The organism is Streptomyces sp. NPDC050264 (genome assembly GCF_040655895.1).
GTDB lineage: Bacteria > Actinomycetota > Actinomycetes > Streptomycetales > Streptomycetaceae > Streptomyces.
The window spans coordinates 1-112181 of record NZ_JBFAKV010000019.1 but is presented as its reverse complement, the minus strand read 5'-3'; the positions used below and the strand labels follow the sequence as shown (position 1 = coordinate 112181).

At 71.1% G+C, this 112181-nt stretch carries 107 protein-coding genes and 1 pseudogene (1 of these 108 running past the window's edge); 60 read left to right on the top strand and 48 right to left on the bottom strand.

Annotated features, from left to right (window positions below; all coding sequences use genetic code 11):
• A protein-coding gene (locus AB0J02_RS29635) for an N-acetylmuramoyl-L-alanine amidase (RefSeq protein ID WP_363196862.1) crosses the window boundary here: on the bottom strand, nt 1-1273 show its 5' end (the start). 1379 nt of this gene lie to the left of the window's left edge; 1273 of the gene's 2652 nt are visible here — the first part of the coding sequence; the start codon lies at nt 1271-1273; its stop codon lies off the left edge, out of view.
• Nucleotides 1274-1544: 271 nt separating this feature from the next.
• Between AB0J02_RS29635 and AB0J02_RS29630 the strand changes: the two genes are divergently transcribed.
• From AB0J02_RS29630 to AB0J02_RS29615, 4 genes are all read left to right on the top strand, one after another.
• Nucleotides 1545-2225 (top strand): RNA polymerase sigma factor, encoded by a 681-nt coding sequence (locus AB0J02_RS29630; protein WP_363196861.1) that lies wholly within the window; start codon nt 1545-1547, stop codon nt 2223-2225.
• Nucleotides 2222-2458, top strand: a complete 237-nt coding sequence (locus AB0J02_RS29625) for a hypothetical protein (protein WP_363196860.1) — start codon at nt 2222-2224, stop codon at nt 2456-2458. The genes AB0J02_RS29630 and AB0J02_RS29625 overlap by 4 nt, the downstream gene beginning before the upstream one ends.
• 344 nt (nt 2459-2802) lie before the next feature.
• Nucleotides 2803-3465 carry an RNA polymerase sigma factor gene (locus AB0J02_RS29620; protein ID WP_363196859.1) on the top strand — a complete coding sequence of 221 codons (663 nt, stop codon included), beginning with the start codon at nt 2803-2805 and terminating at the stop codon, nt 3463-3465.
• Complete coding sequence (locus AB0J02_RS29615; protein ID WP_363196858.1) at nt 3465-4595, top strand: hypothetical protein; 1131 nt, start codon at nt 3465-3467, stop codon at nt 4593-4595. Before AB0J02_RS29620 ends, AB0J02_RS29615 begins: the two co-directional genes overlap by 1 nt.
• Before the next feature lie 246 nt (nt 4596-4841).
• Here the strand turns inward: AB0J02_RS29615 and AB0J02_RS29610 are convergent, their stop codons facing one another.
• Nucleotides 4842-5729 carry a L,D-transpeptidase family protein gene (locus AB0J02_RS29610; RefSeq protein ID WP_363196857.1) on the bottom strand — a complete coding sequence of 296 codons (888 nt, stop codon included), beginning with the start codon at nt 5727-5729 and terminating at the stop codon, nt 4842-4844.
• A gap of 321 nt (nt 5730-6050) precedes the next feature.
• Here AB0J02_RS29610 and AB0J02_RS29605 point away from each other — a divergent pair, with 321 nt between their 5' ends.
• Both AB0J02_RS29605 and leuE read left to right on the top strand, forming a co-directional pair.
• Nucleotides 6051-7631, top strand: coding sequence for a methylmalonyl-CoA mutase family protein (locus AB0J02_RS29605; protein ID WP_363196856.1), 1581 nt, complete (start codon nt 6051-6053; stop codon nt 7629-7631).
• Between the two features lie 65 nt (nt 7632-7696).
• Nucleotides 7697-8356 (top strand): leucine efflux protein LeuE, encoded by a 660-nt coding sequence (gene leuE, locus AB0J02_RS29600; RefSeq protein WP_363196855.1) that lies wholly within the window; start codon nt 7697-7699, stop codon nt 8354-8356.
• Between the two features lie 64 nt (nt 8357-8420).
• Here leuE and AB0J02_RS29595 read toward each other — a convergent pair whose 3' ends face one another.
• Nucleotides 8421-9890 carry an FAD-dependent monooxygenase gene (locus tag AB0J02_RS29595; RefSeq protein ID WP_363196854.1) on the bottom strand — a complete coding sequence of 490 codons (1470 nt, stop codon included), beginning with the start codon at nt 9888-9890 and terminating at the stop codon, nt 8421-8423.
• Between the two features lie 69 nt (nt 9891-9959).
• Between AB0J02_RS29595 and AB0J02_RS29590 the strand changes: the two genes are divergently transcribed.
• Complete coding sequence (locus AB0J02_RS29590) at nt 9960-10655, top strand: TetR/AcrR family transcriptional regulator C-terminal domain-containing protein (protein ID WP_363196853.1); 696 nt, start codon at nt 9960-9962, stop codon at nt 10653-10655.
• Between the two features lie 567 nt (nt 10656-11222).
• On the opposite strand, the gene AB0J02_RS29585 is transcribed toward AB0J02_RS29590, so the two are convergent.
• Genes AB0J02_RS29585 through AB0J02_RS29575 form a run of 3 tightly spaced genes read right to left on the bottom strand, consistent with a single transcriptional unit; the run spans nt 11223 to nt 14703 of the window.
• Nucleotides 11223-12374: an acyltransferase gene (locus AB0J02_RS29585; RefSeq protein WP_363196852.1), complete on the bottom strand. Its 1152-nt coding sequence runs from the start codon at nt 12372-12374 to the stop codon at nt 11223-11225.
• The gene (locus tag AB0J02_RS29580) at nt 12371-13729 is read right to left on the bottom strand and encodes a polysialyltransferase family glycosyltransferase (RefSeq protein ID WP_363196851.1); all 1359 of its coding nucleotides are present in this window, start codon (nt 13727-13729) and stop codon (nt 12371-12373) included. The genes AB0J02_RS29585 and AB0J02_RS29580 overlap by 4 nt, the downstream gene beginning before the upstream one ends.
• Entirely contained in the window at nt 13726-14703 is a 978-nt protein-coding gene (locus AB0J02_RS29575; RefSeq protein ID WP_363196850.1) for a glycosyltransferase family 2 protein, read from the bottom strand. Before AB0J02_RS29575 ends, AB0J02_RS29580 begins: the two co-directional genes overlap by 4 nt.
• A 198-nt stretch (nt 14704-14901) precedes the next feature.
• On the opposite strand from AB0J02_RS29575, the gene AB0J02_RS29570 reads away from it, so the two are divergent.
• The 11 genes from AB0J02_RS29570 to AB0J02_RS29520 all read left to right on the top strand — a co-directional run bounded on the left by AB0J02_RS29570 (nt 14902) and on the right by AB0J02_RS29520 (nt 28346).
• The gene (locus AB0J02_RS29570) at nt 14902-16227 is read left to right on the top strand and encodes a DUF6716 putative glycosyltransferase (RefSeq protein ID WP_363196849.1); all 1326 of its coding nucleotides are present in this window, start codon (nt 14902-14904) and stop codon (nt 16225-16227) included.
• An 86-nt stretch (nt 16228-16313) separates the two neighbouring features.
• On the top strand, nt 16314-17615 hold the full coding sequence (locus AB0J02_RS29565; protein ID WP_363196848.1) for an N-acylneuraminate cytidylyltransferase: 1302 nt from the start codon (nt 16314-16316) through the stop codon (nt 17613-17615).
• Between the two features lie 12 nt (nt 17616-17627).
• Entirely contained in the window at nt 17628-18596 is a 969-nt protein-coding gene (locus AB0J02_RS29560) for an N-acetylneuraminate synthase family protein (protein WP_363196847.1), read from the top strand.
• A gap of 70 nt (nt 18597-18666) precedes the next feature.
• On the top strand, nt 18667-19686 hold the full coding sequence (locus AB0J02_RS29555; RefSeq protein WP_363196846.1) for a hypothetical protein: 1020 nt from the start codon (nt 18667-18669) through the stop codon (nt 19684-19686).
• A 275-nt stretch (nt 19687-19961) separates the two neighbouring features.
• Complete coding sequence (locus AB0J02_RS29550) at nt 19962-21203, top strand: amidohydrolase (RefSeq protein ID WP_363196926.1); 1242 nt, start codon at nt 19962-19964, stop codon at nt 21201-21203.
• Between the two features lie 208 nt (nt 21204-21411).
• Nucleotides 21412-22473 carry a BMP family ABC transporter substrate-binding protein gene (locus tag AB0J02_RS29545; protein ID WP_363196845.1) on the top strand — a complete coding sequence of 354 codons (1062 nt, stop codon included), beginning with the start codon at nt 21412-21414 and terminating at the stop codon, nt 22471-22473.
• 226 nt (nt 22474-22699) lie between these two features.
• The gene (locus AB0J02_RS29540) at nt 22700-23755 is read left to right on the top strand and encodes a BMP family ABC transporter substrate-binding protein (protein WP_363196844.1); all 1056 of its coding nucleotides are present in this window, start codon (nt 22700-22702) and stop codon (nt 23753-23755) included.
• 211 nt (nt 23756-23966) lie between these two features.
• Nucleotides 23967-25559 (top strand): ABC transporter ATP-binding protein, encoded by a 1593-nt coding sequence (locus AB0J02_RS29535; protein ID WP_363196925.1) that lies wholly within the window; start codon nt 23967-23969, stop codon nt 25557-25559.
• Nucleotides 25560-25564: 5 nt separating this feature from the next.
• Complete coding sequence (locus tag AB0J02_RS29530) at nt 25565-26689, top strand: ABC transporter permease (protein ID WP_363196924.1); 1125 nt, start codon at nt 25565-25567, stop codon at nt 26687-26689.
• Nucleotides 26689-27957 (top strand): ABC transporter permease, encoded by a 1269-nt coding sequence (locus tag AB0J02_RS29525; protein ID WP_363196843.1) that lies wholly within the window; start codon nt 26689-26691, stop codon nt 27955-27957. Before AB0J02_RS29530 ends, AB0J02_RS29525 begins: the two co-directional genes overlap by 1 nt.
• Nucleotides 27957-28346 (top strand): cytidine deaminase, encoded by a 390-nt coding sequence (locus AB0J02_RS29520; RefSeq protein WP_363196923.1) that lies wholly within the window; start codon nt 27957-27959, stop codon nt 28344-28346. Before AB0J02_RS29525 ends, AB0J02_RS29520 begins: the two co-directional genes overlap by 1 nt.
• Nucleotides 28347-28396: 50 nt before the next feature.
• Here the strand turns inward: AB0J02_RS29520 and AB0J02_RS29515 are convergent, their stop codons facing one another.
• The gene (locus AB0J02_RS29515; RefSeq protein ID WP_363196842.1) at nt 28397-28603 is read right to left on the bottom strand and encodes a hypothetical protein; all 207 of its coding nucleotides are present in this window, start codon (nt 28601-28603) and stop codon (nt 28397-28399) included.
• 138 nt (nt 28604-28741) lie between these two features.
• Between AB0J02_RS29515 and AB0J02_RS29510 the strand changes: the two genes are divergently transcribed.
• Together AB0J02_RS29510 and AB0J02_RS29505 are read left to right on the top strand one after the other, a co-directional pair.
• Entirely contained in the window at nt 28742-30019 is a 1278-nt protein-coding gene (locus AB0J02_RS29510) for a thymidine phosphorylase (RefSeq protein WP_363196841.1), read from the top strand.
• A 380-nt stretch (nt 30020-30399) separates the two neighbouring features.
• Nucleotides 30400-30528, top strand: coding sequence for a hypothetical protein (locus tag AB0J02_RS29505; protein WP_363196840.1), 129 nt, complete (start codon nt 30400-30402; stop codon nt 30526-30528).
• A gap of 1 nt (nt 30529) precedes the next feature.
• Here AB0J02_RS29505 and AB0J02_RS29500 read toward each other — a convergent pair whose 3' ends face one another.
• Nucleotides 30530-31456, bottom strand: coding sequence for an AEC family transporter (locus AB0J02_RS29500; protein WP_363196839.1), 927 nt, complete (start codon nt 31454-31456; stop codon nt 30530-30532).
• A gap of 92 nt (nt 31457-31548) precedes the next feature.
• Between AB0J02_RS29500 and AB0J02_RS29495 the strand changes: the two genes are divergently transcribed.
• The gene (locus tag AB0J02_RS29495) at nt 31549-31968 is read left to right on the top strand and encodes an STAS domain-containing protein (protein WP_363196838.1); all 420 of its coding nucleotides are present in this window, start codon (nt 31549-31551) and stop codon (nt 31966-31968) included.
• Here AB0J02_RS29495 and AB0J02_RS29490 read toward each other — a convergent pair.
• The gene (locus AB0J02_RS29490; RefSeq protein WP_363196837.1) at nt 31876-32856 is read right to left on the bottom strand and encodes a sigma-70 family RNA polymerase sigma factor; all 981 of its coding nucleotides are present in this window, start codon (nt 32854-32856) and stop codon (nt 31876-31878) included. The two genes, AB0J02_RS29495 and AB0J02_RS29490, sit on opposite strands and share 93 nt — an antisense overlap.
• Before the next feature lie 131 nt (nt 32857-32987).
• A complete protein-coding gene (locus tag AB0J02_RS29485) occupies nt 32988-34286 on the bottom strand; it encodes an MFS transporter (protein WP_363196836.1) in 1299 nt (432 codons plus the stop codon).
• Between the two features lie 62 nt (nt 34287-34348).
• Between AB0J02_RS29485 and AB0J02_RS29480 the strand changes: the two genes are divergently transcribed.
• Together AB0J02_RS29480 and AB0J02_RS29475 are read left to right on the top strand one after the other, a co-directional pair.
• Nucleotides 34349-35332 carry a LysR family transcriptional regulator gene (locus AB0J02_RS29480; RefSeq protein WP_363196835.1) on the top strand — a complete coding sequence of 328 codons (984 nt, stop codon included), beginning with the start codon at nt 34349-34351 and terminating at the stop codon, nt 35330-35332.
• Between the two features lie 55 nt (nt 35333-35387).
• Nucleotides 35388-36506: a hypothetical protein gene (locus AB0J02_RS29475; RefSeq protein ID WP_363196834.1), complete on the top strand. Its 1119-nt coding sequence runs from the start codon at nt 35388-35390 to the stop codon at nt 36504-36506.
• Here the strand turns inward: AB0J02_RS29475 and AB0J02_RS29470 are convergent.
• Complete coding sequence (locus AB0J02_RS29470) at nt 36488-37246, bottom strand: alpha/beta hydrolase (RefSeq protein ID WP_363196833.1); 759 nt, start codon at nt 37244-37246, stop codon at nt 36488-36490. The genes AB0J02_RS29475 and AB0J02_RS29470 overlap by 19 nt on opposite strands.
• A 124-nt stretch (nt 37247-37370) precedes the next feature.
• Between AB0J02_RS29470 and AB0J02_RS29465 the strand changes: the two genes are divergently transcribed.
• Both AB0J02_RS29465 and AB0J02_RS29460 read left to right on the top strand, forming a co-directional pair.
• On the top strand, nt 37371-38504 hold the full coding sequence (locus tag AB0J02_RS29465) for an adenosine deaminase (RefSeq protein ID WP_363196832.1): 1134 nt from the start codon (nt 37371-37373) through the stop codon (nt 38502-38504).
• Nucleotides 38505-38724: 220 nt separating this feature from the next.
• Nucleotides 38725-39096: an ATP-binding protein gene (locus tag AB0J02_RS29460; RefSeq protein ID WP_363196831.1), complete on the top strand. Its 372-nt coding sequence runs from the start codon at nt 38725-38727 to the stop codon at nt 39094-39096.
• A gap of 69 nt (nt 39097-39165) precedes the next feature.
• On the opposite strand, the gene AB0J02_RS29455 is transcribed toward AB0J02_RS29460, so the two are convergent.
• The 5 genes from AB0J02_RS29455 to afsQ1 form a co-directional block, all read right to left on the bottom strand.
• The gene (locus AB0J02_RS29455; protein WP_363196830.1) at nt 39166-39372 is read right to left on the bottom strand and encodes a PspC domain-containing protein; all 207 of its coding nucleotides are present in this window, start codon (nt 39370-39372) and stop codon (nt 39166-39168) included.
• Nucleotides 39373-39451: 79 nt separating this feature from the next.
• Nucleotides 39452-39994 carry a VanZ family protein gene (locus tag AB0J02_RS29450; protein WP_363196829.1) on the bottom strand — a complete coding sequence of 181 codons (543 nt, stop codon included), beginning with the start codon at nt 39992-39994 and terminating at the stop codon, nt 39452-39454.
• A 151-nt stretch (nt 39995-40145) separates the two neighbouring features.
• Complete coding sequence (locus AB0J02_RS29445) at nt 40146-40748, bottom strand: hypothetical protein (protein WP_363196828.1); 603 nt, start codon at nt 40746-40748, stop codon at nt 40146-40148.
• 20 nt (nt 40749-40768) lie between these two features.
• Nucleotides 40769-42373, bottom strand: a complete 1605-nt coding sequence (locus AB0J02_RS29440) for a HAMP domain-containing sensor histidine kinase (RefSeq protein WP_363196827.1) — start codon at nt 42371-42373, stop codon at nt 40769-40771.
• Nucleotides 42370-43047, bottom strand: a complete 678-nt coding sequence (gene afsQ1, locus AB0J02_RS29435; RefSeq protein ID WP_363196826.1) for a two-component system response regulator AfsQ1 — start codon at nt 43045-43047, stop codon at nt 42370-42372. The genes AB0J02_RS29440 and afsQ1 overlap by 4 nt, the downstream gene beginning before the upstream one ends.
• 213 nt (nt 43048-43260) lie before the next feature.
• Here afsQ1 and AB0J02_RS29430 point away from each other — a divergent pair, with 213 nt between their 5' ends.
• A complete protein-coding gene (locus tag AB0J02_RS29430; RefSeq protein ID WP_363196825.1) occupies nt 43261-44019 on the top strand; it encodes a SigE family RNA polymerase sigma factor in 759 nt (252 codons plus the stop codon).
• Nucleotides 44020-44198: 179 nt separating this feature from the next.
• Here the strand turns inward: AB0J02_RS29430 and AB0J02_RS29425 are convergent, their stop codons facing one another.
• Entirely contained in the window at nt 44199-44834 is a 636-nt protein-coding gene (locus AB0J02_RS29425) for an ATP-binding protein (RefSeq protein WP_363196824.1), read from the bottom strand.
• 127 nt (nt 44835-44961) lie between these two features.
• Here AB0J02_RS29425 and AB0J02_RS29420 point away from each other — a divergent pair, with 127 nt between their 5' ends.
• Nucleotides 44962-45366, top strand: coding sequence for a hypothetical protein (locus tag AB0J02_RS29420; RefSeq protein WP_363196823.1), 405 nt, complete (start codon nt 44962-44964; stop codon nt 45364-45366).
• A gap of 1 nt (nt 45367) precedes the next feature.
• Here AB0J02_RS29420 and AB0J02_RS29415 read toward each other — a convergent pair whose 3' ends face one another.
• Together AB0J02_RS29415 and AB0J02_RS29410 are read right to left on the bottom strand one after the other, a co-directional pair.
• Nucleotides 45368-46822 (bottom strand): DHA2 family efflux MFS transporter permease subunit, encoded by a 1455-nt coding sequence (locus AB0J02_RS29415; protein ID WP_363196822.1) that lies wholly within the window; start codon nt 46820-46822, stop codon nt 45368-45370.
• Nucleotides 46823-46860: 38 nt separating this feature from the next.
• Nucleotides 46861-47469 carry an NAD(P)H-dependent oxidoreductase gene (locus tag AB0J02_RS29410; RefSeq protein WP_363196821.1) on the bottom strand — a complete coding sequence of 203 codons (609 nt, stop codon included), beginning with the start codon at nt 47467-47469 and terminating at the stop codon, nt 46861-46863.
• A 123-nt stretch (nt 47470-47592) separates the two neighbouring features.
• Between AB0J02_RS29410 and AB0J02_RS29405 the strand changes: the two genes are divergently transcribed.
• On the top strand, nt 47593-48342 hold the full coding sequence (locus AB0J02_RS29405) for a TetR/AcrR family transcriptional regulator (RefSeq protein ID WP_363196820.1): 750 nt from the start codon (nt 47593-47595) through the stop codon (nt 48340-48342).
• A 72-nt stretch (nt 48343-48414) separates the two neighbouring features.
• On the opposite strand, the gene AB0J02_RS29400 is transcribed toward AB0J02_RS29405, so the two are convergent.
• From AB0J02_RS29400 to deoC, 3 genes are read right to left on the bottom strand one after another with little or no spacing between them, the layout of a single operon-like run.
• Entirely contained in the window at nt 48415-49329 is a 915-nt protein-coding gene (locus AB0J02_RS29400) for an aldehyde dehydrogenase family protein (RefSeq protein ID WP_363196819.1), read from the bottom strand.
• The gene (locus AB0J02_RS29395; RefSeq protein ID WP_363196818.1) at nt 49322-50761 is read right to left on the bottom strand and encodes an aldehyde dehydrogenase family protein; all 1440 of its coding nucleotides are present in this window, start codon (nt 50759-50761) and stop codon (nt 49322-49324) included. The genes AB0J02_RS29400 and AB0J02_RS29395 overlap by 8 nt, the downstream gene beginning before the upstream one ends.
• 6 nt (nt 50762-50767) lie before the next feature.
• On the bottom strand, nt 50768-51730 hold the full coding sequence (gene deoC, locus AB0J02_RS29390) for a deoxyribose-phosphate aldolase (protein WP_363196922.1): 963 nt from the start codon (nt 51728-51730) through the stop codon (nt 50768-50770).
• A 212-nt stretch (nt 51731-51942) separates the two neighbouring features.
• Here deoC and AB0J02_RS29385 point away from each other — a divergent pair, with 212 nt between their 5' ends.
• Nucleotides 51943-52551: a PH domain-containing protein gene (locus tag AB0J02_RS29385; protein ID WP_363196817.1), complete on the top strand. Its 609-nt coding sequence runs from the start codon at nt 51943-51945 to the stop codon at nt 52549-52551.
• 10 nt (nt 52552-52561) lie between these two features.
• Here AB0J02_RS29385 and AB0J02_RS29380 read toward each other — a convergent pair whose 3' ends face one another.
• The 4 genes from AB0J02_RS29380 to AB0J02_RS29365 all read right to left on the bottom strand — a co-directional run bounded on the left by AB0J02_RS29380 (nt 52562) and on the right by AB0J02_RS29365 (nt 57070).
• Nucleotides 52562-53761, bottom strand: coding sequence for a glycosyltransferase family 39 protein (locus tag AB0J02_RS29380; protein ID WP_363196816.1), 1200 nt, complete (start codon nt 53759-53761; stop codon nt 52562-52564).
• A gap of 155 nt (nt 53762-53916) precedes the next feature.
• Nucleotides 53917-55572, bottom strand: a complete 1656-nt coding sequence (locus AB0J02_RS29375) for a phospho-sugar mutase (RefSeq protein ID WP_363196815.1) — start codon at nt 55570-55572, stop codon at nt 53917-53919.
• Between the two features lie 59 nt (nt 55573-55631).
• A complete protein-coding gene (locus AB0J02_RS29370; RefSeq protein WP_363196814.1) occupies nt 55632-56456 on the bottom strand; it encodes a purine-nucleoside phosphorylase in 825 nt (274 codons plus the stop codon).
• A gap of 176 nt (nt 56457-56632) precedes the next feature.
• Nucleotides 56633-57070: a gamma-glutamylcyclotransferase gene (locus AB0J02_RS29365; RefSeq protein WP_363196813.1), complete on the bottom strand. Its 438-nt coding sequence runs from the start codon at nt 57068-57070 to the stop codon at nt 56633-56635.
• Nucleotides 57071-57157: 87 nt separating this feature from the next.
• Here AB0J02_RS29365 and AB0J02_RS29360 point away from each other — a divergent pair, with 87 nt between their 5' ends.
• Both AB0J02_RS29360 and AB0J02_RS29355 read left to right on the top strand, forming a co-directional pair.
• Nucleotides 57158-58606 (top strand): NAD(P)H-quinone dehydrogenase, encoded by a 1449-nt coding sequence (locus AB0J02_RS29360; protein WP_363196812.1) that lies wholly within the window; start codon nt 57158-57160, stop codon nt 58604-58606.
• A 188-nt stretch (nt 58607-58794) separates the two neighbouring features.
• On the top strand, nt 58795-59754 hold the full coding sequence (locus tag AB0J02_RS29355) for a DeoR/GlpR family DNA-binding transcription regulator (protein ID WP_363196811.1): 960 nt from the start codon (nt 58795-58797) through the stop codon (nt 59752-59754).
• Between the two features lie 168 nt (nt 59755-59922).
• Here the strand turns inward: AB0J02_RS29355 and AB0J02_RS29350 are convergent, their stop codons facing one another.
• Both AB0J02_RS29350 and AB0J02_RS29345 read right to left on the bottom strand, forming a co-directional pair.
• On the bottom strand, nt 59923-60507 hold the full coding sequence (locus tag AB0J02_RS29350) for a helix-turn-helix domain-containing protein (RefSeq protein ID WP_363196810.1): 585 nt from the start codon (nt 60505-60507) through the stop codon (nt 59923-59925).
• Between the two features lie 142 nt (nt 60508-60649).
• A complete protein-coding gene (locus tag AB0J02_RS29345; protein ID WP_363196809.1) occupies nt 60650-62422 on the bottom strand; it encodes a biotin carboxylase N-terminal domain-containing protein in 1773 nt (590 codons plus the stop codon).
• Between the two features lie 368 nt (nt 62423-62790).
• Between AB0J02_RS29345 and AB0J02_RS29340 the strand changes: the two genes are divergently transcribed.
• Nucleotides 62791-63246 (top strand): hypothetical protein, encoded by a 456-nt coding sequence (locus AB0J02_RS29340; protein ID WP_363196808.1) that lies wholly within the window; start codon nt 62791-62793, stop codon nt 63244-63246.
• Here AB0J02_RS29340 and AB0J02_RS29335 read toward each other — a convergent pair.
• From AB0J02_RS29335 to AB0J02_RS29320, 4 genes are all read right to left on the bottom strand, one after another.
• Nucleotides 63218-63829, bottom strand: coding sequence for a nucleoside triphosphate pyrophosphatase (locus tag AB0J02_RS29335; RefSeq protein WP_363196807.1), 612 nt, complete (start codon nt 63827-63829; stop codon nt 63218-63220). The two genes, AB0J02_RS29340 and AB0J02_RS29335, sit on opposite strands and share 29 nt — an antisense overlap.
• A gap of 29 nt (nt 63830-63858) precedes the next feature.
• Nucleotides 63859-63993 carry a hypothetical protein gene (locus AB0J02_RS29330; protein ID WP_363196806.1) on the bottom strand — a complete coding sequence of 45 codons (135 nt, stop codon included), beginning with the start codon at nt 63991-63993 and terminating at the stop codon, nt 63859-63861.
• 69 nt (nt 63994-64062) lie between these two features.
• Nucleotides 64063-64269, bottom strand: coding sequence for an acyl-CoA carboxylase epsilon subunit (locus AB0J02_RS29325; RefSeq protein ID WP_363196805.1), 207 nt, complete (start codon nt 64267-64269; stop codon nt 64063-64065).
• A gap of 26 nt (nt 64270-64295) precedes the next feature.
• Nucleotides 64296-65915 carry an acyl-CoA carboxylase subunit beta gene (locus tag AB0J02_RS29320; RefSeq protein WP_363196804.1) on the bottom strand — a complete coding sequence of 540 codons (1620 nt, stop codon included), beginning with the start codon at nt 65913-65915 and terminating at the stop codon, nt 64296-64298.
• Nucleotides 65916-66055: 140 nt separating this feature from the next.
• Between AB0J02_RS29320 and AB0J02_RS29315 the strand changes: the two genes are divergently transcribed.
• The 5 genes from AB0J02_RS29315 to hutH all read left to right on the top strand — a co-directional run bounded on the left by AB0J02_RS29315 (nt 66056) and on the right by hutH (nt 72202).
• On the top strand, nt 66056-66928 hold the full coding sequence (locus tag AB0J02_RS29315) for a biotin--[acetyl-CoA-carboxylase] ligase (RefSeq protein ID WP_363196803.1): 873 nt from the start codon (nt 66056-66058) through the stop codon (nt 66926-66928).
• 451 nt (nt 66929-67379) lie between these two features.
• The gene (locus tag AB0J02_RS29310; protein WP_363196802.1) at nt 67380-68507 is read left to right on the top strand and encodes an adenylate/guanylate cyclase domain-containing protein; all 1128 of its coding nucleotides are present in this window, start codon (nt 67380-67382) and stop codon (nt 68505-68507) included.
• 40 nt (nt 68508-68547) lie between these two features.
• Nucleotides 68548-69351: an enoyl-CoA hydratase-related protein gene (locus tag AB0J02_RS29305; RefSeq protein WP_363196801.1), complete on the top strand. Its 804-nt coding sequence runs from the start codon at nt 68548-68550 to the stop codon at nt 69349-69351.
• Nucleotides 69352-69426: 75 nt separating this feature from the next.
• Nucleotides 69427-70599, top strand: a complete 1173-nt coding sequence (locus AB0J02_RS29300; protein ID WP_363196800.1) for a sensor domain-containing diguanylate cyclase — start codon at nt 69427-69429, stop codon at nt 70597-70599.
• Between the two features lie 64 nt (nt 70600-70663).
• Nucleotides 70664-72202 (top strand): histidine ammonia-lyase, encoded by a 1539-nt coding sequence (gene hutH / locus AB0J02_RS29295; RefSeq protein WP_363196921.1) that lies wholly within the window; start codon nt 70664-70666, stop codon nt 72200-72202.
• 30 nt (nt 72203-72232) lie between these two features.
• Here the strand turns inward: hutH and AB0J02_RS29290 are convergent, their stop codons facing one another.
• Entirely contained in the window at nt 72233-72529 is a 297-nt protein-coding gene (locus AB0J02_RS29290) for a hypothetical protein (RefSeq protein ID WP_363196799.1), read from the bottom strand.
• A gap of 109 nt (nt 72530-72638) precedes the next feature.
• Here AB0J02_RS29290 and AB0J02_RS29285 point away from each other — a divergent pair, with 109 nt between their 5' ends.
• The 7 genes from AB0J02_RS29285 to AB0J02_RS29255 all read left to right on the top strand — a co-directional run bounded on the left by AB0J02_RS29285 (nt 72639) and on the right by AB0J02_RS29255 (nt 82646).
• Nucleotides 72639-72977: a hypothetical protein gene (locus AB0J02_RS29285; protein WP_363196798.1), complete on the top strand. Its 339-nt coding sequence runs from the start codon at nt 72639-72641 to the stop codon at nt 72975-72977.
• Nucleotides 72978-73178: 201 nt separating this feature from the next.
• Complete coding sequence (locus AB0J02_RS29280) at nt 73179-74447, top strand: Ig-like domain-containing protein (RefSeq protein WP_363196797.1); 1269 nt, start codon at nt 73179-73181, stop codon at nt 74445-74447.
• 143 nt (nt 74448-74590) lie between these two features.
• Entirely contained in the window at nt 74591-76078 is a 1488-nt protein-coding gene (locus tag AB0J02_RS29275; RefSeq protein ID WP_363196796.1) for an ABC transporter permease, read from the top strand.
• 48 nt (nt 76079-76126) lie between these two features.
• On the top strand, nt 76127-76810 hold the full coding sequence (locus AB0J02_RS29270; protein WP_363196795.1) for an ABC transporter ATP-binding protein: 684 nt from the start codon (nt 76127-76129) through the stop codon (nt 76808-76810).
• A gap of 177 nt (nt 76811-76987) precedes the next feature.
• Complete coding sequence (locus AB0J02_RS29265) at nt 76988-78469, top strand: ABC transporter permease (protein WP_363196794.1); 1482 nt, start codon at nt 76988-76990, stop codon at nt 78467-78469.
• A gap of 52 nt (nt 78470-78521) precedes the next feature.
• Nucleotides 78522-79208 (top strand): ABC transporter ATP-binding protein, encoded by a 687-nt coding sequence (locus AB0J02_RS29260; RefSeq protein ID WP_363196793.1) that lies wholly within the window; start codon nt 78522-78524, stop codon nt 79206-79208.
• Between the two features lie 96 nt (nt 79209-79304).
• Nucleotides 79305-82646 (top strand): S8 family peptidase, encoded by a 3342-nt coding sequence (locus tag AB0J02_RS29255; RefSeq protein WP_363196792.1) that lies wholly within the window; start codon nt 79305-79307, stop codon nt 82644-82646.
• Between the two features lie 50 nt (nt 82647-82696).
• Here the strand turns inward: AB0J02_RS29255 and AB0J02_RS29250 are convergent, their stop codons facing one another.
• The gene (locus AB0J02_RS29250) at nt 82697-83608 is read right to left on the bottom strand and encodes a helix-turn-helix transcriptional regulator (RefSeq protein ID WP_363196791.1); all 912 of its coding nucleotides are present in this window, start codon (nt 83606-83608) and stop codon (nt 82697-82699) included.
• A gap of 118 nt (nt 83609-83726) precedes the next feature.
• Between AB0J02_RS29250 and AB0J02_RS29245 the strand changes: the two genes are divergently transcribed.
• Together AB0J02_RS29245 and AB0J02_RS29240 are read left to right on the top strand one after the other, a co-directional pair.
• Entirely contained in the window at nt 83727-84770 is a 1044-nt protein-coding gene (locus AB0J02_RS29245) for an NAD(P)-dependent alcohol dehydrogenase (protein ID WP_363196790.1), read from the top strand.
• Nucleotides 84771-84881: 111 nt separating this feature from the next.
• Entirely contained in the window at nt 84882-85223 is a 342-nt protein-coding gene (locus AB0J02_RS29240) for a DUF1330 domain-containing protein (protein ID WP_363196789.1), read from the top strand.
• Between the two features lie 45 nt (nt 85224-85268).
• Here AB0J02_RS29240 and AB0J02_RS29235 read toward each other — a convergent pair whose 3' ends face one another.
• Entirely contained in the window at nt 85269-85964 is a 696-nt protein-coding gene (locus tag AB0J02_RS29235; RefSeq protein WP_363196788.1) for a GntR family transcriptional regulator, read from the bottom strand.
• Between the two features lie 113 nt (nt 85965-86077).
• Here AB0J02_RS29235 and AB0J02_RS29230 point away from each other — a divergent pair, with 113 nt between their 5' ends.
• The 4 genes and pseudogenes from AB0J02_RS29230 to AB0J02_RS29215 all read left to right on the top strand — a co-directional run bounded on the left by AB0J02_RS29230 (nt 86078) and on the right by AB0J02_RS29215 (nt 88039).
• The gene (locus AB0J02_RS29230) at nt 86078-86614 is read left to right on the top strand and encodes a YbhB/YbcL family Raf kinase inhibitor-like protein (protein WP_363196787.1); all 537 of its coding nucleotides are present in this window, start codon (nt 86078-86080) and stop codon (nt 86612-86614) included.
• A gap of 34 nt (nt 86615-86648) precedes the next feature.
• Nucleotides 86649-87533 carry a hypothetical protein gene (locus AB0J02_RS29225; RefSeq protein WP_363196786.1) on the top strand — a complete coding sequence of 295 codons (885 nt, stop codon included), beginning with the start codon at nt 86649-86651 and terminating at the stop codon, nt 87531-87533.
• A 31-nt stretch (nt 87534-87564) separates the two neighbouring features.
• Nucleotides 87565-87864, top strand: a pseudogene (locus tag AB0J02_RS29220) (Scr1 family TA system antitoxin-like transcriptional regulator); the annotation flags it as partial.
• The gene (locus AB0J02_RS29215) at nt 87836-88039 is read left to right on the top strand and encodes a DUF397 domain-containing protein (RefSeq protein ID WP_363196785.1); all 204 of its coding nucleotides are present in this window, start codon (nt 87836-87838) and stop codon (nt 88037-88039) included. The pseudogene AB0J02_RS29220 and the gene AB0J02_RS29215, both read left to right, overlap by 29 nt.
• Before the next feature lie 14 nt (nt 88040-88053).
• Here the strand turns inward: AB0J02_RS29215 and AB0J02_RS29210 are convergent, their stop codons facing one another.
• Entirely contained in the window at nt 88054-88668 is a 615-nt protein-coding gene (locus tag AB0J02_RS29210; RefSeq protein WP_363196784.1) for a DUF4291 domain-containing protein, read from the bottom strand.
• Between the two features lie 57 nt (nt 88669-88725).
• The gene (locus tag AB0J02_RS29205) at nt 88726-89826 is read right to left on the bottom strand and encodes a hypothetical protein (protein WP_363196783.1); all 1101 of its coding nucleotides are present in this window, start codon (nt 89824-89826) and stop codon (nt 88726-88728) included.
• Between the two features lie 56 nt (nt 89827-89882).
• Here AB0J02_RS29205 and AB0J02_RS29200 point away from each other — a divergent pair, with 56 nt between their 5' ends.
• On the top strand, nt 89883-91055 hold the full coding sequence (locus AB0J02_RS29200; protein ID WP_363196782.1) for a cystathionine gamma-synthase: 1173 nt from the start codon (nt 89883-89885) through the stop codon (nt 91053-91055).
• 22 nt (nt 91056-91077) lie between these two features.
• Here AB0J02_RS29200 and AB0J02_RS29195 read toward each other — a convergent pair whose 3' ends face one another.
• The 3 genes from AB0J02_RS29195 to AB0J02_RS29185 all read right to left on the bottom strand — a co-directional run bounded on the left by AB0J02_RS29195 (nt 91078) and on the right by AB0J02_RS29185 (nt 92372).
• Nucleotides 91078-91332, bottom strand: a complete 255-nt coding sequence (locus tag AB0J02_RS29195) for a hypothetical protein (RefSeq protein WP_363196781.1) — start codon at nt 91330-91332, stop codon at nt 91078-91080.
• Nucleotides 91329-91808, bottom strand: coding sequence for a sigma factor-like helix-turn-helix DNA-binding protein (locus tag AB0J02_RS29190; RefSeq protein ID WP_363196780.1), 480 nt, complete (start codon nt 91806-91808; stop codon nt 91329-91331). The genes AB0J02_RS29195 and AB0J02_RS29190 overlap by 4 nt, the downstream gene beginning before the upstream one ends.
• A gap of 75 nt (nt 91809-91883) precedes the next feature.
• A complete protein-coding gene (locus tag AB0J02_RS29185) occupies nt 91884-92372 on the bottom strand; it encodes a MarR family transcriptional regulator (protein WP_363196920.1) in 489 nt (162 codons plus the stop codon).
• Nucleotides 92373-92547: 175 nt separating this feature from the next.
• On the opposite strand from AB0J02_RS29185, the gene ilvA reads away from it, so the two are divergent.
• From ilvA to AB0J02_RS29170, 3 genes are all read left to right on the top strand, one after another.
• Nucleotides 92548-93789, top strand: coding sequence for a threonine ammonia-lyase (ilvA, locus tag AB0J02_RS29180; protein ID WP_363196779.1), 1242 nt, complete (start codon nt 92548-92550; stop codon nt 93787-93789).
• Nucleotides 93790-93989: 200 nt separating this feature from the next.
• Nucleotides 93990-94970 (top strand): ATP-binding cassette domain-containing protein, encoded by a 981-nt coding sequence (locus tag AB0J02_RS29175; protein WP_363196778.1) that lies wholly within the window; start codon nt 93990-93992, stop codon nt 94968-94970.
• Nucleotides 94967-95824 (top strand): ABC transporter permease, encoded by an 858-nt coding sequence (locus AB0J02_RS29170; protein WP_363196777.1) that lies wholly within the window; start codon nt 94967-94969, stop codon nt 95822-95824. Before AB0J02_RS29175 ends, AB0J02_RS29170 begins: the two co-directional genes overlap by 4 nt.
• A 76-nt stretch (nt 95825-95900) precedes the next feature.
• On the opposite strand, the gene greA is transcribed toward AB0J02_RS29170, so the two are convergent.
• Complete coding sequence (gene greA / locus AB0J02_RS29165) at nt 95901-96398, bottom strand: transcription elongation factor GreA (RefSeq protein ID WP_363196776.1); 498 nt, start codon at nt 96396-96398, stop codon at nt 95901-95903.
• A gap of 179 nt (nt 96399-96577) precedes the next feature.
• Nucleotides 96578-96982 (bottom strand): DUF4307 domain-containing protein, encoded by a 405-nt coding sequence (locus AB0J02_RS29160; protein ID WP_363196775.1) that lies wholly within the window; start codon nt 96980-96982, stop codon nt 96578-96580.
• 130 nt (nt 96983-97112) lie between these two features.
• On the opposite strand from AB0J02_RS29160, the gene mca reads away from it, so the two are divergent.
• Genes mca through AB0J02_RS29145 form a run of 3 tightly spaced genes read left to right on the top strand, consistent with a single transcriptional unit; the run spans nt 97113 to nt 98869 of the window.
• Complete coding sequence (mca, locus tag AB0J02_RS29155; RefSeq protein WP_363196774.1) at nt 97113-97994, top strand: mycothiol conjugate amidase Mca; 882 nt, start codon at nt 97113-97115, stop codon at nt 97992-97994.
• Nucleotides 97987-98226 carry a hypothetical protein gene (locus AB0J02_RS29150; RefSeq protein WP_363196773.1) on the top strand — a complete coding sequence of 80 codons (240 nt, stop codon included), beginning with the start codon at nt 97987-97989 and terminating at the stop codon, nt 98224-98226. The genes mca and AB0J02_RS29150 overlap by 8 nt, the downstream gene beginning before the upstream one ends.
• A 58-nt stretch (nt 98227-98284) precedes the next feature.
• A complete protein-coding gene (locus AB0J02_RS29145; RefSeq protein ID WP_363196772.1) occupies nt 98285-98869 on the top strand; it encodes a dihydrofolate reductase in 585 nt (194 codons plus the stop codon).
• A 27-nt stretch (nt 98870-98896) separates the two neighbouring features.
• On the opposite strand, the gene AB0J02_RS29140 is transcribed toward AB0J02_RS29145, so the two are convergent.
• Nucleotides 98897-102109 (bottom strand): tetratricopeptide repeat protein, encoded by a 3213-nt coding sequence (locus AB0J02_RS29140; protein WP_363196771.1) that lies wholly within the window; start codon nt 102107-102109, stop codon nt 98897-98899.
• A 118-nt stretch (nt 102110-102227) separates the two neighbouring features.
• Between AB0J02_RS29140 and AB0J02_RS29135 the strand changes: the two genes are divergently transcribed.
• Entirely contained in the window at nt 102228-104258 is a 2031-nt protein-coding gene (locus AB0J02_RS29135) for a thioredoxin domain-containing protein (RefSeq protein WP_363196770.1), read from the top strand.
• 23 nt (nt 104259-104281) lie between these two features.
• Here AB0J02_RS29135 and AB0J02_RS29130 read toward each other — a convergent pair whose 3' ends face one another.
• The 3 genes from AB0J02_RS29130 to AB0J02_RS29120 form a co-directional block, all read right to left on the bottom strand.
• Nucleotides 104282-104890 carry a TetR family transcriptional regulator gene (locus AB0J02_RS29130; protein ID WP_363196769.1) on the bottom strand — a complete coding sequence of 203 codons (609 nt, stop codon included), beginning with the start codon at nt 104888-104890 and terminating at the stop codon, nt 104282-104284.
• Between the two features lie 5 nt (nt 104891-104895).
• Complete coding sequence (locus AB0J02_RS29125) at nt 104896-106461, bottom strand: MFS transporter (RefSeq protein WP_363196768.1); 1566 nt, start codon at nt 106459-106461, stop codon at nt 104896-104898.
• A 123-nt stretch (nt 106462-106584) separates the two neighbouring features.
• Complete coding sequence (locus AB0J02_RS29120; RefSeq protein ID WP_363196767.1) at nt 106585-107268, bottom strand: hemolysin III family protein; 684 nt, start codon at nt 107266-107268, stop codon at nt 106585-106587.
• A gap of 286 nt (nt 107269-107554) precedes the next feature.
• Here AB0J02_RS29120 and AB0J02_RS29115 point away from each other — a divergent pair, with 286 nt between their 5' ends.
• Nucleotides 107555-109414 carry a phosphoenolpyruvate carboxykinase (GTP) gene (locus AB0J02_RS29115; protein ID WP_363196766.1) on the top strand — a complete coding sequence of 620 codons (1860 nt, stop codon included), beginning with the start codon at nt 107555-107557 and terminating at the stop codon, nt 109412-109414.
• 51 nt (nt 109415-109465) lie between these two features.
• Here the strand turns inward: AB0J02_RS29115 and AB0J02_RS29110 are convergent, their stop codons facing one another.
• Nucleotides 109466-109873, bottom strand: coding sequence for a hypothetical protein (locus AB0J02_RS29110; protein WP_363196765.1), 408 nt, complete (start codon nt 109871-109873; stop codon nt 109466-109468).
• 119 nt (nt 109874-109992) lie between these two features.
• Nucleotides 109993-111204: a pyridoxal phosphate-dependent aminotransferase gene (locus tag AB0J02_RS29105; RefSeq protein WP_363196764.1), complete on the bottom strand. Its 1212-nt coding sequence runs from the start codon at nt 111202-111204 to the stop codon at nt 109993-109995.
• Between the two features lie 230 nt (nt 111205-111434).
• Here AB0J02_RS29105 and AB0J02_RS29100 point away from each other — a divergent pair, with 230 nt between their 5' ends.
• A complete protein-coding gene (locus tag AB0J02_RS29100) occupies nt 111435-112064 on the top strand; it encodes an alpha-ketoglutarate-dependent dioxygenase AlkB (RefSeq protein WP_363196763.1) in 630 nt (209 codons plus the stop codon).
• The last annotated feature ends 117 nt before the right edge of the window (nt 112065-112181 follow it).

Genomic DNA, 112181 nt, shown 5'->3' with positions numbered 1-112181 from the left:
CGGGGCACAACGTGGCGTTGGTGTCCTTGTGGCCGAAGACGCGGGGCAGGGTGATCGTCTTGCCCAGGGCGACCTTGTTGCCGTCGACGTTCAGGTCACCGTTGGACGTCAGCGTGACGTTGCCGGTCGGCGCGATGCCGTACTGGCCGAACTTCCAGGCCACGACGCGGGCGATCGCGTCGAGCGCGGCCTTGGTGGGCTTCGCCGTCTCGAAGTTGCCGATGTAGGAGATGCCGACGGTGTCCGTGTTGAAGCCGTAGTCGTGGGCGCCGTGCACCGGCAGGTCCATGCCGCCGGTACGGCCCTCGAATATCTGGCCGCAGCGGTCGACGACGAAGTTGTAGCCGAGGTCGTAATAGCCCTTGGACACGTGGTCCTGCTGGATCTGGCGCAGGCGCTCGGCCGACTGGGAGCAGGGGAACTGGTTGTCCGCGTCGACACCGGTGTGGTGGACGACGGCGGCCTTGATCTCCGTGTCGTACGAGGGAGTTCCGTCGTGCGCGAGGCCCGGGCCCCACACCGACTGCGGGATGATCGCCGGCTTGACGACCGTCGACGGAGGGGCGGTCGGGACCGTCTCGCTCGGGGTCGGCGTCGGCGTCGCTGCGGGGGTGGGGGTGCCGGTGGCCGCGGGCGTGGTGCCCGTCGCCGTCGGGGTGCCCGCCGGGGTGGCGGTGTCCTCGCTGTACGCGGCCGGCCGGGCGAGGTCCGCCGCGGTGGGCCCGGTGCCGGGGTCGATCAGCTTGACGTCCATGCCGGCGGGCAGGTCCGAGGCGCTGCCGTCCTTGGCGACCACCCGGACCTCGACGCCGTCCGCGACGTCCTCGACCGGCACCGACGCGGTGCCCCCGCGGATCGCGGAGCGCTCGCGCTCGGCGCCGTCGGCGTCGTTCGTCTCCTTGGGCAGGGTCGTCCAGCCGCCCCAGGCGCCGCTGTCGGCGTCGCGCGCGCGGAACTGCGCCGTGCCGTCGATCTCGGCTGCGGGGTCCTTCCACGTCACCGACACGGCACTGAAGGTCCCGGTCGACTTCTGCGGCACGACCTTGCGGTCGCCCTTCGTCTGCATCTTCACCGTGTGGACCGCCGCGGCCCGGTGCTCGGCGGTCTTGGCCGGGACGACCGTGTCGGCGGCCATGGCGTACGTCGCCGCCCCGGCACCGCCGAGCACGACCGCGCCGACTGTGATCCATGCTCTGCGCTTCAGACTCAGCGGCTTGTACGCGTGCGAATTGCTCGCGTTCTGTTGGTTACCGCGCGAATGTCGCGGGCTCAAATCCCCCACCCCTTGCAGAAGTTCACAAAAGCCCCGCGCTCCGCGGGTAGATGTCCAGATACGTAGACGTCCTCTACAGCGCAAGACCAATGAGGACGGTCGCACGTTGCACAGCTGTGTCGCGAGTCACACGAGCAGGGCGCGGAGTGGCTGCCGGGGCGACTGTGACGTTTCTGTGGGTGGGGGCGCAGTTCATCGTGGGAGCTCGTGGGCGTCCTCGAAGTCGCGCGCAGAGGGCGACGAGGGCGAAGAGGGAAGCGGTAGGAAGCGGTTGGGCCAAGGAGAGCACCCCCGGCGTGCGCGCGAGCAGGCGCGGGACGGGGAGCTGAGCGCGGCCGTGGCACGGGCCCAGGCCGGCGACGAGGTGGCCTTCGCCGTGGCCTACCGGATGGTGCAGCCGGGGCTGCTCGGCTATCTGCGCGGGCTCGTCGGGGACGAGGCGGAGGACGTCGCCGCCGAGGCCTGGCTGGAGATAGCCCGGGATCTGGGCCGCTTCCGGGGAGACGGGGCCGGGTTCCGCGGCTGGACCGCGGCGATCGCCCGGCATCGCGCGCTCGATCTGCTGCGCCGTCAAAAAGCCCGCCCACGGCCCTCCGCGCTGGAGCGGGACGTGCTCGACCTGCCCGCGGCACAGAACACCGCCGAGCAGGCCTTCGAGACCCTCTCCACCGAACGCGCCCTCGCCCTCCTCGCCGCCCTCCCGCGCGACCAGCGCGAGGCGGTGCTGCTGCGGGTCGTCGTCGGCCTCGACGGACCCGCCGCCGCACGCATCCTCGGCAAGCGGCCCGGTGCGGTGCGTACGGCGGCGTACCGGGGGCTGAAGCGGCTCGCGCGACAGCTCGGCGTCGAACGACCGGGCGATGCGCGTAGTGCAGGCGATGCGGGTGGCGTAGGCGGCGCGGGCGACGGCGTTACGGATGACGGGCCGCGCACGCTGGGGGAGTCGCCATGACGGACGGTCCGGGGTCCGTTTCCCTCGGCGAGTTGCTCGCCGCCGCTGTCCGTCCCGGCGCGCGGGACGAAGACGGGGGCGGGGGTGAGGGCGGGGAGCTGCGGGCGCTGGCCGCGTTCCGTGCCGCGCGGGACGCGGGGACGCCGGCCGTGCCGCCTCGCCGCTCCGACGACTGGCGTCCCAGTGAGCGACGGGCGCGCCGATCCGTGCGGCCGGCGGCCGAAGCGCGATAACTGCCCACCCAGGGGCGGGATTTCAGCCATGAAACAGGGCCGGACATACGGGACGGCCGAGGTCGCCACCCCCCACAGGAGAGACCCCGGCCGCCGCGCGGTACGGGTCGCGAGCGGCCCGTACTCTCTTCAGCGCCGGGGGTGCGTTTTGTGTCACACCCCACTGGGCGACCCGCTAGTTGCCTGTTGTACAAACATGGACGTGGGGGTGTTTCAGGCCGTAGCGTGCTGATTCGCGCCGGGGGCGCACACCTACATACGGGGCACAGGTCCCTCTACATATCGGGGCACAGGTCCCTACGGGGCACAGGGGCTTTCACGGCCGGGGCAGGCAGGTACTGGGAGTGCTGGGGGACGACGCGGAGCTGACCGCCGCGGTGCTTGCGGCGCAGGACGGGGACGAGACCGCGTTCCGGACTGTGTACCGCGCCGTGCACCCGCGCCTGCTCGGATACATACGCACGCTCGTCGGCGATCCGGACGCCGAGGACGTCGCCTCCGAGGCCTGGCTGCAGATAGCCCGCGACCTCACCCGATTCGAGGGCGACGCCGACCGGTTCCGCGGCTGGGCCGCCCGGGTCGCCCGCAACCGCGCCCTCGACCACATACGCATGCGGGGCCGCCGGCCCGCCGTCGGCGGCGACGAGACCGAACTCACCGGCAGACCCGCACTCTCCGACACCGCCGACGAGGCGCTGGAGTCCCTCGCCACCGGCACCGCGATGCACCTGATCTCCCAACTCCCGCGGGACCAGGCCGAGGCCGTCGTGCTCCGCGTCGTCGTCGGCCTCGACGCGAAGAGCGCCGCGCTGACCCTCGGCAAGCGGCCGGGGGCCGTCCGCACCGCCGCGCACCGCGGTCTGAAGCGGCTGGCCGAGCTCCTCGGCGCGGACCCGAAGACCTCCTTCTCCCTCGACGCCGTACCGCATCCGAGGCAGCCGAGCAGCCGCCCGGTGACGTCCGCCGGTGTGACGCATTCGCGTACGCGGACGCAGAAGGACATGTGATGGCCGACGAGCACGACACGTGGCTGGACCGCGACGCGGCGGAGCGCCTGCTGCGCGGGGAGCCCTTGCGGGCCGTCACCGACGACGACATCCGGCGGGCCCGGCGGCTCGTCTCCACGTTCGACGCACTGACCGCGCTTCCGGCCGGACCCGATGGTGAACTCCCGGGCGAGGACGCGGCGTTGAAGGCGTTCCGTGAGGCCGGCGCCGTCTCCGCCGTGGACGACGCCGTCGACCGTTCCGGGACGGTCACCGCCCGCACCGACCGTGCCGGGCGCTCTGGTCGCTCCATCGGCCCCGGGCCGCACCGGATCGGCGCAACCGGAGCGCTGGGAGGGGCCGAGCCGGGGCGCGGCGCCGTGGGCGGCCCGCGCTGGGGACGGCCGGTGCGGTTCGGGCTGGCCGCCGCGCTCGCCGCGTGCATGGCCGGCGGGGTCGCCGTCGGGGCCGGGACCGGAGTGCTGCCCTCGCCGTTCGGCGGCAACGGTGATCCGGCGCCGGCCGCCTCCGTCTCCGGCATGGCCAGCCCCGACCAGCCGCTCGCCTCGCCCCCGCCGGACGACACGGACCGCGACGAGGTGGTGCCCGACGGCTCGGCTTCGCCCGACGGCGCCGGTTCGCCGAGCGCGGGGAACAACGGGAACCGCCCGGAGAGACCCGAGAGCAAGGACTCGACCCGCACGCCCGACCCCGACGCCACGCGCAACGGCAACGCGTCCGAGGGTGTGCGCCGCCGCCTGATCGAGGCCTGCCTCAGGTACCGCGGCGGGGAGCTCGGCGCCGACGAACGGCGGCGGCTGCGCGACTCCGCGAAGAGGTACGGCCGCAGCGCCGCGGACATCGGCCGGTTCTGCGACCGCGTGCTCGGCTCCTCCGGCGGCTCCTCCGAATTCGAGCTCGGCGGCGGATCGAACGGATCGGGTGGAAAGGGCGGCTCGGACGGCCGCGGCGACGGCCAGGACGGCGACGAGGACGACGACGCGGGCAGTGGCAACAGCGGCAGTGGCGACGGAGAGAACGCCGGTTACCACCCGATCGCGCCCACCCCCACTCCCTCGCCGAATCTGTCCTACAGCGCCTCGCCCGAACTGCCGACGGCGACGGCCGCGCCCTCCCCCGCCGCCTCCTAGCGCGGCTCTGATCTCCGTCCTGACCTGCGCGGACACGACTCATCAAAAGAGTTCCGCGACGGGTGTGACATTTTTTGAGGACCGGACGCAGTACTGAGTGAGCCGACTGGTCATCGGCCGTGCACGAGCCGGGGTTCCCCCCGTACCTTCGGCTCAGTGCCACTGGCGTGGGTGGGGCGGGTTCCCCCGGTCCCACCCACGCCGTCTCAGCTCCTCATCTTCACGAGGCCGGCGGGCGGACCGCCCTCACCAGTAGATGACGACCTTGTCGCCGTCACGGACCTGGGCGAACAGGCTCGCGATCTTCCCCTCGTCCCGAACGTTCACACAGCCGTGCGAGGCGCCGCTGTAGCCGCGGGCCGCGAAGTCCGACGAGTAGTGCACGGCCTGGCCGCCGCTGAAGAACATCGCGTAGGGCATGGGCGTGTGATAGATCGTCGAGACGTGGTGGCGGGACTTCCAGTACACGTGGAAGACGCCCTCGCGGGTGGGCGTGTACTGCGAACCGAACCGCACGTCCGTCGTCATCAGCCGCTTGCCGTCCACCATCCACGACACCGTCCGGCTCGTCTTGCTGATGCAGAGCACGCGTCCGGTCAGACAGCGCGGATCGGGCTTCGCCGCCGGCTGCCCGCCCGACGCGTACAGCTCGTCGCGGGTCGGCTCATGCGTCATGTTCAGCAGCCGCTGCCAGGTGACGGTGTCGGTGGTGCCGGTGCGCGGCAGGCCGCGCTTGCCCTGGAATCCCCTGACCGCGTCGGTCGTCGAGGCGCCGTATGTCCCTGTCGGTCCGTCGAAGAGCCAGGCCACCTGACGCAGCCGCGCCTGCAACTCGCGCACCTGCTTGCCCTCGTCACCGGGGGTGAACAGGGTCCGGGGAGCGGGAGCCGCCGGTGCCCTGGACGGACCGGAGGCCCCGGAGGGACCGGATGGGGCGGACGGGCGGGCCGGGCCGGACGGCTTGGCGTCGCCCGGAGCCGTGGCCGGGCCCGACGCGGAGGGTGCCGAGGGCGCGACCGGCGGCGACGAGTGCGTGCCGCTGCCACCCGGGCCGACCGCCTGCGCCGTGCAGCCGCCGACCAGGGCCAGTACCCCGGTGGCGGCGAGTGTTCTCCGTATGACAGCTGTCCGCATGACGTCCCCCGCCTGCCGCGCCGATCCCTCTTGTCACCACAGATGCTGCCCGCGCCGGGATGGTTGCGAACAAGGGCCGGAGAGCGGGTACATCTCCGGGGCAAGGCTGTGAGCAAGGTCCCAGCGTGGCCCTCTCCAACGCCCGCGCGCCCGCCGCTACAGTCCGTCGCGGAGGCGCCGGCTACTGGCGGGTAACGGGCGGGCACCGCAAGCACAGTCGTAAGCAGCCATGAACGGCACTGAACAGTCCTGAATAGTTGTAAACAGTCGTAAATCGTAGGCACCGACACGATCAGTCGGCAGATCGCTGGAGGCACAACCATGGCGCGCGAATCCGAGTCGGGTCTGCCCATCGAGCCGGTGTACGGCCCGTCGGCACTGGAGGGCTGGGATCCGGAGGGGAAGCTGGGGGAACCGGGCGCCTATCCCTACACCCGTGGTGTGTATCCGTCGATGTACACGGGCCGCCCGTGGACGATGCGCCAGTACGCGGGCTTCGGCACGGCCACCGAGTCCAACGCCCGCTACAAGCAGCTGATCGCGAACGGCACGATGGGCCTGTCCGTCGCCTTCGACCTGCCGACCCAGATGGGCCACGACTCCGATGCGCCGATCGCCTCGGGCGAGGTCGGCAAGGTCGGTGTCGCCATCGACTCGATCGACGACATGCGGGTGCTGTTCGGCGGGATTCCGCTGGACAAGGTCTCCACGTCGATGACGATCAACGCGCCGGCCGCGCTGCTGCTGCTGATGTACCAACTGGTCGGCGAGGAGCAGGGCGTCCCGGCGGACCAGCTGACCGGCACGATCCAGAACGACGTGCTCAAGGAGTACATCGCCCGCGGCACCTACATCTTCCCGCCCAAGCCCTCCCTGCGGCTGATCGCGGACATCTTCAAGTACTGCCGGGCCGAGATCCCGAAGTGGAACACCATCTCGATCTCCGGCTACCACATGGCCGAGGCCGGGGCCACGCCCGCGCAGGAGATCGCCTTCACTCTCGCCGACGGCATCGAGTACGTACGCACCGCGGTCGCCGCCGGGATGGACGTGGACGACTTCGCGCCGCGCCTGTCGTTCTTCTTCGTGGCCCGCACCACGATCCTCGAAGAGGTCGCCAAGTTCCGTGCGGCCCGGCGGATCTGGGCCCGCGTGATGCGCGAGGAGTTCGGCGCGAAGAACCCCAAGTCGCTGATGCTGCGCTTCCACACCCAGACCGCGGGCGTGCAGCTGACCGCCCAGCAGCCGGAGGTGAACCTGGTCCGCGTCGCTGTCCAGGGCCTGGCCGCCGTCCTCGGTGGCACCCAGTCGCTGCACACGAACTCCTTCGACGAAGCGATCGCCCTGCCCACCGACAAGAGCGCGCGTCTGGCCCTGCGCACCCAACAAGTCCTCGCCTACGAGACCGATGTGACCGCCACCGTCGACCCGTTCGCCGGGTCCTACGTCGTGGAGAAGATGACCGACGACGTGGAGGCCGCCGCCCTCGCCCTCATGGAACGCGTCGAGGACCTGGGCGGCGCCGTGACCGCGATCGAGCACGGCTTCCAGAAGGGCGAGATCGAACGCTCCGCCTACCGCATCGCCCAGGAGACCGACGCCGGTGACCGCGTCGTGGTCGGCGTCAACCGCTACCAGCTCGACGCCGAAGAGCCCTACGAGCCGCTCCGCGTGGATCCCGCCATCGAGGCCCAGCAGGCCGAACGCCTCGCCACACTGCGCGCCGAACGGGACCAGTCCGCCGTCGACCTCGCCCTCGCCGCTCTGAAGAAGACCGCCGAGGGTGACGGCAACGTCCTCTACCCGATGAAGGACGCCCTGCGCGCCCGCGCCACCGTCGGCGAGGTCTGCGACGCGCTGCGCGAGGTGTGGGGCACCTACGTCCCCTCCGACCGGTTCTGACCAGCGATCTTCCGGCACATGAAACCCCTGGGCGGAGGGTCGGGCGGCTGTGCGACACTCCGCTCATGCTGGGTGTCATCGATCTTCCGACCTATCTCGCGGGTACCGTCCTCATCGTCCTCCTCCCGGGGCCGAACTCGCTGTACGTGCTCTCCGTCGCCGCCCGTCGCGGCATACGCACCGGATACAAGGCGGCTGCCGGTGTCTGGTGCGGCGACACCGTCCTCATGACGCTGTCCGCAGCCGGTGTCGCCTCCCTTCTGCAGGCCAACGCCGTGCTGTTCGGAATCGTGAAGTACGCCGGAGCCGGCTATCTGACCTGGCTCGCGGTGGGCATGCTGCGGGCCGCCTGGTCGATGTGGCGGACCCGCCGTGAGCGGATCGCCGCCGCCGAGGCCGGCCTCGCCGAGGCCCCCTCACCGCAGGAGCGGCCCTTCCGCCGGGCCTTCGTGATCAGCCTCCTCAACCCGAAGGCGATCCTCTTCTTCATCGCCTTCTTCGTGCAGTTCGTCGACCGCTCCTACGCCTATCCCGCCATCTCCTTCGTCGTGCTCGGCGCCTTCGCGCAGATCGCGAGCGTGCTGTACCTGTCGGCCCTGATCTTCAGCGGCACCAGGCTCTCCGCCGCCTTCCGGCGCCGCAAGCGGCTGTCGGCCGGTGCGACCTCGGCTGCCGGGGTGCTGTTCCTCGGGTTCGCGGTGAAGCTGTCGCTGGCCAGCGTGTAGGCCTGCTTCTCGGGGTGGCGTCCGGCGGGGCGGGAGGCTCCGGTGCCTTGGAGGGCGGCTGACCTCACCGCACCCCGGGGCCGGCCTCCACCCCGGCCCCTATCTCTGCCAGGTACTCCACGGCTCCCTCCGCGCTCTCCCCGGCCCACGCCACATAACCGTCCGGCCGCACCAGGAACACCCCTGAGCCGTATGCCTCGTACGCCGGGAAGCGCGCCGCCCGTATGAACTCGCCCTCCAGGTGCGGGAGTTCGGCCTCCGTCCCCACGGCGAGCAGGGTCCAGTGCGGGCCCCGGAAGATGTCGAAGAGCCGGGTCCCGCCGCGTCGTCCGTCCGGGGCCCGGTCGCCGGCCCGCAGCGCCTCCTCCGGGAGGTCCGCCCGGGTCTCCCGGGTCAGCGTCGACTCCCGGTACCCGATGCCCAGTTGACGCACCTCGTCACCGCGCTGCACGGCCCGGCCCACCACACCGGCGCGGTGGATGCGGGTGCTGATACCGAGGATGTCCGCCGCGATCGGCAACCGCTCCTCCTCGTAGGTGTCCAGGAGCACCTCCGGTGCGCCGGACAGGACCGCCGCCAGCTTCCACGACAAGTTGTAGGCGTCCTGCACGCTCGTGTTCAGGCCCTGGCCGCCCGCGGGGGAGTGGACGTGCGCCGCGTCGCCCGCCAGGAAGACCCGGCCCTCGCGGAAGCGGTCCGCCAGCGCCGCGCGCGCCCGGAAGTCCGAGGCCCAGACCACCTCGGCGATGTGCTCCTCCAGGAGGGGCGTACGGGTCGCGAGAAGTTTGCTCACTCCGGCCGGTGAGGTGTCGGGGACCGCCGTCTCGTCCGCGTACTGCGCGGCCAGCTGGAAGAGGCGGCCGTCGTCCGACGGCAGCGGGCAGAACGCCACGCCGCCTTCCGGCGCGTTCGGCCACACGTGCCAGTGCGTGTCCGGGACCGGCGCGTCCGGCGTGATCCGCACGTCCGCCACCAGCATCGGCTTTGCGTCGACGGTCTCGCCGGTCATGGCGATGCCGAGCGCCCTGCGCACGGTGGACCGGCCGCCGTCCGCCGCCACCACATACCCGGCGCGCACCGTCGAACCGTCCTCGAACGTCGCCGTCACCCCCTCGGCGTCCTGCTCCAGGCCGCTCAGACCCACACCGAAGCGGACCTCGCCGCCCAGCTCCCGCAGCCGCGCGTACAGCACCTCTTGCGTGCGGGCCTGCGGTATCAGCCAGCCGTTCGCGAAGGGCACCTGCTCCGTCGGCTCGGAGCGCTTGAGCATGTCCCACTCCTCGCCCGGCTCGGCGCCCTCCCAGGCCAGCATCGTCGGGTACCCGGTGCCCGCCGCGTAGACCGCGTCCAGCACCCCGAGGTCGTACAGCACCTCCTGCGTGCGCGGCTGCAGCCCCTTGCCGCGCGAGCCGGGGAAGAGGCTCTCCGCCCGCTCGACCAGCATCGCCCGCACCCCGCGCCGGGCCAGGTCCGTGGCCAGGACCAGGCCGGTCGGGCCCGCGCCCACGATCAGTACATCCGTCGGCGTCGCCATGTCGCCACTCCTTAACGTCGTTAAGTTCGCTGGTTCGAGCATGACCTTAACGGCGTTAAACTGTCAAGCGTGGCTGAGCAGAGGAACCCGAAAGAGCCGAAGCGCACCAACGAGCCGAAGAAGGTCAAGCTCGACAAGGCGTACGTCGCCGACACCGCGCTCGACCTGCTGAACGACGTAGGTCTCGAAGGGCTGACGCTGCGTGCCATCGCCAAGGAGCTGAACGTGCAGGCACCCGCCCTGTACTGGCACTTCAAGAACAAGCAGGCGCTGCTCGACGAGATGGCGACGGTGATGTTCCGGCGGATGACGAAGGCCGGACGAGAGGTCGGCTACGAGCCCTCCGGCGCCTGGCAGGAGTGGCTGGTGCACGGCAACCGGCAGCTGCGCGGCACGCTTCTGCGCTACCGCGACGGCGCGAAGGTCTTCAGCGGATCACGTTTCACCGGGACCGACCACGGGCCCGAGATGGAGGCGAACCTGCGCTTCCTCATCGACGCCGGATTCACCCCGGACCAGGCCGCGTGGGCCAGCGCCACCGCGTACCTGTACACGCTCGGCTTCGTCACGGAGGAGCAGGGCGTGCAGCCGCTGCCCGACGAGCGGCACCCCGGCTACGACGTACAGGAACGCGCCGAGATGCTCGCCGACTACCCGCTCGCCGCCGCCGCGGGCGGGCAGCTGTTCGCGGCGTACGACGAGCGGTTCGAGGAGGGGCTGCGGTTGATCGTGGCGGGGATCGAGGCGCGTTACGGGGTGCGCTGAGGCGCGGGCCGTCGATCTGCTGCCCCGGTCGGACGAGCGTGCCGTCGGCGGTGCGGGGTCTGGTTGCGTGGGCCTCGGCGACGGGCGGCAACGGCCTGCCGGTCAACGCCGTCGTGGTGACGCGCAGGTCCGACTTCTGCACTGTCGGCCGCAAGCGATGACGGCGGGCGAACCCGGTCACCGTTCACCCTGGACGCGAACCTGCCGAGCCACGACGTCAAGGGCTGTTTCACAAGGTCCGAGGACGGCAGCGGCCCGGCCGTCTGCAACACGGCTGCCGACCGGCAGATCCTCAACTGCAAGGTCAAGCGGCCGGGCGGACCATGGGGAGAAGGCCGGTTCTTCGCGGACGGTCCTCCCGTCACCGACGCCGGGACAGGTGCGGGCCGGGACACGTATGCGATGGCCGACGAGTACGTGCCCGGGAAGTTCTTCGTGACGTGGGGGCACGACACGTCGGAGATCAAGGTGGCGCGTACCGACATCGGGACCACGACGGCCGCTTGGTCCGGCGGCCGACCGCCGAGGCCCCCTTGCCGGGCCGTCCGGGCAAGGGGGCCTCGGCGGTCAAGCGCGCGCGTTGCCCGCACTCCGGTCAAGTGCTCTGCGCAGCGCGGGTGTCGCCCTCTTCTCGACGTAGCGGTTCAGCAGCCAGGCGAGCATCAGCATCACACCGATCGTCGCCACGAACGTGGCCCATGACGGCAGGCCGGCGTGGCGGTGCAGGGTCTCGATCGTCACCCAGCCCAGGTGCTCGTGGACCAGGTAGAAGGGATAGGTCAGGGCGCCCGCGACCGACAGCCACCGCCAGTTCGCCCACGCTGTCCAGCCGATCGCGATCGCCGTCACCGCGGCGAAGCCGAGCGTGATGACCGCGATGATCCCGAACGAGGTGCGGTACGAGAAGAAGTCCGGGTTCGGGGCGTGCCACAGCCGGTCGACGGCGTAGTGCTGCCCGATCAGCCAGCTCACGGCGACGATGCCCCAGGCCGTCGCGTCCCGCCGGTCGCGGTGCACCAGGTACAGGCCGATGCCGCCGATGAAGAAGGGGGCGTACTCGGGCATGAGCGTGAGGGTGAGCAGGGGTTCGTCCGTGGCCTCGGCGAGCGCCGCGGCCAGGGTCCAGACCGCGCAGAACAGCACGACGCGGTGCCGGGTCGCGCCCGGAAGAACGACGCACAGCGCGAACAGCGCGTAGAAGCGCAGTTCGGCCCACAGGGTCCAGCACACGCCCAGCACCCGGTCCACGCCCAGGGGTTGCTGGAGCATGGTCAGGTTCACCAGCGCGTCACTCGGCGAGACCGCCTTGTAGACCACGACGGGCACCGCGAAGACCGCGGTGACCAGCACGATCGCCACCCAGTAGGACGGCAGCAGGCGGCTCGCGCGCGAGGCGAAGAAGGACCTCAGGGGCCTGCCCCATCCGCTCATGCAGATCACGAACCCGCTGATCACGAAGAAGATCTGCACGCCGAGGCAGCCGTACGCGAACCAGCCGTGCAGGGACGGGAACTGGGTGCGCGGTGAGGTGCCCCAGGCGTGGGACACCTCACCGTCGCGGCCGCCGTAGTGGTAGGCCGCGACCATGAGCGCGGCGATCAGTCGCAGGCCGTCGAGGGCGTACAGGCGCGGCGCGGCCCGCTTCGTCCGCGCCGGGGCGGCGGCCGCCGGCTGGGGTGCGGGCGCGGGGAGCGCGGGAGTCGGGTCGGTGACGGTCATCCGAGTGCGGCCCGCTTGAAGGAACGGGCCCGTTTGGCGACCCTGCGCACCGCCGCGTTACGGGGGATGAACGCGAGCTGCGACGGGACGGCGCCGGGCAGCGCGAGGGAGGTCAGGCGGCGGCGCTTGAAGTACCGCCACGTGTGACCGTCCAGCCGCGTCGAGAGATAACGCTCGGCCGCGGGGCGCAGATCCGGGTAGATCCTGGCCTGCATCGCGAAGCCGACCGCCCGCAGCAGATCGGTCAACTCTGCGACGGACAGCCCCTGTTCCTGGGATTCGACGCCGGCGCGGTCGTCGAGCTCGGGCAGCAGCGCGTCGACGATGGTGACCGGGACCCGGTTGCTGTTCTGGTACGGGGCGAGGCGGTCGAGGAGCGTCGACGTGCCGACCCGGGCCACCGGGATCCCGTACAGCGCCGATGCGGTGAGCAGCGCCGTGGAGAAGCAGCCGACGACCAGCGCCGGGCGCATCCGCTGGTAGATCACCTCGGCGAGGACCGGGGTGTCCAGGACGGTCAGCTCGATGCCGAGCTGCTCCGCCTCCTTCTCCAGGGTGCGCGACCAGCGGGCCGGGGCCGTGGGGTGCGGCTTGAACACGATGTGCCGGTGCCCCAGTTCGGACGCGCCGCGCATCATCCGTACGTGCAGGTCCTCTTCCTCCTCGGCCGTGAGGATGTCGAGGGCGGAGAGGTACTGGCCGAGCAGCAGGGCGGGTTCACCGGCCACGTGCGGCAACGCGCCCGCGAGATCACCGAGTTCGGCGAGAACTTTGACGAAGACGTCCGTCGGCACGATCTCGGGCTCGACGCCGAACTCCGTGAGCAGCAGCGGCTTGAGGCCCGGCACCAGGTCGAGGTGGAGGAGGCGGCGCACGCGGGTGCCGACCAGTGGGTCGATCTTGTTGCGGGTCGGGCCGTAGCTCATCAGGCCGTCCGCGTACACGTCGACCGGGGCGCCCGTGAAGATCTGCGCGACAGCCATCGCCGGGTTGACCTGGATGGACTCGACGGCCAGTTCGATGTCGTCGTCGCCGAGTCCCCACAGCAGCCGCAAGTGCCGTTCCCACAGCGGGAGATCGTCGGGGCGGGGGGTCCAGCCACCCGGATGGAACGGGGAGATCGCCTCGTTCCAGGACAGGACGGAGTCGAAGCGGCCGCGCAACAGCTCGAAGCCGGGCATCTCGTCGACGGCCGGCGTCGTCTCGGGCGTCGCCGCGTTGTTGGCGACCAGCAATATCGTGCGGTCCGCCGGGGCGAACCGGGCGGCGTCCAGCGCGGCCGCGAGCGTCGCGGTGCCGTACAGGGTCGAAGCGAGCAGGATGCGAGTCGTGCGCTTCGTCGTGCTCTTCGTCATGCGGCGCTCTCCGTGCTCACCGGGCGGCGGCGCAGCCGGCGCAGCCGCGTGGCGCGCTCGACGTCCATCGAGTCGAGCGCTTCGTCGAGCACCCGCTGCGGCATGCGCTTGAGCGCCGCCGCGCTGAGGGATTTCAATTTGCGCGCCACAGGCGGTTCGAACCTTTCGATGGATCCCAAGTGGTGGGAAATGATGGCGCAGTACGTGCGCACGGCCTTCGGCAGCAGCTGATCGGCATCCCGGTCCTGTGCAGTTTCCCGTACGACCTGGTCGAATGCGCGAATGAAATCGAGCTGGCGTACGTCGCCGATCTGAGTGAGTGACGAGGCGACACCGCGCCGGTAGAAAACGCCCAGCGGACTCACCGCGGCAAAGGATTTCGCCTCGCGGTGCAACCGCCAGATCCAGGGCCGGTCCTCCGCGGTGCGCAGTCCGTCGGTGAAGTGCAGCAGCCCCTCGTCGGCGAGGCGCCGGTGGTACATGCCGGCCCACGCGTACGCGTAGTCCACGGACGTCGAGCGGTCCGCGGGCAGGATCGCCTCGCGCGGATCGAGGACAACGTCGCGCCTGCCGTGCGGCACGCGGTGGATCGTGCGGGCCCGCGCCGTGCACTGCACATGGTCCGTACGCACGAAGTCGCAGCCCAGGCCCTCGATGGCGGACAGGAGCCGGGGGTAGTAGCCCGGCGCGAGCCAGTCGTCACCGTCGAGGAATGTCAGGTATTCGCCGCGTGCCGCGTCCAGGCCGGTGTTGCGGGCGGTGGCGAGTCCCCCGTTCTGTTCGTGTCGCACGACGACCGCGCCGGGCAGCTCGCGCTCGGCGCGCGCGAGAATGTCCGGAGTCTCGTCCTTGGAGCAGTCGTCGACGAGAATGAATTCGAAGTCGTCGCGCGCGTTCGCCCGCAGACTTCTCAGGGTGTCGGGTGCATATTGCTGCACGTTGTAGAACGGCACGATGACGGAGAGCTTGACCACGTCCGTGACGTTAGGCGGCGGTCCGGCATTCGTCTTGGCCGGGAACTTGATGCCAGGTGAACGACGTGTGGCGGGACCGTGAACCAGCCACTCCGCAGGGCATTTCCCGGGCCGATTCGCCATTCGTCGGTGTGCTGTTAACCGTTTGTTGCACTCCGGTTGGGCCGCGGCTCGAAATCGCTTCCTAACTTTCTCGGTGTGCCAGCAAGTACAGCCGAGCAACGGCGGATCGCCGTACTCGCAGACTCCGACACCCGATGGAAATGGGGCGCGCTCACCGCGGCCCGGCTCACCTCCGACTCCGGCAGCGCCGGCCGCCCTGCCCTCGATGGATTCCTGCTGCGGGGCCGGGCCACCCCCACCCCGCGCCAGCTCACCGAGGTCGGCGCCCGCGCCGACCGGCTGCGCGAGGTCACCGCGGTCGAGTTCCTGCGCGAGATGGAGCGCGAATCCGATGCGTACGACGTGGTCGTCCTCGCCCTCGTGGGCGGTGCCGTCCAGGCCGTACTGCACGGGCTCGGCCACGCCTGGCGCGAGTCGGCGAAGCGGCCCGTCGTCGTCACCGGCTATGTCGGCGTCGTCTACGAGAAGCTGACCGACGGGCTGCTGCTGCGGCACGGCGCCGACGTGGTGCTCGCCAACTCCCGGTACGACGCGGAGCGGTTCCGCACCGTGTACGAGGGGGTCGGCGCGGACGCCGCGGCGGTGACCGAGTGCGCGCTGCCGTTCCTCGGCGGCGAGGCCTACAAGGAGGAGCACGACCCGTACACCGTGGTCTTCGCCGCCCAGCCGTCGGTGCCGGACAGCCCGGCCGACCGGATGTACCTGCTCAACCGCCTGGTGCAGCACGCCCGAGCGCACCCCGAGCGCGAGGTGCTGCTCAAGCTGCGCAGCAAGCCCGGCGAGCACACCACGCACATCGAGGAAGTCCCGTACCAGAAGCTCGTCCAGCGGCTGACTCCGCCACCCAACTTCCGTCTCGTATACGGAAACATGGGCGAGGTCCTCGACCGTACGGACCTGCTGGTCACGGTCAGTTCCACGGCCGCGCTCGAATCCCTGCACCGGCGCGTCCCGACCGCGCTGCTCACCGACCTCGGGGTGCGCGAGGCGCTCGGCAACCACCACTTCACCGGCTCCGGCTGCCTGGTCTCGTGGGACCAGCTGGACGCGGGCGAGCTGCCCGAGGCGGACCCCGCGTGGGTGGCCCGGCAGGGCGTCGCCGCCGACGGGTCGTACGAGAGCGCCTTCGACGGGGCGCGGGCCAGGGTCGCCGAGCTTCTGGCGCACCCGCGGCAGGCCCCGCTGAAGCCGTACTACAGCCCCACCACCGCCCCCGGCTACCTGCCGCGCATCCTCGCCCGCCACCACCTGGCGCCCGACGGCAGCCCGCTGCCCGGCGCGCCCGCCGCCGACCAGGAGCCGGGCGCCGTGCGGCAGATCGTCCGCCGGGCCGCCCGCGGCGCCTACCGGCACGGCGTGCAGCGCGTCGCCCCCGTGATCCGGCGGATGGGCGAGCTGTGACTCCCCGTGCCACCGGACCGCGCCCCGAACGTCCCGAGCCCCGCGAACTCCCCCCACTCCGCGAACTCCGCGAAGGAGCAACCCACATGACCGACCCGGAAGCGGGACAGGCGACCCCGGTCCGCCGCGTCCTCGCCGTGATCCCCGCCCGCGGCGGCTCCAAGGGGGTGCCGGCCAAGAACCTCGCCCAGGTCGGCGGCGTGCCCCTGGTGGCCCGCGCCGTGCGCGAGTGCCTCGCCACCCGGCAGGTCACCGACGTCGTCGTCTCCACCGACGACGAGGCCATCGCGGCGGCCGCGCGGGAGGCGGGCGCCGAGGTCGTCATCCGGCCCGCCGCCATCGCGGGCGACAAGTCCAGCTCCGAGGCGGCCGTGCTGCACGCCATGGACGCGCACGAGGCGCTGCACGGCGCGGCCGTGGACGTGGTCCTGCTCGTGCAGTGCACCAGCCCGTTCATCGCCCGCGAGGACGTCGACGGGGTGGTCCGCGCGATCGTCGCGAACGGGGCGGACAGCGCCCTGACCGTCGCCCCCTTCCACGGGTTCGTGTGGCGCGACGCGGCGGACGAGCCGGGGGCCGTCGCCGCCGGGCGGTCCGCCGCGCTGGGCGGCACCGACACCCTCGTCACCGAGGCACCCGCGACCGCCGGCGGCTACGGCGTCAACCACGACAAGTCCTTCCGCCAGATGCGCCAGGACCGCCCCCAGGACCTGCTGGAGACCGGCGCCGTCTACGCGATGGAGGCCACCGGCTTCCGCCGCCACGAGCACCGCTTCTTCGGCCGCACCGAGCTCGTGCGCACCGACCCCGCGAAGGTCCTGGAGATCGACGACCCGCACGACCTGGCCCGCGCCCGCGCGCTGGCCCCCCTTTTCGACGCGTCGCGCGAGACGGTCCTCCCCACCCGGGAGGACATCGACGCGGTCGTCCTCGACTTCGACGGCACCCAGACCGACGACAGGGTGCTGATCGACTCCGACGGACGGGAGTTCGTCACCGTGCACCGCGGTGACGGCCTCGGCATCGCGGCCCTCCGCAGGAGCGGCCTGCACATGCTGATCCTGTCCACGGAACAGAACCCGGTGGTCGCCGCCCGGGGCCGGAAGCTCAAGATCCCGGTCCTGCACGGCATCGACCGCAAGGACCTCGCGCTGAAGCAGTGGTGCGAGGAGCAGGGCATCGCGCCGGAGCGCGTGCTCTACGTCGGCAACGACGTCAACGACCTCCCGAGCTTCGCCGTCGCCGGCTGGCCCGTGGCGGTCGCGAGCGCCCATGACGTCGTACGCGGCGCCGCACGCGCGGTCACCACCGCCCCCGGTGGCGACGGCGCGATCCGAGAGATCGCCAGCTGGATCCTCGGCCCCTCTCTCGACTCCCTCGACAAGTAAGGAACGCCCCCCATGTCCGCACAGCCCGCCCAGAACTCTCCGTTCGGTCTCAACTCCCGTCTGCGCACCTTTGGTTCGCGCACCGCGGGCCCGGGTCACCCCGTCTACATCACGGGCGAGATCGGCATCAACCACAACGGCGACCTGGACAACGCGTTCAAGCTGATCGACGTCGCCGCCGAGGCCGGCTGCGACGCCGTCAAGTTCCAGAAGCGCACCCCCGAGATCTGCACCCCGCGCGACCAGTGGGACATCGAGCGGGACACCCCCTGGGGCCGGATGACGTACATCGACTACCGCCACCGCGTCGAGTTCGGCGAGGACGAGTACCGCCAGATCGACGAGCACTGCACGAAGCGCGGCATCGACTGGTTCGCCTCCCCGTGGGACACCGAGGCCGTCGCCTTCCTGGAGAAGTTCGACGTGCCCGCCCACAAGGTGGCCTCCGCCTCGCTCACCGACGACGAGCTGCTGCGCGCCCTGCGCGCCACCGGCCGCACCGTCATCCTCTCCACCGGCATGTCGACGCCGAAGCAGATCCGGCACGCCGTCGAGGTCCTGGGCAGCGACAACATCCTGATGTGCCACGCCACCTCGACGTACCCGGCGCAGGCCGAGGAGCTCAACCTCCGCGTCATCAACAGCCTCCAGGCCGAGTACCCGAACGTCCCGATCGGCTACTCCGGCCACGAGACCGGCCTGCAGACGACCCTCGCGGCCGTCGCCCTCGGCGCCACGTTCGTCGAGCGTCACATCACCCTCGACCGCGCCATGTGGGGCTCGGACCAGGCCGCCTCCGTGGAGCCGCAGGGCCTCACGCGCCTCGTCCGCGACATCCGCACCATCGAGCAGTCCCTCGGTGACGGCGTCAAGAAGGTCTACGAGTCCGAGCTCGGCCCGATGAAGAAGCTGCGCCGTGTCGCGGGCGTCGTCGCCGAGTCGGAGATCGCCGTCGCCGCCGGCGAGCCGGTCGGCGTCTGACCCCCAACTCCTCTGCGGCCCGGCGTGGTTGACCACGCCGGGCCGCCTCGGCGTCCCTGGGGAGGGCCGCATGTCCAGCAGTACCCTGTGCTTCGTCGAGAGCCCGGTGCAGCTCCTCAACGTCCTGGAGTGGGCCCACCGCGCCCAGGCCACCGCCACCGTCGTGGTGCTCTCGCCCACCGACCCGATGACCCGCGGCCAGCTGCGCCGCATGGCCGAACTCGCCCGCGAGGAAGGCCATTCGGTCCGCTGGGAGGAAGCACGCGGCGGCGCGAGCGCCCCCTTCCAGACCGTCGGAGGCCTCGCGGGGTCGCTGCGCACCGCAGAGCGCGTGGTGATAGGCGACCCGTTCTCCCGCTACGTACAACTGCTGCTGACGATCACCCGGGCCCGCGATCTGGTCGTCGTCGACGACGGCACCGCCACCATGGAGTTCATCTCCCAACTGGCGCGCGGCGAACGGCTCGTCCGCTGGCACCGGCGCGGCGGCCGCCCGAGCCCCCGCGACCTGGCCTTCGCCCCCATCTCCGCAGCGGCCCGCCGCAGACTCACCCCGCGCCCCGGCCATTCCGTGTCCGTCTTCACCTCCATGCCGGTGGACCAGGTGCCCGACGGGGTGACGGTGACCGCGAACGACTACGCCTGGACCCGCGCCCGCTTCGGCCCGCCCCGCCTGACCCGCGGCGCCGACCTGGTCGGAACATCCCTGGTGGAGACGGGAGTTGTCGACCTCGACCGGTATCTTCAGGCCGTCCGCGAGCTCGCCGCGGCGCACGGCGCCACCCGCTACTTCGCCCACCGCCGCGAGGCCGCCGACAAACTCCACCGCCTCGCCACCGAGACCGGCCTGGAGGTCGTCCGCCCCGACCTCCCGCTCGAACTCATCGCCCGCCGCGGCCCCATCGGCCGGACGATCCTCAGCTTCCCCTCGACGGTCGTGCACACCCTGCCGATCGCCCTGGACGGCACGGGCGTGAAGGTCGCGGTCTGCGAGATCGACCCGGCCTGGCTCAGCCACGGCGTCTCCGACCACGCGCAGGGCTTCCTCGCGGGGATCGCGGGGTCGGCGCGGGGGGCGCGGGCGGTGTGAGGGTCGGGCCGGGCGGAGCGAGCGCGGGGCTTGTCGGAGCCGCGTTCGTCGTGGCGGGCGCCGCCGTCGCCATAGCGCGCCGGACCGGGCCGTGACCATACGTCGGACAGTGGGCTCCACCGCGGCCCGGGCACAGAAGGAAACAGAGGTCATACCCTCATCGAGCGATCGACATGCGCAGCGCGGCCATATTTCTTACCCCAATCTGGCTGAAGTTTTGTTGATCGAGGGTTAGTTGGTACCTGCATCGCCCTACCCTTCACAGGGTGAACCAGTTGAAGCCCCGAGAGTCCGAGGACGACCAGCCGGGGGAAGCCGTCCCCGGCAGCGCGCTCCCCGGCGCGCTGCCCGACGCCCTCCGTGCCGAGCTCGTCGCCTTCCGGCGCGACCTGCACATGCATCCCGAGCTGGGAAATCAGGAGTTCCGTACCACCGCCGTGCTCAAGACCCGCCTGGAGAAGGCCGGGCTCTCGCCGCGCGTGCTCGGGCTCGGCACCGGCCTCATCTGTGACATCGGGACCGGGACGGGGGAGTGGACCGGCGGCCGCGGCATGCTCGCGCTGCGCGCCGACATCGACGCGCTGCCGATCCCGGACACCAAGGCCGGCTGCGCGTACCGCTCCACCGTTCCGGACCGCGCGCACGCCTGCGGGCACGACGTGCACACCACGGTCGTGCTCGGCGCGGGCCTCGTCCTCGCCGAGCTGCACCGGCGCGGTGAACTCCCGCACCCCGTGCGGCTGATCTTCCAGCCCGCCGAGGAGGTGCTGCCCGGCGGCGCCGCCGACGTGATCGAGTGCGGCGCCCTCGAAGGCGTCCGCCAGATCGTCGCCGTGCACTGCGACCCGAAGGTCGACGCCGGGCGCATCGGCCTGCGGTACGGGCCGATCACCTCCGCCTGCGACCGCCTGGAGGTCACGCTCGACGGCCCCGGCGGACACACCGCGCGCCCGCACCTCACCACGGACCTGGTGATCGCCGCCGCGAAGGTCGCCGCCGACGTCCCGACGCTGGTCGCCCGCCGGGCCGACGCGCGCTCCGGGCTCTCCCTGACGTGGGGCCGGCTCGAGACGGGGCACACCTGCAACGTGATCCCGCAGCACGCCGAACTCTCCGGCACCGTCCGCTGCCTGGACCTCGACACCTGGCGCGAGGCGCCGGACCTGGTGCACGGCGCCATCCAGGAGATCGCCGACCTGTACCGCGCCAAGCCGGTCGTGAACTATGTGCGCGGAGTCCCTCCCGTCGTCAACGACCCGGTGGTCACCGACCTCCTCCGCGCCGCCATGGCCGTCCGCCGCGGCGCGGACTCCGTCGAGGACACCCAGCAGAGCCTGGGCGGCGAGGACTTCTCCTGGTACCTGGAGCACGTCCCCGGCGCGATGGCCCGCCTGGGTGTGAAGCCCCCGGAGGACCGCACCTCCCGCGACCTGCACCAGGGCGACTTCGACGTGGACGAGGCGGCGATCAAGGTAGGGGTCGAACTCTTCACAGCGACAGCACTGCTGGACGGTTGAAGCTCCTGCGGCGATTGAGCAGCGGGGCCCGGGGCGCAGCCCCGCGACCTCGGCACGATCGCCGCAGCCCGGCGAAACAAGGCCGTAACACCCCCCCGGCACGATCGGATAACGGCGGAGCCGACCCGCTTCCCCGCCCCTTCTACGCGCGTTACGCTCCGCCGAACTCAGCGCCCCACGCGGCGTGTTGACGAAGGAGCGGTCCACCATGCGTCGATCTCGTACGTCCCGCCTCACGCACATAGCCGTGGCCGTCACCGGCCTCGCCCTCGCCGCCACCGCCTGCGGCGGCACCAGCGCCGACAAGGCGGGCGACGAGGCGAAGGAGAAGAACCTCGGACTGGCGATCTCCTACGACGTCGGCGGCCGCGGCGACCAGTCCTTCAACGACGCCGCGTACTCGGGCATGGTCAAGGCGGACAAGGAGTTCGGCTACAAGAGCGACGACCAGGAGCCGAGCGACGGCGAGAGCGACGCGGACAAGATCGCGCGGCTCGGCTCGCTGGCCAAGTCGGGCTACAACCCGGTCATCGGGGTGGGCTTCGCCTACGCGCCGGCCGTGAAGGCCGCCGCCGCGAAGTACCCGAAGACCACGTTCGGCATCATCGACGACTCCACGATCCAGGCGAAGAACGTCGCGGACCTCGTCTTCAGCGAGGAGCAGGGCTCCTACCTGGCCGGTGTCGCGGCCGCCAAGGCGACCAAGACGAACACGGTCGGCTTCGTGGGCGGCGTGGACGTGCCGCTGATCCACAAGTTCGAGGCCGGCTACGTGCAGGGCGTGAAGGACACCAAGCCGAAGGTCAAGGTCGAGAAGCAGTACCTGACCGAGACGGCCGAGGAGGGTGGCTTCTCCAGCCCGGACAAGGGCAAGACGGCCGCCGAGGCGCAGATCGAGAAGGGCGCCGACGTGGTCTACCACGCGGCCGGTCTCTCCGGTCAGGGCGTCATCCAGGCCGCCGCCGCAAAGAAGGTCTGGGCGATCGGCGTGGACTCGGACCAGTACGACCAGAAGCCGCTGGCCGCGTACAAGGACTACATCCTGACCTCCGCGACCAAGGACGTCGGCCGCGCCGTGTACGAGCTCGCCAAGTCGGTCCACGACAAGAAGCCGCTGTCCGGGGTGACCCGCTTCGACCTGAAGGCGGGCGGCGTCGGCATCACCGACACCAACCCGAAGTACCAGGAGATCGCCGGTCTCGCGGACGCCGTGGCAAAGGCAAAGCAGAACATCATCGACGGCAAGGTGACCGTGGCCACGAAGCCGTAGCCGCCACGTCGTACACGCCCGTCTCGGAACACAGGCGCGCCCCGGAATCCCACGCGGATGCGGGGCGCGCCCGTATGTCCGTACAAGATCGCTTCCGGTCGCTTTCAGTACGGACGGATAACGGTCTGCCGGAGGGGGTTCAATGCGCGTTCTACGCGCGTTAATCTGCGGCGAAGCCAGCGCCGTCCGGTCCGTCGTCGGTGCTTGTACACAAGGAGCTCATCCCATGCGCCGGGTTTCCCGAATAGCGCTCGCAGGCACTGCGACCGTTGCTCTCGCCGCTTCCCTGTCCGCCTGTGGCGGCACCTCCAGCGACGCCGCAAGCAAGGAGAACGGCGGCAAGTCCAAGGGCATCGCCATCGCGTACGACGTCGGCGGCCGTGGTGACCAGTCGTTCAACGACGCCGCGTACGAGGGCATGAAGAAGGCCGAGAAGGAATTCGGCTACAAGGGCGAGGACCAGGAGCCGACCGACGGCGAGACGGACGCGGACAAGACCGCGCGTCTGGTGTCCCTGGCCAAGTCGGGCTACAACCCGGTCGTCGGCATCGGCTTCGCGTACGCGCCGGCCGTGAAGGCCGCCGCCGCGAAGTACCCGAAGACCACCTTCGGTGTCGTCGACGACTCGCAGGTCCAGGCGAAGAACGTCGCGGACCTCGTCTTCAGCGAGCAGGAGGCCTCCTACCTGGCCGGTGTCGCGGCGGCGAAGACCACCAAGACGAACACGGTCGGCTTCGTGGGCGGCGTGGACGTGCCGCTGATCCACAAGTTCGAGGCCGGCTTCGTGCAGGGCGCGAAGGACACGAACAGCAAGATCACGGTCGTCAAGCAGTACCTGAGCGAGACCGCCGAGGAGGGTGGCTTCTCCAGCCCGGACAAGGGCAAGACGGCCGCCGAGGCGCAGATCGAGAAGGGCGCCGACGTGGTCTACCACGCGGCCGGTCTCTCCGGTCAGGGCGTCATCGAGGCCGCCGCCACCGCGAAGGTCTGGGCGATCGGCGTGGACTCGGACCAGTACAGCCAGAAGCCGCTGGCCAAGTACAAGGACCACATCCTCACCTCGGCCACGAAGAACGTGGCGTCGGCCGTGTACAACCTGGCGAAGTCGGTCCAGGACGGCAAGCCCGAGACCGGCGTCATCACCGGTGACCTGAAGTCGGGCGAGGTCGGCCTCGCCGACTCGAACCCGGAGTTCTCGGGTAACGATGCGATGCAGAAGGCGCTGAAGGCTGCCGAGACGGGCATCACCAGCGGCAAGATCAAGGTCAAGAGCAAGCCGTAACCACGGGGACATGAGTGGGGAACGGGGTGCGGGAAGTCTCGGAGACGGGACGCTACCGCACCCCGTTCGCGGCGGGGCCAGCCTCCGCGTCGGACGATGATGCCGCACAATTCGCGCGCGATTCGCCCGAATTGACCGGCTCGCGTCCACTTCGTACTGCCGTAGGGGCTCTACGCGTGTAGAAGGCCCCCGTCTCCCAGGAGAGTGCGCCATCACCGCGTCCAGCAGCCCGCCGGCCGTCGAACTGACCGGCATCACCAAACGCTTCCCCGGCGTCGTCGCCAACCACGACATCCACCTCACCGTCCACAAGGGCACCGTGCACGCCCTCGTCGGTGAGAACGGTGCGGGCAAGTCGACGCTGATGAAGATCCTCTACGGCATGCAGAAGCCGGACGAGGGCACCATCGCGATCGACGGCGAGGCCGTCTCGTACTCCTCGCCCGCCGACGCCATCGCGCGCGGCATCGGCATGGTCCACCAGCACTTCATGCTCGCCGACAACCTCACGGTCCTGGAGAACGTGGCGCTCGGCAGCGAGAAGCTGTACGGGATCGGCGCCCGGGCCCGCCGCAAGATCGTGGAGATATCCGAGCGGTACGGCCTCGGCGTGCGCCCCGACGTGCTCGTCGAGGACCTCGGCGTCGCCGACCGGCAGCGCGTCGAGATCCTCAAGGTCCTCTACCGCGGCGCCACCACCCTGATCCTCGACGAGCCGACCGCCGTGCTCGTGCCGCAGGAGGTCGACGCGCTCTTCGACAACCTGCGCGAGCTCAAGGCCGAGGGCCTGTCCGTCATCTTCATCTCGCACAAGCTCGGCGAAGTCCTCTCCGTCGCCGACGAGATCACCGTCATCCGGCGCGGCACGACGGTCGGCACGGCCGTCCCCGCCGAGACGACGCCCCGCCAGCTCGCCGAGCTGATGGTCGGCTCCGAACTGCCCACCCCCGAGACCGCCGAGTCGACCGTCACCGACCGGCCGGTGCTCACCGTCAAGGGCCTGCGGCTCGACGCCGAGGGCGGCCGGCCGCTCCTCGACGACATCTCCTTCACCATCCACGCCGGTGAGGTGCTGGGCCTCGCGGGCGTCGAGGGCAACGGCCAGACCGAGCTGATCGACGCGCTCATCGGCCTCAAGGGCGCCGACTCCGGCACCATCGAACTGGCCGACACGGAGATCACCTCCTGGGCCACCCGCAAGCGCCGCGAGCAGGGCATCGGGTACATCCCCGAGGACCGCCACCGGCACGGCCTGCTCCTGGAGTCGCCGCTCTGGGAGAACCGCATCCTCGGCCACGTCACCGAGAAGCCGAACGCCCGCGGCGTGCTGCTCGACATCAAGGCGGCGCAGGAGGACACGCGCCGCATCGTCGAGGAGTACGACGTGCGCACCCCCGGCATCGACGTCACCGCCGCCTCGCTGTCCGGCGGCAACCAGCAGAAGCTGATCGTCGGCCGCGAGATGAGCCACAACCCGCGCTTCCTCATCGCCGCCCACCCGACGCGCGGCGTCGACGTCGGCGCGCAGGCGCAGATCTGGGACCAGATCCGCGAGGCCCGCCGCGAGGGCCTCGCCGTGCTGCTGATCTCCGCCGACCTGGACGAGCTGATCGGCCTCTCCGACACCCTGCGGGTGATCTACCGCGGGCGGCTCGTCGCCGACGCCGACCCGGCCACGATCACGCCGGAGGAACTGGGTTCGGCGATGACCGGCGCGGCCTCCGGCCACCTGGAACACGCAGACCCCGCAGAAGAAGATGCCGCCGAGGCGCCCGCGGCCCGGCAGCCGGAGGACGAGTCCTGATGGCCATGAAGAACAAGTTCGACAAGGAGCGGCTGCTCCTCGGCGTCTCGGGGCCGGTCATCGCCCTGCTGACCGCCGTCGTCCTGACCTCGATCGTGCTGCTCGCCTCGGGCAAGTCCCCGATCGAGCCGTACAGCATCATGTTCGAGCAGGCGACGTTCTCGGACGTGCAGGTCCTGATCATCAATCAGGCCGGCATGTACTACCTCGCCGCGCTCGCGGTCGCCATCGGCTTCCGCATGAACCTCTTCAACATCGGTGTCGACGGCCAGTACCGGCTCGCCGCCGTGGTCGCCGCGATCGTCGGCGCGAAGGTGGCACTGCCCGGCTTCGCGCAGGTACCGCTGCTGATCATCGTGGCGATGCTGACCGGCGCCATGTGGGCCGGTATCGCGGGCATCCTGAAGGTGACGCGCGGGGTCAGCGAGGTCGTCGCGACGATCATGCTGAACTCGATCGCGTCCAGCGTCATCGGCTACCTCTACCTGCCCGAGGTCTTCGGCGTGCAGGTCGGCAACAACAAGACGACCGGCATCATGCACGAGTCCGGCTGGTTCCCGGGCATCAACATGGGCGAGGGCGTCGGCGAGATCTACGGCTTCGTCGTCATCGCCGCGCTGCTCGGCGTCGCGTACTGGTTCGTCCTCAACCGCACCCGCTTCGGCTTCGACCTGCGCGCCACCGGCGCCTCGGAGTCGGCCGCGGCCGCGTCCGGCGTCGACGCCAAGCGCATGGTGCTGACCGCGATGCTCGTCTCGGGCGCGCTCGCCGGCCTCGCCGGTCTGCCGCTCCTCCTCGGCGACACGCACACGTACTCGCTCACCTTCCCGACCACGATCGGCTTCCAGGGCATCACCATCGCCCTGCTCGGCCGCAACTCGCCGGTCGGCATCGCCTTCGCCGCGCTCCTCATCTCCTGGCTGGAGAAGGCCTCGCAGGAACTCGACCTGCGCGGCTACGACAAGGAGATCGCGGTGATCATGCAGGGCATCATCACCATCGCCGTCGTCGTCTCCTACGAGGCCGTACGGGTCTGGGGCCAGCGCCGCCAGCAGCGCCGGGTCGGCATCGAACTCGCCGCCGCAGCCGGTGAGAACACCAGCGAACTCAAGAAGGAGGTCGCTGCCTGATGAGCACGGCTACGGTCCTCGACAAGAAGCCCGCGTCACCGCCCGCCCCCGGCGGCCGCCGCAAGATCTCCCTCCCCGTCCTGATGATCGTCATCGCGGGCGTCCTGGCACTCACCTCCCTCGTCCGCCTGATCACCGACGCGGACGGCATCACGAACGTCAGCCAGATGGCGACGGCCCTCCAACTCGCCGTCCCCATCGGCCTCGCGGGCCTCGGCGGTCTGTGGGCCGAGCGCGCGGGCGTGGTCAACATCGGCCTCGAAGGCATGCTGATCCTGGGCACCTGGTTCGGTGCCTGGGCCGGTTACCAGTGGGGCCCGTGGGTCGGCGTACTCGTCGGCATCATCGGCGGCGCCATCGGCGGCCTGCTGCACGCCGCCGTCACGGTGACCTTCAACGTCAACCACATCGTCTCCGGTGTGGCCATCAACATCCTCGCGCTCGGCGTCACCCGCTACCTCTCCAACTTCGCGTTCGAGGGCGTCGAGGGCGGCACGACGAAGCAGTCCCCGCCGGTCGACTCGCTCGGCACGATCACGGTCCCGGGCCTCTCCGACTGGCTGACGACCCTGAACGAGAAGCACTGGTTCTTCATCTCCGACATCGCGGGGCTCCTCGGCGGCCTGGTCACGGACCTCTCGCCGCTGACGATCATCGCGGTCGCGCTCATCCCGTTCACCTGGTGGGCGCTGTGGCGCACGTCGTTCGGCCTGCGGCTGCGCTCCTGCGGCGAGAACCCGGTCGCGGCCGAATCGCTCGGCGTGAACGTGATCAAGTACAAGTACCTGGCGGTCATCATCTCCGGCGGCCTCGCGGGCCTCGGCGGCGCCTTCCTCTCGATCGTCGCGAACCCCTTCTACCTGGAAGGACAGACCGCCGGTAAGGGGTACATCGGTCTCGCCGCGATGATCTTCGGTAACTGGATGCCGGGCGGACTCGCCCTGGGCGCGGGCCTGTTCGGCTACACCGACAGCCTCAAGCTGCGCGGCGGCACCGAGAACGTCCACGCGCTGCTCCTCCTTGTCGCGCTTCTCCTGGTGATCGGCGCCGTCTGGATGGTGGTCAGGAAGAAGTACGTGGCCGGTGTCGTGTGCGCCGTCGCCGCCGTCGGAATGGGAGCCTGGTACGCCACCACCGATGACGTGCCGACCCAGCTCGTCACCGCGACGCCGTACGTCGTCACGCTGCTGGTGCTGTCCTTCTCGGCCCAGCGCCTGCGGATGCCGAAGGCGGACGGCCAGCCGTACCGGAAGGGACAGGGCCAGTGATCTCCGAGGCCGACTGGAAGACCCTGCGGGAAGCGGCCCGCGAGGCCATGTCCCGTGCGTACGCGCCGTACTCGGGCTTTCCGGTCGGCGCGGCCGCCCTTGTCGACGACGGCCGCACGGTCTCCGGCTGCAACGTCGAGAACGCCTCGTACGGCCTCGGCCTGTGCGCCGAGTGCGGCCTGGTCTCGCAGCTCCAGCTGACCGGCGGCGGCCGCCTGACGCACTTCACCTGCGTCGACGGCAAGGGCGACCTCCTGATGCCCTGCGGCCGCTGCCGCCAGCTCCTCTACGAGTTCGGGGGCCCCGAACTGCTCCTGGAGACGGCGTCGGGTGTACGCCCGCTCGGTGAGATGCTGCCGGACGCGTTCGGCCCCGAGCACCTGAGCTGAACCGATCTGTACGCCTGAGGGGCGCCCTTCCCTGCCGGGGAGGGCGCCCCTCAGGCGTGCGGGCCCTCGCCGAGGGCGTTGAACAGGTCGCACCGCCACCCCTGCTCGCCGTCGAAGTCGAACAGCACCGGCGCGTCGCTGAACCACTCGTCGTCCTCGCGGTCCCACACCAGCCGGGCCGCCGTCAGCGCCGCCAGGCCGGCGCGCGCAGCCGCGGCCCGTGCTCGCGGAGCAGCGCGTCGCGGCTCTCCAGCCATCCCGGCCGGTATCCCGCGATGCCGAAGTCGAACATCGGCCCATCCTGGCAGAGGTGATCATCGAGAGGTCTTCACCGCTCTCGTCTATGCGCGTAGAGTCGACGGAATCCGCATCTGCCGCCGCTGGAAGGAAGTGCCATGGACGTCATCTCCGTCATCCGTACGAAGCGGGACCGCGGGCGGCTCAGTGACGCCCAGATCGACTGGGTCGTCGACGCGTACACGCGCGGCGACGTCGCCGACGAGCAGATGTCCGCCCTGGCCATGGCCATCTTCCTGAACGGCATGGACCGCGCGGAGATCGCCCGCTGGACCGCCGCGATGATCAACTCCGGTGAGCGGATGGACTTCTCGGTGCTGGCGCGACCCGCCGCCGACAAGCACTCCACGGGCGGCGTAGGCGACAAGATCACGCTGCCGCTCGCGCCGCTCGTCGCGGCATGCGGCGCCGCCGTGCCGCAGCTCTCGGGCCGGGGCCTCGGCCACACCGGCGGCACGCTCGACAAGCTGGAGTCGATCCCCGGCTGGCGCGCGAACATCACCAATGAAGAGATGATGCGGACGCTCGAGGACGTCGGCGCCGTCATCTGCGCTCCGGGCAGCGGGCTCGCCCCCGCCGACAAGAAGCTCTACGCGCTGCGTGACGTCACCGCGACCGTGGACTGCATCCCGCTCATCGCCTCCTCGATCATGTCGAAGAAGATCGCGGAGGGCACGGGCTCGCTGGTCCTCGACGTCAAGGTGGGCACCGGCGCCTTCATGCGGGAGCTGGAGCAGGCCCGTGAACTCGCCCGCACGATGGTCGGATTGGGCGCCGACCACGGGCTGCCGACCGTGGCCCTGGTGACGGACATGAACACCCCGCTCGGCCTGACCGCGGGCAACGCGCTCGAAGTCCGGGAATCCGTCGAGGTGTTGGCGGGCGGCGGCCCGGCGGACGTCGTCGAGCTCACCCTCGCCCTCGCCCGCGAGATGCTGGACGCGGCGGGCCTCAAGGACGCCGACCCGGCGAAGGCCCTCGCCGACGGCTCGGCGATGGACGCGTGGCGCCGGATGATCGCGGCCCAGGGCGGCGACCCGGACGCCGCGCTGCCCACGGCCCGCGAGACGCACGTCGTGACGGCCCCCGCCTCGGGCGTCCTCACCCGCCTCGACGCGATGGGCGTCGGTCTCGCCGCGTGGCGCCTGGGCGCGGGCCGCTCCCGCAAGGAGGACCCGGTACAGGCCGCGGCCGGCGTGGAGCTGCACGCGAAGCCCGGCGACGCCGTGACCGCGGGCCAGCCCCTGCTGACCCTGCACACGGACACGCCGGAGCGGTTCGCGTACGCCCTTGAGTCCCTGGAGGGCGCGTACGACATCGCGCCCGCGGGGACGGAGTTCTCGGCGCGCCCGATCGTGCTGGAACGTATCGCCTGACCTGGGGTTTCCTCGCACGGGTGAACGGGACCGGTGGACCGCCACCGGTCCCGTTCACCGTGGTGCGACGCGTTCCTGGCACTGAACGAAGAGGCTGTCGATCACAGTCACGAATGGGTCGACCTGATGGACCTCTGGCATCGCATGCAGTGGCCGGAGGGCAGCAAGGTGGAGATCGTCGAGGGCGTCGTGGCGGTGGCGCCGACGGTCTCGGTTCACCACGCACTCATCGCCGCGGACCCGCACCGGGCGCCGCACACCGTGACTCCCGATGATGGGGGCATCTACCAAAGGCTCGCACTCGCTGTCCCGGCGCGGACGCCGTCTCGAGGGTTCCGCTGTACCTCCTCGTCGACGGCTGGGCCCCTGGCGGCCCTACCGTGACGCTCCACAGCGAACCGCGAGGCCGCGTCTACCGTGTTCTGACAACGATCGAGTTCGGGGAGACCATCGAACTCCCCGCCCCTCTCAACCTGACCATCGACACCGCCGAGTTCCCCATCCCCTGAGTCACCCCAGCAACGCCGCCGCCACCACAAGCACCGGCACCGAAGCCATCGTCGACAGCAGGATCGACTCCCGGGCCAGGCGTTCGCCGACCCTGTAATGGCTCGCGTACGTGTACAAATTCTGGGCCGCCGGGAGTGCCGACGTCACCACGACGTCCAGCAGCCGGTCGCCGTGCAGGCCGAAGACGAACGACGCCAGCGCCCACGCCGCCACCGGCTGTCCCACCGCCTTCAGGACTGTCGACAGCAGCACCGGAACCCGGTCCGCGCCGCGCCCGCCCGGCCATGAACTCCCGCACAGCGAAATGCCGAACGCGATCAGGATCGCCGGGACGGACATGTTCGCGATCAGTTCCAGCGGGTCGAAGACGGGGGACGGGACCGTGACGCCCGCCGCGGAGACGAGCACCCCCGCCAGCGCGCCGATCGCGATCGGGTTGCGGAACGGGGTGAGCAGCCGCTGCCCCCACGACTGCCGGGTCCCGGACGCCTCCGCCAGGTCGAGGATCGTCAGCGCTATCGGCGTGACGATGATCTGCTGGAAGAGCAGGACGGGCGCCACGAGCGAGGCGTCGCCGAGTACGTACACCGCGATCGGGATGCCCAGGTTCCCCGAGTTCACGTAGGACGAGCACAGCGCGCCGATCGTGGTGCGGCCGACTCCCCAGCCGCGTACGACACCCACCGCGATGAAGACACCCGCCATGGCCGCCGTGGACACCGCCGTGACCAGCAGGCTCGGCGACAGGATCAGGGACAGGTCCGCCTTGGCCAGCATCGTGAACAGCAGCGCGGGGGTGGCCACATGGAAGGCCAGCTTGGTCAGGACCTCGCGGCCGCCCTCGCCCAGAGACCCGCGCCTGCCGATGACGTAGCCGACCGCGATGACGATGGCGATGACCGCGAACCCGTTGAGAACCCCTTGCACAGGCTCCAGCCTCGGCCGCGACGGAACCGCAGGTCAACGTTGATCCACATCAACGTGACCCACCCCACGCCGTCACACCTCCACCGGCGGCGATGAGTTCCGCCCCGGCGCACGGTCCTGTCTACGTGGCTGCTTCCTCGTCCCCTCCTGTCGTGGTGGTCGCCGGGCCGATCCGCCCCGGCGACGCGCCCGGGCTGTGCGACCGCGTCCGCGCCGCCCGGGAAAGCGCCCCGGGCGACGGCGGGGCGACCGTCATCTGCGATGTCTCCGGCGTGACCAGTACCGATCTCACCACCGTCGACGCGCTCGCCCGGATGCAGCTCGCCGCCCGCCGGGCGGGGGGACGGATACGGCTGCGCGATCCGTCCCCGAAGCTCGCCCTGCTGCTCCGGCTCACCGGTCTCGCCGACGCGCTGGGCTCAGGCGGGCAGCCGCTCGGGGACACCGAACAGCGGGAACCACCGCTTGCCGAGGTCCAGGAAACAGTGGAAACCGGCGATCCGGCCGTCTGAGATCTCCAGGACCTGGATCGCCCAGGGCACGAACCCGCCGCTGTCCGGGTCCGGCTTGTAGTGGGCGAACGCCGGCGTCCCGTTCGCCACCACCGGCAGCAGGCGCGAGCCCTCGCACTCGTGGCCGATCGTCGTCATGAAGCCCGTGATGTCCTCCGTGCCGCGCAGCCACAGGTCGAACGGCGGCATCGTCATGATGGCGTCCTCGGCGAGCAGCTCGGTCAGCGCCTTCATGTCGTACCCCTCGAACGCCGCGACGTAGCGATCGAGGAGCTTCTGCTGTTCGGCGTCGAGAGGGTCGGCCGTCGAGGAGTCGGCGGGCGGCGCGTCCGCGAGCGTCGAACGGGCCCGCTGCAGCGCGCTGTTGACCGACGCGACCGAGGTGTCGAGCAGCTCGGCGACCTCGCTCGCCCTCCACGCGAGGACCTCGCGCAGGATCAGCACCGCCCGCTGCTTCGCGGGCAGTTGCTGCAGGGCCGCGACGAACGCCAGACGCACCGACTCCCGGGCCACCGCCGCCTCCGCCGGGTCATGGAGCGTCGGCAGGACACGGGCGTCCGGCATCGGCTCCAGCCACACATTGTCCGGGCGCGGGCTCAGCGCGGCCTGCGCGAGCGGGGCCGCCGCCGTCAGGTCCATCGGACGGGCCCGCTTGTTCCCCGCGTTCAACGAATCCAGGCACACGTTCGTCGCGATGCGGTACAGCCAGGAACGGAGCGACGAGCGGCCCTCGAACTTGTCGAAGCTGCGCCAGGCCCGCACCATCGTGTCCTGCACGGCATCCTCGGCCTCGAACGCCGAACCCAGCATCCGATAGCAGTACCCGGTCAGCTCGACCCGGTGCTTCTCCAGGTCGTCGAGCCCGGCCTTCGTCGCAGTGTCGCTCATCGTCCAACGCCCCCATCGCCGCTGTGAGTCCCAGCACTCCGAAAGCTACCGCAGCCCACTGACAACGGCCCCCGGGCCCGCGAAACGCGCAGGTCGGAGGGCCGATGTGGTAACCCCTGAGTCAGTTGTCGTCAGTGTGCGGCGACCGTTCCCGCCGCCGTGCCGCGGCGCTGCGCGCGGGCCGCGTACGTGCCCCACAGCGTGACCGAGACGACGCCGAGCACGGCCACGACACCCAGGCCCACCGTGCCTGCCCAGCCGGCCGCGTGGAAGGCGACGGCGCCGACGGCCGAGCCGACGCTGGAGCCGATGTAGTACGCGGACTGGTAGAGCGCGGACGCCTGCGCCCGGCCGTGCGTAGCGGTGTGGCTGACGGACGAGGACGCCGTCGCGTGCCCGGCGAAGAAGCCCGCCGTGATCAGCACCAACCCGAGCAGGACGACGGGCAGTTGGGGCAGGAGGGCGAGCAGCAGGCCCGCGGTCGTCGTGCCCGCGGCCAGGTACAGCGTGCCGCGCCGCCCGAGCCGCGCGACCAGCTTGCCGGCCGCCGCAGAGGAGACCGTACCGACGAGGTACACCAGGAAGATCGAGCCGACGATGCCCTGCGGAAGGGAGAACGGGGCGGCCGTGAGCCGGTAGCCGATCACGGTGTACACCGCGCCGAAGACCAGCATGAACAGCGCGCCGATGACGTACAGGCGGCGCAGCAGCGGGTTGGCGAGGTGGTTGCCGACGGTCGCGGCCAGGGCGCGCGGCCGCAGCGAGCCCGACGTGAAGTGGCGCGGCGCGGGCAGCAGCATCCGGAATGCGACGGCGCACGCCACCGCGATCACGCCGACGGTGCCGACGGCCGCCCGCCAGCCCCATTCCTGGGCGATCCAGCCGCCGATGACACGGCCGCTCATGCCGCCGATGGAGTTGCCCGCGACGAACAGGCCGATGGCCGTGACCAGCGCCTTCGGCCGCACCTCTTCGGCGAGGTACGCCATCGCGGAGGCGGGCAGACCGGCGAGCGCCGCACCCTGCAGGACGCGCAGCGCGATCAGTACGCCGAGGTTCGGCGCGAAGGGGACGAGCAGACCGACCGCGACGGCGACCGTCAGGGAGGCGGTCATCACCGTGCGCCGCCCGAACCGTTCGGACAGGGCGCTCAGCGGCAGCACACACAGGGCGAGGGCGCCGGTCGCCCCGGACACCGTCCAGCTCGCCGCGCTCGCGCTCGCCCCGAAGCCCGCGGAGACGAGGGGGAGCAGCGCCTGCGTCGAGTAGAGCAGGGCGAAGGTGGCGACACCGGCGAGGAAGAGGGCGAAGCTCATGCGGCGGTAGCCGGGCCCGCCCGGGCTCATGCGCGTGTCGGCGGATTCGTCGGGGGAGCGGGGGGCGGCGACCGCGTCGGTGGAGGCGACCGCCGGGCTACTGGCAGCAGGCATGCCATGAACGTAGAACCCCTTGATTCATGCGTCCAATGCATGAATGCCCCATAATCGTTCCCATGGAGCATCAGCACAGGTCACGTCCGCCCCTGTCGCGCCTCAGTGACACAGAAGACATGTCGAGCGACGAGATCGTCCGGCTGCTCGCCCCGCGGCTCGCCTACTTCGCCGGGGTCGCCCGCACCGAGCACGTCACCCGCGCCGCGCACGAGATGCAGGTCCCGCAGTCGACGCTGTCGCGCGCGATGGTGCGGCTCGAACACGACCTGGGCGTCGACCTGTTCGCCCGCCACGGCCGGACCGTCTCGCTGACGCCGGCGGGCCGCACCTTCCTCACCTCGGTGGAGCGCGCGCTCGGCGAGGTGGAGAAGGCGGCCGAGTCCGTACGCGCCGACGCCGACCCCGAGTCCGGCAAGGTCGCCTTCGGCTTTCTGCACACCATGGGGACGGAGACGGTGCCCGGACTGATCCGCGCGTTCCGCGCCGACCATCCCCGCATCCGCTTCAGCCTCGTCCAGAACTACGGCGAGGCGATGCTGGAGCGGCTGCGCGCCGGCGAGCTCGACCTCTGCCTCACCTCGCCCGTGCCGGACGCCCCGGGACTCGTGGCCCGCCGCCTCGACGAGCAGCGGCTGCGCCTCGTCGTCCCCGAGGACCACCGCCTCGCCGCGCGCAAGCGGATCCGGCTCGCGGAGACCGCCGACGAGTTCTTCGTGACCCTCGAACCCGGCTACGGGCTGCGCCGCATCACCGACGACCTGTGCGCGGAGGCGGGCTTCACACCCCGGATCGCGTTCGAGGGTGAGGAGGCCGAGACGCTGCGCGGCCTCGTCGCCGCGGGCCTCGGCGTGGCCCTGCTGCCGCCACCGGCCGTGCCGCGCCCGGGAGTTGTCGAACTGGCGGTCACCGGACAGCGCGCCGTCCGCGAGATCGGCGTGGCCTGGCTGGAGGGGCATCCGGACACGCCTCCCGTGGCGGCGTTCAAGAAATTCCTGCTGTCGCGGCGCGGCAGGCTCCTGCCGGAACAGACGTCCGCCGGGTGACCGACACTTGGGGGAGCGGAGTGAACCGGGGCGGGACTGCGAAGGGGGTACGGACGTGGTGGACGGAGCGGGAGAAGCCGGCGCGAGATCCGGGGCGGAGGGACGGCGCACCCGCCTGCTGGGCCGGTTCGGCGTGTCCCTGGTCGTGATCGGTCTGCTGCTGTTCGCCCTCGTGCCGTTCGCCGAGGCGGACAACAGGGCGTACGAGTCGGCGCCGGTCTGCCCGGCCGGGCAGCGGGCCGACGACTGCCGGGCGGTCCTCCCGGCGACCGTCGTGGACAAGGGCACCGAGACCAGCGGCAAGAACGCCAAGTACTACCTCTATCTGCGGGGCACCGGCGGTTCCGCGGAGGCCGAGCACAAGGTGCGGCTCCCCGACGACAGGCCGATCTACGACCGCGTGCACCGCGGCGACCGGGTCACGGCCACGTACTGGAAGGACCAGGTCCGCGTCATCCGGGTCGGCTCCGATACGCAGCGGAGCCAGCTGTCACCTGTGCACGACGGCCGGCTGCCCGGGGCGTTCGCCGTACTGACGCTGGCCGTCGGGCTCGGGCTGCTCTGGCTCTGGTGGTGGGCGCGGTACCGGCCCGCGCCCAAGGGATCCGTCCAGTCCTGGAAGCCCGGCGTCGGTCTCGTGGCGGGCGTGCTCGTGGCGGGCGCCGCGCTCCCCGTCATGCTGCTGGCCGTCGACGACGTCGCGGCGGGCCTGCGGTTCGCGGCCGGCGCCGCCGTCGTCGCCGTACCGCTGTCCGTACTGCTGTGCTGGTGGGCGACGCGCCGCGTCCGCCGGGGCGTCGCGAAGCTCGTGCCCGTCCCGCCCACCGGGCGGCGCGTCCTGGGCGCGGTGGTGCACGGGGACGTGCCCTACAGCCGGCCGGGCTACAGCCACCTGGTGGTGGGGGACGGGCCCCTGGCCGCCACCCCCGACCCGACGGGACGGGCGGCCCTCGCTCCGGTCCCGGCATCCCTCACGGTGCGGCGCGTGCGCGAACCCGCCGTCGGTGACCCGCCGATCGCCCTCGGCGGCCGGGGCGAGTACACCGTCGTCGTCGAGTGCGTGGACGGCGAGCGAGAGGTGCTGGTCTTCGCCGGGAACAAGCACGCGCCGCGCGTCCTCGGCGCCCTGCTCGCGGCCGGCGCAGAGCCGGCCGGCTACCGGTTGAGCGACTGACCGAACCCCGACGCCAGCGGCATCCGCAGCCCCAGCGGCGGCGGTGCCGCGAGCGCGTCCTGCAAGGGGCGGGAGAAGGGATGGCCGAAGAGGGTGCCGAGCGTGAAGTCGACGGCCAGCGCGGTGACTTCGGAGCGGTGCTGCGCGAGGCGGTGCCCGTCGGAGTGCACCTCGAAGCGGCACACGTCCCGGTTGGCCTTCTTCGCCCGCCCCGCAAGCCGGAACGACAACTCCGGGTCGGTGCGCCGGTCGTCGGTGCCGTGCACGATCAGCACCCGCCGCCCGACGAGCTGTTTCACCGGTTCGGGGGGTGCGGCGACATCGTCCTCCGGCAGCCAAGGGGCCATCGCGAGCACGGAGTTGACGGCCGTGTGCCCGCCCGCGTGCAGCGCCGCGCGGCCGCCCATGTCGAAGCCGACGAGGCAGACCGGCACGTCCCCGTAGCGGCGCACGACCTCGTCCGCGGCCCACTCGGCGTCCCGCGCCGTTTCGGCCTGCGCCCCGTTCCAGCCGCGGTGGCGGTAGTGCACGACATGCGTGACCAGGCGCTCGTCCCGGCCGGAACGCGCGAGGCGGCGCGCGAGCGGCCGCAGTGCCGCGGCCGACAGGGGGGAGGGCCTGCGGGTGGACGTCTGCTCGCCCCCGGGCAGCAGCAGCACCACGCCGCCGACCGCCCCGGGCACGGGTCCGACCGCCTTGCCGAGCCTGGCCTCGCGGACCCGCGTCGCTTGCTGCTGCATGACAGAACAGTGTCAGAAGCGCTGATGTACGCCACCCGTCCGCAGGGTCACTGTTGCGTATCGACGGATCACTTCTTGTCGGCGAACCCATGCGATCTACGCGCGTAGGAGTTAGGGTGCGGAAATGACGAGCCAGACCACCGCGCACCCCAACAGCCCCCGGGCGGCGACCTCGGAGCAGATCCGCCGCGCGCCCAAGGTGCTCCTGCACGACCACCTCGACGGCGGCCTGCGCCCCGGCACCGTCGTCGACCTGGCCCGCGAGCAGGGCTACACGAACCTCCCCGAGACCGACCCCGACAAGCTCGGCATCTGGTTCCGCGAGGCCGCCGACTCCGGCTCCCTGGAGCGGTACCTGGAGACGTTCGCCCACACCTGTGCCGTCATGCAGACGCGCGAGGCCCTCTTCCGGGTCGCCGCAGAGTGCGCCGAGGACCTCGCCGAGGACGGCGTCGTCTACGCCGAGATCCGGTACGCGCCCGAGCAGCACCTGGAGCAGGGCCTCACCCTCGAAGAGGTCGTCGAGGCGGTCAACGAGGGCTTCCGCGAGGGTGAGCGCCGCGCGAAGGCGAACGGCCACCGGATCCGGGTCGGCGCCCTGCTCACCGCGATGCGGCACGCGGCCCGCGCCCTGGAGATCGCCGAGCTGGCCAACCGCTACCGGGACCTGGGCGTTGTCGGATTCGACATCGCGGGCGCCGAGGCCGGCTTCCCTCCCACCCGCCACCTCGACGCGTTCGAGTACCTCAAGCGGGAGAACAACCACTTCACGATCCACGCCGGCGAGGCCTTCGGCCTGCCCTCCATCTGGCAGGCCCTGCAGTGGTGCGGCGCCGACCGCCTCGGCCACGGCGTGCGCATCATCGACGACATCCAGGTCGCCGAGGACGGCACGGTCGAGCTCGGCCGCCTCGCGAGCTACGTACGCGACAAGCGCGTCCCGCTGGAGATGTGCCCGACGTCCAACCTGCAGACGGGCGCCGCCAGTTCGTACGCCGAGCACCCCATCGGGCTGCTGCGCGAACTGCGCTTCCGCGTCACCGTGAACACGGACAACCGGCTCATGTCCGGTACGTCGATGAGCCGCGAGTTCGAGCACCTGGTCGACGCGTTCGGTTACACGCTGACGGACTTCGAATGGTTCACGGTGAACGCCCTCAAGTCGGCCTTCATCCCGTTCGACGAGCGCCTGGCGATGATCAACGACGTCGTCAAGCCCGGCTACGCCGAGCTGCGCTCGGAGTGGCTCTTCCAATAGGACCTCGGCAAGGCCGGGGTCAACATGGGGTTGACGGCGACCGGAGCATCGCCGTCCGGCCTTCACCGGGGCCGTCCCACCCGTCTGACCTGCGGTTAAGGCCTCCTGGCCGAGGGTCGTCAGGACCGGTGGCGCGAGGTCGGCAGTAACTCCTCGGTGATGTTGCGTGTTTGCCGGGCACGGAACCGCATCCCCAAGGAACCAAGGAACAAAGGACCCCATGAAGCAGTCTGCTGCCAAGACCCTCGGTGTTGCCGCTCTCGGTGTCGCCTTCGCCGCCGCCGGTGCGGGTGCCGCGAGCGCCGCCGCCCCGAACCTGCCCGACGCCGCCGGAGCCCTCAACTCCGTGACCGCGGGCCTCCCCCTGGAGCAGGCGTCGAGCGTGCTGCCCGCCGGTGGCCCCGAGGCCGTGTCCGCCGCGCAGAACGCCCTGGGCAGCGGCCTGACCGCCGCCCAGCCCGTCGTCGAGAAGGTCGCGCAGGGCGCCACCGAGGGCGACCCGGTCACCGGGCTGCTCGGTGGCCTGCCCGCCGCGAAGAGCCTGCCCACGCAGGGCCTGCCGGTCGGCAGCGGCCTGCCGGCCCTCGGCTGACCCAGCGCAGGACGAAGGGGCGCACCCGCTACGCGCGGGTGCGCCCCTTTTTCCGTACCGTGACGCGCGTCACCAGGCCTGGCGGGCCGTCTTGCCGTTCTCGCCGGGCAGCAGGATCCACAGCGCGATGTAGAGCAGGAACTGCGGGCCGGGCAGCAGACACGACAGCAGGAAGATCACGCGCATCGTGGTCGCGGAGGTGCCGAAGCGCCGTGCCAGCGCTGCGCACACTCCGCCGATCATCCGTCCGTTGGTGGGGCGGGCCAGGGCGGTCATGGTGGGCTCCTTCGCGAACCTTCGTGGTGTGGTGCTTACGTAATCGAAGGTACGGTCACGAAAGGGGCGAAGCATCAGCTCACGGGGCGACGCCGACCCTGGAAATCGTCGGGGTCGGACCCTGAGCCGGCTCCTTCCGGGGGAGGGGCACGACCTCGGCCCTGCGGCGGAGCCGGGCCCGCAGCGCGGGCACCACGGCGAGATGCGCGAGGGCCACGCCCACGGTGTTCAGCAGCAGCGAGTCGATGTCCACGACCTGTCCGGGCACCCCGGTCTGCAGCAGTTCGATGCCGAGCGAGATCAGCGCGCCCGCCGTGACCGTGCGCACCAGCGAACCCCACACCGACACCTGGAGGCGGCCGCCCGCGAGCGGCAGCAGCACCCCGAGCGGGGCGAGCAGGGCAAGGCCCTCGCCGATGCGCGCGGCGCCCTCCTGCCAGCCGAGCGCCAGATCGGCCCGGATGCCGGCCAGCGGATGCAGGTTCGCGGCGCTGACCCAGGGGACGTCGAGCGGGCGCAGCATGACCCATGCGACGAGCAGGAGGTGCACGGCCAGGAGGACGAGTCCTGCCGTACGGAAGCGGATGACGGCCCAGTGGCCGCCCAAGCTGTGGCGCTGCACGACCCCCTAGACGCCCAGGGCGCGGGGATCGGTTCCGGGGGGCCCACGGAGAGCTGGGTCACTTCGCGACCGGCACCCGCGCCGCACGTCCCCGACGGCAGCCCCCGGGTGTATTGATCATGAGCGTTGTCAACGCTCATGATCAAAACACCTAGCCCACCGTCTCCGCGGGGGCCGGCGCGATGCCCGGACGGGCCTTCACCGCGTCCGAGCAGTCGTAGTCGCGCAGCGGGTCGTCGCCCGGACCGCCGAGGGCCACGTGCTCGCCGTCGTCCGTCGCCACCTTGCTGTTCGCGAACGTGCAGACGATCTGGGCAAGGGCGTACGGGGACAGGTCGTCCGGCGGAGTGTTCAGACGCAGCGCGTCGGCGGGGTCGCCGCCGCGCGGGCCCGAGACCAGCAGATCGGAGCCGACGTCCGTGGTGTACCCGGCCTGCCTCTCCGCCGCCGTCAGTGACTTGGACAACTGCGCGAGGAGCTCCCGGGCGACATCGACCCGCTCCGAGGTCTGATCACGTCGCACGGTGACGGTCCGGTCGACCGTGACCAGCTGCGACGTACAGACGAGGAACACCTGCACCTCGAACTCACCGGCCGTGCGGGCCGCCACGCCGTCCGCGCCGGACTGGGAGCAGCCCACGCGGGTGGGGGCCGCCCCGAATTCGGTGGGCACCTCCGTGGACCGGATCCCGCAGCCGGACAGCAGCACCGCCGTCAGCCCGGCCAGCACCGCCAGACGTCCGGGACGCCCCATGTGACGCCTTCCCTGACGACTCACTTGGCGACACCGCCTTCCGTGGAGTCCTTGGCGTCGGCACCGTCGGCACCGTCGTCCGTCTCGTCCTCGGCGGTCGGGGGCAGCGGGGACGCGTCCACCGGCAGCCGCAGCGTGAACACCGCGCCGCCGTCGGGCGAGTTGGCGGCGGTGATCTCACCGCCGTGGATATGGGCGTTCTCCAGGGCGATCGACAGCCCCAGACCGCTGCCCTCCGACCGCGGCCGGGAGGCGCTCGCCTTGTAGAAGCGGTCGAAGACGTGCGGCAGGACGTCCTCGGGGATGCCGGGCCCGTGGTCGCGTACGGCGATGACGAGGACGCCACCCTCCTGCGGCTCCGTCGTCACGGAGACGCGCACCGGGGAGCCGCCGTGCTTGAGGGCGTTGCCGATGAGGTTGGCGAGGATCACGTCGAGGCGGCGCGGGTCCAGCCGGACCATGTTGCCGCGCTCGGCGTCGAGCTCCACGGCGTCCAGCCAGGCGCGGGCGTCGATGCAGGCGGTGATCTGGTCGGCGATGTCGACGTAGTCCACGACGAGCCGGGCGGTGCCCGCGTCGAAGCGGGTCACCTCCATGAGGTTCTCGACCAGGTCGTTGAGGCGCCGGGTCTCGCTGACGACGAGCCGGACCGCGGGCTCGATCATGGGGTCGACGGAGCCGGTCTCCGCGTCGAGCTCCTCCTCCAGGACCTCGGTGACGGCGGTGATCGCGGTCAGCGGCGTACGGAGCTCGTGCGACATGTCGGCGACGAAGCGGCGCGAGGCCTCGTCGCGCGCACTCATGTCGGCGACCTTCTTCTCCAGGTTCTCGGCGGTCTTGTTGAACGTCCGCGACAACTCGGCCAGTTCGTCGGTCCCGGACACCCGCAGCCGGGTGTCGAGCTTGCCCTCACCGAGCCGCCGCGCGGCCACGCCGAGCCGGTGCACCGGCTTGAGCACGGTCGTCGCGGCGGCCTGCGCGAGCAGCGCCGACCCGATCAGCGCGAGCCCGGTGGCGATCCCCAGCGACCAGGCGAGGGAGTTGAGATCCTTGGCCTCCGGTTCGAGCGACTTCAGCATGTAGCCGGTCGGCCCGCCGTCCACCTTCGCGCCGCCCACCAGGTACGGGGTGCTGTCCTGCGTGGTCCGCTGCCAGTACAGGTGGTACGGGTGCTTGTTGTTCTCGGTGATCCGCTGCTTCTTCTCCACCGCGTCCTGCAGCGAGTCCGGCACGTCGGCGACCGTGAAGGCGTCGAGATCCGAATTGCCCACCACCCGGCGGCCGTTCTCGTCCGTGCCGATGAGCAGCACGCTGAAGTGCTGGCTGCTGTTGGCCATCAGGTCCGCCGCGTGCTGCAACTCGCCCTGCGTGGGGTGCTCGGGCAGCACGGCGGCCCGGTTCTGCATCTCCTGGCGGAAGTCGCTGAGCGTCGAGTCCTGGGTCCGCGTCAGCACGGCCTCGCGGTTCAGCCAGTACGCGATCCCGGACGCGGAGACCGCGGCCGTCAGGGCGACGAGCGCGAACACCACGACGAGGCGCAGGCGCAGGCTGGTGAAGCGCAGGCCGGCCAGTATCGCCCTCTTCGCCGCGGCCCAGCCACGGAGCTTGTCGTGCGGCTGTGTCACTGAGGCGTGTCCAGCCGGTAGCCCACCCCGCGCACGGTACGGATCAGGGTCGGCGACGACGGCACGTCCTCGATCTTCGCGCGCAGCCGCTGCACGCAGGCGTCGACGAGACGGGAGTCACCGAGGTAGTCGTGCTCCCAGACGAGACGCAGCAACTGCTGGCGGGACAGCGCCTGCCCGGGACGCCGGCTCAGTTCGAGGAGCAACCGCAGCTCGGTGGGGGTCAGCTGCAGGTCCTCGCCGTTCTTGGTGACGGTCATCGCGGCGCGGTCGATGACCAGCGAGCCGAACGACGCCGCGTCGTTGGCCTCGCGCTCCCCGCGCCGCAGCACGGCGCGGATCCGGGCGTCGAGGACCCGGCCCTGGACCGGTTTGACCACGTAGTCGTCGGCCCCGGACTCCAGGCCCACGACGACGTCGATGTCGTCGCTGCGCGCCGTGAGCAGGATGATCGGCAGCTGGTCCGTGCGCCGGATGCGCCGGCACACCTCGAAGCCGTCGATGCCGGGCAGCATCACGTCGAGGACGATCAGATCAGGCCGCTGCTCGCGCAACAGCTTCAGACCGTCCTCACCGGTCGCAGCGGTGGCCACCCGGTGGCCCTGGCGGGTCAGTGACAGCTCCAGGGCCGTGCGGATGGCGTCGTCGTCCTCGATCAGCAACAGGGAAGGCACGAGCGCCATTCTGGCCCATCGGAGGCCTTTAGTTCGACCGCGCGATCGCTCCCACACCCGACCCGCACAGCCGGAGCCGCTGTGACAGGTCTGTGACAGTCGACGGACACCGTCATGAAGTGGCCCGGGCAAGCTTTTGGACATCGCAGCGAAAGACGGCGATGAAGCAAGGAACGACTGACGGAAGTCCGGACTCCACGACGGGGGCGCGAGATGAACACGCTGCACAGCACCACATCAACCGCAGTTGTCACGCGCCTGCACGACCTGGGCCGTACGGAGCGTCACGAGAAGTCCGGTGCCGTGAGCGGGCGGGGGTGCGCTCGCGGCACCGGGCGTCATAACACCGTGTACATGACGGTGGTTGACGCACACGAGGCGGTGACCGACGGAGCCGCCCACGGGGGAGCCGCGTACAGGGAGGAATCGGGGGAGCAGCGACCGTCCCTGTCGGAGGCCGAGTTCACGGCCTACGTCCAGGAGCGCCGCGCCTCCCTGTACGCAACCGCCTACCACCTGACCGGTGACCGGTTCGAGGCCGAGGACCTGTTGCAGAGCGCGCTGTTCTCGACGTACCGCGCCTGGGACCGGATCAGCGACAAGGCCGCGGTCGGGGGCTACCTGCGCCGCACCATGACCAACCTGCACATCAGCGCGTGGCGCCGCCGCAAGCTGAACGAGTACCCGACCGAGGAGCTGCCGGAGACGGCGGGCGACACGGACGCGATGCGCGGCACGGAGCTGCGTGCGGTGCTGTGGCAGGCGCTGGCGCGCCTGCCCGAACTGCAGCGCACGATGCTCGTGCTGCGCTACTACGAAGGCCGTACCGACCCGGAGATCGCGGAGATCCTCGACATCAGCGTCGGCACGGTGAAGTCGAGCATCTGGCGGTCGCTGCGGCGGCTGCGGGATGACGAGGTCCTGAGCTTCGGCCGGGACCAGGAGGAGTGCTTCGGGGAGCTTGTCGCCTGAGGCACCCCTCCGGGGGGAAACGGGGGCCCTGTTCGGGGGAGCGGGGTTGTTGGAGGCGCGGTATCCGGGGGGATCACGGGGGATCGCCGCGGGGGGAACAGAGCGGGATCAGAAGGCCGGGGGGCCCTTCTGGTCCCGCTTCTTTGCGCGCTCTGCGGTCCTTGAGGCCCGCACAGCTCCTACGACGTGGCGCGTGCTTTGACGCAACGGCCCGCCGCGGCCGCCGCCAGGCGGCCCAGTGCCTCTTCCCTGCCGCAGGCGTGCGCGCCGAGCGCCGCCTGGCGGGCCACGATGGAACGCTCCGCACGCATCAGACGCCAGCCGCGGCGCAGCAGGAACGGGACCGATTTGCGGCCCTCCTTCAGATCGCGGAGCAGCCGGCGGCGGAACGTCGTCGAGGGCCGGCCGCGCAGGCACAGCGCGTCGGCCAGCACGCCGAGTTCCCGGCAGCGCTCCACGATGTCCGCCGCGAAGATGCCCTCAGCGATGAACAGGGGCGTGCGCTCGATGTCGAGCGCCTCCTGGCCCACCCGTGCGCTGGTGACGAGGGAGTAGACCGGGACGTTTGTACGACCCTTCTCGCAGAGCTCGACGATCGCGGCGAGCGCCGCCTCCGTGTCCCAGGAGGCCGGGGAGTCCCAGTCGATGTCCGAACTGCCCGCCACCAGCGGCAGTGTCGGGTCGTCACCCTCCTTGTAGAAGTCGTCGAGACACAGCACGGGAAGCCCGCTGAGGGCGGCGAACGACGACTTTCCGGAGCCGGAGGGCCCTGCCAGCAGGACGACCCGGGTCGGTATCGGAGGATGCGAACTCACGAGAGACCAGTGTGAGGCATGGATGCCCCGAGGCCGAGCCCGCGTGGTGTCGTTGTGGCACGCGACACTTCAACTACGCTAAGTGGTTCTGTCGTTACCCGAATCGGAAGGTCCAGGCGTAAAGATCATGGCCCGACACGCAGTCCGCAAGAACCAGATGCCGACGTCCGGCGCCCGTCGCGCCCTGCTGCGTGCGGGCCTGACCGTGACCGCCGCCGGTGCGGCCGTCGCGGCCGGCGCCGTCACCGCGAGCGCCGCACCTGCGCCGGCCACGACGGACGCGGCGTCCCCCGTCCAGATCCTGACGTCGGCGGTGGGTTCCGCGACCTCGTACGGGCTCGGCCCCGTCAAGGACCTGAAGCTCAACCCGCTGGCCGGTACGGGCACCGACCCCCTGGACAACGCCGTGGGCACGCAGATCGCGGACTTCAAGCCGGTCAGTACGGCGGCGCTCACCGGCCCGCTGGCCGCGGGGAACTCGCTGTCCGAGCTGCCGGTCGTCGGCGCCGCGGCCGGCATCCTGCCCGGCTGACCTAGCCGTCGGCCCCGGGGCCGGTGCGTGTCCGCAGCGGCGTCTCGCGCACCGCCCAGGCGACGGCGAACGCCGCCGCGCACAGCACTGCGGTGCCCAGTGCCACGCCGTGCAGCCCGTCGACGACGCTCGCCCGGAACGCGTCGGGGGCCGCCCCCTCCCGCACCCGCCCCGCGAAGACCGAGCCGAGCACCGCCACCCCCAGCGAGCCGCCGACCGTGCGCAGCAGGGTCTGTGTGCCGTTGGCCGCCCCCAGGTCCCTGGGATCGGCGCTGTTCATGGTGATCAGCATCGCGGGCTGCAACAGGCAGCCGAGGCCGGCGCCGAGGAGCAGGGTCAGCCCCGACGCCGCCCACACCGCGGTCCCGGTGTCGAGCAGGAGCAGCGCGAACGCGCCCGCGGTCGCCAGCGCGCCGCCCGCGATCGGGTAGCGGCGGTAGCGCCCGCCCACGCTCACCCGGCGGCCGATCAGCAGCTGGGCGGCCATCATGCCGAGCATCAGCGGAAGCAGCAGCAGCCCGCTCTCCGTCGCCGACATGCCCCGTACGAGCTGCATGTACTGCGGCAGATAACTGGCGGCCGCGAGCATGGCAGCGCCGGAGGCGAAGGTCAGGACCTGCGCAACCGTGAAGTTCCGGTCGTGGAACAGGCGGGGCGGGATCACCGGCTCGGCCGCGCGCCGCTCCGCCCGCACGAACCCCGCGAGCGCCCCCGCCGAGACGAGCGCGAGCCCCAGGATCTGCGGTGACGTCCACGCGTACGTCGTGCCCGCCCAGTTCGCCAGCAGTGTCAGGGCGAGGATGGTCGCGGTGAGAAGGCCGGCGCCCGCCAGGTCGATACGGGCCCGGATCCGCTGGGTGCGCACCCGGACGCCGGTCCCGATGATCGAGAGGGCGACGGCGCCGACGGGGAGGTTGACGTAGAACACCCAGCGCCAGTCCAGCTGGTCGGTGAGGAAGCCGCCGATCAGGGGTCCGCCGATCATCGCGGCGGGCAGCAGGACACCGATGAGCGACTGCGCGCGGCCGGCCTCCGCCGGGGTCAGCAGCGTCCCGATGAGCGACATCGCCCCGACGAACAGGCCGCCCGCACCGATGCCCTGAAGGGCCCGGAAGGCGATCAACTGCCCCATGTCCTGGGCGAGTCCGCACAGGACGGAGCCGGCCAGGAAGACGGTGATGGAGGCGAGGTAGCCGCCCTTGCGGCCGTAGAGGTCGCCGAGTTTTCCCCACAGGGGAGTGGAGACGGCGGCGGTCAGCAGGTATGCCGTCACCACCCATGACAGATGGGTGAGGCCGCCCAGGTCGGCGACGATGATGGGCAGCGCCGTGCCGACGACGGTGCCGTCGAGGGTGGCGAGCACGATGCCGAGCAGCAGGCCGAGGATCACCGTGCGGGGCGGCGCCGCACCGGTCCCCTCTCCACTGATTCCGGTGGTCTCCGTACGCGTGGCCATGGCTCCCCCTGAGTCTCCCGTGAGTGGTGGACGGGCCGTCAGGCCGCGTACGGGCGGGCCGACTTGGCGTCGCGCAGGGCGTGGGCCCACCAGGCGAGCTGGTCGAGCATCGCCTTCGCCGCGGTGTCCACCGCCGGGTCGTCGACGCGGCCGTCCGCCTCGAACGCGCCGTAGGCGTTGTGGAAGCTGACCGTGTTGCGGATGGTCATGGCGTTCAACTCGGCCATCACGACGCGGAGTTGCTCGACCGCACGCAGGCCGCCGGACAGGCCGCCGTACGACACGAACGCGATCGGCTTGCCGTGCCACTGCTCGTTGTGCCAGTCGATCGCGTTCTTCAGGGCCGCCGGGAAGCTGTGGTTGTACTCGGGCGTGACGAAGACGAACGCGTCGGCGGCGGCGAGGCGCGGCGAGACCAGAGCGAGCGCCTCCACGGTCTCGGCCGGCGCGTCCTGGCCGAAGGCGGGCAGGACGGTGGGCAGCGGGGTCTCGGTGAGGTCGACGACATCGGCGCGCAGGTCGTCGCGCTGACCGAGGTGCCCGGTGAGCCACTTGACGACGACGGGCGCGAAACGGCCCTCGCGGGTGGAGCCGACGAGGACGGCGATGCGGAGCGGAGTGCTGCTGGACACGGTGCTGCTGGACACGGTGGGCCCCCTGGGAACGGTGATTGTGTACGGCGTATCTCTTGGCGTACAACGTACACATCGATGTGTACGGCGTCTACTAGGGATACGCTGTACACAACATCGAGCGAGAGGGGCCGGGCTGTGGCGGCACGGAAGGACGAGGACGGCAAGGGTGAGAGTCGGCTGGTCGAGCCTTCGCTCTGGGAGCGCCTCGAGCGGCCCGCGCCCACGCAGCGCGCCTCGCTGACGCTGGCCCGGATCGCCGCGGCGGCCGTGGAGCTGGCCGACGAGGAGGGCGCCACCGCTGTCACCATGCGGCGCCTCGCCACGAAGCTCGGGGTTGCACCCATGGCCGCGTACCGGCACGTCTCGGGCAAGGGGGATCTGTGGGCGCTCATGTTCGACCGGGTCTCGGCCGGGCTCGCCGTGCCCGACGAGGTGGCGGACTGGCGCGAAGTGCTGCGTTCCTTCGCCCTGCAGACACGCGAGTTGATGCTCCGGCACCCCTGGCTCGGGCAGGTGCCGCTGCCGGTGATCTCGCTGACCCCGGCCCGGATGGCCGTCGCCGAACGGCAGTTGAGGGCGCTGGCCGGCCGCGACCTTGACGTCGACTCGATGATGGCCGCGTTCCGCGCGGTCGGCGCGTACGTCCACGGTGCCGTGCAGGCGGAGATCGCGCTGCGTGAGTACAAGGAGGAGCAGGGCTGGCAGAGCGGCGCAGAGACCCGCCAGGCGCTCGCGCCGCAGATGAACTACCTGATGGGCAGCGGTCGGTACCCCACCTACCAGGAGTACGCCCTCTCCGCGACGCGCAAGGACGACCCCGCCTGGGAGTTCGCGTTCGGCCTCGACTGCGTGCTCGACGGCATCGCGCGGCGCCTCGGTATCTGACGCCCGGGAACGGGTGCGGCCCCGGCCCCTCCTGGACGGAGAAGGGGCCGGGGCCGCACGGGCCGGGCGGTTCTAGTACGAGGAGCCGGACGCGCCCAGCGAACCCGTCGGGTGCCAGACGGTCTTGGTCTCCAGGAACTGCGTCAGGCGGTCCGTGCCGGGGTCCGCGGAGAAGTCCTCCACAGGCTGTGGACGGCGGACGCGCTTCAGATTGTCCGCGGCCGCGATCTCCAGCTCCTTCGCGAGAGCCGGGTCGGCGCCGGTGAGGTCGATGCCGTTCACGTCCTGGTGCGCGGCGAGCGACGGCGCGATCTCCGACGCCTTGCCGGACAGGATGTTCACCACGCCGCCCGGCAGGTCGGAGGTGGCCAGCACCTCGCCCAGGGACAGGGCGGGCAGCGGCGAGCGTTCGCTGGCGATCACGACCACCGTGCTGCCGGTCGCGATGACCGGGGCGATCACCGAGACGAGCCCGAGGAACGAGGACTCCTGCGGCGCGATCACGGCGACGACGCCGGTCGGCTCGGGCGTCGAGAGGTTGAAGAAGGGCCCGGCCACCGGGTTGGCGCCGCCCACGACCTGGCCGATCTTGTCGGTCCAGCCCGCGTACCAGACCCAGCGGTCGATCGCCGCGTCCACGACCGCGGCCGCCTTCGACCTGCTCAGGCCCTCCGCCTCGGCGACCTCGCGCACGTACTGCTCGCGGCGGCCCTCCAGCATCTCGGCGACGCGGTAGAGGATCTGCCCGCGGTTGTACGCGGTCGCGCCGGACCAGCCGCCGAACGCCTTGCGCGCGGCGACCACCGCGTCACGGCCGTCCTTGCGGGACGAGAGCGGCGCGTTCGCCAGCCACTTCCCGCTCTTGGAGTCGGTCACCTCGTACACCCGGCCGCTCTCGGAACGCGGGAACTTCCCGCCCACGTACAGCTTGTAGGTCTTGAAGACGGACAGTCGCACCGACTCAGACTTCTCGGACTTCTCAGACATCGAGGTATGCCTCCAGGCCGTGGCGACCGCCCTCGCGGCCGAAGCCCGACTCCTTGTAACCGCCGAACGGCGAGGTCGGGTCGAACTTGTTGAACGTGTTGGCCCAGACGACCCCGGCCCGCAGCTTGCCCGCGACCGCCAGGATCCGCGAACCCTTCTCGGTCCAGATGCCCGCCGAGAGCCCGTACTGCGTGTTGTTGGCCTTGGCGACGGCCTCCTCCGGCGTACGGAAGGAGAGCACCGACAGGACCGGGCCGAAGACCTCGTCACGGGCGATGGTGTGCGCCTGCGTGACGTTCGTGAACAGCGTCGGCGCGAACCAGTAGCCGGCGGCGGGCAGTTCGCACGGCGCCGACCAGCGCTCGGCACCCTCGGCCTCGCCGGTCTCGGCGAGCGCGGTGATCCGGGAGAGCTGCTCGGCGGAGTTGATCGCGCCGATGTCGGTGTTCTTGTCGAGCGGGTCGCCGAGGCGGAGCGTGGACAGGCGCCGCTTCAGGCTGTCGAGCAGCTCGTCCTGGACCGACTCCTGCACGAGCAGGCGCGAGCCCGCGCAGCAGACCTGTCCCTGGTTGAAGAAGATGCCGGTGACGATGCCCTCGACGGCCTGGTCGAGCGGGGCGTCGTCGAAGACGATGTTGGCGCCCTTGCCGCCCAGTTCGAGCGTGGCCTTCTTGTCGGTGCCCGCGATCTGCCGGGCGATCGCCTTGCCGACGGCCGTGGAGCCCGTGAAGGCCACCTTGTTCACGTCGGGGTGCGCGACCAGCGCGGCGCCCGCGTCGCCGTATCCGGGAAGGATGTTGACGACGCCCTTGGGCAGGCCGGCCTGGCGGCAGATGTCCGCGAAGAACAGCGCGGACAGCGGGGTCGTCTCGGCGGGCTTGAGGACGACCGTGTTGCCGGTGGCGAGCGCCGGGGCGATCTTCCACGCGAGCATCAGCAGCGGGAAGTTCCACGGGATGACCTGGCCGGCGACGCCCAGCGCCTTCGGGTCCGGGCCGAAGCCGGCGTGGCCGAGCTTGTCCGCCCAGCCCGCGTAGTAGAAGAAGTGCGCCGCGACGAGGGGGAGGTCCGCGTCCCGCGTCTCCTTGATCGGCTTGCCGTTGTCCAGGGTCTCCAGGACGGCGAGCTCGCGGGAGCGCTCCTGGATGATGCGGGCGATCCGGAACAGGTACTTGCCGCGCTCGGCGCCGGGCAGCGCCGACCACGTACCGAACGCCTTCCGCGCGGCCCGCACGGCCCGCTCGACGTCGGCCTCGCCGGCCTGCGCGACCTCGGAGAGGACTTCCTCGGTGGACGGGGAGACGGTCTTGAAGACCTTGCCGTCGGCGGCCTCGGTGAACTCGCCGTCGATGAACAGCCCGTACGACGGGGCGATGTCGACGACCGAGCGGGACTCGGGCGCGGGCGCGTACTCAAATGCGTTTTTTGTCATGGGTGATCAGTCCACCGTCACGTAGTCGGGACCGGAGTAGCGTCCGGTGGCCAGCTTCTGGCGCTGCATCAGCAGGTCGCTCAGCAGGCTGGAGGCGCCGAACCGGAACCAGTGGTTGTCGAGCCAGTCCTCGCCCACGGTCTCGTTCACGATCACGAGGAACTTGACGGCGTCCTTCGAGGTGCGGATGCCGCCGGCGGGCTTCACGCCGATCTGTACGCCGGTGGCCTCGCGGAAGTCGCGTACGGCCTCCAGCATCAGCAGGGTGTTCGCGGGGGTGGCGTTGACCCCCACCTTGCCGGTCGAGGTCTTGATGAAGTCGGCCCCGGCCAGCATGCCGATCCAGCTCGCGCGCCGGATGTTGTCGTACGTGGACAGCTCGCCGGTCTCGAAGATGACCTTGAGCCGGGCGGACCCCGAGGCCTCCTTGACCGCGCGGATCTCCTCGTAGACCTTCATGTACTTGCCGGCGAGGAAGGCGCCGCGATCGATGACCATGTCGATCTCGTCGGCCCCCGCGTCGACGGCCTCGCGGACGTCACCGAGCTTGACGTCGAGCGCGGCGCGGCCGGCCGGGAAGGCGGTGGCGACGGACGCGACCTTGACGCCCGAGCCCGCGACGGCGGCCTTCGCGGTGGCCACCATGTCCGGATAGACACAGACGGCGGCGGTGCGCGGGGCGGACCGGTCGGTCGGATCGGGGTGGACGGCCTTGGTGCCGAGCGCCCGGACCTTGCCCGGGGTGTCGGCGCCTTCCAGGGTCGTCAGGTCGATCATCGAGATGGCCAGGTCGATGGCGTACGCCTTCGCCGTGGTCTTGATGGAACGGGTCCCGAGCGCGGCGGCGCGGCCCTCCAGGCCCACCGCGTCGACGCCAGGCAGTCCCTGGAGGAATCGGCGCAGGGTGGCCTCGGAGGCGGTGGCGTCGGCCAGCGCGTGTCCCTCGGCGGGTGCGGGTGCAGTGGGCATGGTCACGAGGGGAGCATATCTACGCGCGTAGCGGCTGTATAGGGGGGCGTCCGGCGTCGGCTCTGTGTACGCGCACTCGGCGATGGTGTCCAGCCCCGGGGCTCTGCCCCGGACCCCGCTCCTCAATCGCCGGAGGGGCTTGACCGGCGGCTGGAAGGGCTTAGGGGGCGGGGCTTGGAAGGAGCGGCGTGGCGTCAGGCACAATCGGGGCTATGACCAGCAGCCCCGTCACGTCCCCGGACCGGATCTACCGGTCACCCGCCGGCATCGCGGGCGGTGTCGTGCTGCTCGCCCTCGGGGCCTGGCTCGGCACCGACGCTGTGATCAGCGGTACGGGCCGTACCCCGTGGCTGGCGCTCGCAGGCCTGCTCTTCGCGGTGCCGCTCGTCGTCGCGTTCACCATCCGTCCCGCCGTCTTCGGCAACGAGGACCGGCTGCGCGTACGCAACCCGTTCCGGGTCGTCACGCTTCCCTGGGCCGCCGTCGCGAGCTTCCGCTCCGGGTACTCCAACGAGGTGCTCGACGAGACGGGTACCAAGTACCAGCTCTGGTCCATCCCGGTCTCGCTGCGCGCCCGCCGCAAGGCCCAGCGCCCTGCGCGGACGCGGCCCGGCGCCCGCGGCCAGGAGGCCGTGGCGGCGCCCCCGGCCGAGCGGCGCGCCCCCGGCGACCACTCGATGGACGAGCTGCGCGAACTGTGCGAGACGCGGGCGCAGGCCAGCACGTCGCAGGGGAAGCCGACCGTCCGCTGGGCCTACGAGATCATCGTCCCGGCGGTGGCCGGAGCCGTCCTGCTCGTCGTCCTCGTCGCGCTGGGCTGAGGGCCCGCCCTCAAGGGGCGCTCGGCCACACCAGGATCATGTAGCCGCCGCAGTACGCCGCGCCGAGCACCGCGCCCGTCACCCCGAGCAGCAGGAACCGTCGTGACGCCCGCGCCATCACCAGGGCGAGCGGCAGCAGCAGCGGGAATCCGGGCGCGAGGAAGCGGGCCCGGGAGAAGTAGACGCCGCCGCTGCCCAGCACGATGGCCAGCAGTACCCCGGTGAAGATCAGCAGGGGCAGCGGCTGGCGGTCCCAGAGCGAGAACGCGAAGAGGACGACGGACGCGAGCAGCGTCGCCGTCACGATCACCAGGAAGAGCTCGGGCGTCGAGTCGTAGGCGAGGAGCGACCGGAAGCGGCGCAGGGTCTCGATGCCGCCGTCCAGCTCGTTGGCCCAGAGCCGCTGTACGGCGAAATAGCCGTCCCAGCGGCCGAGGCGCAGCCCGACCCAGCCCACGTATCCGAGCCAGCCCAGCGGGGCCAGCAGCGCGCCCGTGAGCACCCGCCACGAGAAGCGGCGGCGCAGCGTCGCCAGAGCGCACAGGCCGACCGCCGCGGCGAGCGCGATGCCGGTCGGCCGGGTCAGCCCGGAGAGCGCGGCCAGGGCGCCCGCCCACACCCACCGGCCGGTCAGCACCGCGTACAGGGACCACGCCACGAAGGCGGTGAACAGCGACTCGGTGTAGCCCATCCACTGGACGATGCCGACCGGGAAGCACGCCCAGAGGAACGTCAGCAGGACACCCACGCGGCGCCCGTGCAGCCGGTCGCCGACCGCGAAGATCCCCCACGCGGCGGGGAACGAGGAGAGGGCCGCCAGGATCAGCCCGACGGTCGCCCGCGAGCCCGGCGTCACGGCGGCCACCGCCTTCACCAGGTACGGGTGGAGCGGGAAGAAGGCGAGGTTGTTGGCGTCGCGCTTGGTGCCGAGCGTGTGCTCGTAGCCGTGGTCGGCGATGCCCAGGTACCACTTGGAGTCCCAGTCCGCGGCGAGCGCGGGCCAGATGCCGTGCCCCTCCTTGTGGGACCACACACCGAAGACGAGAAGCACGAACACGCGCACGGCCGCGTACGCGAACAGGGCCGGTGCCGCTCGCCGCAGGGAGCGGGCGACCCGGGTGCGCGCGCCGGCGGTCGCGGTCCCCGGAGCCGGATGGACACCGCGTGCCTCGGGGACGAGAAGGGCCTCGGTTGCGGCGGTCGGGGGCACGTCGGCGGCTCCTGCGGGGACGGGGACGACGGGGACGAGGCCGGGGGCCGGGGGCAACGTTCCCGTCGTCCCCGGCCCCCGGCCCTCCGCGTTCCGTCAACTGACCCGCAGAGACCACTCGTACGAGTGGCCGCCGAGGCCCGGCCGGAGCCCCGTCAGATACCCGCGGCCGCCGACAGGTCCCGCTTGATCGCGGCCAGCAGGCCGGACGCCGTGGCCCGTGCCGCGGGCAGCGCGGCCCGGTCGCTCACCGGTACCACGACCTCCAGGTAGCACTTCAGTTTGGGCTCCGTGCCGGACGGACGGACGATGACCCGCGCACCCTCCAGCGTGTACCGCAGGCCATCCGTAGGAGGCAGCCCGCCCGCGCCGGCCGAGAGGTCCTCGGCGCGGGTCACCGTGAGTCCGGCCAGGGCCGCCGGGGGCTGCTCGCGCAGGCGGCGCATGGCGGCAGCGATGACCGAGAGGTCCTCCACGCGCACGCTCAACTGGTCGGTGGCGTGCAGACCGTGGGCCAGCGCCAGGTCGTCGAGCGCGTCCAGGAGCGTACGGCCGCTCTCCTTGAGCTCACTCGCCAGCTCGGTCACGAGCAGCGCGGCCGTGATGCCGTCCTTGTCGCGCACGCCCTCGGGGTCGACGCAGTAGCCGAGCGCCTCCTCGTAGCCGTACCGCAGACCCTCCACGCGGGCGATCCACTTGAAGCCCGTCAGCGTCTCCTCGTACGGGAGGGACGCCGCCTCGGCGATCCGGCCGAGCAGCGACGAGGAGACGATCGACTCGGCGAACACCGTGGCGTCGCCGCTCACGCCCCGCTTCACGAGGTGCGCCGCGAGCAGCGCGCCCACCTCGTCGCCGCGCAGCATCCGCCAGCCGGACCCGTCCCGCACGGCGACGGCGCAGCGGTCCGCGTCCGGGTCGTTGGCGATGATCAGGTCCGGTGCCTCGGCCTGGGCGCCGGCCGTCGCGAAGGACAGGTCCATCGCGCCCGGCTCCTCCGGGTTCGGGAACGCGACCGTGGGGAAGTCCGGGTCGGGCTCGGCCTGTTCGGGCACGAGCACCGGCCCGGGGAAGCCCGCGCGCGCGAAGGCGGCGAGGAGGGTCTCCTTGCCGACGCCGTGCATCGCCGTGTAGACGGTGCGGGCCGTGCGCGGGGACCCGGTGGCCAGGACCGCGTCCGTACGCGCCAGATACGCCCGCAGGACCTCGTCGCCGAGCGTCTGCCAGCCGGACTCCGGGCGCGGTACGTCGTGCAGCGACGCCACCGCGTCGATCTCGGCGGCGATCTCCGCGTCGGCCGGCGGCACGATCTGCGAGCCGTCGCCGAGATACACCTTGTAACCGTTGTCCCGGGGCGGGTTGTGCGAGGCCGTGACCTCGACCCCCGCCACCGCGCCCAGATGCCGTATGGCGAAGGCGAGCACGGGCGTGGGCAGCGGGCGCGGCAGCACCGCCGCGCGCAGCCCCGCGCCCGTCATGACCGCCGCCGTGTCGCGGGCGAACTCCGCCGACTTGTGGCGCGCGTCGTACCCGACGACGACCACGCCGTCGGTCTGCCCCTTGGCCTTCAGGTACGCGGCGAGCCCGGCGGCCGCGCGGATGACCACCGCGCGATTCATCCGCGTCGGGCCCGCGCCCAGCTCGCCGCGCAGACCGGCCGTGCCGAACTGCAGCGTGCCCGCGAAGCGCTCGCCGAGCGCGTCGAGGTCCCCGCTGTCGATGAGCCCGGCCAGCTCCTCGCGGGTCTCCTCGTCGGGGTCCTCCGCAAGCCAGGTCTTCGCCAGGTCGAGCAGTTCGCTGCCTTGTACGGTCACGGTTCGCTTCCTTAGGACGACGGTCTTACGGGTACCCGGATGTGTGCCCGGACGGGTGCTCAGATCTTGGCGAGGACCTGGGTCAGCAGCTCGCCCATGCGCGCCGCGGAGTCCCGGCCGGCCTGGAGGACTTCCTCGTGGTTCAGCGGCTCGCCGGACAGGCCCGCGGCCAGGTTGGTGACCAGGGAGATGCCGAGCACCTCCACGCCCGCCTCACGGGCCGCGATGGCCTCCAGGACGGTGGACATGCCGACCAGGTCGGCGCCGAGGACGCCCGCCATCCGGACCTCGGCGGGGGTCTCGTAGTGCGGGCCGGGGAACTGGGCGTACACGCCCTCTTCCAGCGACGGGTCGATCTCCTGGCACAGCGTGCGCAGGCGCGGCGAGTACAGGTCGGTGAGGTCGACGAAGTTCGCGCCGACGATCGGCGACGTGGCCGTCAGATTGAGGTGGTCGGAGATGAGGACCGGCTGGCCGGGGCGCATGCCCTCGCGCAGACCCCCGCAGCCGTTCGTCAGCACGACCGTCTTGCAGCCCGCGGCTGCGGCGGTGCGCACGCCGTGCGCGACGGAGGCGACACCGCGGCCTTCGTAGTAGTGGGTACGGCCCAGGAAGACCAGGGCGCGCTTCTCCCCGACCTGGTACGAGCGGACCTTGCCGCCGTGCCCGGCCACGGCCGCGCCGGTGAACCCGGGCAGCTCGGTGAAGGGGAACTCGGCGGCCGGTGCGCCCAGTGCCTCGGCGGCCGGCGCCCAGCCGGAGCCCATCACGAGGGCGACGTCGTGGGTCTCGGCGCCGGTGAGCTCGCGCAGGCGCGCGGCGGCGGCGTCGGCGGCGGCGTAGGGATCGCCCTGGAGGTTGTCCGGAGTAGCAGATGCGTTCACGCGCTTGAGGGTAGCCGGTGCAGGCCTACGCGCGTAGATGACGGGCCTCACGGTATTGCGATCGTTGTCTTGTCGTTTCCGACGAACAGCTGATGACGAACCGCTGATGCTGAACAGCTGATGACGAATGGCTGATGGCGAACGGCCGAGGACGGCCCGCTGATCCGGGCGGGCGGCTAACAGGGCCGCTTGCGCATCTCCATCACGTAGTCGTGCGGGGCGCCGGCCGACTCGGCCGCGTCCGCGATCTCGCCCAGGTAGCGCGCCGAGGGGAGGCCGCCCTCGTACCCGTTCAGGACGTACAGCCAGGCCGGCTCCTCGCCCTCCAGGGTGTCCACGCGCACCCGCATCCGCCGGTAGATGTCGAGCCCGACGCCCTCCCAGCGGTCCATCGACTCCTCGTCCATGGGGGCGACGTCGTACAGCGCGACGAAGACCTGCGAGCGGGGTGCCTCCACGATCGTGGCCAGCGCACCCTCCCAGCCCATGTGTTCGCCCCCGAACGTCAGCCGCCATCCGGTGAGCCAGCCCGTCGCGCGCAGCGGCGAGTGGGGGGCGCGGCGCGTCATGAGCCGCGGGTCGAGATTGCCGGCGTACGCGGCGTAGAGCGACATGGGTCCGAGGGTACGGCAGTTGTCTCGCGCGCTCCGAGCGAAGTGGATGTCACCCCGCCAGGGCGTCCTCTTGAACGGTGCGGGACAATGGCGTACGTGACTCGGATCGTGATCATCGGTGGCGGACCTGGCGGATACGAAGCGGCCCTGGTGGCCGCCTCGCTCGGCGCGGAGGTGACCGTCGTCGATTGCGACGGTCTGGGCGGTGCGTCGGTGCTGACCGACTGCGTGCCGTCGAAGACCCTGATCGCCACGGCCGAGGTGATGACGACCTTCGACTCCTCGTACGAAGAGCTGGGGATCATCGTCGAGGACGACACGCCGGACCCGGACAGCCCGGCCCGCGTCGTCGGCGTCGACCTCGGCAAGGTCAACCGCCGCGTCAAGCGGCTCGCGCTCGCCCAGTCGCACGACATCACCGCCTCCGTCACCCGTGCGGGTGCCCGGGTGCTGCGGGGCCGCGGCCGGCTCGAGGGCCAGCAGGACCTGGACGGCTCCCGCAAGGTGATCGTCACGGCCGCCGACGGCACCGAGGAGACCCTCAACGCCGACGCCGTGCTCATCGCCACCGGCGGCCACCCGCGCGAGGTGCCCGACGCGCTGCCGGACGGGGAGCGGATCTTCAACTGGACGCAGGTCTACGACCTGGAGGAGCTGCCGGAAGAGCTGATCGTGGTCGGCTCCGGTGTCACCGGCGCCGAGTTCGCCGGCGCCTACCAGGCGCTCGGCTCCCGCGTCACCCTCGTCTCCTCCCGCGACCGCGTGCTGCCGGGCGAGGACCCGGACGCCGCCGCCGTCCTGGAGGACGTGTTCCGCCGCCGCGGCATGAACGTCATGGCCCGCTCCCGCGCCGCCTCCGCCAAGCGCGTGGGCGACCGCGTCGAGGTCACCCTGGCCGACGGCCGGGTCATCTCCGGCACGCACTGTCTGATGGCGGTCGGCGCCATCCCGAACAGCAGCGGGATGGGCCTGGAGGACGCCGGGGTCAAGCTCAAGGAGTCGGGCCACATCTGGACCGACAAGGTCTCGCGCACGACCGCTCCCGGTGTGTACGCGGCCGGGGACGTCACCGGCATCTTCGCCCTGGCGTCGGTGGCGGCCATGCAGGGCCGCATCGCCATGTACCACTTCCTCGGCGACGCCGTGACGCCGCTGAACCTCAAGACGGTCTCCTCGAACGTCTTCACGGACCCCGAGATCGCGACTGTCGGTTACTCGCAGGCCGATGTCGACTCCGGAAAGATCGACGCACGTGTCGTGAAGTTGCCGTTGCTGCGCAACCCGCGCGCGAAGATGCAGGGAATCAGGGACGGCTTCGTCAAGATCTTCTGTCGTCCGGGCACCGGGATCGTGGTGGGCGGTGTGGTCGTGGCGCCCCGCGCTTCGGAACTGATCCACCCCATCTCGATCGCGGTCGACAACAACCTGACGGTCGAACAGATCGCGAACGCGTTCACCGTGTACCCCTCCCTTTCAGGATCGATCGCCGAGGTGGCGCGGCAATTGCACACGCGGAAGGTCGCCGAGGAGGGCTGAACCCCCTCACCGGCGGGGATCAATTGGCCCTGAGTAACGGTGAGTTGCGGCCCGTGCGGTTGGCATAGGCGCGATGGATAGGCGTCCCGGTCGTGCCTATACCACTCCCTGGGCAGTTGTGCGAACAGAACCTGTAATTCGGCGCAAACAGCTGAAAGCAGACGGTCGTTGGGGTTACTGTCAGTTTCGTGTTCGCTGCAGAACGTCGTCAATTGATCCTCGAAATGGTGCGGGCCAATGGAGCGGTATCGCTCCGGGAGCTCGCCCGCGTCGTCCAGACCTCTGAAGTGACCGTACGGCGGGACGTGCGCGCACTGGAGGCAGAAGGACTCCTCGACCGCCGACACGGCGGTGCGGTATTGCCGGGCGGATTCACGCGGGAGTCCGGCTTTCCGCAGAAATCACATCTCGCGACCGCAGAGAAGACGGCCATCGCCGATCTCGCCGCGGGTCTCGTCGAAGAAGGCGAAGCCATCGTGGTGGGCGCGGGGACGACCACGCAGGAGCTGGCCCGCCGGCTCGCGCGTGTGCCGGGACTGACCGTCGTCACCAATTCCCTTCTGGTGGCCCAGGCGCTGGCGCATGCCAATCGCGTCGAGGTCGTCATGACCGGTGGCACTCTGCGAGGTTCCAACTACGCGCTGGTGGGCAGCGGGGCGGAGCAGTCCCTCCAGGGGCTCAGAGTCTCCCGGGCCTTCCTGAGCGGCAGCGGCCTGACGGCCGAGCGCGGGCTCTCCACCTCCAACATGCTCTCGGCATCGGTGGACCGGGCTCTCGTACAGGCCGCCGCGGAGGTCGTCGTGCTCGCCGATCACTCCAAGCTCGGCACCGACACGATGTTCCAGACGGTGCCGACGGATGTGATCACGCGGCTGGTGACCGACGAGCCGCCCGCGCACGACGACCGGGCCGCCACGGAGCTCCAGGCGCTGGCCGACCAGGGTGTGCAGATCGCTGTCGCCGGGGCGGGTCCGGCGTCGGCCGGGGGCGGTGATCCCGTCCCGGCGCGGCAGTCGCGCCGGGATGTCCCGCTGCCGGGTCAGCGCCGGCAACAAATCCCGGGCGGGGGACATCCGTTGAGGAGCGCGGCCGCGTTGGACGCGGGCCCCGAAAGGTCGGCCCGGGTCGCGGATCTGCGGCGGCGCTGAATTCGGTCGCCGGTTTTCAAACCCCTTGGGGTCCCCCCGGGACGGAGTCCGGGGGAAATTGAGGAGCGGGGTCCGGGGCGGAGCCCCGGGGCCTCGCGCCGTTGCCGGTTGCGCATTCGTCGGCGGGTACCGCGCCGTCGTGGCTGCTCGCGCAGTTCCCCGCGCCCCTTACGGGGCCGTAATGCCCCGGAGCGTCAATCGCAGCAGGCGGTCGGCGAGATCCGGGTCGGACGGGGTCTCCTCAGCGGCCAGCGCGATCGCGTTGGTGAGCTGAAGCAGGTCCGTGATGGACACGTCCTGGCGTACCGCTCCGCTCTGCTGGGCGCGAAGGAGCAGCGCCAGCCCCGCTTCCCGCATCGGCGTACTGCACCGCGCGAGCGCCGAACTCGCGTCCTGGGAAGCCGACATGAGGGCCCGGGAGAGGCCCCGGTACTCGCTCGCGTGCCTGATGATCTCGCGCAGCCATGTCACGAGTGCCGAGCACGGCTGTGGGGCGTCGAGCAGCGCCCGGGAGCGGGCGAGCAGATCGTTCACCGCCTCCTCGAAGACGGCGCTCACCAGCGCGTACCGGTTCGGGAAGTGCCGGTACAGCGTGCCGATGCCGACCCCGGCGCCGCGCGCCACGTCCTCCAGGGACGCCCCCGTGCCGTGCTCGGCGAAGGCCGTGCGGGCCTGGGCGAGCAGCCGGTCGTAGTTGCGGCGCGCGTCCGCTCGCATCGGGCGGGCGCGCTCGTACTCGGTGCCGGACGTCATCGGGCCTCCCTGGGCGTGCGCGGGGCTTTCAAGGATGCCTGATCGGCCCTTCGCCCCGACGGGCGGGACGGGTGGGGAACGCCGAAGCGCCCGCCGGACCGGGTTCGGTCCGAGGGGCGCTCCGTACGGGGTGGGTGGTGCGTCAGTCCTTGATGTCGCAGATGGCGGCACCGGACGTGAGGGACGCGCCGATCTCGGCGGACAGGCCCTTGATGGTGCCGGACTTGTGCGCGTTCAGGGGCTGTTCCATCTTCATCGCCTCCAGGACGACGATCAGGTCGCCCTCCTGGACCTCCTGGCCCTCCTCGACGGCGACCTTGACGATGGTGCCCTGCATCGGGGAGGCGAGGGTGTCACCGGAGGCGGCGGGCCCCGACTTCTTGGCCGCGCGGCGCTTGGGCTTGGCGCCCGCCGCGAGGCCGGTGCGCGCGAGCGACATGCCGAGCGAGGACGGGAGGGAGACCTCCAGGCGCTTGCCGCCGACCTCGACGACGATCGTCTCGCGGTCGCCGTCCTCCTCGTCGGCGTCCGCGCCACCCGGCGCGAACGGCGGGATGTCGTTGACGAACTCGGTCTCGATCCACCGCGTGAAGATCGTGAACGGAGCGTCGGAGCCCGTCAGTTCGGGCGCGAACGCCGGGTCGACGACCACCTTGCGGTGGAACGGGATGGCCGTGGCCATGCCCTCGACCTCGAACTCGGCCAGCGCGCGGGCGGCCCGCTCCAGGGCCTCCTTGCGGGTGCGGCCCGTGACGATCAGCTTGGCGAGCAGCGAGTCCCAGGCCGGGCCGATGACCGAGCCGGACTCGACGCCCGCGTCCAGACGCACGCCCGGTCCCGACGGACCGTCGAAGGTCGTCACGGTGCCGGGTGCGGGCAGGAAGCCGCGGCCCGGGTCCTCGCCGTTGATCCGGAACTCGAAGGAGTGGCCGCGCAACTGCGGGTCCCCGTAGCCGAGTTCCTCGCCGTCGGCGATCCGGAACATCTCGCGGACCAGGTCGATGCCGGCGACCTCTTCGGTGACCGGGTGCTCGACCTGCAGACGGGTGTTGACCTCCAGGAAGGAGATCGTGCCGTCCGCGCCGACCAGGAACTCCACGGTGCCCGCGCCGACGTAGCCGGCCTCCTTCAGGATCGCCTTGGAGGAGCTGTACAGCTCCTCCAGCTGGGCGTCCGACAGGAACGGGGCCGGGGCCTCCTCCACCAGCTTCTGGTGGCGGCGCTGCAGCGAGCAGTCACGGGTGGACACGACCACCACGTTGCCGTGGGAGTCGGCCAGGCACTGGGTCTCCACGTGCCGCGGCTTGTCCAGGTAGCGCTCCACGAAGCACTCGCCGCGCCCGAAGGCGGCGACCGCCTCGCGTACCGCCGAGTCGTACAGCTCCGGCACCTCGTCGAGGGTGCGGGCGACCTTCAGGCCGCGACCGCCGCCACCGAAGGCGGCCTTGATCGCGATCGGCAGGCCGTGCTCCTCGGCGAAGGCCACGACCTCGTCCGCGCCCGACACCGGGTCCGGCGTACCGGCGACCAGCGGGGCGCCCGCGCGCTGCGCGATGTGCCGGGCGGCGACCTTGTCGCCCAGGTCACGGATGGCCTGCGGCGGCGGGCCGATCCAGATCAGGTCCGCGTCCAGCACGGCCTGCGCGAACTCCGCGTTCTCCGACAGGAATCCGTAGCCGGGGTGGATCGCGTCCGCCCCCGAGTCCTTGGCCGCCTGGAGCACCTTGCCGATGTCCAGGTAGCTGGTGGCCGGGGTGTCACCACCCAGCGCGAAGGCCTCGTCGGCCGCGCGGACATGCAGAGCGTCCCGGTCCGGATCGGCATAAACGGCAACGCTTGCGATCCCTGCGTCCCGGCACGCCCGGGCCACGCGGACAGCGATTTCGCCACGGTTGGCGATGAGCACCTTGCGCACGATGGCTCCCTCCTTGAAACAAGCCGAGTTTAGGGACTGCCGACACGGGCTTACGACCCGTCCCCGATGGTGAGCTTGCCCACACGGAGTGTGACTCGAGGCCCGCTCGGTCCGTGAAATCCCTTGTCTCGCCTGGCTGTGCGGGATCCCTCGGGGCAACCCTAGCCCGGCGATGTGGTCAAGGTCTCTGTGAGACCGTGCTGCGGCCGGTCGGCATTCTTTGTGGAGTCCCTACGAATGGCCCAACGATTCTTTGCCATGGCCGGACCCCTTGTCCCTGGGTTTACCCGTTAGTAGCGTTCGCGATGTCTCGGACGTACTAGGGGTAACAGCCGTGTTCGGCGGCGTAGTCGAAAGTGGGTGGACCGGTGGCACGCAGACCGGTGGCGTGGGTGGCGGCGATCGTGTTGCTCGCGGAAGCGCTCGGGATCGTGTTCCTGAACTGGTTCCTGGGGCTGGTCGTCGACCGGCAGGACATGTCGCTCGCCGGCCTCGACCCGCGGGCGATGTCCGTGGGCGCCTGGGTCGCGGGCGGGGTGTTCGGGATCTACCTGGTGCTGTGCGCGTTCGTGACGGCACGGGCGGCGGCCACCGACCGGTCGCCGGGCACCGTCGGGCGGATCCTGCTGATCAGCGCGGCCGTCGTGCACGGCCTGCTCGGCGCGTTCTCCATCGGCCTGGTGGGCTGGTTCGCCTTCGTGGCGATGATGGTCGTGCTCGCGCTGATCGTGCTCACCCTCGTCGCCTACGACCGCAGGGACCAGGCCGGCGCCGCGGGCGCGGCCGCCCCGCCCGCTAGCTCACCGGAGCCCACAACTCCGTGATGCCGATGCCCAGTTGGGCGAGGAGGCGGCGGAGCAGGGGCAGCGAGAGACCGATCACGTTTCCGTGGTCGCCGTCGATGCCGTCGATGAACGGGGCCGAGCGGCCGTCGAGCGTGAACGCGCCCGCCACGTAGAGGGGTTCGCCGGTCGCCACGTACGCGGCGACCTCCTCGTCGCTCGGCTCGCCGAACCGGACGACCGTGGAGGCGGTCCCGGAGGCGTACGTGCCCGTCACGGTGTCGTACACGCAGTGGCCGGTCTGCAGGGTGCCCGCGCGGCCGCGCATCGCCTTCCAGCGGGCCGTGGCCTCCTCCGCGTCGGCGGGCTTGCCGAGCGCCTCGCCGTCCAGGTCGAGCACCGAGTCGCAGCCGACGACGAGCGCGCCGGCCGCCTCGGGCCGCGCGGCCACGACGGACGCCTTCGCCTCGGCGAGGGCGAGGGCCAGCTCGGCGGGTGTGGGGGCCGTCACGGCGTCCTCGTCGACCCCGCTGACGATCACCTCCGGCGCGAAGCCGGCCTGCCGCAGCAGGCCCAGGCGGGCGGGGGACTGGGAGGCGAGGATGAGGCGGCGCGCGGCTGTCATACGGGCCAGCGTAGGCGAACCGGCATCCCCTACAGAACGCCGAGACCCAGCACCACCATGGCCACGAACATGGCGAGCGCCACCACGAGACCCGCGCGGCGCAGCATCTCCTGCGTCTCGCGGAGCTCCTTCGGGGGCTCGTTCTCGGGATCCGACCACAGCACACTTCGATACTGCGGCGCACCCGCGTGAAGCGCCTGAGTACGCGTACTCAGGCGCTTCACGCACGGGGACTAGCCGGGCCAGTACGTGCGGGACCAGCTCGTCGGGCCCGGGGCCGGCAGCCGGCGCCGGGCGATGCGGGAGGGGTCGGCCCACGCGTCCCGCTCCGCCGCGGCGGCCGGGGCATCGGACACCGCCGCGGCGCGGGCCTGGACCACCGCCAGTGCGGCGGCCAGCTCCTCGGGGGTCGGATTTCCCCGTACGACCTTGATCATCACGATCCGGGCTCCTCGCGGGGTAGGGCTTACAGGGGGATGTTGCCGTGCTTCTTCGGGGGCAGCGACTCGCGCTTCGTGCGCAGCTGACGCAGACCCTTGACGATGTGCGCCCGGGTGTCGGACGGCAGCACCACGGCGTCGATGTAACCGCGCTCGGCCGCCGTGTAGGGGTTGAGGAGAGCGTCCTCGTACTCCTGGATCAACCGGGCACGCGTCGCCTCTACGTCGTCGGCGGCAGCCAGCGTCTTGCGGTGCAGGATGTTCACCGCGCCCTGCGCGCCCATGACCGCGATCTGCGCGGTGGGCCACGCCAGGTTGAGGTCCGCGCCCAGGTGCTTGGAGCCCATGACGTCGTAGGCGCCGCCGAACGCCTTGCGGGTGATGATGGTGATCAGCGGCACCGTCGCCTCGGCGTACGCGTAGATCAGCTTGGCGCCGCGCCGGATGATGCCGGTGTGCTCCTGCTCGACGCCCGGCAGGAAGCCCGGGACGTCCACGAAGGTCAGCACGGGGACGTTGAAGGCGTCGCAGGTCCGCACGAAGCGGGCGGCCTTCTCGCTCGCGTCGATGTCGAGGCAGCCGGCGAACTGCATCGGCTGGTTGGCGACGATGCCCACCGGGTGGCCCTCGACGCGGCCGAAGCCGGTGAGGATGTTCGGCGCGAACAGCGACTGCGTCTCGAAGAACTCGGCGTCGTCCAGGACGTGTTCGATCGCCGTGTGCATGTCGTACGGCTGGTTGGCGCTGTCCGGGATGAGGGTGTCGAGCTCGCGGTCCTCGTCCGTCTGCGCCAGGTCCGCCTCCTCGGGGAAGGCGGGCGGCTCGCTCAGGTTGTTCGACGGCAGGTACGACAGCAGCGACTTGACGTACTCGATCGCGTCCTTCTCGTCGCCCGCCATGTGGTGCGCGACACCGGACTGCGCGTTGTGCGTGCGCGCGCCGCCCAGGTCCTCGAAGCCGACGTCCTCGCCGGTGACCGTCTTGATGACGTCGGGCCCGGTGATGAACATGTGGCTGGTCTGGTCGACCATCACCGTGAAGTCGGTGATCGCGGGGGAGTAGACCGCGCCGCCCGCGCACGGGCCGACGACCAGCGAGATCTGCGGGATGACACCGGACGCGTGCGTGTTGCGGCGGAAGATCTCGCCGTACATGCCGAGGGCCATGACGCCCTCCTGGATGCGGGCGCCGCCCGAGTCGTTGATGCCGACGACCGGACAGCCCGTCTTGAGGGCGAAGTCCATCACCTTCATGATCTTCTGGCCGTAGACCTCGCCGAGCGCGCCGCCGAAGACGGTGAAGTCCTGCGAGAAGACCGCCACCGGGCGGCCGTCCACGGTCCCGTACCCGGTCACCACGCCGTCGCCGTACGGCTTGTTGGCGTCCAGGCCGAAATCGGTGGAGCGGTGCCGCGCGAACTCGTCCAGCTCCACGAACGAGTCGTCGTCGAGCAGCAGCCCGATCCGCTCACGCGCCGTCAACTTGCCCTTGGCGTGCTGCTTTTCGACGGCGCGCGCGGAGCCCGCGTGCGTCGCCTCGTCGATCCGGCGCCGCAGATCCTCGATCTTGCCTGCGGTGGTGTGGATGTCGGCACTCGAAGACTGCTGAGCCTGCTGAGTCTTCTGGGGATCTTCCAACTCGGACATCGGGATGCGGCTCCCTGCCTGATTCGACGCTGCTCACGGGGGATGGTGTACGGGGAAAATAAGTGGGGCTACTGACTCGTAGGGTAGTGGCGCGAATACCGTTCGGCAGTGCGGCGTTTGCCACACCTAGGCTGGGTTGCATGACGCCGCGAGATGGTTCAGACGCGCACGACAGCCGTTGGTCCGACCTGGACCGGCCGCCCCTGGGAGCGGCCGGGCTGCGCCGCTCCCTCGTCCGGGGCGATGGACTCTGGTCGTCCGTGGAGGTGGTGCCCCGTACGGGGTCGACCAACACGGACCTGGTGGAGCGGGCCGTGGCCGGCTCCGCGCAGGAAGGCGCCGTACTCGTCGCCGAGGAGCAGAGCGCGGCCCGCGGGCGCCTGGACCGCCGCTGGTCGGCTCCGCCGCGCTCGGGCCTCTTCTTCTCCGTCCTGGTCAGGCCCGGCGAGCACGAGGTGCCGGTGGAGCGCTGGGGCTGGCTGCCACTGCTCACCGGGGTCGCCGTCGCCACCGCCCTGTCCGCCACGGCCGGCGTCGACACGGCGCTGAAGTGGCCCAACGACCTGCTCGTCACCGTCGACGGCGAGGAGCGCAAGGCCGCGGGGATCCTCGCCGAGCGGGCCGGACCGGACGGCATCGTCATCGGCATCGGCCTCAACGTCTCGCTCCGCGCCGACGAGTTGCCCGTCCCCACGGCCGGTTCGCTCGCCCTCGCCGGGGCGAAGGTGCTGGACCGGGAGCCCTTGCTGCGGGCCGTGCTCAGGTCCTTCGAGCGCTGGTATCTGGAGTGGTGCGCGGCCGAGGGCGATCCCGGGCTGTCCCGGCTGCAGGACGCCTATGCGGCGGGCTGCGCGACGCTCGGCCGCTCGGTGCGGGCGGTTCTGCCGGGGGACCGGGATCTGGTGGGGGAGGCGGTTGCCGTGGACGGGGACGGGCGGCTGGTGATCCTGCCCGCCGACGGGGAGCGGGAGGCTGTCGGGGCCGGCGACATCGTTCATTTGCGCCCCGCGTAGGGCTGGGCGCCGCCACCGTCTGCCGGGAGCGGTCTCGTCGCGGGCCGCGGCCCGGCGGGGGCTGGTCGCGCGGTTCCCCGCGCCCCTGAGCGTCTGCCGGGTTCCGGTTGGTTTGTGGCCGCGGGCCGGTGGGGACTTCGCGCGCAGTTCCCCGCGCACCCCTGGGGCACGCGGCTCCGTCGCCGCCCCAGAGGGCCCGAGATGGCGTACGAAGTGCGCGGGGCTGTATCGATGTGCGGCTCCGCCGCGTGGGCGCGACCAGCCACGAAGGCGGCGCATCCGCTCACGCCACACAAGGTGGCACCCCGGACGGCGTCCGATCCCCGGGTGTCGATGTCGAGCGGCGACCACGCAACACACGCCCCGAGCGGAGTGACGTGGCGCACAGGTGGCTGCCGTAGAGTTGAGCCCGGTCGATACCTGACCGTGGCAGATCGGAAGGGCAGCAGGCGTGACCGTCGACGACTCGGGCTCCGGCACGGGCACCCCACCCGACCCCGAGAAGCCGGAGGGGGAAGGGGACGAGCAGGACGCGGCGGACCCCCTCGCGCTCCGGCTCGAACAGCTGATTCTCGGGGCCGAGCGCCGTTACACCCCGTTCCAGGCGGCCCGCAGCGCGGGCGTCTCCATGGAGCTGGCCTCCCGGTTCTGGCGGGCCATGGGCTTCGCCGACATCGGGCAGGCCAGGGCGCTGACGGAGGCCGACGTGCTGGCGCTGCGGCGCCTCGCGGGTCTCGTCGAGGCCGGGCTGCTGAGCGAGGCGATGGCCGTGCAGGTCGCCCGCTCCACCGGGCAGACCACCGCCCGCCTCGCCGAGTGGCAGATCGATTCGTTCCTGGAGGGTCTGACCGAGCCGCCGGAGCCCGGCATGACCCGTACCGAGGTCACGTATCCGCTGATAGAGCTGCTCCTGCCCGAGCTGGAGGAGTTCCTCGTCTATGTGTGGCGGCGGCAGCTCGCGGCGGCCACCGGGCGCGTCGTGCAGGCCGGTGACGACGAGGAGATGGTGGACCGGCGGCTCGCGGTCGGGTTCGCGGACCTGGTCGGGTTCACGCGGCTGACCCGGCGTATGGAGGAGGAGGAACTCGGCGAGCTCGTCGAGGCCTTCGAGACCACGGCGGCCGATCTGGTCGCGGCGCACGGCGGCCGGCTCATCAAGACGCTCGGCGACGAGGTGCTGTTCGCCGCCGACGACGCGGGCACGGCCGGGGAGATCGCGCTGCGGCTCATCGAGACGATGAGCAACGACGAGACGATGCCGGAGCTGCGCGTCGGCATGGCCTTCGGAACGGTCACGACGCGCATGGGCGACGTGTTCGGTACGACCGTGAATCTGGCCAGCAGGCTCACGTCGATAGCGCCGAAGGACAACGTGCTGGTGGACGGCGCGTTCGCCGAGGAGCTGATCCGCACCACCGAGGCGCCCGCCTCCGAGGCGGAGGCGGCGGCCGCCGCAGAGAAGGCCGAGGAGCAGGGCGAGGAACCCCCCTCGTACCGGTTCGCGCTGCAGCCGATGTGGCAGCGGCCGGTGCGCGGTCTCGGCGTCGTGGAGCCCTGGACGCTGACCCGGCGCACCTGACACCCTTCCGGTTAACTGACGTTAACCGGAAGGGCGAGTCATGGGTGATGAGCAGCGGTTCGGGGAGTTCGTGGTCGTCCGGCGCCAGGAGAGCGGGACGGTCGCCGAGTTGGTGCTCGACCGGCCCAAGGCCATGAACGCCGTCTCCAGTGACATGGCGCGTTCCGTCGGTGCCGCGTGCGAGGCGCTGGGCGGCGACCGGGACGTGCGGGTAGTCGTCGTCACCTCCAGCAGCGAGCGGGCTTTCTGTGTGGGCGCCGACCTCAAGGAGCGCAACTCCTTCTCCGACGCCGAGCTGGTGCGCCAGCGGCCGGTGGCGCGGGCCGCGTACACGGGTGTGCTCGAACTGCCGATGCCGACGATCGCCGCCGTGCACGGGTTCGCGCTCGGCGGCGGCTTCGAGCTCGCGCTCGCCTGCGATCTGATCGTGGCCGACGCGAGCGCTGTCGTAGGGCTGCCGGAGGTGTCGGTGGGGGTGATCCCCGGCGGTGGCGGTACGCAGCTGCTGCCGCGCCGGGTCGGGGCCGCGCGGGCCGCCGAGCTGATCTTCACGGCGCGCCGTGTGGAGGCCGCGGAGGCGGCCGAGCTCGGGCTCGTGGACCAGGTGGTCGCGGCGGGGCAGGACCGCGCGGAGGCGCTGGCGCTCGCCGCGCGGATCGCTGCCAACTCGCCGGTCGGTCTGCGGGCCGCCAAGCGCGCGCTGCGGCTCGGTCACGGGCTCGATCTGCGGGCCGGGCTGGAGGTGGAGGACGCGGCCTGGCGGTCGGTGGCGTTCTCGGCGGACCGGGCCGAAGGGGTGGCCGCGTTCAACGAGAAGCGCGGGCCGCAGTGGCCGGGCGAGTGATCTGAAGAGGCCCGGGAGCCCGGGACGGACGCACTCAACTCACCCAAATGTCTGAAAAGTCCCTAACCTGGATCAATGGGAGAGGACGTCCGGCTGCGCGCCGTGGTGACGCTCGCGCAGGGCATGGCCGCTGCGCAGAGTCCGCGCGAGACCTGGCGGGCGGCCGCCCTCGGCGCCTGTCACGCGCTGTCCGGGAGCTTCGCCGCCCTGTCCGTGTGGGAGCGCGAGCGCGGCCGGCTCCGGGTCCTGGTGAACGTGGGGGACCGGGCCGAGGGGGAGGAGCGGTTCCCCGAGGCCGAGGCGTATCCGGTGCACCGGTTCCCGGAGATCGCCGAGTTCCTGCACGAGCGGTGGGCCGGCGGCGGCGAGCCGGACGCCTGGGTCGAGACAGCCGACGGCCCGGTCGACAGCGGCGGCTACTGCCACCAGCGGGTCGCCGCGCTGCGCCGGCGCGGGCGCGGCTGCTGTGTCGTCGCGCCGATCGTGCTGCACGGCCGGGCCTGGGGCGAGCTGTACGTGGCGCGGCCGACCGGCGCTCCGGTGTACGGGCCCGGGGACGCCGACTTCGCGACCGTGCTGGCGTCCGTGGTCGCGGCCGGGATCGCGCAGGCCGAGCGCCTCGAGGAAGCGCGGCGGCTCGCCTTCACCGACGCTCTGACCGGCCTCGCCAACCGGCGGGCCGTCGACATGCGCCTTGACGAGGCGGTGGAGCGGCACGCCACGGAGGGCGCGGTCGTCAGCCTCGTCGTCTGCGATCTGAACGGGCTCAAGCGGGTCAACGACACCCTCGGGCACGCCATCGGCGACCGGCTCCTGGAACGCTTCGGCTCGGTGCTCTCGCTGTGCGGGGCGATGCTGCCGGGAGCCCTCTCCGCGCGGCTCGGCGGTGACGAGTTCTGCCTGCTGGCCGTGGGGCCCTCCGCCGACGAGGTCGTACGCGTGGGGGACGAGCTCTGTTCCCGCGCCGCGGAGATGGAGATCGGGGACGGGGTGGCGGTCGGGATCGCCTCCACCGGCGACCCCATCGGCGAGGTGCGCAGCGCCCGTCGGCTGTTCCGGCTCGCCGACGCGGCGCAGTACCGGGCGAAGGCGCTGCGCGCCGCGAAGCCGGTGGTGGCGGGGCGGGACGGCGGGCTCGACGACCCGGTCGTACGGCTGGCCGACGCGCCGCCGGCGGTCCCCGGGGAGCGTCGGCGGATCAGGGGCCGGGAGCCGCGTCCCCCGAGTGAGGGGCCCTTCCGCAGGTAAGGGGCCCTCCCGGAACTCGGTCGTGACATCTTCGGATTCACTGTGTACGTTCCTGAATATGGATATGCACACTGTGGTGGTCGGGACAGCCGGGGTCACCGCGACCGACGTGGTCGCCGTGGCGCGCCGGGGCGCCCGGATCGAACTCTCCGAAGAGGCAGTGGCCGCGCTCACCGCGGCCCGTGGGATCGTCGACGCGCTCGCCGCGAAGCCGGACCCCGTCTACGGCGTCTCCACCGGGTTCGGCGCGCTCGCCAGCCGGCACATCAGCCCCGAACTGCGCGCGCAGCTGCAGCGCAACATCGTGCGCTCGCACGCGGCGGGCATGGGCCCGCGCGTCGAGCGCGAGGTCGTACGCGCGCTGATGTTCCTGCGCCTGAAGACCGTCTGCTCAGGCCACACCGGCGTGCGGCCCGAGGTCGCGCAGACCATGGCGGACGTCCTGAACGCCGGGATCACCCCGGTCGTGCACGAGTACGGGTCGCTCGGCTGTTCCGGCGACCTCGCGCCGCTCAGCCACTGCGCGCTCACCCTGCTCGGCGAGGGCGACGCCGAAGGGCCCGACGGTGTCGTGCGGCCCGCGGGTGAGCTGCTCGCCGAGCACGGCATCGCGCCGGTCGAGCTGCGCGAGAAGGAAGGGCTCGCCCTGCTCAACGGGACGGACGGCATGCTGGGCATGCTCGTCATGGCCCTCGACGACCTGGACAACCTCTACAAGGCCGCCGATGTGACGGCGGCCCTGACGCTGGAGGCGCTGCTCGGCACGGACAGGGTCCTCGCGCCCGAGCTGCACGCCATCCGGCCGCACCCCGGCCAGGCCGCGGCCGCCGCCAACATGGCGGCCGTGCTGGCCGGTTCGGGGCTGACGGGCCATCACCAGGACGACGCGCCGCGCGTGCAGGACGCGTACTCCGTGCGGTGCGCCCCGCAGGTCGCCGGGGCCGGCCGGGACACCATGGCGCACGCGCGCCTCGTGGCCGAGCGGGAGCTGGCGGCGGCCGTCGACAACCCCGTGGTGCTGCCCGACGGGCGCGTCGAGTCCAACGGCAACTTCCACGGCGCGCCGGTCGCGTACGTGCTGGACTTCCTGGCCATCGCGGCGGCCGACCTGGGGTCGATCACCGAGCGGCGCACGGACCGACTGCTCGACAAGAACCGCTCGCACGGCCTGCCGCCGTTCCTCGCGGACGACGCCGGCGTCGATTCGGGCCTGATGATCGCCCAGTACACGCAGGCGGCGCTGGTCAGCGAGATGAAGCGGCTCGCCGTGCCCGCCTCCGCGGACTCGATCCCGTCGTCGGCGATGCAGGAGGACCACGTCTCGATGGGCTGGTCCGCCGCGCGGAAGCTGCGGACGGCCGTCGACAACCTCGCGCGGATCGTCGCCGTGGAGCTCTACGCGGCCACGCGCGGCATCGAACTGCGGGAGGGCCTCGAAGCCGCGCCGGCGTCGCGGGCGGTCATCGCCGCCGCGCGACAGGCCGGGGTCGAGGGGCCGGGACCCGACCGGTTCCTGGCGCCGGATCTCGCCGCCGCGGACGCGTTCGTGCGCAGCGGCGCGCTGGTGACGGCCGTCGAGACGGTGACCGGGCCCCTCGCGTAGGTCCGCTCCCCGGGTCGCACCCCGGGCGCGTCAGATGGGCGCCTCCAGGGAGCGGCCCCGGCGGACCGAGTACGCCACGAATCCGACGCCCAGGCCCAGGAACGCCGAGCCGCCGATCACGTACGGGGTCGTGTCGAACGTCCCCGTGTCGGCCAGTCTGAGCTGCTGGTCCGACTGGGCGTCGACCGCGGCCGCGGTGGCGGTCCGGTCCTGATCGGTGCTGGCGGGGTGCTCGGGGTTGGCTGTGGCATTGGGGACGAACCACAGGGCGGCCAGGAGCGTCCCGGCGGCGGTGGCGGTGAACAGTGATCGACGTGCGGCGGACACGGAAGCGATCCCCCTTGTGGCGCTGGCGAATTGGCCGTGTGGGCCGATGTTAGTGAAAGGGGCGGGTCACGGGAAAGTCACGAGCGGAGCGGGTCGTACGCTCCGGCGTATGAGCACTGATGAGACGTCACGTTTTGTTCGCCTGAAGGTGGAATTGGTCCTGGAGGTCGCCGACGCGGAGGCGCTGATGGGCGCCGCACTCCAGCGCGTCGCCGAGGACGAGGCGATGCCCGCCGAGGAGCGCGCGCACGCCGAGCACGCCGTACAGGAGGACGAGGCGGAGGCCGTCGCGTACCTCGTGGACCCGTTCGACCTGGTCGGCGACGTGCCGGGCGCCGAGCTGGTGCAGGCCTCGTGGTCCAGCGAACAGGTCGACTACGACCCCGATTCGCCGGACTGGGACCTCGACGAGGATGATGACGCGGAGGGCGGCGAGGAGCGCGAGTAACGGCTGACGTACCGGGGCACGGGAACCCCGGGCGGCCATCGCCGCCCGGGGGCTCCGGACGTGGCGTCCCCCACATCGGGGCGTTTTCGGGAACGGGATGAACCAGTCAGCGCGTTGTCCAAGCGTAAGGGGAACCCCTGTGTTCTCCGTGAGCGGACTCGGGGCAGTCGGGGAAGCCGGGAAAGTCGGAATTCGGCGACTATGGAGAAGCGTGTGATGACGGACGGTAAGCGGCGCAAGGGTCTGATGGCCGCGTCCGCTGTGCTCGGTGGCGTGCTGGTGCTCTCCGCGTGCAGCGGGAGCGACGGCGACTCGGCCACCTCGTCGAGCGGCAAGAAGGAGTCGCAGGCGCAGGCGGACGAGGCCGCGGCGAAGAAGACCTCACAGGCCGAGATCAAGATCGCCCCGAAGGACGGCTCCGACAACGCGAGCATCAACAACGCGGCGAAGGTCACCGTGAGCAAGGGCTCGCTCACCGAGGTCACGATGACCACGGCCGACGGCACGGCGGTCGCCGGCCAGATATCCGCGGACAAGAAGAGCTGGAAGCCGACGAACCAGCTCGAGCGGGCGACGACGTACAAGATCGCCGCTACGGCGAACGACTCGGAGAACCGCGCCGCGCACGAGAACGCGTCGTTCACCACGGTCTCCCCGAGCAACAGCTTCATAGGCAACTTCACGCCGGAGGACGGCTCGACCGTGGGCGTGGGCATGCCCGTGTCGATCAACTTCGACAAGGCGATCACGAACAAGTCGGACGTGCAGTCGCACATCACGGTGTCGTCCAGCAGCGGCCAGCAGGTCGTCGGCCACTGGTTCAACGCCAACCGGCTCGACTTCCGCCCCGAGGACTACTGGACGGGCAACTCCACGGTCACCCTCAAGCTCGACCTCGACGGCGTCGAGGGCGCGAGCGGTGTGACCGGTGTCCAGCAGAAGACCGTCACCTTCAAGGTCGGTCGCAACCAGGTCTCCACGGTCGACGCGAAGACCAAGACGATGACCGTCACCCGGGACGGGAAGACGGTCAAGACCATCCCGATCTCCGCCGGTTCGCCCGAGAACAAGACGTACCAGGGCCAGATGGTGATCTCCGAGAAGTTCAAGGAGACCCGGATGAACGGGGCGTCGGTCGGCTTCACGGACGACGACGGCAAGGGCGAGTACGACATCAAGGACGTGCCGCACGCGATGCGCCTGTCGAACTCCGGCACGTTCATCCACGGCAACTACTGGGGCGCCAAGTCGATCTTCGGCTCGGTCAACACCAGCCACGGCTGTGTCGGCCTCTCCGACGCCAAGGGTGCGAACGACTCCAGCACGCCGGGCGCCTGGTTCTACGACAACTCCATGGTCGGTGACGTCGTCATCGTGAAGAACACCGGTGACAAGACCGTCGCCCCGGACAACGGCCTCAACGGCTGGAACCTGAGCTGGGCGGACTGGAAGGCCGGTTCGGCCGCCTGATCCACGTACTCCCGTGAAGCCCCGGCACGCACCGCGTGCCGGGGCTTCACGCTGTTCGGATTCATGCTGTTTTCACCGGGCACCTAGGAAGACCGCATGCAACACACAGCTCAGTGCCAAGCAGTGTCCTTACTGTCCGCCTCATGTTCTTCACCTACCTCCGGCGTGAATTGAGACGACGCCGCAAGGCGGCCCTCGTCGTCGCCTCCGGGCTCGCGCTCGGCATCGCGCTCGTCATCACGGTCACCTCCGTCTCGGCCGGGATGAAGCAGGCCCAGGGCAAGGTCCTCGAATCGCTCTACGGCCTCGGCACCGACATGACCGTCACCAAGGCGGCCGAGGCGCCGTCGAAGAGCGGGTCGGGCGACCGGCCCAACTTCAAGTTCGACGCCAAGGGCGACGACAGCGACGACGACTCGGAGCAGTCCACCGACCGGGTCATGACGGCCGGCGGCCAGACCCTCAAGTCGTCGCTGGTCTCCGACGTCGCCGACCAGCGGGGCGTCGGCTCCGCGACCGGCGCGCTCCAGCTCAGCGTCATGAAGGTCTCCGGCTCCTTCACCCAGGGCAAGGCGACCACCGGCGGCTCGGGCTCCGGCTCCGCCGAGGGCGGACAGCCGGGCGGTCAGGGCGGCGGAGGCGGCCAGGGCGGCGTGCAGGGCGGCGGCGCCAACTTCGACGTCAACTCGTACTCCGTGTACGGCATCGACGTCGCGCACCAGGGCCTCGGACCGCTCTCCACCATGGAGATCACCAAGGGGCGGACCTTCAAGGCCGCCGAGACGAACGCCAAGATCGCGGTCCTCTCGAAGTCCTACGCCAAGGAGAACTCCAAGGCCGTCGGGGACACCCTCACCATCAACAAGGTGAAGTACGAGGTCGTCGGCATCGCGCAGGCGAGCAGCAGCGACTCGACCGGTGACGTCTACCTGCCGCTGAAGCAGGCCCAGACACTCGCCGACGCCAAGAACAAGGTCTCCACGATCTACGTCAAGGCGACCGACTCGAAGCAGATCGACACCGTCAAGGCGACCATCAAGAAGAACATCTCGGGAACCACGGTCACCACGTCCTCGGACCTCGCCGACTCGGTCTCCGGCTCCCTGTCGACCGCCTCCGACCTCGCCTCCAGCGTGGGCAAGTGGCTGTCGATCGTGGTACTCGCCGCGGCCGTCCTGGTCGCCGCGCTGCTCACCTCGTCGGCCGTGTCGCGGCGCGTGCGGGAGTTCGGCACACTCAAGGCGCTCGGCTGGAAGTCGGGGCGCGTCACCCGGCAGGTCGCCGGTGAGGCGATCGTCAACGGGCTCATCGGCGGTGTCCTCGGCATCGCGCTCGGCCTCGTCGCCGCGTACGCCGTCACGGCGTTCAGCCCGACCCTCACCGCCCAGCTCGGCTCCAGCGGCGGGCAGAGCGGCGGTCCCGGTGGCGGTGGCATGGGCGGCGGGCCCGGCGGCGGCGGTCGCCAGGCGGCCTCCAGCACCGTCGACGTCGCACTCTCCGCGCCGGTCAGCCTCTCCACCATCGCGCTCGCCGCGGCGCTCGCCATCGCGGGCGGCCTGATCGCCGGGGCGTACGGCGGCTGGCGGGCCTCGCGGCTGCGCCCGGCGGACGCGCTGCGCCGCGTCGAATAGCCGAACCGCCCCCCTTCTTTGCCGACCAGGCCTGAACAGGAGTTCCCCATGTACGAGTTGACCGGCGTGACCAAGCAGTACCGGCGCGGCAAGGAGACCGTCGACGCCCTGCGCGGCGTCGACCTGACGGTGGCGGACGGCGGCCGGCTCGTCATCCAGGGCCCGACGGGCGGCGGCAAGTCGACGCTGCTGCAGATGCTCGGCGGCCTCGACCGGCCCACCGCGGGCAGCGTCGTCCTGGACGGCGTCGACCTCGCGACGCTCTCCGAGGCCAAGCTGACCCGGGTGCGCAGCGAGAAGATCGGCATCATCTTCCAGTCCTTCAACCTCATCCCGACGCTCACCGCGCAGGAGAACGTCGAGACGGCCCTGGTGCCGCTCGGCCTGAAGGTCGCCGAGCGGCGCGAGCGGGCCGCGGAGGCGCTGAAGTCGGTCGGCCTCGGTGAGCGCCTCACGCATCTGCCCTCCGAGATGTCCGGCGGCCAGCAGCAACGCGTCGCCATCGCGCGGGCGTTGGTGAAGAACCCGAAGGTGCTGCTCGCCGACGAGCCCACGGGCAACCTCGACGAGTCGACCCGGGACGAGATCATGGACGTACTCGAAGGGTTGTGGCGGGAACACGGGCTGACGTTCATCATGGTCACCCACGACTCGACCCTGGCGAAGAAGGCCCCCCGAGTGGCCACCATCCGCAAGGGCCGGATCACGGTGACGGAGAAGGCCGCGGCCTGACACCCCCGGAGGGGCCCGCGCAACGGGTCTCATCCGGTTCTCATCCTCACCTCACACAACCCTTACAGCGCCCCCATACGTTTCGCCGCAGCGGGAGCAGCAGCCGACGGACGTCGCTGCCGCTCCCGCTGATTCCTGTCAGCGCCCCGAGTCGGGGCCGTCATCGGCGAGGCTTCGATGTTCTTCACCTATCTCAGGCGTGAGCTGCGCCGGCGCAGAAAGGCGGCTCTCGTCGTCGCCTCCGGCCTCGCACTCGGTATCGCGCTGGTCATCGTGGTCAACTCCGTGTCCTCGGGCATGAGCCAGGCGCAGGACAAGGTCCTGCAGTCCCTGTACGGCCTGGGCACCGACATGACCGTCACCAAGGCCGCCGCCGCGCCCAAGGAGGGCGAGACCGGCCGGCCGCGCTTCAACTTCGACGCCAAGGACAGCGACTCCGACAAGGAGCAGAGCACCGACCGGGTGATGGTGCAGGGGTTCCAGACCCTCGCCTCGACCACGGTCACCAAGGTCGCGGCGCAGAAGGGCGTCGACGACACCGTGGGCGGGCTCAGCCTTCAGGTGATGAAGGTCAGCGGCCAGTTCACGCGCGGCCAGTTCAAGCAGGACCAGCAGCAGGGCGGCGGAACCGGGCGGGGCGGCCCCGGCGGCGGCAGCGGGCAGCCGCAGGGCCGCGTCGAGGGCGGCGGCGCCAACTTCGACGTCAACTCCTACTCCGTGTTCGGCACCGACGTCACCAAGCAGAACCTCGGCCCGCTGACCTCCTCGAAGATCACCAAGGGGCGGACCTTCAAGACGTCGGAGACGGACTCCAAGGTCGTCGTCGCCGATGCCTCGTACGCCAAGGAGAAGAAGCTCGCGGTCGACGACAGCGTCACCGTGAAGGGCACGAAGTACAAGGTCATCGGTATCGCGACGCCCGACAGCGGGGACGCGGCCGCCAACCTGTACCTGCCGCTGAAGCAGGCCCAGACGCTCGCCGACACCAAGAACAAGGTGACGACGGTCTACGTCAAGGCGACCGACTCGCAGCAGATCGACGCCGTCAAGTCGACGATCCAGAAGAACATCAGCGGCACGACGGTCACCACGTCCGCCGACCTCGCCGACACCGTCTCCGGGTCGCTGTCCACCGCCTCGAACCTCGCCTCGAACGTCGGCAAGTGGCTGTCCATCGCGGTGCTCGTGGCCGCGTTCCTGGTGGCCGGCCTGCTCACGTCCTCGGCCGTGTCGCGGCGCGTGCGGGAGTTCGGCACGCTCAAGGCGCTCGGCTGGAAGTCGGGCCGGGTGACGCGCCAGGTCATCGGTGAGGCCGTGGTCAACGGGCTCATCGGCGGTGTCCTCGGCATCGCCGTCGGTCTCGCGGGCGCCTACGCCGTCACCGCCATCAGCCCCACCCTCTCCGCCCAACTCGGCTCCACCGGCGGGCAGATGGGCGGCGGCCCCGGTGGCGGCGGCGGCTTCGGCGGCGGCATGGGGCGCCAGGCCGCGGGCGCGAGCAGCAAGACCCTCGACATCGCGCTCAGTGCCCCGGTCTCCGCCACCACCATCGCCCTCGCGGTCGGCCTCGCCGTCGCGGGCGGTCTGATCGCGGGCGCGTTCGGCGGCTGGCGGGCCTCGCGCCTGCGCCCGGCGGACGCGCTGCGCCGCGTCGAGTAGCAGCGGCCCTGCACGGGCATCCAACCCCCTTTCGTATCGCAGGAGTTGCACCATGTATGAACTCAGAGGCGTCACCAAGCAGTACCGGCGGGCCAAGGACACCGTCGACGCGCTCGCGGGCGTCGACCTGACCATCGGCGACGGCGACCGGCTCGTCATCCAGGGCCCCACGGGCGGCGGCAAGTCGACGCTGCTGCAGATGCTCGGCGGCCTCGACCGGCCCACCGCGGGCAGCGTCGTCCTCGACGGCACCGACCTGGCCAAGCTGCCCGAGGCCCGGCTCACCAAGGTCCGCGCCGAGTCCATCGGGTTCGTCTTCCAGTCCTTCAACCTCATCCCGACGCTGACCGCGCAGGAGAACGTCGAGACCGCCCTCGTGCCGCTCGGCCTGAAGGGTGCCGAGCGGCGCGAGCGGGCCGCCGAGGCGCTGAAGTCCGTCGGCCTCGGTGAGCGCCTCACGCATCTGCCCTCCGAGATGTCCGGCGGCCAGCAGCAACGCGTAGCCATCGCGCGGGCGTTGGTGAAGAACCCGAAGGTGCTGCTCGCCGACGAGCCCACGGGCAACCTCGACGAGTCCATGCGGGACGAGATCATGGACGTACTCGAAGCCCAGTGGAAGGAACACGGGCTGACGTTCATCATGGTCACCCACGACTCGGCGATCGCCCGGAAGGCGCCGCGCGTCGCGACGATCCGCAAGGGCCGGATCTCCGTGAAGGAGAACAGCGGCGCGCGCTGACCCGTCCGAAGCAACCTGTGGGCCCCCTGTGACCTCTTCATGCGGGGGGTCACCTGCGATCCCCCCATGCGTGAACTACCTTCGCCAGGGGGAAAGTTGCACAGATATCTACATAGCGGACCGCGCCGTGCTGCGGTCGTCGTCGCCGGGGCCGCGGCCGTCGCGCTGGCCGCGGGGCTGACCGTCCCGGCCGGTGCCGCCGCGCCGGCCGGCTCCGCGCGGCTCGCGAAGGACACCGCGGCCAAGAGGTACGTCACGCTCATCACCGGTGACCGGGTCGCGCTCGACGCGAAGGGCAAGCCCGTCGGGCTGCAGCGGGCCGAGGGGCGGGCCCACATACCCGTACAGAAGCGAATAGTCGACGGGCACACCTACGTGGTGCCCCTCGACGCGCAGCGGCTCGTCGCCTCGGGCAAGCTCGACCAGCGTCTCTTCGACGTCACGGAGCTGTCCAAGGCGTCGTACCGCACGGCGCGCAAGAACGACCTGCGGGTCATCGTCGGCTACAAGGGCGCCGCCACCGCCGCCAGGGCCGAGGTGCGCGACGCCGGTGGCACCAAGGTCCGCCGCGCGCTCAAGACGCTCAACGCCGACGCGGTCACCACGCCCAAGGGCGACGCGGCCGAGCTGTGGGACGCGGTGACGAACGGCAAGGGCGCCACGGCCTCCGGCGTCAGCCGCGTCTGGCTCGACGGGATCCGCCGGGCCAGCCTCGACAAGTCGGTGCCGCAGATCGGCGCGCCCAAGGCCTGGGCCGCCGGGTACGACGGCAAGGGCGTCAAGATCGCCGTCCTGGACACGGGCGTCGACGCCACGCACCCCGACCTGAAGGACCAGGTCGTCGAGGCGAAGAACTTCTCGGCCGCCGCCGACGCCACCGACCACTTCGGGCACGGTACGCACGTCGCGTCCATCGCGGCCGGCACCGGTGCCAAGTCCGGCGGCAAGTTCAAGGGCGTCGCCCCGGGCGCCGAGCTCATCAGCGGCAAGGTCCTCGACGACAGCGGCTTCGGCGACGACTCCGGCATCCTGGCCGGCATGGAGTGGGCGGCCGCGCAGGGCGCCGACGTCGTCAACCTCAGCCTCGGCGGCGGCGACAGCCCGGAGATCGACCCGCTGGAAGCCGAGGTGAACAAGCTCTCGGCGGAGAAGGGCGTCCTCTTCGCCATCGCCGCGGGCAACGACGGCCCGCATTCCGTCGGCTCGCCCGGCAGCGCCGACGCGGCGCTCACCGTCGGCGCCGTCGACGACCAGGACAACCTCGCCGACTTCTCGTCGACCGGGCCGCGCGTCGGCGACGGCGCGATCAAGCCGGACGTGACCGCGCCGGGCGTCGACATCACGGCCGCCGCGGCCCCCGGCAGCGTCATCGACAAGGAGGTCGGCCAGAACCCCGACGGGTACCTCACGATCTCCGGTACGTCGATGGCGACACCGCACGTCGCGGGCGCCGCCGCGATCCTCAAGCAGCAGCACCCCGACTGGACGTACCAGGAGCTCAAGGGCGCGCTCGTCGGCTCCACGAAGGGCACCGCGGGGCTCAACCCGTTCGAGCAGGGCAGCGGCCGCATCCAGGTCGACAAGGCCATCACGCAGACCGTGTTCGCCGAGCCCGTCTCGGTGAGCTTCGGACTCGCGCAGTGGCCGCACACCGACGACCCGGCGATCACCAAGAAGGTGACGTACCGCAACACCGGCACCGCCGACGTCACCCTCGACCTCGCGGTCTCCGCCACCGACCCGAAGGGGCAGGCCGCCCCGGCCGGCTTCTTCACGCTGGGCGCCACGAAGGTCACCGTCCCGGCGGGCGGCACCGCCTCCGTCGACCTGACCGCGAACACCAGGCTCGGCGGCACCGTCGACGGCGCCTACTCCGCGTACGTGACGGCGACGGGCGGCGGCCAGTCGGTGCGCACGGGCGCCGCGGTGCAGCGCGAGATCGAGTCGTACGACGTGACGCTGAAGCACATCGGGCGGGACGGGAAGCCGGCCAAGGGCTTCGACACGAGCCTCTTCCCGCTGACCGAGGGCTCGGGCCTCGACTACGTGGGCGTCCCCGACGACGGCTCGGGCACGGCCAAGGTCCGTGTCCCGAAGGGGAGTTACGTCCTCAACGAGGCCCTGGTCGTCGACCCCGACGACTTCTCCAAGGGCGCCGACTGGCTCGTCCAGCCGAAGCTGAGCGTCACCAAGAACAGCACGGTCACGCTGGACGCCCGTACCACCAAACCGGTCGACATCACCCTGCCGGCCACCGGTCTCGAAGGCGTCCTGGCCGCACCGGACTTCACGGTGGAGACGGCCGACTCGGGTATGTCCACCGGCTGGCTCCTCGACTCGTACGCCAACTTCCGTACGGCGCAGGTCGGTCCGGCGCCGACGGGCGTCACGATGTCCCATCTGTGGAGCGCGGTGCTGCGCAAGGGCGCGACGGAGGAGTACGACGTGTTCTCCGGTGGCCCGGTGAAGAACTTCCCCACGGGCTACACCAAGCACTACAAGGCGTCCGAGCTGGCCACGGTCAAGGGCGGCCTCGGCGCGTCCGCCGCGGACAAGACCGGTTCCCTCAGTGTGCTGGGCGAGCTGCCCGGCTACGGCGGCGGCTGGTCCGTCGCGATCCCGCAGAAGCTGCCCGGTACCCGTACCTTCCACCTGACCACGGGTGACAAGGTGAAGTGGGGCATGCAGTTCGAGCAGAACGGCCCGGAGGACAGCGACGGCTGGCCGACCACGGAGGCCGGGTACACGCTGGGCACCCCGCAGACGTTCAAGGCCGGGCAGGCGTACGAGAAGACCTTCAACACGGCTGTCGTCGGGCCGCGTATCGGAGGCACGTACGGTCTGTACCGCGACGGCAACGCGATCTACGGCTCGCTGCCGGTGTACGCCGACGGCAAGACGCACGCGGGCTACTCCGTGTACTCCTCGGCCGTCACGACGCTCTACCGCAACGGCACCAAGGTCGGCAGCAACGACGACCCGCTGTACGGGGAGAAGACGTTCAAGGTGCCCGCGGGCGACGCCGCGTACAAGCTGACCACCTCGGTCAAGCGCAGCGCGAAGATCGGGACCGCCACCACCAAGGTCAACGCCAGCTGGTCGTTCCGCTCGAAGAAGACGGCCGACACCACCAGGCTCCCGGCCTCCGGCATCCGCTTCGCCGCGGCCGTCGGCCTGGACAGCAAGGTGACCGCCGGCAAGACCCAGTCGGTCCCGGTCACGGTGCAGGGCGCGGCAGCGGGCAGCAACCTCAAGTCCCTTGCCGTGTACGTCTCGTACGACTACGGGACGACCTGGAAGAAGGTGACCGTCAAGAACGGGAAGATCTCCGTCAAGAACCCCGCCAAGGGCAAGGCGGTCTCCTTCCACGCCAAGATCACCGACAAGAAGGGCAACCTGTCGACGATCTCGGTCTACAACGCGTACTACGGCAAGTAGGCGCAGGCTGATATCGCGGGTGACCCGCTCCGGCTCACGGCCGGGGCGGGTCACTCCGTCAGCGGGGCGTCCTCGGAAGGAACCGCGTCCGTGCCCCAGCTGGCCAGCAGCCGCAGGGCGTCCGCGGCCGGTGAGGCGGGCTCCGCGTGGTACACGCACAGGTACTGCTCGTCGTCGTCCGGCAGGTGCAGCGTCTCGTAGGACAGGGTCAGCTCGCCGACCAGCGGATGCCGCATCCGCTTCACGCCGTGCCCCTTCTCCTTGACGTCGTGCGTGGCCCACAGTCGCCTGAACTCCTCGCTCTTGACGGAGAGTTCACCGACGAGCGCCGACAGCGCCGGGTCGTCCGGGTGCTGGCCCGCGTACAGCCGCAGATAGCTGACCATGTCGGAGGCCTTGGAGTCCCAGTCGCGGAACAGGTCCCGGTAGCCCGGGTCGAGGAACGTCAGCCGCGCCCAGTTGCGCTCGGCCGGCGCGAGCTTCCCCCAGTCGCCGAAGAGCGCCGCCGCCATCCGGTTCCACGCGAGGATCTCCGACCGTGCCCCGCCCACGTACGCGGGCACGCCCTCCATCGAGTCGAGCAGCTGCCGCAGCCCCGTCCGCACCGTCTGCCGCCGCGGCACCCGGTTCTTCCTGCGCTGCTGCCTCGGCTTGGCGAGGCGGGTCAGATGCGTCTGCTCGGCGTCGCTCAGCCGCAGGGCGCGCGCGATCGCGTCGAGCACCTCCGCCGACACATTGCGCCCGTTGCCCTGCTCCAGACGCGTGTAGTACGCCACCGAGACCCCGGCCAGCTGCGCCAGCTCCTCACGCCGCAGCCCGGGCACCCGCCGGTGCCGCCCGTGCGAGGAGACCCCCACGTCCTCCGGCTTGAGCCGGGCCCGCCGGGTGCGCAGGAACTCACTGAGCTCGGCCCGCTGGTCGAGACCGTCGGACTGGGCCGGGTTGTCGTCCATGGCGTCCATGACATCGAGTATTCCCCGACTTACGCCTCCGAGCCTGACCCCGTCAGTAGTAGGACCATTGGACGTACGCAAAGCGGTGACCTGGGTGAATGCGATCGGAGCAGGCACGCTGGGGACCATGACTACGACTGTTGCCGCATACGCCGCACCCAGCGCCAAGGCCCCGCTGGAGCGCACCACCATCGAGCGCCGCACGGTCGGCGAGCACGACGTACTCATCGACATCAAGTTCGCCGGCATCTGCCACTCCGACATCCACCAGGCCCGCGAGGGCTGGGGCGAGGCCATCTTCCCGATGGTCCCCGGCCACGAGATCGCTGGTGTCGTCTCCGAGGTCGGCCCCGGTGTGACGAAGTTCAAGGTCGGCGACCGCGTCGGCGTCGGCTGCATGGTCGACTCCTGCCGCGAGTGCGAGCCCTGCCTCAGCGGCCAGGAGCAGCACTGCGTCCGCGGGAACGTCGGCACGTACAACGCCATCGGCAAGGACGGCGAGCCCACCTACGGCGGCTACGCGCAGAAGGTCGTCGTCGACGAGGCCTTCACCGTCGGCATCCCCGAGGGCGTCGCCCTCGACGTGGCGGCCCCGCTGCTCTGCGCCGGCATCACCACCTACTCCCCGCTCAAGCACTGGGGCGCGGGCCCCGGCAAGAAGGTCGCCGTGGTCGGTCTCGGCGGTCTCGGCCACATGGGTGTCAAGATCGCGCACGCCCTCGGCGCGGAGGTCACCGTCCTGTCGCAGTCGCTGCGCAAGAAGGACGACGGCCTGAAGCTGGGCGCGGACCACTACTACGCGACCAGCGACCCGAAGACGTTCGAGGAGCTCGCGGGCTCCTTCGACATCATCCTGTCCACGGTGTCGGCGCAGGTCGACTTCGGCGCGTACCTGGGCCTGCTCAAGACGGGCGGCGCCCTGGTGAACGTCGGCGCCCCCGAGGAGCCGATCTCCCTCAACCTGTTCTCCCTCATCGGCGGCAACAAGACCCTCGCCGGCTCGATGATCGGCGGCATCGCCGAGACCCAGGAGATGCTCGACTTCTGCGCCGAGCACGGTCTGGGCGCCGAGATCGAGCTGATCGAGGCCAGCCAGGTCAACGAGGCGTACGAGCGCGTCCTCAACTCGGACGTGCGCTACCGCTTCGTGATCGACGCGGCCACGATCTGAGCATGACCCGGTAGGTAATCGACGCCCTCCCCGGGCTCCGGCAGGATCACGTGCGCAGCCACAGCGAGCGAACGCACCGCGTATCCCGCCGGACCCGAGGAGGGCTTCTCCATGACCGCCTACGCCATAGCCGTACTGCGTCCCACGGCCCCGTTGCACCCCGACGTCCTGGAATACATCGAGCGGGTGCAGGGCACGTTCGCGCCGTTCGGTGGCCGCTTCCTCTCGCACGGCAAGAAGAGTGAGTGGGTGGAGGGCGAGCCGTTCGGTGACCTGGTCATGGTCGAGTTCCCCGACCTCGCCCACGCCCACGACTGGTACGCGTCCCCCGCCTATCAGGAGATCCTGCCGCTGCGCACGGACCACATCCCCGGCGAGATGATCTTCCTGGAGGGTGTGCCGGCCGACTACGACGCGGCGCGCACGGCGGCGGCGATGCGCGCCGCGTCGTAAGGACCCGACCGCACGTTCTGTACGGGTACGGGTACGGGCGCGGGCTCAGCCGGCCCGACCCGGGTCGTCGCTCAGCGCGGCGGCGGTCAGGGTGAGGTGCCGGACCAGTACCGCGGCCGCGGTGTCGGCGTCGCGGGCCAGCGCCGCCTCCTCCAGCATGTGGTGTTCCTTCGCGCCGTCCCGGTCGGGGTCGCGGTGGGCGGACCAGCGGCGGGTCAGCTCGCTCGCGGTCCACAGACGGTCGAAGGTGTCCAGCAGGGCGAGGTTGCCGCACCCTTCCAGCAGTGTGCGGTGGAAGATCCGGTGGGCCTCGGCCCAAGCGGCGGTGTAGTACTCGCCCTCCTCCGGCACGAACGCGGGGGTGCGCGCCAGGCGATGGTGGGCCGCCCGCACGCGGGCCTCCCAGTCGACGTCGCCGCGCTCGACGGACATGCGCAGAACCACCGGTTCGATGGTCCGGCGGGCCTCCGCGATCTCCTGCCAGCGGCGGTCGGAGAAGGACGGGACCGCGAATCCGCGGTTGGGCAGCCGGTCGGCGAGCCCCTCACCGACCAGCCGCACGAGCGCCTCCCGCGTGACGGCCAGGCTGACGCCCTGTTCCCTGGCGAGGTCCTGCGGTTTGAGGGCATCACCCGGGGCGAAGCCGCCGCGCATGATCGCGTCCCGCAGGTGTGCGTGGACCTGCTCGGAGAGCATCTGCTTTCCGGAGGGGGCCGGGCTGTGAGGCGGCGTGTCGGTCATGACCTCAGCGTAGACGATTCTCGGGATAATCGATTATTGGTGTTACGGTCGATTGTGTGGTGGGCGGGCCAACCGCACACCGCCCTCAGTGCACAGCCCTGAAAGGACAACGCGTGAACGCCGCCAACAACCCCTTCGCCCGCCTCCCCGAGGCCGCGTCCTTCACCGTCACCAGCACCACCGTCACCGACGGGGCCGCCTGGCCGCCCGCGCAGCACGCCTCCGGCCTGCCCGGCGGGCGGGACAGCTCCCCGCAGCTGTCCTGGAGCGGCGCCCCGGACGGCACCAAGAGCTACGCCGTCACCGTCTACGACCCCGATGCCCCCACCGGCTCCGGGTTCTGGCACTGGGCGGTCGCCGACATCCCCGCCACCGTCACCGAACTGCCCGAGGGCGCGGGGGACGACACGGGCACCGAGCTGCCCGACGGCGCCCACCAACTGCCCAACGACGCCCGCGCCGCCCGCTACATAGGCGCCGCCCCGCCCGCCGGACACGGCCCGCACCGCTACTTCGTCGTGGTGCACGCCCTCGACGTCGCCTCCATCGGCGTACCGGCCGACGCCACCCCGGCCGTCCTCGGCTTCACCATGGCCGGCCACACCCTCGGCCGCGCGGTGCTGATCGCCACCGCCGAGACCTCAGCCTGACGGCGCCGCCCAACTCCCGGGAGAACCAACCACGATGCACCTCGACGACCTCCCCGCCTCCATTCGCCCCGACGACGGCTCTACGGACCTGAACGCCGTCCGAGAAGTCAGCCGTGCCATCAGCGCGGCCCACCTGCCCATCTACCTCGCCCCCGAAGGCGCCCAGGAGGCGGCCGAGTTCGGCGTGACCGACCGCGGACCGGCGTACCTGGCGTTCCGGTCGGCCGCGATGGGCGCGGTTCCGTGGCAGGTCACGCTCGCGGCCTTCTACAACTTCAGCCCTCGGGCGGTCCGGGCCATGGCGGGCGTGTGGGACGCCGCGCCGCCCGAGCGGTGGCAGGCCGCCCGCTTCCTGGCCGCCGGACGGGCGATGCGACGTGTCGGCGTGCACATCCCGGCCGGCCAACTCGCCGAGGCGCGCTCGCTGATAGACCCGGTCGTCGCCCGCGCCGACTACGCGGGCAAGGTGCTGGCCGCCGCGAACGCGTCCGTCGCGCTTCCGTCCGATCCGCTCGTCGCGCTGTGGCAGCAGATCACGGTGGCCCGCGAGTGGCGCGGCGACGCGCATCTCGTCGTGCTCGCCGGCAACGGCCTCGGGCCGTGCGACTGCCTGGTCCTGCACACCGCGACGGGCGCCCTCCCGACAGCTCTCGTACGGGCGACCCGCCAATGGGACGACGAGGAGTGGGGCGAGGCGACGGCTCGCCTTGTCGCGCGCGGCTGGCTCGACGCCGACTCCAGGCTCACCGGCGCGGGCAGCGCGGCGCGCGAGCGGATCGAGGTGGAGACGGACGAGCGCTGCGCCGCGCTGTGGGCCCCGATCGGCACCGCGGGCGCCCACCGCTTCGCGTCGCTCATCGCGCCGATCGCCGAGGCGTTCGCCGCGGCGGGGACGTTTCAGGGCGCTGGTTCGGCTTGAGCCCGCGGCAATAGGGGCGGACGAGAGGGACATCGCGGAGCTGGCAGGCCGCCGCCGGATCGTTCCGCAAATTGTTTTGCGGAGGAGCGGGCCGCACCCCCTCATGGCTGCGTCCATCGTGCTCATGGCCTTCGATGACGCGCCTCCGCTCGTCTACACGGAGGCTTCGTACAGCGGCAACACCACGGACGATCCGGCTCTCGTGAAGCAGTATCGAAAGGCATACGATCGGCTCAGGGCCGTCGCGCAGGCACCGGACGTGTCCCTGGCCATGATCGAGGCAGCGGCAGAGGAATCCCGAAATGGCAAGCAGCCGGACCGACTTGGGTGACGCGCTCTGGTTCAAGAGCAGCTACAGCAATGGCGACGGCGGGAACTGCGTCGAGGTCGCCGAAGGCACCCCGGGAATCGTCCCGGTCCGTGATTCCAAGAACCCCGCCGGCGGCATCATTGTGGTCGCCGATACAACCTGGTCCGCGTTCATCGCAGAGGTGCGCGCACGCTGAGCGCGTCCGGGGCATCAGCTCGGCGTCGCCACCAAACGCGTTGCCAACCGCTCCTGCCCCGGATACGCCCGCTCCGCCGGAACCAGCCCGGCCGCGGACTCGTCATCGCCCGCGGCCACCAGCTCCCGCACCTTCCGCGCGACCGGCGTGACATCCGTGACGGAGGCCAGCCACTCGTCCGCGTACAGCCGCACCGCCTCCCCGGACAGGCCGAGTTGGAGTGAGCGGTGTAGTAGTGGCTGAAGCCGCAGATCGCGCTCCGGGTCCCACTGCACCCGCGCGGGCGCCTGCCTCAACTCCCGCTTCCAGGCGGCCTGATCGGCGTGCACCCCGGACTCATAGCTCGACAGACACGCATGCCGCAGCGCCCACTCGAAGCCCGACCGGTCGATTTCCAGGGCGAGTACGACCTCCTGGCCGGGCTTCGTGGCCCAGCCGCAGCGGTACATCATCCACAGGAACGACGGCTTGATCCACGTCATCCGGTCCCGCTTCCAACCGGCCGGGAAACGGCCGTCGCGTGCCGCAGGCAGACCGATCTCCGGTGGGTACGCCTGATAGACCGTGACGGTCGACTCCGTGTACCGGGCCCGGATCTCGTGACGGACGTGCGGGGATGTCGCGTTCATGGCTGACAGCGTGGTCGCCCGGGGCGGGGGACCGCCACCGAATAAGCCCGGCGGCGCTCAGGCCCGCAAACTCGCCGGCGACCCCCCATTCGCCTCGTACCCCGCAACCGCCAGCGCCCGGTACACCGCGTACGACGACGCCGGGTCCTCCTCCGCCGTCCACGGAATGGCGCCCACATGCCCGTCGACGCGCAGCAGTTGCTGCATCGCCTCGGCCCAGCGCTCGCCGCGGACGAGGAAGAACACCAGCAGGTGGCGTACGTGGGAGAGCATCGGGTCGTCGGGGCGGGCCGCGCTCACCGCGAAGAGGGCGCCGTGCAGCGCCTTCGTCACGACCTCGCTCTCGTAGAAGTTGCGGACGAGGTTGAGGTCGGGCATGTGCTCGTACAGGGCGAAGAGGGGGAGGGCGGCGAGCAGCGAACCGCGCGGGGCGCGTGCCGCGGCCGCCTCGGCGAACGCGAACGCCTCCTCGCGCGAGCCGTGCCACTTCTCCGTCCAGTAGCGCAGGCCCGCGAGATGCGCGCCCATGTGCCCGGGGGCGGTGTCCAGGATCTTCAGCCACAGCTGCTCGAACTCGGGGCGCGCGTAGCCGAGGCCGCGCGCGACCGCGAGGTGCGTGATGTGGGGGACCGGGTCACCGGGGGCGAGGAGAGCGGCCTGTTCGCAGGCGCCCCGCGCCTCCTCCAGGATGATCCGCTGCTCGTCCGGGGTGCCGCCGTTGCGCCAGGCCTGCTGCACCAGGAACTCGGCGAAGACCTGCGCCCCGCCCGCGTCCTTGGGTTGCTGCGAGCGCCACGCGTGCAGCCACCCGGCGCCAAGGCGCGGCGTCTGCTGCAGCTCGATGGCGGCGGCCCCCGCGATCGCCTGTACCCGCTCCCACCTGGTCTCGGTCTCCTTGCCGGTGCCGGCGAGCAATTGCGAAGCGGCCGTGAAATCTTGATTGCGCTGTACGACGGCCATCACGTTCAGGAGGTCCTGGTCGGGGCCCGGCAGCCGGACGTCCAGCTCCTCCTGCCGTACGAAGCCGTAGTCCGCCGGATCCGCGGCGTCGGGCGATCCCGGGGCGACCTGACGGATACCGCCACCGCCGCCGCGCCGCCGCAGCATCACCACCCAGGCGATCATCAGCACGGCCATCAGGACCCAGAGAATTCCCATACCTTCAAAGTTAACCGAGGCGGCGCGAGGACCGCGGCCCACTATTCTCGGGGCACATGAGCGACACCCACAGCCAAAACGGCGCCCCCCGCGGGTTCGAGACGACCGCCATCCACGCCGGGAACACGGCCGACCCGGCCACCGGCGCCGTCGTCCCGCCGATCTACCAGGTCTCCACGTACAAACAGGACGGCGTGGGCGGCCTGCGCGGCGGCTACGAGTACAGCCGCAGCGCCAACCCGACACGCACCGCCCTGGAAGAGAACCTGGCCGCACTCGAAGGCGGGCGCCGCGGCCTCGCCTTCGCCTCCGGGCTCGCCGCCGAGGACTGCCTGCTGCGGGCGCTGCTGAGCCCCGGCGACCACGTGGTCATCCCGAACGACGCGTACGGCGGCACGTTCCGCCTCTTCGACAAGGTCGCCTCGCGGTGGGGCGTGGAGTGGTCCGTCGCCGATACGAGTGACGTCGACTCGGTGCGCGCCGCGATCACCCCGAAGACCAAGGCCGTCTGGGTCGAGACGCCCTCGAACCCGCTGCTCGGCATCACCGACATCGCCGCCGTCGCCCAGGTGGCCCGCGAGGCGGGCGCCCGGCTCGTCGTCGACAACACCTTCGCCAGCCCGTACCTGCAGCAGCCCCTCGCGCTCGGCGCCGACATCGTCGTGCACTCGCTGACGAAGTACATGGGCGGCCACTCGGACGTCGTCGGCGGCGCGCTGATCGTCAACGACCAGGGGCTCGCCGACGAGCTGGCGTACCACCAGAACGCCATGGGCGCGGTCGCCGGACCGTTCGACGCCTGGCTCGTCCTGCGCGGCATCAAGACGCTGCCCGTGCGCATGGACCGGCACAGCGAGAACGCCACCCGCGTCGCCGAGATGCTCTCCCGCCACCCGCGCGTCACCAAGGTCCTCTACCCGGGCCTGCCCGGGCACCCCGGCCACGAGATCGCCGCCAAGCAGATGAAGGCGTTCGGCGGCATGGTGTCGTTCCAGGTGGAAGGCGGCGAGGAGGCGGCGGTCGAGGTCTGCAACCGCGCCAAGCTCTTCACGCTCGGCGAGTCCCTGGGCGGCGTCGAGTCCCTCATCGAGCACCCGGGCCGCATGACGCACGCCTCCGTCGCGGGCTCGGCCCTCGAAGTGCCCGCCGACCTCGTCCGCCTCTCCGTGGGCATCGAGTCCGTCGACGACCTGCTCGCCGACCTCCAGCAGGCGCTCGACAACAAGTAACTCCCGTTACTGGTAAGGGAGTTCACCAGCCGGTCAGGGGTGGGGTCGTCTTCGCGGGCGGCTCCACCCACGGGCGCGCCATCGTCGCCCACACCACGAACGCCACCACCGCCGCGCACAGCACGAGCCACGCGGCGCGGCGCGCGATCCGCCGGCGCCGCAGCGCACGGCCGCCCCGGCGCATCGCCTCCGCACACAGCTCCGTCGGCACGGTCGGCGGCGGCGCGGCATCGAGCACCGCGCGGACCGTCGCCTCCTCGCGCTCCCGCAGGCTCATGCCGGTGCCGTCCCGGGCAGCTCGGCGGGCGCCGGGCCGCGCGGCGGATGCAGGACGAGGGCCATCGCGCGCGCGTGCAGCGCCTGTACGCGGTTCAGCGGCAGCCCGAGCAGCGCCGCCACCTGCTCCTCGCCGATGCCCTCGAACAGCCGCAGTACGAGGACGAGCCGCTCCTGCGGGGTCAGATGCCCCAGCACGCCGCCGTGCCCGCGGTGCCGGTGCCAGGCCCCGCGCGCGAAGCGGACGCCCAGTTCCTTGCGGGCACAGTCGTAGGGATCCTCACCCCGAAGACGGTCCCAGGAGGAGTACGTACGGCTGAGGGCGACCGTGAGCAGCTTTCGCGCGCGCGGGTTGTCGTCGTGCGATTCGGCGGTGAGCAGGGTCGCGGCATGCAGCAGCCGCCCTGCCGCGCCCGCGACGAACGCCTCGAACTCCCGGGCCCGGCGGGCGTTCCTGGACGCCTGCCGTTCGCACACGCTTCATATGAGGCCCGCCGCGACCCCCTGGTCAAGAGGCGGGAGCCGCGGCGGTGGGCCCGGGGGCCAGGAGGCTCAGGAGTCGGCGGGGGGCGCCGGCTGGCCCGACTGGCGTGCGGACAGCGCGGTGTTGAAGCGTGTGAGGAGCGCGCAGAACTGCTCGCGCTCCTCCGGTTCCCACTCCTCCGTCAACTGGGCCATCAGCTCTCGCCGGGACGAACGCACCTCGTCGAGGCGCGACAGACCGCGCGGCGACAGCTGGAGCACGACGGCGCGGCCGTCCTCCGGGTGGGAGGTGCGCTTCACAAGGCCCGTGTCGACGAGCGGGGCGACCTGGCGGGTCACCGTGGAGGAGTCGATCCCCATGCTCGACGCGAGCGCCTTGACGCCCATCGGGCCTTCCTTGTCGAGGCGGTTGAGCAGGAGATAGGCGGCGCGGTCCATCGAATTGCGCACCTGCCCGACCCCGCCGAGCCGGGTCTGTTCGGCGCGGCGGGCGAAGACCGCCACCTCGTGCTGCAGCGTTTCGAGGAGGCCGGTGTCGCCGGCGGTCATCATGTCCATCGTTTCCTGTGGTGTGGGCATGGCCGGGGGCTCACTTCATGCGTGGGTGGTGGATTGCACTGGATTGGGGCACAGGGTACGCGGCGAAAGCGCTGGCCGTACCTGCGCTGCGCAATCCGGTCTCGGAGCGTGAACATCCCGAGAGAGGTGCGCCGTGAGCTGCAAGACTTCGGTCATGAGCTACAACGCGTCTGACTCCTTGCCGCACCCTCTGCCCGCCGTGACCCTCGACGACGTACGCGGCGCCCAGAAGATGCTCTCCGGGGTGGCGCGGTTGACGGCCATGGCCCACAGCCACCACCTCTCGCAGCTGCTCGGCACGCCCGTCCACCTCAAGTGCGAGAACCTCCAGCGGACCGGGTCCTTCAAGCTGCGCGGCGCGTACGTACGCATCGCCGGGCTGCTGCCCGAGGAGCGGGCCGCAGGAGTCGTCGCCGCGAGCGCGGGCAACCACGCGCAGGGCGTGGCCCTCGCCTCCTCACTCCTGGGCGTGCGCTCCACGGTGTTCATGCCGGTCGGCGCGCCCCTGCCGAAGGTCGCCGCGACCCGGGACTACGGCGCCGAGGTGCGGCTGCACGGGCAGGTGGTCGACGAAACCCTCGCCGCGGCGCAGGAGTACGCGGAGGAGACCGGCGCCGTCTTCATCCACCCCTTCGACCATCCGGACATCGTCGCGGGCCAGGGCACGCTCGGCCTGGAGATCCTGGAGCAGTGCCCGGAGGTCCGCACCATCGTCGTGGGCATCGGCGGCGGCGGTCTCGCGGCGGGCATCGCCGTCGCCGTGAAGGCGGTACGGCCCGACGTGCGGGTGATCGGCGTCCAGGCGGAGGGCGCGGCCGCGTACCCGCCCTCGCTGGAGGCGGGCCGGCCCGTCTCCGTGCCGCACCCGGCGACCATGGCCGACGGCATCAAGGTGGGGCGGCCCGGCGACGTCCCCTTCCAGCTCGTCCGCGGCCTGGTCGACGAGGTCCGCACGGTGTCGGAGGACGCTCTGTCGAGCGCGCTGCTGCTGTGCCTGGAGCGCGCCAAGCTGGTCGTCGAACCGGCGGGCGCGAGCCCCGTGGCGGCGCTGCTGAGCGACCCGGGCGCCTTCGAGGGCCCGGTGGTGGCGCTGCTCTCCGGGGGCAACGTCGACCCGCTGCTCATGCAGCGCGTCCTCACCCACGGCATGGCCGCGGCGGGCCGCTACCTCTCGCTGCGCCTGCGGCTGACCGACCGCCCCGGCGCCCTGGCCTCGATCCTCGGGGTGTTGTCAGTGGCCGACGCTAACGTCCTCGACGTGAGCCACGTGCGGACCGATCCGCGGCTCGGGCTCACGGAGGTGGAGGTGGAGCTGCACCTGGAGACGAAGGGCCCCGCACACTGTGCCGAGGTCGGCGCGGCGCTGCGGAGTGCGGGCTACACGGTCATCGACTGACCGCGCACTGATCGCTCGGGCATCGGCCGACGCGACTGACGAAAAATCAGTTGAGGAGACGCGATACATCGCGATACTGTGGGCGACTTCACGCTCTCACCGGGCATCTCCATCCCGGCAAATCTAGACTTTCTTCACATAAGCTCCACGTGTAGGCACCACCTCGGTAGACCGGTCACTCACCAACCACGGGGGAACCAATGCCAGGCGCCATCTATGCCGAAGGTCTGGTCAAGACCTTCGGCGACGTACGAGCTCTGGACGGGGTCGATCTGGACGTACCAGAAGGCACCGTCCTGGGCCTGCTCGGGCCGAACGGAGCGGGCAAGACCACGGCGGTGCGCTGCCTGACGACCCTGCTGACGCCGGACAGCGGCAAAGCGGTCGTCGCGGGCATCGACGTACGCAAGCATCCGAACGAGGTGCGCCGCTCGATCGGTCTCTCCGGCCAGTTCGCCGCGGTCGACGAGTACCTGACGGGCCGCGAGAACCTGCAGATGGTCGGCCAGCTCTACCAGATGAGGGCCAGAGCGGCGAAGGCCAGGGCGGCCGAACTGCTGGAGCGGTTCAACCTCGCGGACGCCGCCGACCGCCCCTCCAAGACGTACTCCGGCGGCATGCGCCGCCGCCTCGACCTCGCGGCCGCACTCGTCGTCTCGCCGCCCGTCATGTTCATGGACGAGCCGACCACCGGCCTCGACCCGCGCAACCGGCAGCAACTGTGGCAGATCATCCAGGAGTTGGTGGCCGGCGGCACGACGCTGCTGCTGACCACCCAGTACCTGGAAGAGGCCGACCACCTGGCGCACGACATCTGCGTCGTCGACCACGGCCGCGTCATCGCCCGCGGCACCTCCGACCAGCTCAAGGCCCAGACCGGCGGCGAGCGCGTCGAGGTCGTCGTGCACGAGCGCGAGCACATCGACACCGCCCACGGCATCCTGGCCGGCTTCGGCAAGGGCGAGGCCACCGTCGAGCAGCACACCCGCAAGGTGACCGTCCCGGTCACCGGCGGCGCCAAGCTGCTCGCCGAGGTGATCCGCGAGCTGGACGCCCGCGGCATCGAGATCGACGACATCGGCCTGCGCCGCCCCACCCTGGACGACGTGTTCATCTCCCTCACCGGCCACCTCGCGGAAGAGTCGCAGGAGTCGGACCAGGCCGAGGAGGCCAGCGCATGAGCACCGTCACCGACTCCGTGCGCGCACCGCGCGCGGCGGGCGGCCTCGGCCAGTCCGTCCGGGACTCCCTGGTCGTCGCCAAGCGCAACCTGATCCGGATGACACGCATCCCGGAGATGATCCTCTTCGGGGTCATCCAGCCGGTGATGTTCGTCGTCCTCTTCACGTACGTCTTCGGCGGTTCCATGAGCGTCGGGGGCTCCACCGACCCCGACGTCTACAAGAACTTCCTGATGGCGGGCATCTTCGCCCAGACGGTCACCTTCGCCACGGCGGGCTCCGCCGCGGGCATCGCCGACGACATGCAGAAGGGGCTCGTCGACCGCTTCCGCTCGCTGCCCATGAGCCGGGGCGCGGTCCTGACCGGCCGCACCGTCGCCGACCTCGTGCAGACGTCCATCACGCTGCTCGTCCTCGCGATCGTCGCCCTGCTCGTGGGCTGGCGCACCGGCTCGGCGGACCCGACCAACGCCGGCCGGATCCTCGGCGGCTTCGCCCTGCTGCTCCTCCTCGGCTACGCGTTCACCTGGATCGGCGCGCTGATCGGCCTGTCCGTCCGCACCCCCGAGGCGGCCACCTCGGGCGGGATCATCTGGCTGTTCCCGGTGACGTTCATCTCGAACGCGTTCGTGGACACCGGCATGATGACGCCCTGGCTGCGGCACGTCGCCGACTGGAACCCGTTCAGCGCGACCGTGCAGGCGTGCCGTGTGCTCTTCGGCAACCCGGGCGTCTCACAGTCCCAGGCCTGGCCCATGCAGCACCCGGTGTGGGCCTCGCTGCTCTGGTCCGTCCTGATCATCGTGGTCTTCCGCACCCTCGCGGTCCGCAAGTACCGCAACGCGACGGCCTGACCGGCCGGACGGCCCGGCACACGACGAGGCCCCCGGAGCAACCGCTCCGGGGGCCTCGTCGCGTGCACGGATGACGTCAGCCGCTGTACGGCACCGCCGTGAGGACCTTGACCGAGGCGAACTTGCCGTTCGGCAGCTCGTACTCGGCGTCCTCACCGACCTTCTTGCCGTTCACGCCCGTGCCCAGCGGCGACTGCGGCGAGTACGTCTCGATCTCGGAGCTCGCGTACTCGCGGGAGGCGAGCAGGAAGCTCATGGTGTCGTCCTCGTCGCCGTCGAAAGCGATCGTGACGACCATGCCCGGCGCGACGACCCCGGTCGCAGCGGGCGCCTCACCGACCTTGGCCTTCTCCAGGAGCTGGGTCAGCTGGCGGATGCGGAGCTCCTGCTTGCCCTGCTCCTCCTTGGCCGCGTGGTACCCGCCGTTCTCCCGCAGGTCGCCCTCCTCACGCGCCGCCGCGATCTTCGCGGTGATTTCCTCGCGCGCGGGACCAGACAGGTACGCCAGCTCGTCCCTGAGCTTGGTGTGCGCCTCCTGCGTCAGCCAGGTGACGTCTTCGCTGGTCTGGGTCACAGGTCGCTCCTCGTAGGTACTGGGGGAATACAAAGCATCGCCCTACCCAGAAGGATGTTCCCTCACGGGTGGGCGAAACCACGAGCCTAACAATTCCGCGGTCGAAGGGGGAGGACATAAGGCATCAGTTTTACGTCGACGCTGGTCAGCGCCGAGCGACCGGTGTGCAGCCGGGCGAGTCAGTCGGCGTGGCAGCCGACGAGCTCCGCGGTCGTGCCCTTGCCGCCCGTCGTGCGCAGCGTGACGACCTTGTCGATCCGGTCCTCGTGCTGGTCGAAGCGGAAGTCGGCGCGGCCCACCTCGGCGCCGACGGCGTCCTGCGAACGGATCGTGCAGTAGCCGCTCGCACCGGTGTCCTTGCGGATCTCCAGATGGACCTTGACGTTGTCGGCGTACGGCTTGAAGGCGATGACCTCGCCGCTGAACTTGTTGCCCACCACGTAGTACCAGCCGAACCAGCACATCATCGCGGCGAAGAGCGCGCCGAGCACGATCGCGGCGATTTTCAGCTTCCGGTCCGCGCGGGCATCGGCCGAGCGCGATGATCCGTAGCGGCCCTCCGGCAGCTGCTGCACGGCGCTCATCGGCCAGTTCCTCTCGCCTCGCCCGCCAACATCCGGGCACCGGAATTTTCCGCCCCCCGGTTCGGTCACTATAGAAGCGCCCATTGCGCCGAATCACACCAGGGCGCCTTAATTCACCGAGGATCTTGTCTTGACTGAGCAGCTGCGACTGATGGCCGTTCACGCCCACCCCGACGACGAGTCGTCGAAGGGCGCGGCCACGATGGCCAAGTACGTGTCCGAGGGGGTGGACGTGCATGTCGTGACCTGCACGGGAGGCGAGCGCGGCTCCATCCTCAACCCGAAGCTCCAGGGCGACAAGTACATCGAGGAGCACATCCACGAAGTACGCAGGAAGGAGATGGAGGAGGCCCGCGAGATCCTCGGCGTCAAGCAGGACTGGCTGGGTTTCGTCGACTCCGGACTGCCCGAGGGCGACCCGCTGCCGCCGCTTCCCGAGGGCTGCTTCGCGCTGGAGGACGTCGACTACGCGGCCGGCCGGCTGGTGCGCCAGATCCGGTCCTTCCGTCCCCAGGTCATCACGACGTACGACGAGAACGGCGGATATCCGCACCCCGACCACATCATGACCCACAAGATCTCGATGGTGGCCTTCGATGGAGCGGCCGACGCCGAGAAGTACCCGGAGGCCGACTTCGGCCCGGTCTTCCAGCCGAGCAAGCTCTACTACAACCAGGGCTTCAACCGGCCGCGCACCGAAGCGCTGCACAATGCCATGATCGAGCGGGGCATGGAGTCGCCGTACGCGGACTGGCTCAAGCGCTGGGACGAGTTCGAGCGGGTCGAGCGCACGCTGACCACGCACGTTCCGTGCGCCGACTTCTTCGAGATCCGCGACAAGGCGCTGATCGCGCACGCCACGCAGATCGATCCCGACGGCGGCTGGTTCCGCGTCCCGATGGAGATCCAGAAGTCGGTCTGGCCCACCGAGGAGTACGAGCTGGCGAAGTCCCTCGTCGATACCTCCCTCCCCGAGGACGACCTCTTCGCGGGCGTCCGTCACAATGCCTGATGTGACATCGAATCTGGCAATGACCCATCTCGTCCCTCTTGCCGCGCAGGAGGTCGACGAGAACAAGGTGACTCCGGGCGTGCTCGGCTTCATCGTCTTCGCCGTGATGGCGCTCGCCGTCTGGGGCCTGATGAAGTCGATGAACCGGCACATGGGCAAGGTCGACTTCAAGGAGAAGACGCCGGCCGAGCCGGTCGGCGCCGACGCCGGCCAGGCGCCCGAGCGCTCCTAGCGCCCTTCGCGCGAGCGCGCCTGCGATGAGTTTCGCGGGCGCGCCCGGTCGTACAGGTATGAGCCCTGTACTGATGCACGCGGTCGTCTCCGTGGACGGCTTCATCGCCGATGCCGACGACCAGGTCGGACCGCTGTTCGACTGGTACGGCAACGGTGACGAGCCGCTCGGTGACGGCGGCGGTTTCCGGATCTCCAAGGCGTCCGCCGAGTACACCCTGCCGATGTGGGCGGGCCTCGGCGTGACGATCATGGGTCGGCGCCTGTTCGACCTCACGAACGGCTGGGACGCGAAGCCGCCGGCCGGCGAGCACGTCGTCGTGGTCTCGCACCGGCCCCGCCCCGCCGACTGGCACCCCGAGGCCACGCACTACCACTTCGCCGGTGACGTGCCCGAGGCCGTCGCCCGCGCCAGGGAACTCGCGGGCGACCGGTCCGTGGCGATCACCGCAGGCGACATCGGCGGCCAGGCCTTCGCGCTCGGCCTGGTCGACATCGTCGCCATGGACGTCGCCCCCGTCTTCTTCGGCTCCGGCAAGCGTTACTTCGGCCCGGCCGACGGCCAGCGGCTCCTCGAAGACCCGCACGTGGTCATCCAGGGAGACCGGGTCCTGCACCTGCAGTACCGGGTCCGGAAGCCGTGACCGTACGGGTACGCGAGCCGTGCCGGCTCACAGCCCCGGCGCCGCCCGCACGATCACCCCCATCACGTCCCGCGCGTGCCGGTTCGGGACCATGCCGAGCCGCCACGCCTGCCACCCCGCGTCCAGCTCCACACCCCGTTCCAGGAGCAGCTGATACGCGCCCACGTAGTCGTCGAGCTTGCCGTCACGGGCGGGGTTGACGGTGCGGGCGAGCTGGGACAGCTCCTCCTGGGCGACCGCCGTGCCGACCTCCGAGCCGCCCGGCGAGGCGTACGGCAGCAGAGTGCAGCGCAAGAACGTCGCCCAGTCCTCCCCGCGCCGGTCCCCGTAGGACGCGAACAGGGCACCCGCCTCCTCGCAGAGCGTCACCGCCTGCTGGAGCCGGGCGTTGCCCGCGTCGACGACCGCCAGCTCCAGGCACGTCCACGCCTCGCCGTGCGCGACACCGATGCGCTGGAAGTCGGCACGCGCATCGACCAGCAGCTGACGGGCGAACCCCGAGTTGCGCAGCGAACCCGTCTGCGCCGCCCGCTGGTCGCGGGTGACCCGCGCCGAGTGGTGCCGCGCGCACGCGAGCCCGTACACATCGCGCATCCGGGAGAACATCGTGCGCGAACGCTCCAGCTCACGCACCGCCTGATCGAGGTTCCCGGCCTCCTCCAGGGCCTGGCCCAGGTAGTAGTACGTCCAGGCCTCCCCGCGCGCGTCCTCGTTGTCGCGGTGCCGGGACACCGCCTGACGCAGCCCGTCGACCGCGGGCGACGCCTCCCCGCCGACCAGCCGCGCCCGCGCCAGCTGCGTCAGCGCCCAGGCCTCGCCACGGCTGTCACGCGTACGGCCGTACAGGTCGAGTGCGGACCGCAGCTCGGCGTCCGCGCGCGGCACGTCACCCATGCGCAACCGCAACTGCCCGAGCTGGAAGTGGGCCCAGGCCTCGCCGTGCAGCGACTCGTTCTCCCGGTGCAGGGCGAGCGCGTCGGTGAGCAGTGCCAGGGACTCTCGGACATGGGCGCGGTCGCGCTCGACGGCCGCGAGCGCGTGCAGCGTCCAGCCGCGGTCCCCCTTCGTCTCCGGCGTCGTCTGGAGTTCAAGCGCCTCCGTCAACTTGGCCGCCGCGTCGCCGAGTTGGCCCTGGTGGTGCAACGTGATGCCGAGCGAACACAGCGCACGGGCCTCGCCCGCCTGGTGATGGGCCTCCCGGTACAGATCGACCACCGACGACAGCGTCGTACGCGCCTTGTCGAGCTCGCCGAGCTGACGGGCCGCGATACCCGTACGCCACTGGACCGAGCGCACGAGCAGCCCCTGGTCGATGGCCTGCGTCAACTCGCTGATCTCACCCAGGCGGTAGAGGTCGCCCCGCAGCAGGCAGTAGTCGCAGAGCGCGCCCAGCAGCCCGAGGACCGCTTCCTGGTTGACGCCCTCCGCGTGCCGCAGCGCCGCCGTGATGAAGCTCGACTCGTCGTCCAGCCAGCGCAGCGCCGCGTCCAGCGACGTGAAGCCGTGCGGCCCCGGCTGCCCGGCGCGCGTGGACATGTTGCCGTCCACCAGCCGGATCACCGAGTCCGCGAGCTCCGCGTAGTTCTGGATGAGACGCTCCTGCGCCGCCGTGCGCTCGGCCGGCTCCTCCTCGTCCGCGAGGCGGGCCTGCGCGAACGAACGCACCAGATCGTGCAGCCGGTAGCGGCTGCCCCGCACGTGGTCGATCAGGCCCGCGCGGGACAGCGCCGTCAGATGCCGGGTGGCCTCCGACTCGTCCGCCGCGAGCAGCGCCGCCGCGGCCGCCGCGCCGAGCGAGGCCCGGCCGGCGAGCGCCAGCCTGCGCAACAGCCGGCGGGCCGCGTCGGACTGGTCGGTGTACCGCAGCCACAGGACGCGCTCGACCGGCTCCACCGGCCCGTACGCGCTCAGATCCGCCGCAAGCTGACGTGTCGTACGCGGCCCGATCGACGAACCCGCGATACGCAGCGCCAGCGGCAGACCACCGCACAACTCCCGTACCTCATCGGTCGACTCGGCGTCGTACGGACCGCTCCCGTCCTCCGCCGCGTCCCGCAACAGCTCCTCCGCGCCCGCCGCGTCCAGCGCCTCCACCGGCAACTGGTGCACCCAGGCCGGGGTGGCCCCGCCGAGCTCCAGCGGCTTGCGCGCCGTGACGATGACGAGGCTGTCGGAGCGCTCGGGCACGAGGGTGCGCACCTGCTCCGCGTCCTCGGCGTCGTCGAGCACGATCGTCACCGGCAGCCCGGTCAGATGCTGGTGGTACAGCTCGCTCAACCGCTTGACCTGCTGATCCGGCGACGAGCGCTCCCGGAACAGCAACTGCTCGCGCGGCGCGCCCAGCCGGTTCAGCAGGTGCAGCAGCGCGTCGCGCGTCGCCAGCGGCGCCGCGTCCGCCCGGTCCCCGCGCAGATCCACGACACACGCCCCGCGGAACTGGTCCCGCAACTCGTGCGCCGCCCGCACCGCCAGCGTCGTACGCCCCGAACCCGGCGCCCCGTGCAGCACCACCACCGTCGGCCGCGTCTCCGTACTGGCCCGCGCCGCGTGCACCCACTGCGCGATCCGCGCCATCGCCGTCCGCCGCCCCGCGAACGGCCCCTCAGGGTCCGGGAGTTGACCGAACGACTGCTCCAGCACGCTCCTGCGGCGCGCGGCCGCGCTCTTGTCGGTCCGCCGCATCCCGGGCGACGCCGACTTCTTCGTCGTACCCGTACTGGCCGCCAGCACCCGCTGCTGGTCCAGGAACGGCCGGATGCCCCGCACCTCCAGCGCCGTCAGCCACTGCAGACGCAGCTGCTCGGGCCCGCCCGGCTGGTTCAGGGCGCCCGCGCTGCGACTCGCCGCAGGCAGATGCGACGCGGTCACCTTGGCGACGGTGGCGGCCGCGCCGAGCACGGCGACCGCGGCCCCGGTACCCACGGCGACCCCGGTGCCCGCCCCGAACGCCAGGTCGGCCACGACCGCGGTGACGGCCCCGACCCCCGCCACCATCAACGGAGTCGACCCGCCCTCCTTGGCGAACCGCTCCCCGAACGACATCTGTCCCGCCGCGGCCTCGTCGAGCGCCCTGGTGTACGCCGCGTACTCCTCGCCGGCGGTCTGCCCCATCGCGTCGAGCGCACCCTTGGCCCGCGACAGCAGCACACCCCCGTCCGTCCGCCCGCCCGAGCGCCTGACCTCCTCTTCCACGGCCCGGGCCAACAGCCGCTCGGCCTCCGCCCGATGGCTGTCTCGCATCTTCGGTCCCCCTCCGGTTGCGTCAGATTCGGGTCAAGTGTCCTGCGTATGGGGTGAAGGCGCGAGAGGCCCGGCGATCAAAGACACGACCGTGACGGGCATGGGTGAGGATGGAGGCATGCCGAACCGACTGGCCCATGAGACGTCCCCCTACCTCCTCCAGCACGCCGAGAACCCGGTGGACTGGTGGCCCTGGTCGGCCGAGGCCTTCGAGGAGGCGCGGCGGCGGGGGGTGCCGGTGCTGCTCAGCGTCGGGTATTCGAGCTGCCACTGGTGCCATGTCATGGCACATGAGTCCTTCGAGGACGACGCCACCGCCGCCGTCATCAACGACAACTTCGTGAGCGTCAAGGTGGACCGCGAGGAGCGCCCCGACGTCGACGCCGTCTACATGGAGGCCGTCCAGGCCGCCACCGGTCAGGGCGGCTGGCCCATGACCGTCTTTCTCACCCCGGACGCCGAGCCGTTCTACTTCGGCACGTACTTCCCGCCGGAGCCCCGGCACGGCATGCCCTCCTTCACCCAGGTCCTCGGCGGTGTCCGGGACGCGTGGACGGGCCGGCGGGACGAGGTCACCGAGGTCGCCGCGAAGATCACCGCGGATCTCGCGGGGCGTGAACTGTCCTTCGGGGACGCGCAGGTGCCCGGCGAGGGTGAGCTGGCGCAGGCGCTGCTCGGGCTGACACGGGAGTACGACGCGACGTACGGCGGGTTCGGCGGGGCGCCCAAGTTCCCGCCGTCCATGGTGATCGAGTTCCTGCTGCGGCACCACGCCAGGACCGGCGCCGAGGGCGCGCTGCAGATGGCCGTCGACACGTGCGAGCGGATGGCGCGCGGCGGGATCTACGACCAGCTCGGGGGCGGGTTCGCGCGGTACTCGGTGGACCGCGAGTTCACGGTGCCGCACTTCGAGAAGATGCTGTACGACAACGCGCTGCTGTGCCGGGCCTACGCGCATCTGTGGCGTTCGACCGGCTCGGAGCTCGCCAAGCGTGTCGCCCTGGAGACCGCCGACTTCATGGTGCGGGAACTGCGAACGAACGAGGGCGGGTTCGCCTCCGCGCTCGATGCCGACAGCGAGGACCCGGCGAGCGGCAAGCACGTCGAGGGCGCCTTCTACGTGTGGACGCCGGAGCAGTTGGACGAGGTGCTCGGCGTGCAGGACGGGGCCGTCGCCGCCCGGTACTTCGGGGTGACGGCGGAGGGGACCTTCGAAGAGGGCGCCTCGGTGCTCCAACTGCCGCAGCAGGACGGGGTGTTCGACGGGGAACAGATCGAGCGGATTCGGCAGCGGCTGCACGTGGCGCGCGAGGAGAGGCCCGCGCCGGGCCGGGACGACAAGGTCGTGGCCGCGTGGAACGGGCTCGCGGTGGCAGCCCTCGCCGAGACCGGCGCGTACTTCGGGCGGCAGGACCTCGTGGACGCCGCCGTGTGCGCGGGCGATCTCCTCGTGCGGCTGCACATGGACCCCCTGGCCCGGCTCTCCCGTACCAGCAAGGATGGTCATATCGGCCAGAACAGCGGGGTGTTGGAGGACTACGCCGATGTCGCCGAGGGCTTCCTGGCGCTGGCGTCCGTGACCGGTGAGGGGGTGTGGCTGGAGTTCGCCGGGTTCCTGCTCGACCACGTTCTCGACCGGTTCGTGGACCGGGAGAGCGGCGCCCTGTACGACACCGCCGTCGACGCCGAGCAGCTGATCAGGCGGCCGCAGGACCCCACCGACAACGCGACTCCCTCCGGGTGGACGGCCGCGGCCGGGGCGCTGCTCTCGTATGCCGCGCACACGGGTTCCGAACCTCATCGGAGCGCGGCGGAGCGGGCGTTGGGCGTGGTGAAGGCGCTCGGCCCGCGTGCGCCGCGGTTCATCGGGAACGGGCTCGCGGTCGCCGAGGCGCTCCTCGACGGGCCGCGCGAGATCGCCGTCGTGGGGGAGGTGGGCGGCCGGATGCAGCACACGGCGCTGACCGCGACCGCGCCGGGCGCGGTTGTCGCCGCGGGCCCCGAGGGCAGTGACGAGCTTCCGCTGCTCGTCGGCCGGCCGCGCGTCGAGGGGCACGACACCGCGTACGTGTGCCGCCACTTCGTATGCGATGCGCCCGTGACGGATGTCGACCGGCTGGAGCGGATTTTGACTCAGGCGCAGCAATAACGGCAAGAGCAGGCGGCCCGCTGTCACAGCCCGTTCTGCAGGGTGTCCAGGGCTTTCACCGCGAGGTCGCGCAGGTCGCCCTCGTGGCCGTGCTCGGCCCAGTACATGGTGGCTTCCATGAGGGCGCCGACGACCGACATCGCGTAGACCCGGACCTCCAGGTCACCGGCGTCGCGTCCGGTGCGTTCGGCGAGGACGTGGCAGATCATCTGTCCGGTGACCGACATCGACTCCATCATCCGGCTGCGCACCGCGGGCACCTCCACCTGGAGCCGGGTGCGCAGCCGGGAGACCTCGGGTTCTTCGCTCTCCAGAGCGAGGTGCAGGCTGCGGTCGATGACGTGGCGCAGGGAGTCGATGATCGACTCGTCGGCCGGCCGTGCCCGCAGTTCCCGCTCCAGGATCGGGTCGAACTCGTCGGTGAGGACGATGTCTTCCTTGGTCGGGAAGTAGCGGAACACGGTGGACGGCGACACCTCGGCGGCCTCGGCGATCTGCTCGACCGTCGTCGCGTCGTACCCCTGGTCCGTGATCAGGCGGTACGTCGCCTCGCGGATCGTCGTACGGGTCTTGAGCTTCTTGCGTTCCCGGAGCCCGAGTTTGGCTTCCGGGGTCTGTGCTGAGGCGGCCATAGCCGTCATTGTCGGGCATCCGCGCTGACGGGGGCCACCTCCGGGTCGGACGCGGCGCTCGCCGGGGTGCGGACCGGGCCGGGCATCAGGGTCGCTGTCAGGACCGCCGAGACCAGCGCCGCGATCGCGATGACGACCAGGGCGAGGTCCATGCCGTGGACGTACGCGGCGTCGGCCGAGGCCGCCAGGGCCCGGTCGCCGAGCCTCTCCGCGACCACCTGTGCGCCGATCACCGAGGAGCGCGCCGCGTCCGCCGCCGCGCCGGGCAGCCCGGCCGTGCTCAGCCGGGCCGTGTACGCGCCGGCGATGAGGGCGCCGAGCAGGGCGACGCCGAGCGCGCTGCCGGTCTGGCGCACGGTGCTGAGCAGTCCGGCGCCGCGGCCCGCCTGGTCCTTGGGCAGGGCGGCGAGGGCGCCGCCCATCGCGGGGATCATGGCGAAGGCGAATCCGACCCCGGCGATCGTCAGCCACAGGGCCGTGAATCCGTATCCGGAGTCGACGGTGGTGCGCGCCCCGAGGAACCCGGCGAACGCGAGGACGACCAGCGCGACGCAGATCACCGAGCGCGCCCCGAACCTGACGACGAGCGGTTGCGCGAGTTTCGCGGCGGCCAGCATTCCGGCCATGAGCGGGATCATCCGTACCCCGGTGCCGAGCGAGTCGGTGCCGAGCACGGCCTGGAGGTACTGGGGCAGCACGAACATCAGGCCCGCGAGCACGAACATGCCGAGTGTCGCCGCGAGGGTGTTGGTGAGGAAGCCGCGGTGGGTGAGGAGGGTGAGGTCGAGCATGGGGCGCGGGCTGCGGCGTTCGCGCAGCACGAGTGCGCCGAGCAGGGCGACGGCGGCCAGGAAGCCGCCGAGGACGACGGGGTCGGTCCAGCCCTTCGCGGGGCCCTCGATGATCGCGTAGATCAGGGTGCCGAGGCCGAGCGCGGTGAGCACGGTCGAGACGAGGTCGACCTTGGGTGCGGCCGGGTCCCTCGTCTCCGGCAGCAGGAGCAGGCAGGCGGTGATGCCGATCGCGACCATGGGCACGTTGATCACGAAGACGGCGCCCCACCAGAAATGGTTGAGCAGCCAGCCGCCGATGATCGGCCCGAGGGGCATGCCGAGGGCGGAGGCCGCGGAGATCATGCCGATGGCCTTCGTCTGTTCGTCGCGCGGGAACAGCGAGGGCAGTACGGAGATGGCGAGCGGCATCACGAAGGCGCCGCCGACGCCCATCAGGGCGCGGGCCACGATCACCCAGGTCACGTCGGAGGCGAGCGCGCCGACGACGGAGGCGGCGAGGAAGACGCCGAGTCCGGTGATGAGCATCCGGCGGCGCCCGAAGCGGTCGCCGAGCAGTCCGGCCGGGAGCATCAGCGCCGCGAAGACCACGACGTACGCGTCCGCCATCCACTGCTGCTGGCCGGTGGTGGCGCCCAGTTGCTCGGTGATCGTCGGAAGCGCCACGTTCAGGATCGTCATGTCGAAACCGAGCACGAGCATGCTCGCGACCAGGGCCCCGAGGGCCCACCAGCGCCGGGGATCCGGGCGCGACTCCACTTGCTGAGTGACAGTAGCCATGAAATGAGAGTAGCTGTCAGTTAGTAGGGTCTGTCAATCTATGGTCACTTTCATGGATGGGGAGACGCGAAAAATGGCCGCGGCTCGGAAGCCGCGGCCATGTGTGAGGAGGGGGGAGGGGGCTCAGCCGTGCTGGTAGGCCACCAACGAGATGCCGACGTAGTGCACGACGAACGCCGCGAGGGTGAGGGAGTGGAAGACCTCGTGGAAGCCGAACCAGCGGGGCGAGGGGTTCGGCCGCTTGATGCCGTAGATGACACCGCCCGCGCTGTAGAGCAGCCCGCCCACGACCACCAGGACGAGCACGGCGACGCCACCGGTCCGCATGAAGTCGGGCAGGAAGAAGACCGCCGCCCAGCCCATCGCGATGTAGCAGGGGGTGTAGAGCCAGCGCGGGGCGCCGACCCAGAAGACGCGGAACGCGATGCCCGCCGCGGCCGCCACCCAGATGCCCCACAGCAGCGTGTCGCCCTTGGAGCCGGGCAGCAGCAGCATGGTCAGCGGCGTGTACGTGCCCGCGATGATCAGGAAGATGTTCGCGTGGTCGAGCCGGCGCAGCACGCCGTCCGCGCGCGGCCCCCAGTTCCCCCGGTGGTAGAGCGCGCTCACGCCGAACAGCAGGCAGGCCGTCAGGACGAAGATCCCGCAGGCCACGCGGCCGCGCGTCGAGTCGGCGAGGGCCGTGAGGAAGAGGCCGGCGACGAGCACGGCGGGGAACATGCCCGCGTGCAGCCAGCCGCGCAGTCTCGGCTTCAGCAAAGAGGGCTCTGCGAGGGGGATTTCGGGCTGCTCCGCGGTGACGCTCATGACCTGCATCGTACCTACGCGACCGTAGGTGATGGATATGGAGAGCGTCAGTGTCACCGGGGGTTAACCAGAATCCCTGATCCATAAGCCCGCGGAGCCGAGTGGCGATGCTCACTTCGCTCAAGTGTGAGGCCCCCTGGACAGATGGGCGAAACGGTCGGATGATCAAATGAGTGCGGTCGGCACCGGATGAGCGCTCACTGGATTCCAGTGGAGCGGGAGGCGCAGCGTCCGGGTCGCGGCCCCCACGGGGCAACCAACACAACACCCTCATTTAGGAGCGATCGTGGCGCGCGACATCGCGGCTCCCCCCTCCCGGACCGACACAGCCCCCGTTCTCACCCTCCCGACCGACCACCAGGAACTGATCTCGTGGGTCAACGAGATCGCCGAACTGACACAGCCGGACAGCGTGGTCTGGTGCGACGGCTCCGAAGCCGAGTACGAGCGGCTCGCCGAGGAGCTCGTCACCAAGGGAACGTTCAGGAAGCTCGACCCGATCAAGCGCCCCAACTCCTACTACGCCGCCTCCGACCCGACCGATGTCGCGCGGGTCGAGGACCGGACGTTCATCTGCTCCGAGAAAGAGGCGGACGCGGGCCCGACGAACCACTGGAAGGCGCCCGCCGAGATGCGGGAGATCTTCCGGGGCAACGAGGGGAACGGGGGGATCTTCCGCGGCTCCATGAAGGGCCGGACGATGTACGTCGTCCCCTTCTGCATGGGCCCGCTCGGCTCCCCGCTCTCCGCGATCGGCGTCGAGATCACCGATTCGGCGTACGTGGCCGTCTCCATGCGCACGATGACCCGGATGGGGCAGCCCGTCCTGGACGAACTCGGCACCGACGGCTTCTTCGTGAAGGCCGTGCACACGCTGGGCGCCCCGCTCGCCGAGGGCGAGGCGGACGTGCCGTGGCCGTGCAACTCCACGAAGTACATCTCGCACTTCCCCGAGGACCGCGAGATCTGGTCCTACGGCTCCGGCTACGGCGGCAACGCTCTGCTGGGCAAGAAGTGCTACGCGCTGCGCATCGCCTCCGTGATGGCGCGGGACGAGGGCTGGCTCGCCGAGCACATGCTGATCCTCAAGCTCACGCCCCCGCAGGGTGAGAGCAAGTACGTGGCGGCCGCCTTCCCCTCGGCGTGCGGCAAGACCAACCTCGCCATGCTGGAGCCCACGATCTCCGGCTGGACCGTCGAGACGATCGGCGACGACATCGCCTGGATGCGGTTCGGTGCGGACGGACGGCTCTACGCGATCAACCCCGAGGCCGGCTTCTTCGGCGTCGCGCCCGGCACCGGCGAGCACACCAACGCCAACGCGATGAAGACGCTCTGGGGCAACTCCGTCTTCACGAACGTCGCGCTCACCGATGACAACGACATCTGGTGGGAGGGCATGACGGAGGAGACCCCGGCCCACCTCACCGACTGGAAGGGCAACGACTGGACGCCCGAGTCGGGTGTCCCGGCCGCGCACCCGAACGCCCGGTTCACCACCCCGGCCGCGCAGTGCCCGATCATCGCGCCCGAGTGGGAGGACCCCAAGGGCGTACCGATCTCGGCGATCCTCTTCGGCGGCCGCCGCGCCTCCGCGGTGCCGCTGGTGACCGAGTCCTTCGACTGGAACCACGGCGTCTTCCTCGGCGCCAACGTGGCCTCCGAGAAGACCGCGGCCGCCGAGGGCAAGGTCGGCGAGCTGCGCCGCGACCCGTTCGCGATGCTGCCGTTCTGCGGCTACAACATGGGCGACTACATGGCCCACTGGGTGAAGGTCGGCGCCGACAGGGACGCCGCGGACCTTCCGAAGATCTACTACGTCAACTGGTTCCGCAAGGACGCGAACGGGCGCTTCGTATGGCCCGGGTTCGGTGAGAACAGCCGCGTCCTGAAGTGGATCGTGGACCGCCTCGACGGCCGGGCGGAGGGTGTCGTGACCCCGATCGGCATTCTTCCGGCCAAGGGCTCCCTGGACACGGACGGCCTGGATCTGGCCGACGACGACCTGGAGTTCCTGCTCACCGTCGACAAGGAGGTCTGGCGCGAGGAGGCCGCACTGGTACCCGAGCACCTCAACACCTTCGGCGATCACACGCCGAAGGAGCTGTGGGACGAGTACCGCAAGCTGGTGCGGCGCCTCGGCTAGCCCGGACCTGATCGAGCCCCCGCACAACGACGTGCGGGGGCTCGGTCGTGCCTAAGCGGCGATCAGCTCACTGGCGGCCGCGTGGAACTCCATGCGCTGGGCGGCCAGGATCGCGGCGGCGGTGTCCGCGCGGGACGCCGCGACCACCAGGGCCCGCCCGGCGAGGGCGTGCGCCCGCTGGTGCAGGGCGGCGACGTGCGGCTCGTGGACAGAGGCCGCCACGGCGGAACGGACCGGCGCGTGACCGCCCCGCAGCCGGGTGATCTGTGTGACCAGCTCGGCCGCGGCCGAGTCCAGTTCCCGGTCGCCGGAGGCCAGCCGGAGCTCGTCGGTCAGGGCGAGCAGCGCGGACAGGTGTCCGGCGAGCTGGATGTCCAGCTCCTCCTCGCGGGAGCGGTGCGGGAAGTCGCTGTCGGCCACCATCGAGTGGACCGACTTGGTGCGGATCGGCTCGTACATGGGAGGCCTCCAGGCAACCGGAACAACCGGACGGGCGGTAGCTTGGCCTCCATCGTACCTTAGAATCTGTCTAACTTAGAACCTGTCCAAAGTTGCGACGTGCCGTGCCACCCGCCGGGTCACGGCTGGCTGTAGCCGTCCAGGAAGTTCCCGATCCGGGTGACCGCCTCGGTCAGTTGCCGGGTCGAGGGCAGCGTCACGACGCGGAAGTGATCCGGCTCCGGCCAGTTGAAGCCGGTCCCGTGCACGACCATGATCTTCTCGGCGCGCAGCAGGTCGAGCACCATCTGGCGGTCGTCCTTGACCTTGAAGACCTTGGGGTCCAGGCGGGGGAAGAGGTAGAGCGCGCCCTTGGGCTTCACGCAGCTGACGCCCGGGATCTGCGTGAGCAGGTCGTAGGCGACGTCGCTCTGCTCCTTAAGCCGGCCGCCGGGAAGCACCAGCTCCTTGATCGTCTGGCGGCCGCTGAGCGCCGCGACGACACCGTGCTGGCCCGGCATGTTCGCGCACAGGCGCATGTTCGCGAGGATGGTCAGGCCCTCGATGTACGACTGCGCGTGCGCGCGCGGACCGGAGATCGCCATCCAGCCGACGCGGTAACCGGCCACGCGGTACGCCTTCGACATGCCGTTGAAGGTGAGCGTGAGCAGGTCCGGGGCGATGGCGGCGGTCGGCGTGTGCGTCGCGTCGTCGTAGAGGATCTTGTCGTAGATCTCGTCGGAGCAGACGAGCAGGTTGTGACGGCGGGCGATGTCGGTGATGCCGCGCAGCATCTCGTCGCTGTATACGGCGCCCGTCGGGTTGTTGGGGTTGATGACGACGATCGCCTTGGTGCGGTCGGTCACCTTGCGCTCGATGTCGGCCAGGTCCGGCATCCACTCCGACTGCTCGTCGCAGCGGTAGTGCACTGCGGTACCGCCGGAGAGGGAGACGGCGGCGGTCCACAGCGGGTAGTCGGGGGCGGGGACGAGTACTTCGTCGCCGTCGTCGAGGAGCCCCTGCATCGCCATCACGATCAGCTCGGAGACGCCGTTGCCGATGAAGACGTGCTCGACGTCGGTCTCCACGCCCAGGGTCTGGTAGTGCATCATCACCGCGCGGCGGGCGGCCAGCAGGCCCTTGGCGTCGCCGTAGCCGTGCGCGTCGCCGAGGTTGCGGAGCATGTCCTCCAGGATCTCCGGAGGGCATTCGAAGCCGAATGCCGCCGGGTTGCCCGTGTTCAGCTTCAGGATCCGATGACCCGCCGCTTCCAGCCGCATCGCCTCCTCGAGCACCGGGCCCCGGATCTCGTAGCAGACGTTGGCGAGCTTGGTCGACTGGATGAGCTGCATGCTCCGACTTTACGGCCGTGTTTCGCGGCGGCGCGCTCTGTTGTCCCCTGATGGGCCGGTCCGCCCCCGGCCGGTCGTGGATGCCGTGGCACCGCGTGCCGGTCGCCTCCGGAATGCGGGGTGCGGCCCGCGTGGAGGCTTGGAAGCGCGGCCGCGAGGAGGGGGTGAGATGAGCCACTACAGGTCGACGGGCGATCGCATTCGAGCGTTTGTTCTATTCGTTCGGTAGGGTGGGAACCATGCTTCAGGGATCCCTCTTCGACCAGGCCGAGGAGACCGCGCTCGGCACCCTCGCCGGGGTGCGGCGCACCGTGCTCGGCGCCGGGGCCTGGATCGACGTGCTGCCGGGCTGGCTGAGCGGGGCCGACACGCTGTTCGGACACCTCGCGGTGGGCGTCCCCTGGAAGGCGGAGCGGCGGCAGATGTACGAGCGCGTCGTCGACGTGCCGCGGCTGCTGAAGTTCTACGGGGCGGCGGAGCCGCTGCCGCACCCCGTGCTCGGCGCGGCCCGTGACGACCTGTCCGCGCACTACGGCGACGAGCTGGGGGAGCCCTTCACCACGGCGGGCCTCTGCTTCTACCGCGACGGCCGCGACAGCGTCGCCTGGCACGGCGACCGCATCGGGCGCGGGGACCGCGAGGACACCATGGTCGCCATCGTCTCGGTCGGGGCGCCCCGCGATCTCGTGCTGCGGCCGGTGGGCGGTGGCGCCCCGGCCGTGCGCAGACCGCTCGGGCACGGCGACCTCATCGTGATGGGCGGTTCCTGCCAGCGGACCTGGGAGCACGCGATCCCCAAAACGACGCGCGCGACCGGACCCCGGATCAGCATCCAGTTCCGGCCGCGCGGCGTGCGCTGATTCCTGGGGCCTGTCGCGCGCGTCGTTTTGGGGATCGCCGGGCAGAGGGGAGTTTGAAGGCAGGCCCTAGGCGCCGTTTCTCGGATCGCCTGACGTGGCAGGGTTGTTGAGGTCAGG

What these genes read in the sequence shown, in the direction of transcription:
- AB0J02_RS29625 (WP_363196860.1), top strand. Translation starts at nt 2,222, where the DNA reads ATGACGGACGGTCCGGGGTCCGTTTCCCTCGGCGAGTTGCTCGCCGCC.
- AB0J02_RS29615 (WP_363196858.1), top strand. Translation starts at nt 3,465, where the DNA reads ATGGCCGACGAGCACGACACGTGGCTGGACCGCGACGCGGCGGAGCGC.
- AB0J02_RS29610 (WP_363196857.1), bottom strand. Translation starts at nt 5,729, where the DNA reads ATGCGGACAGCTGTCATACGGAGAACACTCGCCGCCACCGGGGTACTG.
- AB0J02_RS29605 (WP_363196856.1), top strand. Translation starts at nt 6,051, where the DNA reads ATGGCGCGCGAATCCGAGTCGGGTCTGCCCATCGAGCCGGTGTACGGC.
- leuE (WP_363196855.1), top strand. Translation starts at nt 7,697, where the DNA reads ATGCTGGGTGTCATCGATCTTCCGACCTATCTCGCGGGTACCGTCCTC.
- AB0J02_RS29595 (WP_363196854.1), bottom strand. Translation starts at nt 9,890, where the DNA reads ATGGCGACGCCGACGGATGTACTGATCGTGGGCGCGGGCCCGACCGGC.
- AB0J02_RS29585 (WP_363196852.1), bottom strand. Translation starts at nt 12,374, where the DNA reads ATGACCGTCACCGACCCGACTCCCGCGCTCCCCGCGCCCGCACCCCAG.
- AB0J02_RS29580 (WP_363196851.1), bottom strand. Translation starts at nt 13,729, where the DNA reads ATGACGAAGAGCACGACGAAGCGCACGACTCGCATCCTGCTCGCTTCG.
- AB0J02_RS29565 (WP_363196848.1), top strand. Translation starts at nt 16,314, where the DNA reads ATGACCGACCCGGAAGCGGGACAGGCGACCCCGGTCCGCCGCGTCCTC.
- AB0J02_RS29560 (WP_363196847.1), top strand. Translation starts at nt 17,628, where the DNA reads ATGTCCGCACAGCCCGCCCAGAACTCTCCGTTCGGTCTCAACTCCCGT.
- AB0J02_RS29555 (WP_363196846.1), top strand. Translation starts at nt 18,667, where the DNA reads ATGTCCAGCAGTACCCTGTGCTTCGTCGAGAGCCCGGTGCAGCTCCTC.
- AB0J02_RS29545 (WP_363196845.1), top strand. Translation starts at nt 21,412, where the DNA reads ATGCGTCGATCTCGTACGTCCCGCCTCACGCACATAGCCGTGGCCGTC.
- AB0J02_RS29540 (WP_363196844.1), top strand. Translation starts at nt 22,700, where the DNA reads ATGCGCCGGGTTTCCCGAATAGCGCTCGCAGGCACTGCGACCGTTGCT.
- AB0J02_RS29530 (WP_363196924.1), top strand. Translation starts at nt 25,565, where the DNA reads ATGAAGAACAAGTTCGACAAGGAGCGGCTGCTCCTCGGCGTCTCGGGG.
- AB0J02_RS29525 (WP_363196843.1), top strand. Translation starts at nt 26,689, where the DNA reads ATGAGCACGGCTACGGTCCTCGACAAGAAGCCCGCGTCACCGCCCGCC.
- AB0J02_RS29515 (WP_363196842.1), bottom strand. Translation starts at nt 28,603, where the DNA reads ATGGCTGGAGAGCCGCGACGCGCTGCTCCGCGAGCACGGGCCGCGGCT.
- AB0J02_RS29510 (WP_363196841.1), top strand. Translation starts at nt 28,742, where the DNA reads ATGGACGTCATCTCCGTCATCCGTACGAAGCGGGACCGCGGGCGGCTC.
- AB0J02_RS29495 (WP_363196838.1), top strand. Translation starts at nt 31,549, where the DNA reads ATGAGTTCCGCCCCGGCGCACGGTCCTGTCTACGTGGCTGCTTCCTCG.
- AB0J02_RS29490 (WP_363196837.1), bottom strand. Translation starts at nt 32,856, where the DNA reads ATGAGCGACACTGCGACGAAGGCCGGGCTCGACGACCTGGAGAAGCAC.
- AB0J02_RS29485 (WP_363196836.1), bottom strand. Translation starts at nt 34,286, where the DNA reads ATGCCTGCTGCCAGTAGCCCGGCGGTCGCCTCCACCGACGCGGTCGCC.
- AB0J02_RS29480 (WP_363196835.1), top strand. Translation starts at nt 34,349, where the DNA reads ATGGAGCATCAGCACAGGTCACGTCCGCCCCTGTCGCGCCTCAGTGAC.
- AB0J02_RS29470 (WP_363196833.1), bottom strand. Translation starts at nt 37,246, where the DNA reads ATGCAGCAGCAAGCGACGCGGGTCCGCGAGGCCAGGCTCGGCAAGGCG.
- AB0J02_RS29465 (WP_363196832.1), top strand. Translation starts at nt 37,371, where the DNA reads ATGACGAGCCAGACCACCGCGCACCCCAACAGCCCCCGGGCGGCGACC.
- AB0J02_RS29460 (WP_363196831.1), top strand. Translation starts at nt 38,725, where the DNA reads ATGAAGCAGTCTGCTGCCAAGACCCTCGGTGTTGCCGCTCTCGGTGTC.
- AB0J02_RS29455 (WP_363196830.1), bottom strand. Translation starts at nt 39,372, where the DNA reads ATGACCGCCCTGGCCCGCCCCACCAACGGACGGATGATCGGCGGAGTG.
- AB0J02_RS29445 (WP_363196828.1), bottom strand. Translation starts at nt 40,748, where the DNA reads ATGGGGCGTCCCGGACGTCTGGCGGTGCTGGCCGGGCTGACGGCGGTG.
- AB0J02_RS29430 (WP_363196825.1), top strand. Translation starts at nt 43,261, where the DNA reads ATGAACACGCTGCACAGCACCACATCAACCGCAGTTGTCACGCGCCTG.
- AB0J02_RS29420 (WP_363196823.1), top strand. Translation starts at nt 44,962, where the DNA reads ATGGCCCGACACGCAGTCCGCAAGAACCAGATGCCGACGTCCGGCGCC.
- AB0J02_RS29415 (WP_363196822.1), bottom strand. Translation starts at nt 46,822, where the DNA reads ATGGCCACGCGTACGGAGACCACCGGAATCAGTGGAGAGGGGACCGGT.
- AB0J02_RS29400 (WP_363196819.1), bottom strand. Translation starts at nt 49,329, where the DNA reads ATGTCTGAGAAGTCCGAGAAGTCTGAGTCGGTGCGACTGTCCGTCTTC.
- AB0J02_RS29395 (WP_363196818.1), bottom strand. Translation starts at nt 50,761, where the DNA reads ATGACAAAAAACGCATTTGAGTACGCGCCCGCGCCCGAGTCCCGCTCG.
- deoC (WP_363196922.1), bottom strand. Translation starts at nt 51,730, where the DNA reads ATGCCCACTGCACCCGCACCCGCCGAGGGACACGCGCTGGCCGACGCC.
- AB0J02_RS29385 (WP_363196817.1), top strand. Translation starts at nt 51,943, where the DNA reads ATGACCAGCAGCCCCGTCACGTCCCCGGACCGGATCTACCGGTCACCC.
- AB0J02_RS29365 (WP_363196813.1), bottom strand. Translation starts at nt 57,070, where the DNA reads ATGTCGCTCTACGCCGCGTACGCCGGCAATCTCGACCCGCGGCTCATG.
- AB0J02_RS29360 (WP_363196812.1), top strand. Translation starts at nt 57,158, where the DNA reads ATGGCGTACGTGACTCGGATCGTGATCATCGGTGGCGGACCTGGCGGA.
- AB0J02_RS29350 (WP_363196810.1), bottom strand. Translation starts at nt 60,507, where the DNA reads ATGACGTCCGGCACCGAGTACGAGCGCGCCCGCCCGATGCGAGCGGAC.
- AB0J02_RS29335 (WP_363196807.1), bottom strand. Translation starts at nt 63,829, where the DNA reads ATGACAGCCGCGCGCCGCCTCATCCTCGCCTCCCAGTCCCCCGCCCGC.
- AB0J02_RS29320 (WP_363196804.1), bottom strand. Translation starts at nt 65,915, where the DNA reads ATGTCCGAGTTGGAAGATCCCCAGAAGACTCAGCAGGCTCAGCAGTCT.
- AB0J02_RS29315 (WP_363196803.1), top strand. Translation starts at nt 66,056, where the DNA reads ATGACGCCGCGAGATGGTTCAGACGCGCACGACAGCCGTTGGTCCGAC.
- AB0J02_RS29305 (WP_363196801.1), top strand. Translation starts at nt 68,548, where the DNA reads ATGGGTGATGAGCAGCGGTTCGGGGAGTTCGTGGTCGTCCGGCGCCAG.
- AB0J02_RS29300 (WP_363196800.1), top strand. Translation starts at nt 69,427, where the DNA reads ATGGGAGAGGACGTCCGGCTGCGCGCCGTGGTGACGCTCGCGCAGGGC.
- hutH (WP_363196921.1), top strand. Translation starts at nt 70,664, where the DNA reads ATGCACACTGTGGTGGTCGGGACAGCCGGGGTCACCGCGACCGACGTG.
- AB0J02_RS29285 (WP_363196798.1), top strand. Translation starts at nt 72,639, where the DNA reads ATGAGCACTGATGAGACGTCACGTTTTGTTCGCCTGAAGGTGGAATTG.
- AB0J02_RS29280 (WP_363196797.1), top strand. Translation starts at nt 73,179, where the DNA reads ATGGAGAAGCGTGTGATGACGGACGGTAAGCGGCGCAAGGGTCTGATG.
- AB0J02_RS29275 (WP_363196796.1), top strand. Translation starts at nt 74,591, where the DNA reads ATGTTCTTCACCTACCTCCGGCGTGAATTGAGACGACGCCGCAAGGCG.
- AB0J02_RS29270 (WP_363196795.1), top strand. Translation starts at nt 76,127, where the DNA reads ATGTACGAGTTGACCGGCGTGACCAAGCAGTACCGGCGCGGCAAGGAG.
- AB0J02_RS29265 (WP_363196794.1), top strand. Translation starts at nt 76,988, where the DNA reads ATGTTCTTCACCTATCTCAGGCGTGAGCTGCGCCGGCGCAGAAAGGCG.
- AB0J02_RS29260 (WP_363196793.1), top strand. Translation starts at nt 78,522, where the DNA reads ATGTATGAACTCAGAGGCGTCACCAAGCAGTACCGGCGGGCCAAGGAC.
- AB0J02_RS29250 (WP_363196791.1), bottom strand. Translation starts at nt 83,608, where the DNA reads ATGGACGCCATGGACGACAACCCGGCCCAGTCCGACGGTCTCGACCAG.
- AB0J02_RS29245 (WP_363196790.1), top strand. Translation starts at nt 83,727, where the DNA reads ATGACTACGACTGTTGCCGCATACGCCGCACCCAGCGCCAAGGCCCCG.
- AB0J02_RS29240 (WP_363196789.1), top strand. Translation starts at nt 84,882, where the DNA reads ATGACCGCCTACGCCATAGCCGTACTGCGTCCCACGGCCCCGTTGCAC.
- AB0J02_RS29235 (WP_363196788.1), bottom strand. Translation starts at nt 85,964, where the DNA reads ATGACCGACACGCCGCCTCACAGCCCGGCCCCCTCCGGAAAGCAGATG.
- AB0J02_RS29225 (WP_363196786.1), top strand. Translation starts at nt 86,649, where the DNA reads ATGCACCTCGACGACCTCCCCGCCTCCATTCGCCCCGACGACGGCTCT.
- AB0J02_RS29215 (WP_363196785.1), top strand. Translation starts at nt 87,836, where the DNA reads ATGGCAAGCAGCCGGACCGACTTGGGTGACGCGCTCTGGTTCAAGAGC.
- AB0J02_RS29210 (WP_363196784.1), bottom strand. Translation starts at nt 88,668, where the DNA reads ATGAACGCGACATCCCCGCACGTCCGTCACGAGATCCGGGCCCGGTAC.
- AB0J02_RS29205 (WP_363196783.1), bottom strand. Translation starts at nt 89,826, where the DNA reads ATGGGAATTCTCTGGGTCCTGATGGCCGTGCTGATGATCGCCTGGGTG.
- AB0J02_RS29200 (WP_363196782.1), top strand. Translation starts at nt 89,883, where the DNA reads ATGAGCGACACCCACAGCCAAAACGGCGCCCCCCGCGGGTTCGAGACG.
- AB0J02_RS29195 (WP_363196781.1), bottom strand. Translation starts at nt 91,332, where the DNA reads ATGAGCCTGCGGGAGCGCGAGGAGGCGACGGTCCGCGCGGTGCTCGAT.
- AB0J02_RS29185 (WP_363196920.1), bottom strand. Translation starts at nt 92,372, where the DNA reads ATGGACATGATGACCGCCGGCGACACCGGCCTCCTCGAAACGCTGCAG.
- ilvA (WP_363196779.1), top strand. Translation starts at nt 92,548, where the DNA reads ATGAGCTACAACGCGTCTGACTCCTTGCCGCACCCTCTGCCCGCCGTG.
- AB0J02_RS29175 (WP_363196778.1), top strand. Translation starts at nt 93,990, where the DNA reads ATGCCAGGCGCCATCTATGCCGAAGGTCTGGTCAAGACCTTCGGCGAC.
- AB0J02_RS29170 (WP_363196777.1), top strand. Translation starts at nt 94,967, where the DNA reads ATGAGCACCGTCACCGACTCCGTGCGCGCACCGCGCGCGGCGGGCGGC.
- AB0J02_RS29160 (WP_363196775.1), bottom strand. Translation starts at nt 96,982, where the DNA reads ATGAGCGCCGTGCAGCAGCTGCCGGAGGGCCGCTACGGATCATCGCGC.
- AB0J02_RS29150 (WP_363196773.1), top strand. Translation starts at nt 97,987, where the DNA reads ATGCCTGATGTGACATCGAATCTGGCAATGACCCATCTCGTCCCTCTT.
- AB0J02_RS29145 (WP_363196772.1), top strand. Translation starts at nt 98,285, where the DNA reads ATGAGCCCTGTACTGATGCACGCGGTCGTCTCCGTGGACGGCTTCATC.
- AB0J02_RS29140 (WP_363196771.1), bottom strand. Translation starts at nt 102,109, where the DNA reads ATGCGAGACAGCCATCGGGCGGAGGCCGAGCGGCTGTTGGCCCGGGCC.
- AB0J02_RS29135 (WP_363196770.1), top strand. Translation starts at nt 102,228, where the DNA reads ATGCCGAACCGACTGGCCCATGAGACGTCCCCCTACCTCCTCCAGCAC.
- AB0J02_RS29130 (WP_363196769.1), bottom strand. Translation starts at nt 104,890, where the DNA reads ATGGCCGCCTCAGCACAGACCCCGGAAGCCAAACTCGGGCTCCGGGAA.
- AB0J02_RS29125 (WP_363196768.1), bottom strand. Translation starts at nt 106,461, where the DNA reads ATGGCTACTGTCACTCAGCAAGTGGAGTCGCGCCCGGATCCCCGGCGC.
- AB0J02_RS29120 (WP_363196767.1), bottom strand. Translation starts at nt 107,268, where the DNA reads ATGAGCGTCACCGCGGAGCAGCCCGAAATCCCCCTCGCAGAGCCCTCT.
- AB0J02_RS29110 (WP_363196765.1), bottom strand. Translation starts at nt 109,873, where the DNA reads ATGTACGAGCCGATCCGCACCAAGTCGGTCCACTCGATGGTGGCCGAC.
- AB0J02_RS29105 (WP_363196764.1), bottom strand. Translation starts at nt 111,204, where the DNA reads ATGCAGCTCATCCAGTCGACCAAGCTCGCCAACGTCTGCTACGAGATC.